The organism is Parabacteroides vesiculifaciens, assembly GCF_049860805.1.
In the GTDB taxonomy this organism is placed as follows: Bacteria; Bacteroidota; Bacteroidia; order Bacteroidales; family Tannerellaceae; genus Parabacteroides.
On the sequence record NZ_CP187555.1, the window covers coordinates 1,153,429 to 1,268,771 of the forward strand.

At 48.5% G+C, this 115,343-nt stretch carries 100 protein-coding genes and 1 pseudogene (2 of these 101 only partly in view); 70 read left to right on the forward strand and 31 right to left on the reverse strand.

The annotated features are described in order from the left end of the window. Together ACPYIV_RS04520 and ACPYIV_RS04525 are read right to left on the reverse strand one after the other, a co-directional pair. A protein-coding gene (locus ACPYIV_RS04520) for an efflux RND transporter permease subunit (RefSeq protein ID WP_303024387.1) crosses the window boundary here: on the reverse strand, positions 1–3,498 show its 5' portion. 249 nt of this gene lie to the left of the window's left edge; only the first 3,498 of its 3,747 coding nucleotides appear in the window; its start codon is at positions 3,496–3,498; its stop codon lies off the left edge, out of view. A 184-nt stretch (positions 3,499–3,682) separates the two neighbouring features. Then, positions 3,683–4,069, reverse strand: a complete 387-nt coding sequence (locus ACPYIV_RS04525) for an HYC_CC_PP family protein (RefSeq protein ID WP_425885767.1) — start codon at positions 4,067–4,069, stop codon at positions 3,683–3,685. 335 nt (positions 4,070–4,404) lie between these two features. On the opposite strand from ACPYIV_RS04525, the gene ACPYIV_RS04530 reads away from it, so the two are divergent. Next, positions 4,405–5,004 (forward strand): recombinase family protein, encoded by a 600-nt coding sequence (locus ACPYIV_RS04530; RefSeq protein WP_293731660.1) that lies wholly within the window; start codon positions 4,405–4,407, stop codon positions 5,002–5,004. On the opposite strand, the gene corA is transcribed toward ACPYIV_RS04530, so the two are convergent. Genes corA through ACPYIV_RS04545 form a run of 3 tightly spaced genes read right to left on the reverse strand, consistent with a single transcriptional unit; the run spans position 5,001 to position 10,007 of the window. Next, entirely contained in the window at positions 5,001–6,083 is a 1,083-nt protein-coding gene (corA, locus tag ACPYIV_RS04535) for a magnesium/cobalt transporter CorA (protein ID WP_425885770.1), read from the reverse strand. The two genes, ACPYIV_RS04530 and corA, sit on opposite strands and share 4 nt — an antisense overlap. A gap of 12 nt (positions 6,084–6,095) precedes the next feature. Beyond that, a complete protein-coding gene (locus ACPYIV_RS04540) occupies positions 6,096–8,573 on the reverse strand; it encodes an endonuclease MutS2 (RefSeq protein WP_425885772.1) in 2,478 nt (825 codons plus the stop codon). Between the two features lie 15 nt (positions 8,574–8,588). Next, positions 8,589–10,007 carry a PDZ domain-containing protein gene (locus ACPYIV_RS04545; RefSeq protein WP_425885774.1) on the reverse strand — a complete coding sequence of 473 codons (1,419 nt, stop codon included), beginning with the start codon at positions 10,005–10,007 and terminating at the stop codon, positions 8,589–8,591. A gap of 230 nt (positions 10,008–10,237) precedes the next feature. Here ACPYIV_RS04545 and ACPYIV_RS04550 point away from each other — a divergent pair, with 230 nt between their 5' ends. Together ACPYIV_RS04550 and dnaJ are read left to right on the forward strand one after the other, a co-directional pair. Continuing rightward, on the forward strand, positions 10,238–10,840 hold the full coding sequence (locus ACPYIV_RS04550) for a nucleotide exchange factor GrpE (RefSeq protein ID WP_293731664.1): 603 nt from the start codon (positions 10,238–10,240) through the stop codon (positions 10,838–10,840). Between the two features lie 42 nt (positions 10,841–10,882). Continuing rightward, entirely contained in the window at positions 10,883–12,040 is a 1,158-nt protein-coding gene (dnaJ, locus tag ACPYIV_RS04555; RefSeq protein WP_293731665.1) for a molecular chaperone DnaJ, read from the forward strand. 233 nt (positions 12,041–12,273) lie between these two features. Here the strand turns inward: dnaJ and ACPYIV_RS04560 are convergent, their stop codons facing one another. The 10 genes from ACPYIV_RS04560 to ACPYIV_RS04605 all read right to left on the reverse strand — a co-directional run bounded on the left by ACPYIV_RS04560 (position 12,274) and on the right by ACPYIV_RS04605 (position 20,720). Beyond that, positions 12,274–12,813, reverse strand: coding sequence for a flavodoxin family protein (locus ACPYIV_RS04560; protein ID WP_425885777.1), 540 nt, complete (start codon positions 12,811–12,813; stop codon positions 12,274–12,276). A 146-nt stretch (positions 12,814–12,959) separates the two neighbouring features. Continuing rightward, complete coding sequence (locus ACPYIV_RS04565; RefSeq protein ID WP_425885779.1) at positions 12,960–13,304, reverse strand: TIGR04076 family protein; 345 nt, start codon at positions 13,302–13,304, stop codon at positions 12,960–12,962. 41 nt (positions 13,305–13,345) lie between these two features. Continuing rightward, positions 13,346–14,074: a porin family protein gene (locus ACPYIV_RS04570; RefSeq protein WP_293739356.1), complete on the reverse strand. Its 729-nt coding sequence runs from the start codon at positions 14,072–14,074 to the stop codon at positions 13,346–13,348. A 2-nt stretch (positions 14,075–14,076) separates the two neighbouring features. Continuing rightward, a complete protein-coding gene (locus tag ACPYIV_RS04575; RefSeq protein WP_293731669.1) occupies positions 14,077–14,643 on the reverse strand; it encodes a flavin reductase family protein in 567 nt (188 codons plus the stop codon). A gap of 6 nt (positions 14,644–14,649) precedes the next feature. Beyond that, positions 14,650–15,114, reverse strand: a complete 465-nt coding sequence (pyrI, locus tag ACPYIV_RS04580) for an aspartate carbamoyltransferase regulatory subunit (RefSeq protein ID WP_425885782.1) — start codon at positions 15,112–15,114, stop codon at positions 14,650–14,652. A gap of 40 nt (positions 15,115–15,154) precedes the next feature. After that, the gene (pyrB, locus tag ACPYIV_RS04585; RefSeq protein WP_293731671.1) at positions 15,155–16,075 is read right to left on the reverse strand and encodes an aspartate carbamoyltransferase; all 921 of its coding nucleotides are present in this window, start codon (positions 16,073–16,075) and stop codon (positions 15,155–15,157) included. A gap of 153 nt (positions 16,076–16,228) precedes the next feature. After that, positions 16,229–17,923: an alkaline phosphatase gene (locus ACPYIV_RS04590; protein ID WP_425885784.1), complete on the reverse strand. Its 1,695-nt coding sequence runs from the start codon at positions 17,921–17,923 to the stop codon at positions 16,229–16,231. A gap of 12 nt (positions 17,924–17,935) precedes the next feature. Next, positions 17,936–19,108 (reverse strand): M24 family metallopeptidase, encoded by a 1,173-nt coding sequence (locus ACPYIV_RS04595; RefSeq protein ID WP_301704029.1) that lies wholly within the window; start codon positions 19,106–19,108, stop codon positions 17,936–17,938. Between the two features lie 86 nt (positions 19,109–19,194). After that, positions 19,195–20,019, reverse strand: coding sequence for a M48 family metallopeptidase (locus tag ACPYIV_RS04600; RefSeq protein ID WP_370648517.1), 825 nt, complete (start codon positions 20,017–20,019; stop codon positions 19,195–19,197). A gap of 143 nt (positions 20,020–20,162) precedes the next feature. Further along, on the reverse strand, positions 20,163–20,720 hold the full coding sequence (locus tag ACPYIV_RS04605; protein WP_293731675.1) for a LemA family protein: 558 nt from the start codon (positions 20,718–20,720) through the stop codon (positions 20,163–20,165). Between the two features lie 355 nt (positions 20,721–21,075). On the opposite strand from ACPYIV_RS04605, the gene ACPYIV_RS04610 reads away from it, so the two are divergent. From ACPYIV_RS04610 to ACPYIV_RS04620, 3 genes are all read left to right on the forward strand, one after another. Then, on the forward strand, positions 21,076–22,245 hold the full coding sequence (locus ACPYIV_RS04610; RefSeq protein ID WP_004336895.1) for a site-specific integrase: 1,170 nt from the start codon (positions 21,076–21,078) through the stop codon (positions 22,243–22,245). A gap of 550 nt (positions 22,246–22,795) precedes the next feature. After that, positions 22,796–24,604: a reverse transcriptase domain-containing protein gene (locus ACPYIV_RS04615; RefSeq protein WP_425885788.1), complete on the forward strand. Its 1,809-nt coding sequence runs from the start codon at positions 22,796–22,798 to the stop codon at positions 24,602–24,604. Between the two features lie 214 nt (positions 24,605–24,818). Beyond that, on the forward strand, positions 24,819–25,181 hold the full coding sequence (locus ACPYIV_RS04620) for a hypothetical protein (RefSeq protein WP_004291423.1): 363 nt from the start codon (positions 24,819–24,821) through the stop codon (positions 25,179–25,181). Between the two features lie 77 nt (positions 25,182–25,258). Here the strand turns inward: ACPYIV_RS04620 and ACPYIV_RS04625 are convergent, their stop codons facing one another. Then, the gene (locus ACPYIV_RS04625) at positions 25,259–25,564 is read right to left on the reverse strand and encodes a helix-turn-helix domain-containing protein (protein WP_004291424.1); all 306 of its coding nucleotides are present in this window, start codon (positions 25,562–25,564) and stop codon (positions 25,259–25,261) included. Between the two features lie 31 nt (positions 25,565–25,595). Further along, positions 25,596–25,895: a helix-turn-helix domain-containing protein gene (locus ACPYIV_RS04630; protein WP_004291426.1), complete on the reverse strand. Its 300-nt coding sequence runs from the start codon at positions 25,893–25,895 to the stop codon at positions 25,596–25,598. A gap of 138 nt (positions 25,896–26,033) precedes the next feature. On the opposite strand from ACPYIV_RS04630, the gene ACPYIV_RS04635 reads away from it, so the two are divergent. The 13 genes from ACPYIV_RS04635 (at position 26,034) to ACPYIV_RS04695 (ending at position 49,440) form a co-directional block, all read left to right on the forward strand. Continuing rightward, complete coding sequence (locus tag ACPYIV_RS04635; protein ID WP_004291432.1) at positions 26,034–26,459, forward strand: helix-turn-helix domain-containing protein; 426 nt, start codon at positions 26,034–26,036, stop codon at positions 26,457–26,459. A gap of 3 nt (positions 26,460–26,462) precedes the next feature. Continuing rightward, positions 26,463–26,813: a helix-turn-helix domain-containing protein gene (locus ACPYIV_RS04640; protein ID WP_004291454.1), complete on the forward strand. Its 351-nt coding sequence runs from the start codon at positions 26,463–26,465 to the stop codon at positions 26,811–26,813. A gap of 20 nt (positions 26,814–26,833) precedes the next feature. Further along, positions 26,834–28,405, forward strand: coding sequence for a DUF3945 domain-containing protein (locus ACPYIV_RS04645; RefSeq protein ID WP_004291455.1), 1,572 nt, complete (start codon positions 26,834–26,836; stop codon positions 28,403–28,405). A 60-nt stretch (positions 28,406–28,465) separates the two neighbouring features. Continuing rightward, positions 28,466–30,553: a type IA DNA topoisomerase gene (topB, locus tag ACPYIV_RS04650; RefSeq protein WP_004291456.1), complete on the forward strand. Its 2,088-nt coding sequence runs from the start codon at positions 28,466–28,468 to the stop codon at positions 30,551–30,553. A gap of 162 nt (positions 30,554–30,715) precedes the next feature. Beyond that, entirely contained in the window at positions 30,716–31,168 is a 453-nt protein-coding gene (locus ACPYIV_RS04655) for a DUF1896 domain-containing protein (RefSeq protein WP_004304266.1), read from the forward strand. Continuing rightward, complete coding sequence (locus tag ACPYIV_RS04660; RefSeq protein WP_008017100.1) at positions 31,158–36,974, forward strand: N-6 DNA methylase; 5,817 nt, start codon at positions 31,158–31,160, stop codon at positions 36,972–36,974. Before ACPYIV_RS04655 ends, ACPYIV_RS04660 begins: the two co-directional genes overlap by 11 nt. Positions 36,975–37,631: 657 nt before the next feature. Further along, the gene (gene tet(Q) / locus ACPYIV_RS04665; RefSeq protein ID WP_004291466.1) at positions 37,632–39,557 is read left to right on the forward strand and encodes a tetracycline resistance ribosomal protection protein Tet(Q); all 1,926 of its coding nucleotides are present in this window, start codon (positions 37,632–37,634) and stop codon (positions 39,555–39,557) included. After that, on the forward strand, positions 39,557–41,875 hold the full coding sequence (locus ACPYIV_RS04670) for a hybrid sensor histidine kinase/response regulator (protein WP_004291467.1): 2,319 nt from the start codon (positions 39,557–39,559) through the stop codon (positions 41,873–41,875). The genes tet(Q) and ACPYIV_RS04670 overlap by 1 nt, the downstream gene beginning before the upstream one ends. Next, complete coding sequence (locus ACPYIV_RS04675) at positions 41,868–43,190, forward strand: sigma-54-dependent transcriptional regulator (protein WP_004291471.1); 1,323 nt, start codon at positions 41,868–41,870, stop codon at positions 43,188–43,190. Before ACPYIV_RS04670 ends, ACPYIV_RS04675 begins: the two co-directional genes overlap by 8 nt. Positions 43,191–43,469: 279 nt before the next feature. Beyond that, entirely contained in the window at positions 43,470–43,892 is a 423-nt protein-coding gene (locus ACPYIV_RS04680; RefSeq protein ID WP_004291474.1) for a dihydrofolate reductase family protein, read from the forward strand. A gap of 238 nt (positions 43,893–44,130) precedes the next feature. Then, positions 44,131–44,736, forward strand: a complete 606-nt coding sequence (locus tag ACPYIV_RS04685) for an RteC domain-containing protein (RefSeq protein WP_004304269.1) — start codon at positions 44,131–44,133, stop codon at positions 44,734–44,736. 302 nt (positions 44,737–45,038) lie between these two features. After that, positions 45,039–46,169 carry an ATP-binding protein gene (locus ACPYIV_RS04690; RefSeq protein WP_004291480.1) on the forward strand — a complete coding sequence of 377 codons (1,131 nt, stop codon included), beginning with the start codon at positions 45,039–45,041 and terminating at the stop codon, positions 46,167–46,169. Positions 46,170–46,185: 16 nt separating this feature from the next. Next, positions 46,186–49,440: a P-loop NTPase fold protein gene (locus ACPYIV_RS04695; RefSeq protein ID WP_004291481.1), complete on the forward strand. Its 3,255-nt coding sequence runs from the start codon at positions 46,186–46,188 to the stop codon at positions 49,438–49,440. 131 nt (positions 49,441–49,571) lie between these two features. On the opposite strand, the gene mobC is transcribed toward ACPYIV_RS04695, so the two are convergent. From mobC to mobA, 3 genes are read right to left on the reverse strand one after another with little or no spacing between them, the layout of a single operon-like run. Continuing rightward, positions 49,572–51,590 (reverse strand): conjugal transfer protein MobC, encoded by a 2,019-nt coding sequence (mobC, locus tag ACPYIV_RS04700; RefSeq protein ID WP_004291482.1) that lies wholly within the window; start codon positions 51,588–51,590, stop codon positions 49,572–49,574. 30 nt (positions 51,591–51,620) lie between these two features. Next, on the reverse strand, positions 51,621–52,868 hold the full coding sequence (gene mobB / locus ACPYIV_RS04705) for a conjugal transfer protein MobB (protein WP_004291483.1): 1,248 nt from the start codon (positions 52,866–52,868) through the stop codon (positions 51,621–51,623). Next, entirely contained in the window at positions 52,847–53,275 is a 429-nt protein-coding gene (gene mobA / locus ACPYIV_RS04710; RefSeq protein WP_004291488.1) for a conjugal transfer protein MobA, read from the reverse strand. Before mobA ends, mobB begins: the two co-directional genes overlap by 22 nt. A gap of 421 nt (positions 53,276–53,696) precedes the next feature. Here mobA and ACPYIV_RS04715 point away from each other — a divergent pair, with 421 nt between their 5' ends. From ACPYIV_RS04715 to ACPYIV_RS04815, 21 genes and pseudogenes are all read left to right on the forward strand, one after another. After that, positions 53,697–54,746, forward strand: coding sequence for a ParA family protein (locus ACPYIV_RS04715; protein ID WP_004291492.1), 1,050 nt, complete (start codon positions 53,697–53,699; stop codon positions 54,744–54,746). Between the two features lie 2 nt (positions 54,747–54,748). Further along, the gene (locus ACPYIV_RS04720; protein WP_004291503.1) at positions 54,749–55,189 is read left to right on the forward strand and encodes a DUF3408 domain-containing protein; all 441 of its coding nucleotides are present in this window, start codon (positions 54,749–54,751) and stop codon (positions 55,187–55,189) included. A gap of 2 nt (positions 55,190–55,191) precedes the next feature. Continuing rightward, positions 55,192–55,545: a DUF3408 domain-containing protein gene (locus ACPYIV_RS04725; RefSeq protein ID WP_004291505.1), complete on the forward strand. Its 354-nt coding sequence runs from the start codon at positions 55,192–55,194 to the stop codon at positions 55,543–55,545. Positions 55,546–55,561: 16 nt separating this feature from the next. Beyond that, positions 55,562–56,290: a hypothetical protein gene (locus tag ACPYIV_RS04730; protein WP_004304280.1), complete on the forward strand. Its 729-nt coding sequence runs from the start codon at positions 55,562–55,564 to the stop codon at positions 56,288–56,290. 201 nt (positions 56,291–56,491) lie between these two features. Then, complete coding sequence (locus ACPYIV_RS04735; RefSeq protein ID WP_002560983.1) at positions 56,492–56,809, forward strand: DUF4134 domain-containing protein; 318 nt, start codon at positions 56,492–56,494, stop codon at positions 56,807–56,809. 10 nt (positions 56,810–56,819) lie between these two features. After that, positions 56,820–57,152, forward strand: a complete 333-nt coding sequence (locus ACPYIV_RS04740; protein WP_004291514.1) for a DUF4133 domain-containing protein — start codon at positions 56,820–56,822, stop codon at positions 57,150–57,152. Next, entirely contained in the window at positions 57,149–59,653 is a 2,505-nt protein-coding gene (locus tag ACPYIV_RS04745; RefSeq protein ID WP_004291515.1) for a TraG family conjugative transposon ATPase, read from the forward strand. The genes ACPYIV_RS04740 and ACPYIV_RS04745 overlap by 4 nt, the downstream gene beginning before the upstream one ends. A 40-nt stretch (positions 59,654–59,693) precedes the next feature. After that, positions 59,694–60,074, forward strand: a complete 381-nt coding sequence (locus tag ACPYIV_RS04750) for a DUF3876 domain-containing protein (protein WP_004291516.1) — start codon at positions 59,694–59,696, stop codon at positions 60,072–60,074. A gap of 41 nt (positions 60,075–60,115) precedes the next feature. After that, a pseudogene (locus tag ACPYIV_RS04755) lies at positions 60,116–60,304 on the forward strand (DUF4141 domain-containing protein); the annotation flags it as partial. A gap of 629 nt (positions 60,305–60,933) precedes the next feature. Continuing rightward, positions 60,934–62,616 (forward strand): group II intron reverse transcriptase/maturase, encoded by a 1,683-nt coding sequence (gene ltrA / locus ACPYIV_RS04760; RefSeq protein ID WP_425885414.1) that lies wholly within the window; start codon positions 60,934–60,936, stop codon positions 62,614–62,616. Further along, positions 62,600–63,142, forward strand: a complete 543-nt coding sequence (locus tag ACPYIV_RS04765; protein ID WP_016270930.1) for a hypothetical protein — start codon at positions 62,600–62,602, stop codon at positions 63,140–63,142. Before ltrA ends, ACPYIV_RS04765 begins: the two co-directional genes overlap by 17 nt. A gap of 3 nt (positions 63,143–63,145) precedes the next feature. Beyond that, positions 63,146–64,150 carry a conjugative transposon protein TraJ gene (traJ, locus tag ACPYIV_RS04770; RefSeq protein WP_004291518.1) on the forward strand — a complete coding sequence of 335 codons (1,005 nt, stop codon included), beginning with the start codon at positions 63,146–63,148 and terminating at the stop codon, positions 64,148–64,150. A gap of 31 nt (positions 64,151–64,181) precedes the next feature. Then, on the forward strand, positions 64,182–64,805 hold the full coding sequence (gene traK, locus ACPYIV_RS04775) for a conjugative transposon protein TraK (RefSeq protein WP_004291519.1): 624 nt from the start codon (positions 64,182–64,184) through the stop codon (positions 64,803–64,805). Between the two features lie 27 nt (positions 64,806–64,832). Next, a complete protein-coding gene (locus ACPYIV_RS04780; protein WP_018697145.1) occupies positions 64,833–65,120 on the forward strand; it encodes a TraL conjugative transposon family protein in 288 nt (95 codons plus the stop codon). Beyond that, positions 65,101–66,453, forward strand: coding sequence for a conjugative transposon protein TraM (gene traM / locus ACPYIV_RS04785; protein ID WP_004291521.1), 1,353 nt, complete (start codon positions 65,101–65,103; stop codon positions 66,451–66,453). The genes ACPYIV_RS04780 and traM overlap by 20 nt, the downstream gene beginning before the upstream one ends. Before the next feature lie 34 nt (positions 66,454–66,487). Then, on the forward strand, positions 66,488–67,474 hold the full coding sequence (traN, locus tag ACPYIV_RS04790) for a conjugative transposon protein TraN (RefSeq protein WP_004291522.1): 987 nt from the start codon (positions 66,488–66,490) through the stop codon (positions 67,472–67,474). 2 nt (positions 67,475–67,476) lie between these two features. Then, positions 67,477–68,052, forward strand: a complete 576-nt coding sequence (locus tag ACPYIV_RS04795; RefSeq protein ID WP_004291523.1) for a conjugal transfer protein TraO — start codon at positions 67,477–67,479, stop codon at positions 68,050–68,052. A 7-nt stretch (positions 68,053–68,059) separates the two neighbouring features. Continuing rightward, positions 68,060–68,962 carry a toprim domain-containing protein gene (locus tag ACPYIV_RS04800; RefSeq protein WP_004291524.1) on the forward strand — a complete coding sequence of 301 codons (903 nt, stop codon included), beginning with the start codon at positions 68,060–68,062 and terminating at the stop codon, positions 68,960–68,962. Further along, complete coding sequence (locus tag ACPYIV_RS04805; RefSeq protein ID WP_004291525.1) at positions 68,959–69,462, forward strand: DUF3872 domain-containing protein; 504 nt, start codon at positions 68,959–68,961, stop codon at positions 69,460–69,462. Before ACPYIV_RS04800 ends, ACPYIV_RS04805 begins: the two co-directional genes overlap by 4 nt. Beyond that, the gene (locus tag ACPYIV_RS04810) at positions 69,459–69,986 is read left to right on the forward strand and encodes a glycoside hydrolase family protein (RefSeq protein ID WP_004291526.1); all 528 of its coding nucleotides are present in this window, start codon (positions 69,459–69,461) and stop codon (positions 69,984–69,986) included. The genes ACPYIV_RS04805 and ACPYIV_RS04810 overlap by 4 nt, the downstream gene beginning before the upstream one ends. A gap of 64 nt (positions 69,987–70,050) precedes the next feature. Next, the gene (locus ACPYIV_RS04815) at positions 70,051–70,440 is read left to right on the forward strand and encodes a hypothetical protein (RefSeq protein WP_004291527.1); all 390 of its coding nucleotides are present in this window, start codon (positions 70,051–70,053) and stop codon (positions 70,438–70,440) included. Between the two features lie 33 nt (positions 70,441–70,473). On the opposite strand, the gene ACPYIV_RS04820 is transcribed toward ACPYIV_RS04815, so the two are convergent. The 8 genes from ACPYIV_RS04820 to ACPYIV_RS04855 are packed head-to-tail and all read right to left on the reverse strand — an operon-like array spanning position 70,474 to position 73,819. Continuing rightward, positions 70,474–70,782 (reverse strand): hypothetical protein, encoded by a 309-nt coding sequence (locus tag ACPYIV_RS04820; RefSeq protein ID WP_004304290.1) that lies wholly within the window; start codon positions 70,780–70,782, stop codon positions 70,474–70,476. Between the two features lie 53 nt (positions 70,783–70,835). Continuing rightward, on the reverse strand, positions 70,836–71,081 hold the full coding sequence (locus ACPYIV_RS04825) for a DUF6956 domain-containing protein (protein ID WP_004291529.1): 246 nt from the start codon (positions 71,079–71,081) through the stop codon (positions 70,836–70,838). Beyond that, positions 71,078–71,311 (reverse strand): DUF3873 domain-containing protein, encoded by a 234-nt coding sequence (locus tag ACPYIV_RS04830; protein WP_004304291.1) that lies wholly within the window; start codon positions 71,309–71,311, stop codon positions 71,078–71,080. Before ACPYIV_RS04830 ends, ACPYIV_RS04825 begins: the two co-directional genes overlap by 4 nt. A 19-nt stretch (positions 71,312–71,330) precedes the next feature. Further along, entirely contained in the window at positions 71,331–71,588 is a 258-nt protein-coding gene (locus ACPYIV_RS04835; RefSeq protein WP_004291531.1) for a hypothetical protein, read from the reverse strand. 24 nt (positions 71,589–71,612) lie between these two features. After that, positions 71,613–72,944, reverse strand: a complete 1,332-nt coding sequence (locus tag ACPYIV_RS04840) for a PcfJ domain-containing protein (RefSeq protein ID WP_004316913.1) — start codon at positions 72,942–72,944, stop codon at positions 71,613–71,615. Next, a complete protein-coding gene (locus tag ACPYIV_RS04845; protein ID WP_004291533.1) occupies positions 72,941–73,357 on the reverse strand; it encodes a PcfK-like family protein in 417 nt (138 codons plus the stop codon). Before ACPYIV_RS04845 ends, ACPYIV_RS04840 begins: the two co-directional genes overlap by 4 nt. A 13-nt stretch (positions 73,358–73,370) precedes the next feature. After that, complete coding sequence (locus tag ACPYIV_RS04850) at positions 73,371–73,592, reverse strand: hypothetical protein (RefSeq protein WP_004291534.1); 222 nt, start codon at positions 73,590–73,592, stop codon at positions 73,371–73,373. A gap of 11 nt (positions 73,593–73,603) precedes the next feature. Further along, positions 73,604–73,819, reverse strand: coding sequence for a hypothetical protein (locus ACPYIV_RS04855; RefSeq protein ID WP_005790756.1), 216 nt, complete (start codon positions 73,817–73,819; stop codon positions 73,604–73,606). 1,243 nt (positions 73,820–75,062) lie between these two features. Here ACPYIV_RS04855 and ACPYIV_RS04860 point away from each other — a divergent pair. From ACPYIV_RS04860 to ACPYIV_RS04870, 3 genes are all read left to right on the forward strand, one after another. After that, the gene (locus ACPYIV_RS04860) at positions 75,063–76,421 is read left to right on the forward strand and encodes a transposase (protein ID WP_425883030.1); all 1,359 of its coding nucleotides are present in this window, start codon (positions 75,063–75,065) and stop codon (positions 76,419–76,421) included. A 649-nt stretch (positions 76,422–77,070) separates the two neighbouring features. Continuing rightward, complete coding sequence (locus tag ACPYIV_RS04865; RefSeq protein WP_425885890.1) at positions 77,071–77,433, forward strand: hypothetical protein; 363 nt, start codon at positions 77,071–77,073, stop codon at positions 77,431–77,433. Between the two features lie 95 nt (positions 77,434–77,528). Further along, positions 77,529–77,984: a DUF6078 family protein gene (locus ACPYIV_RS04870; RefSeq protein WP_425885892.1), complete on the forward strand. Its 456-nt coding sequence runs from the start codon at positions 77,529–77,531 to the stop codon at positions 77,982–77,984. A gap of 320 nt (positions 77,985–78,304) precedes the next feature. Here ACPYIV_RS04870 and ACPYIV_RS04875 read toward each other — a convergent pair whose 3' ends face one another. Both ACPYIV_RS04875 and ACPYIV_RS04880 read right to left on the reverse strand, forming a co-directional pair. After that, positions 78,305–79,306, reverse strand: a complete 1,002-nt coding sequence (locus ACPYIV_RS04875; protein WP_425886495.1) for an IS3 family transposase — start codon at positions 79,304–79,306, stop codon at positions 78,305–78,307. Next, positions 79,291–79,668, reverse strand: coding sequence for a transposase (locus ACPYIV_RS04880; protein WP_425885894.1), 378 nt, complete (start codon positions 79,666–79,668; stop codon positions 79,291–79,293). Before ACPYIV_RS04880 ends, ACPYIV_RS04875 begins: the two co-directional genes overlap by 16 nt. Before the next feature lie 372 nt (positions 79,669–80,040). On the opposite strand from ACPYIV_RS04880, the gene ACPYIV_RS04885 reads away from it, so the two are divergent. The 27 genes from ACPYIV_RS04885 to nrfA all read left to right on the forward strand — a co-directional run bounded on the left by ACPYIV_RS04885 (position 80,041) and on the right by nrfA (position 114,604). Further along, positions 80,041–83,040 carry a C10 family peptidase gene (locus tag ACPYIV_RS04885; protein WP_425885896.1) on the forward strand — a complete coding sequence of 1,000 codons (3,000 nt, stop codon included), beginning with the start codon at positions 80,041–80,043 and terminating at the stop codon, positions 83,038–83,040. Between the two features lie 64 nt (positions 83,041–83,104). Further along, positions 83,105–83,584, forward strand: coding sequence for a hypothetical protein (locus ACPYIV_RS04890; protein ID WP_425885899.1), 480 nt, complete (start codon positions 83,105–83,107; stop codon positions 83,582–83,584). 20 nt (positions 83,585–83,604) lie between these two features. Beyond that, the gene (locus tag ACPYIV_RS04895; RefSeq protein WP_425885901.1) at positions 83,605–84,690 is read left to right on the forward strand and encodes a hypothetical protein; all 1,086 of its coding nucleotides are present in this window, start codon (positions 83,605–83,607) and stop codon (positions 84,688–84,690) included. 332 nt (positions 84,691–85,022) lie between these two features. Then, positions 85,023–86,138: an acyltransferase family protein gene (locus ACPYIV_RS04900; protein WP_293739178.1), complete on the forward strand. Its 1,116-nt coding sequence runs from the start codon at positions 85,023–85,025 to the stop codon at positions 86,136–86,138. A 128-nt stretch (positions 86,139–86,266) separates the two neighbouring features. Continuing rightward, complete coding sequence (locus tag ACPYIV_RS04905; RefSeq protein WP_425885903.1) at positions 86,267–87,397, forward strand: acyltransferase family protein; 1,131 nt, start codon at positions 86,267–86,269, stop codon at positions 87,395–87,397. A gap of 97 nt (positions 87,398–87,494) precedes the next feature. Continuing rightward, a complete protein-coding gene (locus tag ACPYIV_RS04910) occupies positions 87,495–88,700 on the forward strand; it encodes an L-serine ammonia-lyase (RefSeq protein ID WP_293731678.1) in 1,206 nt (401 codons plus the stop codon). Positions 88,701–88,788: 88 nt separating this feature from the next. Further along, positions 88,789–89,787 carry a glycoside hydrolase family 43 protein gene (locus ACPYIV_RS04915; RefSeq protein WP_425885906.1) on the forward strand — a complete coding sequence of 333 codons (999 nt, stop codon included), beginning with the start codon at positions 88,789–88,791 and terminating at the stop codon, positions 89,785–89,787. A gap of 122 nt (positions 89,788–89,909) precedes the next feature. Continuing rightward, entirely contained in the window at positions 89,910–90,554 is a 645-nt protein-coding gene (locus ACPYIV_RS04920) for a TetR/AcrR family transcriptional regulator (RefSeq protein WP_425885908.1), read from the forward strand. A gap of 17 nt (positions 90,555–90,571) precedes the next feature. Then, positions 90,572–91,891, forward strand: coding sequence for a TolC family protein (locus ACPYIV_RS04925; protein ID WP_425885910.1), 1,320 nt, complete (start codon positions 90,572–90,574; stop codon positions 91,889–91,891). Positions 91,892–92,370: 479 nt separating this feature from the next. Further along, the gene (locus ACPYIV_RS04930; RefSeq protein WP_425885912.1) at positions 92,371–93,264 is read left to right on the forward strand and encodes an HlyD family secretion protein; all 894 of its coding nucleotides are present in this window, start codon (positions 92,371–92,373) and stop codon (positions 93,262–93,264) included. A 119-nt stretch (positions 93,265–93,383) separates the two neighbouring features. Continuing rightward, a complete protein-coding gene (locus ACPYIV_RS04935; RefSeq protein ID WP_425885914.1) occupies positions 93,384–94,310 on the forward strand; it encodes an ABC transporter ATP-binding protein in 927 nt (308 codons plus the stop codon). Positions 94,311–94,517: 207 nt separating this feature from the next. After that, the gene (locus tag ACPYIV_RS04940; RefSeq protein WP_425885916.1) at positions 94,518–95,261 is read left to right on the forward strand and encodes an ABC transporter ATP-binding protein; all 744 of its coding nucleotides are present in this window, start codon (positions 94,518–94,520) and stop codon (positions 95,259–95,261) included. Positions 95,262–95,287: 26 nt separating this feature from the next. After that, positions 95,288–95,641, forward strand: a complete 354-nt coding sequence (locus ACPYIV_RS04945; RefSeq protein ID WP_425885918.1) for a four helix bundle protein — start codon at positions 95,288–95,290, stop codon at positions 95,639–95,641. After that, positions 95,638–96,744, forward strand: a complete 1,107-nt coding sequence (locus ACPYIV_RS04950) for an ABC transporter permease (RefSeq protein ID WP_425885920.1) — start codon at positions 95,638–95,640, stop codon at positions 96,742–96,744. Before ACPYIV_RS04945 ends, ACPYIV_RS04950 begins: the two co-directional genes overlap by 4 nt. Before the next feature lie 5 nt (positions 96,745–96,749). Further along, positions 96,750–97,841, forward strand: coding sequence for an ABC transporter permease (locus tag ACPYIV_RS04955; protein WP_425886496.1), 1,092 nt, complete (start codon positions 96,750–96,752; stop codon positions 97,839–97,841). A gap of 101 nt (positions 97,842–97,942) precedes the next feature. Further along, the gene (locus ACPYIV_RS04960) at positions 97,943–98,752 is read left to right on the forward strand and encodes an IclR family transcriptional regulator (RefSeq protein WP_293731685.1); all 810 of its coding nucleotides are present in this window, start codon (positions 97,943–97,945) and stop codon (positions 98,750–98,752) included. Positions 98,753–98,760: 8 nt separating this feature from the next. Further along, positions 98,761–100,536: a YVTN family beta-propeller repeat-containing protein gene (locus ACPYIV_RS04965; RefSeq protein WP_425885922.1), complete on the forward strand. Its 1,776-nt coding sequence runs from the start codon at positions 98,761–98,763 to the stop codon at positions 100,534–100,536. Then, complete coding sequence (locus tag ACPYIV_RS04970; RefSeq protein ID WP_300760914.1) at positions 100,533–101,627, forward strand: endoribonuclease L-PSP; 1,095 nt, start codon at positions 100,533–100,535, stop codon at positions 101,625–101,627. The genes ACPYIV_RS04965 and ACPYIV_RS04970 overlap by 4 nt, the downstream gene beginning before the upstream one ends. 107 nt (positions 101,628–101,734) lie before the next feature. Continuing rightward, a complete protein-coding gene (locus ACPYIV_RS04975) occupies positions 101,735–102,496 on the forward strand; it encodes a hypothetical protein (RefSeq protein WP_293739168.1) in 762 nt (253 codons plus the stop codon). Between the two features lie 28 nt (positions 102,497–102,524). Beyond that, complete coding sequence (locus ACPYIV_RS04980) at positions 102,525–106,520, forward strand: SUMF1/EgtB/PvdO family nonheme iron enzyme (RefSeq protein WP_293739167.1); 3,996 nt, start codon at positions 102,525–102,527, stop codon at positions 106,518–106,520. Between the two features lie 130 nt (positions 106,521–106,650). Continuing rightward, positions 106,651–109,086 carry a cytochrome c biogenesis protein CcsA gene (gene ccsA, locus ACPYIV_RS04985; protein ID WP_425885926.1) on the forward strand — a complete coding sequence of 812 codons (2,436 nt, stop codon included), beginning with the start codon at positions 106,651–106,653 and terminating at the stop codon, positions 109,084–109,086. A gap of 73 nt (positions 109,087–109,159) precedes the next feature. Then, complete coding sequence (locus ACPYIV_RS04990) at positions 109,160–109,474, forward strand: hypothetical protein (RefSeq protein ID WP_008148365.1); 315 nt, start codon at positions 109,160–109,162, stop codon at positions 109,472–109,474. A 35-nt stretch (positions 109,475–109,509) separates the two neighbouring features. Then, positions 109,510–110,526 carry a dihydroxyacetone kinase subunit DhaK gene (locus tag ACPYIV_RS04995; protein WP_293731691.1) on the forward strand — a complete coding sequence of 339 codons (1,017 nt, stop codon included), beginning with the start codon at positions 109,510–109,512 and terminating at the stop codon, positions 110,524–110,526. Positions 110,527–110,533: 7 nt separating this feature from the next. Further along, positions 110,534–111,148 (forward strand): DAK2 domain-containing protein, encoded by a 615-nt coding sequence (locus ACPYIV_RS05000; protein ID WP_425885929.1) that lies wholly within the window; start codon positions 110,534–110,536, stop codon positions 111,146–111,148. 110 nt (positions 111,149–111,258) lie between these two features. Next, positions 111,259–112,131 carry a 3-hydroxy-5-phosphonooxypentane-2,4-dione thiolase gene (lsrF, locus tag ACPYIV_RS05005; protein ID WP_293731693.1) on the forward strand — a complete coding sequence of 291 codons (873 nt, stop codon included), beginning with the start codon at positions 111,259–111,261 and terminating at the stop codon, positions 112,129–112,131. Positions 112,132–112,135: 4 nt separating this feature from the next. Continuing rightward, positions 112,136–113,023 carry a hypothetical protein gene (locus ACPYIV_RS05010; RefSeq protein ID WP_293731694.1) on the forward strand — a complete coding sequence of 296 codons (888 nt, stop codon included), beginning with the start codon at positions 112,136–112,138 and terminating at the stop codon, positions 113,021–113,023. Between the two features lie 114 nt (positions 113,024–113,137). After that, a complete protein-coding gene (gene nrfA, locus ACPYIV_RS05015) occupies positions 113,138–114,604 on the forward strand; it encodes an ammonia-forming cytochrome c nitrite reductase (protein ID WP_300760906.1) in 1,467 nt (488 codons plus the stop codon). A 14-nt stretch (positions 114,605–114,618) separates the two neighbouring features. Here the strand turns inward: nrfA and ACPYIV_RS05020 are convergent, their stop codons facing one another. Further along, positions 114,619–115,343: the end of an ATP-binding protein gene (locus ACPYIV_RS05020; RefSeq protein WP_425885932.1), read on the reverse strand. Its footprint extends 1,522 nt past the window's final position; 725 of the gene's 2,247 nt are visible here — the last part of the coding sequence; the start codon falls outside the window, past its right edge; it ends in the stop codon at positions 114,619–114,621.

Sequence of the window (115,343 nt, forward strand, 5' to 3'; positions counted from 1 at the left end):
GCCTGCTGTCACTACGGCTTCGCGTATGTCGTGTTTGGTCTGCGGGTTCTTTTCCTGGAAGACATGATGGATGTAGGTCCCCATCAGAACGCCGTCGTCTGTCGCCACTCCGAAGAGGGCGATGAAGCCGACCCATACGGCCACACTCAGGTTGATGGTGTGCATCTGGAACAAATCCCGCATATTGACTCCAGCTAAGGAAAAGTTCATGAACCAGTCCTGACCGTACAGCCAGAGCAGGATGAAACCGCCGGCGAAAGCCACGAACACGCCGGAGAAATGAATCAACGATGCGGTAATGGTCTTGAACTGGAAGTACAGGACCAGGAGGACGATCAGGAGGGCAAGGGGAACGACAATTATCAGCCGGGCGGTAGCGCGTTCCTGTTGTTCGTAGTTTCCGGCAAACTTGTAGGAAACGCCTTTTGCCAGCTTCAACTCTCCGTTCCGTATCTTTTCTTCGATCACTTTTGTCGCTTCTTTTACAACGTCCACTTCAGCCTTCCCTTGTTTTTTGTCGAAGATCACGTAGCCGACCAGAAAGGTGTTTTCGCTCTGGATCATCTGGGCTCCTCGCGCATATTCGATATCGGCGAGTTCTTTCAGCGGGATCTGTGCGCCGGTAGCCGTAGAGACCAAAAGCATAGACAGCGCTTCCGGATTGTCACGCAGTTCGCGTGCATAGCGGAGGCGTACGGGGAAACGTTCGCGACCTTCGACCGTCTTCGTCAGGATCATGCCGCCGACGGCAGCACTTAGGATTTCCTGCAAATCCTCGACATTCACTCCGTAGCGGGCCATGTTATCCCGGTTCAGTTTGATCTCCAGGTAGGGAGCGCCTACAGCACGGTCATAGAAGACGGACGAGGGAATGACGGATGGAACGTCCTTGAGCGCCTGCTCGATCGCCTTTCCGCTTTGCTCGATCGTTTCGAGATCCGGCCCGTATATTTTCAATCCCATCGGAGCGCGCATACCGGTCGAGAGCATGACCAGGCGTGCTTCTATCGGTTGCAGCTTCGGGGCGGATGTGAGTCCGGGCAGGTGGGTGACGTTGACGATTTGTTGCCAGATATCGTCCGTGTTCTTGATCTCGGGACGCCATTGCCGGAAATAGTCTCCCTTCCGGTCCGGTATCAGGCTATCCGCTGGTATCAGCCGGAAACCGGCTGCGGGATTGTATGTGCCTCCGTTTCTCAGGAGGTATTCACCTTTCCGGTTCACCTTGAAACGTTCCCGCTTGCCATCTTCGTTCAGGATATATTCGGGACGGTAGTTGATAGTGTTCTCGAACATTTGGGCGGGTGCCGGGTCGAGGGCCGAGTTTACCCGGCCCCATTTGCCGATTGCTGTTTCCACTTCAGGAATGGCTGCCAGGCGTTTGTCCAAAGCTTCGATGTAATTTAGGTTCTGTTCGATTCCCGTATGGGGCATACTGGTCGGCATCAGTAGGAATGAACCTTCGTTGAGGCTGGGCATAAACTCTTGCCCGATCCGCTTCCAGATCAGGATGCCGCAAAGGATAGTCGCGGCAGGCAGTAACATAAACTTCCACCTGTTTTCCAGGCACCAGCGGAGGATGCGTTCGTAGTAGATCACCAGCAGCCAGAGGAGCGAAAGGATAACGGCGATACATCCCGCGACAAAAAGGAGGTTGATGAAAATCCCTTTTTGCGGTCCCATCGGCAGCCATTCTTCCGACAGAAAGTAAGTGGCGACGGCAAGTGCGATGCCGATGTTGATATAGTTGCCGGTCTCCGGCTTTTTCCAACGGTGGGCAAACAGATTGTTCAGTCCGACAGCGGTAAGTCCGAGTGCCGGAATGCTACCGTACAGAACAGATAGAAGGAGGCCTGCGGCTACCAATATGTAGTTGAGTGTTTTCCGTATCGGCTTTGAATCGATCCGGACCGAGAACAGTATATAGGATAAGGTCGGCAGCAGGATCAATCCCAATACGAAGGCGGAGGCCAAAGCATAGGTTTTCGTATAGGCGAGGGGAGAGAACATCTTCCCTTCCTGCGCCTCCATCGCAAAGACGGGGAGGAAACTGACAATTGTCGTGATCATTGCCGTCGCGATAGCCCCCGACACTTCACTGACCGCCTTATAAATAAGGTTCACCATTGCTTTCCCCTTGCGGATGCCTTTGTTTTCCGGCATCTCCATATAGCGGATGATGCTTTCGACAAACACCACTCCGACGTCCACCATCACCCCGATTGCAATGGCGATACCCGAAAGCGCTACGATGTTGGCGGCTATTCCCGTGTACCGCATGATAATAAAGGTAGCCAAGACGGCTATAGGCAGCATACTGGCTATCACAACAGAGGCCCGGAGGTTGAGAACTAAGACGATGATGACGATGATACAGATCAGGATTTCGTGCGACAACGATGTCTCGAGCGTACCGATCGTCTCTTTGATCAGGCCTGTCCGGTCGTAAAACGGCACTACGGTCACTTTGGAGACGGTTCCGTCCTGCAGGGTTTTCTGGGGCAGTCCCGGTGCCATCTCCTTGATTTTCCCTTTTACATTATTAATGACTTCCAAAGGATTGGAACCGTACCGGGCGATGACGACACCTCCGACAGTTTCCACGCCCTCTTTATCCAGGCCGCCGCGCCGTGTACCCGGACCGATATTCACAAACGCGATATCCGAGATTCGTACCGGCACACCGTCGCGAACGGTCACGACGGCTTTTTCCAGATCGGATACATCTTTGATATAGCCCAGGCCGCGGATCAGGTATTCGACCTTGTTGATCTCCATTGTTTCGGCGCCAATATCGAGGTTGCTTTTCTTGATGGCGCTCATAATGTCCATGACTGAAACATTGAAGGCACGCATAGCTTCCGGGTTCAACTCGACCTGGTACTCTTTCACGAAACCTCCGGCGGATGCCACTTCCGACACGCCTTCGGCAGCCGAAAGGCTGTATTTGACATAGTAATCTTGTATGGTCCGCAGTTCTTCCGCGTCCCATCCGCCTGTCGGCTTTCCGGTTGCCGGATCGCGCCCTTCCAGTGTGTACCAGTAGATTTGTCCTAATGCGGTGGCGTCCGGTCCCAATGCAGGCTGTACACCTTCGGGCAAGGTGCCGGGAGGAAGTGAATTGAGTTTTTCGAGAATCCGCGAACGGCTCCAGTAGAATTCAATGTTATCATCAAAAATGATATAGATAAAGGACATGCCGAACATGGAGGAGCTACGGATCGACTTGACTCCGGGAATCCCTAACAGGGACGTCGTCAGCGGATAAGTGATCTGGTCTTGTATGTCTTTGGGCGAACGTCCCATCCATTCGGTGGCAACGATCTGTTGGTTGTCGCCGATATCGGGAATAGCATCTACCGGGATCGGATTACGGGGGATGATCCCGCCATGCCAGTTAAACGGGGAAGTCGAGATACCCCATACGACTACCAGCACTAAGATCAGTATTGTTATAACCCTGTTCTCAAGGAAATAACGGATTATTTTATTTAGCATAAGAAGTATTTATTTATTGATAATAGATCGTCCGGCTATTGAATACAATACGCCGCGTTCCTTCTGTACACACAGAGGGAACATATTTTTTTCTTTTTTTGTTGTCTGGAATGAAGACAAAAGAATGACCAGCCCTTTCATATGGAAATAAAGGGTAAAAGGACCTGAAAAGATCTACTATTAGCTAAATAAGAAAGGTACAATGGTGAATGAGCCGGTCTGTTCCGCTCCATTCAGGTGGGGTGTCGGTATATACGGGGATGTTGTCTCCCTGTTCTGTCTCAGATAAGTTATATAGATCCCGTAAATCGAACAAAAGGGCGATTGCCACCGGTACATATTTAATGATCTGCAATTGGTCGACATTCTGGTCGTCCGATATCTTTATAAACTGTGTTTCGGTTGAGCAACAGGATTTGTGGGCATGCTTGGCTCCGCAAGTATTGCAGGTTTCGTTTTGCCACATATCCACTTCGACCAGCTTGCCCATGCAGCGGTGAAGTGTCAGTGTTATACCGGAAGACAATCCGATATACAACAATGCAAATATGACAATTAAAAACCTTTTCATTTATATTTGCAAATATAGGAAGTGTTCGGCAGATTGAAAAGCGAAAAAAACGATAAACATGTTCAAAATACTTATACCGGAGGATAGCTGCCGGCTACGGGCGAAAAGTTGAGGAGGTCACAAATTCCCGGTTATTGGGTGAATTGTTAGCTATTTAATTCTTAGCCTGATAGCTGTTTGCGTACGATTTAATTTATTATGTTAAAGAGCGGAATACTAACATTTTCTTTAAATAAAATGGAAAGTTTAGCTATTGTGCTATAATTACTTTTCGTATCTTCACCGAAAAATAAATATTGGTTCTACGTTTTTTTAATTATTAAGTTGCTGGAAATATGGTAATAGCTTATTTAAGAGTAGGAACTTCAAACAAAGAGCTTCTGGAAGAACAGAAAGATGAGATTAAACGCTTTGCTTCGGATCATAATATAAAGGTCGATAAGTGGATCACAGATGTCACTGTCGGCAAAGGGAAAGAAGAGGAACGTAATCTTGATATGGTGTTGGATCGTATGCAAAAAGGCGATAGCCTGATCTTGTCGGATATATCCCGTTTGGGACGTACTTTGTCGGAAGTCATGGACATTATGGGCCGCTGCATGGAAAAAGGCGTCCAGATCTATAGTATAAAGGACAGGTACATTCTGGACAAGGCATTGGACCTTCCGGTTATGGGAAACGTGTTCAAGTTGGTAACGGAGATCGAACACAGTTTGATGTCTACCCGTACCAAAGAGGCCCTGAGTCATAAAAAGAGTACGGGAGGCCCGTTAGGTCGTCCGAAAGGATCGGCTGCTAAACAGTCTTTCTTAGATGCGCATAAGGAAGAGGTGATCAGTATGCTTGAACGTGGAGATACCGTTTTTGAGATTTGTAAACGTTTTAATGTTTCCCGGAATACCTATTATATGTTCAAGCGGAATTACGGGCTCTAAAACCAGTCTTTTTTTCGCATGTATAGCCAGGTTGAGATTGCTGTGAGCAGCATGAGTGACCAGGCTATGCCATACCCGTATCGCCAGTCCAATTCAGGCATCATCTTGAAATTCATTCCCCATATACCAGCGAGGAATGTCAGTGGAATGAAGATCGTGGATACGATTGTCAGGCGTTTCATGATCGCATTCATGCGTAGGTCGTTATTGGATATATAGAGGTCGACCAGAGAGGATATGATTTCCCGGCAGCTCTCTATGGTCTGGATGACGAACTGTAACTGGTCGGATAAGTCGTTATAGATGGGGAGGATGTCGGTGCTTATAATCCCGTTCTCGGTGCGCAGCAGTTTGGCAAATTGCTCTTTCAGCGGTTGGCTGTTCTTGCGGATAACCATATATTCTTTCCTGCGTTGCTGGATAAGCAGCCCCATATTGCCCTGGTCATTTTTGATATCGAGCAGGGTTTCTTCTATATCTTCAAGCATTTCCTCCACTTTGGAGGCCGATTCCACTAAATTGGCAATAATCGTATTCAAGAGGAATGCCAGTAGCATCCCGCTACTTTTCCGGCGGATATTCAGCATATTGGATTCGAGGGCTTTGTAGGCATTTTCGAATACTGGATTATTACTTTCCGTAAAGCTGATGACCACGTCTCCTGTGATCAGGATGCTGATGTGTTCGGAGTTGATCTCCATATTAGCGTCATAGTAGGAAGAATTGAGTACGATAAGCATATGCTTGTCGTATTCTTCTATCTTGACTACGTGCTGGGGAGTTAGAATGTCTTTGGCATCCAGGTTGTGCATCCCGAATTCGTTGACTATACGTGTGATCGCCTCCGAGTCTGTCAGACCGCTAACCCGGAACCAGTTGATGCTGTTCTCGTCGACCAATTTATTGAATGCTGTTTCATTGGTCTTGATCTCTCGTGTATGCAGGCTATCGGCATTGTATTGGGTGAGGCTGATCCGCGTAACAGTTTCGTGCTCTCCGGCATAGAAATATCGGTCGGCAAGATGCCGGTTCGAAATATGCTTGTGTTTGCGTGAATGTACATATTCTCTTCGCCTCATACCTGTTTGTTTTTATTCGAGTTCCACTACTGTAATGCCGGCACCTCCGAACTGGACATGTTCGTCGTGATACTGGCGGACGCCCGGAACGGTGTGCAGGTAATCGCGTATCAACTGTCGAAGTATGCCTGTCCCGGTCCCGTGCAGGATGCGGATGCGGCCGGCGCCTACCTGTATGGCGTCGTCCACGAAATAGGTGACGGTCTGTAAGGCTTCGTCCCCTCTCATACCTCTAACATCTATCTCCTGCTTGAAGTTCAATTTCTTTTCATGCATATCGTCTGTTGTCTGGACGCTGACAAAAGTGCTTTTCTGGATCTCTTTCTTGATCTGGCCTTTGCTGACCTTCTCCAATTGTTCCAGTTTAACCGTACTCTTGATCATGCCGAATGCCACGACTGCCTGTTTCCCCTGAACTTCCATAACGGTTCCGGCAGAGACTTGCCCTTTGAGGCGGACATTGTCACCTGCTTTTATGACATCGCGGTTGAAGACCTGTTTGGAGGCCGGTGCGTTTTGCTTCTGCTTTTTACGTTCTTTGCGTTCCTGCAGTTTTGCCATTTTACGGGCGATCTTATCGTCCTCCTCTTCGGCTGCTATCACGGATGCTTTGAATTCTTCCAGGGCTTTACGGGCCAACTTGGTCTGTTCTTTCTCCGCCTGAGCCTCCTTGATCTCACGGATTGTGTTTTCGATCTTTGCATTGGCTTCCGAAAGAATACGCTGTGCTTCTTCCTTAGCGTTACGCATGATCTCTTTCCGTTGCTTGTTCACAGTTTCCAGGTCCTGCTCGTAGCGGGCGGTAATATCTTCCAGCTTTTTTTCCTGTTGGCGGATATTCTGCCGCTTGCTTTCCCAATAGCGTTTGTCACGAACGATATCCTGGAGGTATTTATCCATATCGATATAGTCGGAACCCACTTTGACAGATGCATCGGCAATGACATCTTCCGGCAGACCGATCTTGCGAGCAATCTCGACGGCAAAGGAACTTCCCGGATTGCCGATCGACAGCTTGAAGAGCGGTTGCATCAGGTGACGGTCATAGAGCATGGCACCATTGACGATCCCTTCCGTATCTTCGGCGAAATGCTTCAGGTTCTGGTAGTGGGTCGTGATAACGCCGTAACTGTGGTTTCGGTTGAAACGGTCCAACAGGGCTTCGGCAATCGCACCGCCGATCTGGGGCTCCGTACCGCTACCAAACTCATCGATCAGGATTAAAGTCTTGTTGTTGCAGTTCTTGACGAAGAACTTCATGTTCGTCAGGTGTGAACTGTAGGTACTCAGGTCGTTTTCGATGCTTTGTTCGTCTCCGATGTCGATAAACAGGTTTTCGAACAATCCTGTTTTCGAGCTTTCATATACCGGGATCAATAGTCCGCATTGCAACATATATTGCAGCAAACCGACCGTTTTCAGGCAAACGGATTTCCCACCCGCATTCGGCCCGGAGATAATCAGCAGGCGCTTTTTCTCTTCCAGGAGAATATCCAGCGGGACGATCTGCTTGTTTTGTTTTTGCAACGAGAGGAAGAGCAGGGGATGTGCGGCGCGTATCCAGTCGATCTGCTGTTTGTCTTCGACAACCGGCTTGATGCCGTTCACCTGTTCGGCAAACAGCGCTTTGGCACGGATGAAATCGATCTCGGCCAGGAACTCGTAGGATTGCAGGATGTCGGGCACTAACGGGCGGACAAAATTTGTAAATTCCGTCAGGATTTTCATAATTTCCCTGCGTTCGTCACCTTCCAACTCCCTGATACGGTTGTTAGCCTCCACGACAACTTCCGGCTCGATGAAAACGGTTTTGCCACTGGCCGATTCATCGTGTACAATCCCTTTGATCTTCCGTTTGAAAGCCGGAGCGACCGGGATCATCAGGCGTCCATCGCGCATGGTGGGAGTAATATCTTTATCCACTACGCCTTCCGATTGGGCGGCGCGTAATATCGACTGCAAGCTGCGGGAGATGCCGCTCATCGTTGCTGTGATCTCTTTCCGTATCTGTGCCAGTACAGGGGAGGCATTGTCTTTTACCCGTCCGAATTTATCGAGGATCGCATCGATCTTGCCGATCAGTTGCGGGAATACCTGGATATCGCCGGCAAGGGCTGTCAATGCCGGGTATTTGATTTCTTCTCCCTCTTCCAGGGAAGGGCGGAAAAAACGGATAATATCGTTGATCGTCTGGAGCGAACGTTTCAAGTCGAATAGCTCTTTTTCATCCAGCCAGGTTCCTTCGGGGCGTATCCGCTTCAACGAATAACGCACATCGAAAAAGTAACTGGCGGGAAACTCGTCTTCCCCATGCAGGATGCGGACAAACTCGTCGGTCTGTTCCAGACGTTGGGTTACGGTTTGATAATCAGCAGAGAATTTCATCTCGGCTACCCGCTCTTCCCCGAGCGGGCTTAAACATTTTTCTGAAATTAAATGGCGGACTTTATCGAAGCCCGTTTTCTGTTCGAAATTTTGTGGGTATATCACGTTCTTGTAAATGCTTTATTTTACCTCGACTGTCACAGACCGGCGAATGGTCGGACGGACGATGATTTCCATTTTGTTTTTACCTCTTTTGATATCGAACGTACAGGCATTATTGCCGGACGGGTTGATATACGGGGCGTAATAATATAAATATGAATAGGCTGCTTTGTTGCCGGACTTCTGGATTGCATCGGCTACCTGCGGGTATTTGAATGTATCCCAGAACATACAACGTTTGAAACCGTTGGCATCCGTAAACTGGGTTTTCGGATCGCGGTATTTCATCGTGTTGGTAATAAATCCTTTATAAGCAGCGGAGAACTCTTCTGTCGTGTTGTCCATTTTCTTGTCGTTGATTTTCTCTACAATATCCCGGGGGCGTAAACCGGCTGCATAGGCAGGGGAGTTTTTATCAACTTCGGCAACCTGCTCCATACGGTCGATATCGTAGCTCAATCCCGTATAGTTGTAGGTTTTCTGATTGACTTTAAACGGCACGTTACGCTGGTACTTGACATACGGATATTGCATGCACATCAACGGGGCATGGATACGGGCATATTCATCCAGACGATATGAGTCTTCCAACAGTTCGTTTGCTTCGCATTCCCACAGGATGCGGCCCGGTACGTCACGCTGATCGATCAGGCGGAAACCGAACTGGAGCAGATATTCCGCTTCGGCCTCTGCAGACATCGAATTCAGGAACGGAAATGCTTCCATTTTGCTGTGATTGAAGTTGTAACGATAGATCGGCTCTTTTTCAACCAAAATTTTGTTCGCTCCTTTATAATTCGGATTCTTATCGAAGAAATAGAAGGTCTGTACGATGATATCGGGACGATCCGTGTCGACAGTCATTCCTTTTTTGGTCAACTCCTTTTCGATGCTTTCGTTGATAGCCGTTTCCAGTTTGCTGTTATTCTCGTCTATAGCAGAGAAAGCGAAAGTTTTGAACTTGCCGAAGTCTACGGGATCGGCAGTCACGGTAGTCTTGAACGGACAGACAAACTCCCGCTCGCTGGTCGTTTCGAGGCTATACATCGAAAAAGCCGTAGCCAACTGTTCTTCGGTAATCGCATTCCCTTTTTTACACTCTTTTTTGACAAGCACCTGTTTAGCCGGGTTCGCCAGATTGCCGATTGTCAGCAACACTTCGTTTTTACCGGCGGGATTCAGCATTTCACCGATCTCTTCAGGCGAAATATCTGTTGTTTGTATGCCATCGATCGCTATGATGATATCGCTGGTTTTCACACCCGCAAGCTCTGCTGGCGAATAAGGAATGACACTGGTGATAACTGGTTTGCCTTTTCCCCAATGGTCGCTTTGACTAATATCGTATGTGATTCCTAATCGGCAGATATTCCGGTTTTGAGCAAAACCGGTAAGAAATGCAAATAGCAGTAAGACTGACAAAATCGCTCTCTTCATAATTAATTTCTTATTGTTTTATTAATCTTATATTTGTACTATGATAATAAATCATCTATTACTACACAAAGGTAAAGATATTTTCGTTCTGTAAGAACAGTTGGCAGTATATTTGATGTTATATTGGTGATTGATATCGACAAGAATAGTGCCGACAGACAGTTCGCAGGATTGATATTGATATGATATCTTATTGACAATTAGATAGTAATAAAAATATATAATTGATTATGAACAAGATGAATTTTAATAGTAAGAAGGAAACAACTGACAAAAAAGAACGCCAGGGTGCTGATGAAGCGACAAAATTGCAGAATGAACAGGTAAATGCGGCAGAAGAAAATGCTGCATCTGACAATGTGACGGACGAAGGTTCGGAGCAGAAAGAACTGGAAGATCTTAAAAAGAAGTACAACGAGCTGAACGATTCCCATCTGCGCCTGATGGCCGAGTTCGACAACTACCGCAAACGTACATTACGTGAAAAGTCCGAACTGATCAAGAACGGTGGCGAAAGTGCTTTGACTCACTTGCTTCCTGTCGTTGACGACTTCGAACGCGCTTTGCAGAATATCCGTTCGGCTGAAGATATAAAGGCTGTTACGGAGGGTGTGGAACTTATCTATTCGAAATTCATGTCTTACCTGTCCCATCAGAATGTAAAACCGATCGAAACTGTCGGCGAACCGTTTGATGCTGAAACATCTGAAGCCGTCGCTATGATTCCTGCACCCGAACCCGATATGAAAGGCAAGGTACTGGACTGTGTACAGACCGGTTATACTTTGAACGATAAGGTGATTCGCCACGCTAAGGTAGTGGTAGGCGAATAATACGACAGGATAATGAGCAAATAACAACAGACAGATACGAAGATGGCTAAAAGAGATTATTACGAAGTGCTGGGCGTCGAGAAGACTGCCTCAGTAGAAGAAATAAAGAAAGCTTACCGTAAAAAGGCGATTCAGTTCCACCCTGACAAGAATCCGGGTGACAAGCAGGCTGAAGAAAACTTTAAGGAGGCTGCTGAAGCGTACGACGTGCTGAGCGATCCTCAGAAACGCCAGCGTTATGATCAGTTCGGTCATGCCGGAGTGGGAGGTGCTTCACAGGGCGGTGGCTTTGGTGGAGGAATGTCTATGGACGATATCTTCTCTCAGTTTGGAGACATCTTTGGCGGGCATTTCGGTGGCTTTGGCGGGTTCAGTGGTTTTGGCGGCGGTTCGCGTGGCGGTCGCCGGGTAAATCGTGGTTCGGATTTGCGTGTGAAAGTAAAGTTGAACCTGAAAGAGATCGCTACCGGGGTCGAGAAGAAGATCAAGGTTAAGAAATATGTGACTTGTTCCAAGTGTAACGGCAGCGGGGCGGAGGACGATCACAGTTCGAAGACTTGTGAGACCTGCCACGGCAGCGGTGTAGTCACCCGTATAGCCAACACGATCCTGGGACAGATGCAGACACAGACAACCTGTCCGACCTGTGGGGGCGAAGGAAAGATTATCACCAAGAAATGTAGCGAGTGTAACGGTGAAGGAATCGTGCGTGACGACGAGGTGATCACAATCAATATTCCGGCCGGTGTGGCGGAAGGCATGCAGCTTTCCATGAGTGGAAAGGGGAATGCGGCCCGGCATGGCGGTATTAACGGCGATCTGCTGATTCTGGTCGAGGAAGAGCCGCATCCGGAACTGATACGTGACGAGAACGACATTCTGTATAACCTGTTGCTGAGCGTGCCTCAGGCAGCCTTGGGCGGCACGGTTGAAGTTCCGACCATCGACGGTAAGGCAAAAGTCAAGATCGAGCCGGGGACCCAGCCGGGTAAAGTACTTCGTTTGCGAAATAAGGGACTTCCGTCTATCAATAGCTATGGAACGGGAGACTTGCTTGTAAACGTAAGCGTATACATTCCCGAAACATTGTCCGCTTCAGAGAAGGATATCCTGAACGGTCTGGAAAACTCTCCTAATTTCCAACCGAAGAAATCTGTTAAGGAGAAGATTTTCGATAAGTTCAGACATATGTTCGATTAGAATTTTGCCGGAACTTGCACATAAAAGAGCAGTGTGTCGAATAAAAAGAACCTACTTTAATCCGTCGGTTGAAACCGACGGCAAGTGAGATTTGGTTAAAACCTGCGGTAAGTGGGATTCGACACACGGCTTCTTTTTATATTGCCGGCTATTTGGATTTGTTTCCGGCGGTAAGAAGAAAAAGCTTTGTTTTAAAACACCGGTGTTTTGAAAAGAATTCTTGTTGCAATCGTTTAAACCTGCTTTCCCATTTGATAGGCTTCTTCTATGGCCGGATTTCCTTCGATATCCCCTTTGTGCCAAACGCCTAATCCGAACACAGTCCCTTTTATGACAGGATCTTCCAGGCAATCCAGGAATCCTTGGAAAGTATCTATCGTACGGAGCATTTTTTTACGGTCGCCTTCGGCAGCCGTTACGATAAAATAAAATTCCTTGCCATTCATCTCCGTATATCTTCCGCAACAACGGTCTATCATTGTTTTCATTTGAGCGCTCATTGTGTAGAAATAAACAGGAGTTGCCATAACGATTACATCAGCATTTACCATTTTTTCGATGATCTCTGCCGCATCGTCTTTTTGCGGGCATGGTTTCAGGTATAAGCTGCATGTGCTGCATCCCGTACAGTAATGAATCGTTTTGTCTTTTAGAAAAATTTTTTCCACTTCATGATTGCTTTCTATCGCACCACGCATAAATTCGTCACAAAGTGTGTCCGAGTTGCCGCCACGCCGGGGACTGGATGATAAAATCAGTACTTTTTTTGCCATAATTTTATATTAGTTTAAATCGCTATTAAAAATGTTCCGGAGGAACGGATACAAAGTTACTGTGTCCTCTTGATCCGGATTGTATATAAATTACGGGAATGATTACCTTTATTACAGGATAAGTGGAATAAGGAAAGGGCAATTAATTATCGAACGGGCGTATAGTCTATCTCTGACTCTTCGTCCGTCGCTTCGAGTTTGAATATGACCGGACGTAACCCGTCATTGCAGCTACAGATGGCTACTCCCGGTTTTCTGATCCAGTCTCCATGATAGAACAGCTCTTTTCCGGCTCCATGCGACAACGCAAAAGCATATTGGTAGATCGCTTTCCAAGCCTCGTCGCAAAAACCTTCAGGTTTGGCATAATCGGCATAGAAAACCTGTCCCTCTTTCAGCATAGGGCAGGCAGCCAGCCCTTCAGCACCGTATTCACGGGCCAACTGTTCGTCTAAAGTAGTCTTTAATACTGTAATCTTGACTTTTTTCATCTGATATGTTTTATTAAATGGTTTGACAATGAAGATCTGGTTTAAAACAGGAAACCAAGTGAAAAAGTCATTATGTTTGTCCGCTTTTCAATACTGAGAGCCCCTTTCTGGTTGGCTTCATCCTTGCCTATCTCACGGAAGTCGGAAGCGACTTCATTCAAGCCGAATTCATAGCTGAAGTCAAGAAACAGACGCCAGATGCTGACTCCCAGCCCGGCAGCGATACTGATCCCGAACGGCGTGTTATCGTCTTCAAACTCACGGGGGCTGTCTGTCATATCCGTGTTATAGCGTGTTTTGTAGTTATATTTGATATTGGGACCGAACATCATGCTTAACGCATAGGGTCCCTCTTTTACCAGATAATAACCGACCATCACTGGCATTTCCAGAGTGGCGGACTTATAGGTAATCCGGTTCCTGCTGACAGGAGACTGGGCGATAGTTCCATCAGGCAGGTTGCTTTCTTCCAGAGGTATATTGAAACGTATATCGCCTTCCGTATATTGCCATGCCAGACTGGGTTGGATATAGAAACGGTCGATGTTGACCCGTGCGAACGCAGCGGCCTGATAACCTACCTTATATTGCAGGCGTATGTCTTCCATCTCCTGATTGTCTATCGTCAGAGATTTGACAATCGGGAATGCCGCATTAACTCCGACTTTTCCTCCCCAGTTGAATGTCTTGTCTTCGATCTTGATAAACTTCTGGGCGTCGGCAGGGAAACAAAATGGAAGTATCAGTAATATAAGGTAAATTTTCTTCATGACTATTTTTTCTTTCTGACCGACCAGCCGAACTTGCCGGCAAAGTCGCCCAATCCATAATACTTGCCATGCGAATAAGCTATCAGGTCGGCACGCTGCATATCGAAGGCTCCCGTTTCCGGGTCCAGGTATTTGTCATCTGCTTGCACGTTCACCACATCGGCAATAAACATATCATGGCTACCCAGCGCCATCACTTCTTTCACCCGGCATTCGATACAGAGCGGGCACTCTTCTATGATCGGGGCGTTAACGACCGAGGCTTTCCCCGGCGTCAGCTTCATCTCCTCGAACTTGGCATGGTCTTTCCCTGAATTGACACCGCACCAGTCGGTTGCATACGCCAGTCGGCGGGTGGTCAGGTTAATCACAAATTCCATGTTCTTTTTCAGGATCGGATAGGAGTGGCGTTCCGGCCGGACGGATATATAACACATCGGCGGGTTGGTACAGATCGTACCCACCCACGCGACAGTTATAATATTGTATTCTGAAGGCTCAGAGCCGCAACTAACCATTACCGCTGGCAACGGATAGATCATCGTGCCGGGCTTCCAGTCATGCTTCATATCGGATTATTTAACGATAATATCTTCTTTATTGATCTTGCGTTCACAATAATGACACCTGATCGTACCTCTCTCTTTGTCGATTACATCGAAACGGGTCGGCATCGGTTCATTATTGGTGATGCATTTCGGATTGTTACATTTTACGAGGCTTACCAGTTCGTCCGGTAAGGTGACGGTCTTTTTTTCTACCACTTCGTAATCGCGGATAATGTTCAGGATCACGTTCGGGGCAATCAGGGCGATCCGGTTGATCTCCTCGTCACCGAAGAACTTGTCGGCGATCTTGATCACGCCTTTGCAACCCATTTTATTGCTGTGGAAGTTGTTACCGATCGTAATCGTATTGTCCATGTTCTCCAGTCCCAGTAATTTAGCTACTTTAAACAATTGGCTGGGGGGGATATGGTCGATGGCTGTACCGTTTTCTAAAGCGGCAACCTGCAATTCTTTTTTCTTTTCTGCTGACATAACTTTTGATAATTGAAAATTGGTAATTGAAAATTGGTTCTTAATCTTCAACGGAAATACCCAAGACTTCACAAATGATGGCCTGGCGTGCGAACAGTCCGTTGCGCGCCTGTTGGATATAGTAAGCTTTCGGATTATCGTCCACATCGTATGCGATTTCGTTCACGCGAGGTAGCGGATGCAGGATGCGCAGGTTCTCGCGGCTGTTTTTCAGCATATCATTCTTGAGGATATACACATTCTTCACACGTTCGTACTCTTCCAGGTCGGTGAAACGTTCGCGTTGTACGCGTGTCATGTAGAGAATATCCGTCTGGTTGATGATGTCTTCCGTAAATTCCGTATATTCGTTGTATTTGATGCCATGCTTGTCGCAGAAGTTCTTTTGTTCGTCCGGCATGCGGAGTTCGTTCGGAGCGATGAAGTTGAATGTCGGGTTGAAATGGGACATACCCACGATCAGTGAGTGCACGGTACGTCCGTATTTCAGGTCGCCCACCATCGTAATGGTCAGGTCGGTCAGCTTGCCTTGCGTCTTTTGAATGGAATATAAGTCCAGCATAGTTTGTGAAGGATGCTGGTTAGCCCCGTCTCCGGCATTGATGATCGGAATGTTTGTTACTTCCGAGGCGTAACGGGCAGCTCCTTCCAGGTGATGGCGCATAATGATAAGATCGACATAGTTGCTTACCATCAGGATGGTATCTTTCAGTGTTTCGCCTTTGGAGGAACTGGTCGTGGAAGCATCGGAGAAACCGACTATACGTCCGCCCAACCGGTTCACGGCTGTCTCGAAACTCAAGCGGGTGCGAGTGGAGGGCTCGAAGAACAAGGTGGCTGCAACTTTGCCTTCCAGCACCTTACGGTTCGGATTTGCTTCAAACTTCCTGGCGTTATCCAGAATACGAAGAATGTCCTCTTTGGAGCATTGGTCGATAGAAACTAAACTTTTACTTTTCATTGTTGTGTATATTCTGTCTTATGCCTACAAAAGTATAGAAAAGGAATGAGGTATGAAGAATGAAAAATGAAGAATTTTCAGAGAAAAGCAGAAAAGGCCGGAGGTTTCTTATTTGCAACCTCCGGCCTTTTTTATTTTAGTTCGGGATATCTTTTATTGAAGATATTCTACCAATTTTGTCGGCAGGTAGAATGTGTTGTTTTTGTCAACATATACGATTACCGAATTGAGGCGGATTTCTTCCTGGCCTTTCTTACCGATCGTCACGATGTTGCTGAACGGCGTGATATTGATTTGTTTCTTTTTGTTCTTGACAACCAATGAAGGGGAACCTTTTTCGTCTTTCGCCGGAACGATTTCGCATTTGAAGTTTTTGAACACTTCGGTGTGAGGGGCGAAGTTATCGGCTGTCAGCCCTTCCAGCGTGTCGTGCGTCATGCCGAACAGGGCGCAGAGATATTGGTTCAGTTCGATATTCGTGTGCATACCGACCGGCAGGCTTGCACGGTCAGGATGGTAAGCGGCGAGGAATACCTCTTCGCCCGTATGGCCGCCGGTTGTGAAACCGAAGCAAGTGTGTGAAGTCAGTAACTGTGACATGAAAGAAGTCAGGGAACCACTGTATAAGGAACCTTTGCCTTCGGTCGAACGTTCGTTTTCCGGGATCGGGCTGTTCTTGTAGTCTTTGCAATGGTTCAGGGCATCCAGTTCTTCAGGTGTCAGCTCGAAGCCTGCATACGTGCGGAATACGTTCTGTACTTCGGAAGCCGGAACGCTGTTCACCTTCTTGGCAAAACCTTCGGCGGTCAACTTATACAAGGAAAGCTGGTGGAAGAGTTGGTCTTTGCTCAGTTTGTCGTACCCTTTGCAGTCGCGACGGCCGATGCTGATACCGCTGTTGCCGTGGTCGGGAACCATGATAACGGCAGTCTCGCCATTCTGGCGGGCAAATTCGAGAGCTGCACCGCAGGCACGGTCGTAAGCCAGGAAGTCTGTAGCCATACCGACCGGGTCGTTTGCGTGAGCCGCCCAGTCGACCTTGCTGCCTTCCACCATCAGGAAGAAGCCGTTCGGGTTCTGGGACAGCTTCTCGATAGCTTTGCGTGTCATCTCTTCCAGAGAAGGTTGTTCAGCCGGGTCGCGGTCGATGTCGTAAGCCATTTCCCTGTCGCCGAACAAAGCCCACATATTGTTGCCTTTGTAATTGCGCATACCGGCGATGTCGTTTTTGAAGACACCGTATCCGTTACCTTTCAGGTAGGCTTCGCTCTCTTCGGGAAGCAGGCTGACGCCGCCTCCGATCACTACGTTCAAGTCGTTGTGGGCCATCTGCGGGGCGATCCATTCATATTTGCCACGGTTGTAACTGTGGGCGGAGCAGTCGGCCGGCGTTGCGTGCGGGAATTCGCAGGTGAATACCAATCCTGTTGATTTGCCTTGTGTCATTTTAGCAGCTTCCAGGACAGTTGTCAGCGGTTGGAAAGCGCGTGCAGGATCGGTCGGGTAGATGTCGTTATCGCCGTCGTTCTCCGGATAGGTGGATACGTAGCCTGTACGGCTGGGCTGTCCCGTCATGTAACAGGAAGTCGTAGGAGCCGAGTCGCCGATCGGTGCATTCGAGGAATGTGTGCGGACCGTTCCGCAGAGATACGGGTCGAGGTTCAATTTCGGCTTGTCGGGATTGGTGTACCATTGCAGCCAACGCGCCATGGAAACTGTTCCCAATGATGTCCCGTCCGGAATCAGAAGAATGACATTCTTCACCGGTTTTACGTTTTCAACGTCCTGAGCTTTTACCGGCACGAAGATGACAGCCAGTAACAGGAGAAGTGTAATTGTTTTTTTCATGTTTTTACTATTTTATAGTTGTATGATTTCTTCTGCAAATTGCGTGATCTTCTCCAGGCCGGTTTCCGTAACCAGGAAACTGTTTTCGATACCGACGGCACCGACACCCGGAATCACGTATTTCGGTTCGAGTGCAAATACCATGTTCGGTTCGAGCACCTCTTTCGAGCGGGGCGTAAGTACCGGAAGTTCGTTTATCTGGATGCCGATTCCGTGCCCTACGAATTTAGCTTGTTGCTTGGTTCCCATGAAATAGGCACCGAGTCCCTGGTTCTCAGTGATCCTGGCGGCGATGTTATACAGTTCGGCGCATGGGGTTCCCGGCCGGGCGATATTCTCGATCTCGCTTTCGATAAGGAGGGCGGTCTGATGTGCCCGGTAAGCAAGCTCGGTCAGGCGGCCAACGGAGAACACACGTGTCATATCCGTCATATAAGCCGTATAGTTTCCCGCCATATCGACCATAATGGCCGTCCCTTCTTTCAGTACCGTCCCGTTCGCACCCAGCGGACAGGAAGTGTCGATACCGCCGCCACCTAAGGCGAAGTCGAAAGGAGAGGGAGTTTCGGCGTTTTCTCCTGCCAGAATGCTTCCCATAAAAATATCCATATTGGCACCGAATGCGCGGAAAATCCCGATGGAACCATTCTTACGCATCCGTTTTTCTATCTCGTACTGGAATTCGAGGTCTGTCATTCCGGGACGGAAACATTCGGGAATCTCGGCGTATGTCCTGGCATGGTGTTCAGCCGAGAGACGGAACATTCCGATCTCGTACGGCGTCTTTATCTGGCGCAGTTCACGCATCATTGCGGTAGCGTTTCCGGTCTCTTTGGGATTGAAGATGTTTTGCAGACGTATATAGTCGTTGTACGTCAACTCGTCGGCTTCGAGCAGGAGCTTTTCCGGCATTTCCAGTCCGTGTGAAGCGAACAGTTCAGCCATTTGTTCCGGTTTGCGGATGTATTCGACATGATCGCCGGTCAGTCCGTTCGGCCGTTTCACAAAGAACCAGGGAGCACCTTCCGCCGGAAGATAGAAGTAGCCGCTAAAGATACGTCCGGTTGTATAATACAGATTCACGTCTACGGTGAGCAGGCACCCGTCGGCGTTTATCTTTTGCATTGCCTGTTGCATACGGTCCCATTTCAACTTGAGATCGCCAATCAATTCTTTTTGTATCATTTCCAACACTTATTTTTATCCGGCACCAAAGATATTAAATTAATGCCGGGATTGGAATGATTTCGGATATTAATTCTTGATTAAATTTAGAATTGTTCGAGCACTTGTATCCGCTTTTCGATGGGTGGATGAGTGGCGAAAAGTCCGTTTAAACCGCTCAGTGAACTTTTGGCCTGTTTGCCCGGATGTTCGATAAATAGCTGGGCGACGTCTTCGCGTGTAACGGCTTCAATGTCGGGATCGGCCGATATTTTCCGCAGTGCACTGGCAAGGGCGAGCGGGTTTTTCGTCATTTCGGCGGCGCCTGCATCAGCCATATATTCCCGTTTCCGGGAGATGGCAAAACGCATCAGGATAGAGAAGAAATAGCCGATGGCAGCTACCACCATCACTAATACGATGATGATTGCAGTATTGTTTTTCTCGTCCCTTCTGCTTCCGACCGACGAATAGTAAACGGAACGCATGGCCATCTGTGCGAGCATGGCGAAGATACCGACAAAAACAATCGACACGATCATCAGGCGCACATCCTTGTTGCGGATATGCGACAGCTCGTGTGCAATGACCGCCTCCAGTTCCTGGTCGTCCAGTTTGTCGATGATTCCCCGCGAGAGGCTGACGGTATAGGTCCTTTCGTTGATGCCGCTTGCAAAAGCATTCAGCGAATCGTCGTTGATGATATTGATCTTGGGCATTTTCATCCCTTGGCTCATACACAGGTTCTCCACTAAGTTATATACCCTTTTGTTTTCCATTCTCGACAAAGGCTCGGAACCGGTTGCCGAATTGATAATGCTTGTATTGGCAAAATAGGCGATGATAAACCAAATCAATACGCCTCCCAACACGTATGGTGCCAAATGGAGAAACATCCGGGTGGAAGCGTTGAGCGGTTCGGCTTGCATCATGTCATTGCCGTTTGCTAATAAGGAAAATAGGTAGCAAAACAAAAAGAGCAATCCCATTACCAGGCAGGGAAACAAGAAAAGCAGGAGCAGGGATCGGAAATTGTTCCTGCTCTGTTGGGTCTGTATACCTACGTATTGCATTCTTAGAACTTGATTTTAGGTGCTTCTTCGAGTGTCGCGCGCTGTTCGCCCAGGTCAAACATCATTTCCTTCTTGAAGCCGAACGTACCGGCGATCAGGTTGGACGGGAATGTTTCGACGGCATTGTTCAGTTCTTTCGTTGCCGAATTGAAATAGCGGCGTACGGCAGCCAGTTTGTTTTCCAGATCCGAAATTTCTTCCTGCAACTGCAAGAAGTTCTGGTTGGCTTTCAGATCGGGATAAGCTTCGAGCGTGATCTTCAATCCGGAAAGGGCGGAAGTCAGGGCATTTTCAGCCACGATCTTGTCGTCGATCGTTTTGGCACTGATCGCTCCGTTACGGGCGTTGATGACGCGTTCCAGTGTCTCTTTCTCATGTGAGGCATAGCCTTTGACCGTCTCAACCAACTGGGGAATAAGGTCATGGCGTTGCTTGAGCTGCACATCGATGTCGGCAAACGCGTTCTCGCGGTTGTTACGCAATTTCACTAACGAATTATACAAAGAAACGATCCAGATTGCCAGGATCACGATCACTGCTATTAAAATGATTGCTGTCATTGTCTTTACTTTTTTAGGTTAATAATGCAAAGTTACTACAAAAAAGTGAAATGCGGAAAGATATAGTGATAGAATTGAGTTACAAGGGTTTTGGTTGAAGTGGCGATAATCCGTGAAGCCATTACAATCCCTGCCGAAGCCAAATCCTGACGCCGCTACGTTACTTGTTCGTAACCATGCCCGAAAATGCGACAAACGGGTACGAATAGCGAAACAAGGCTCTAAGGAATAGTGAGTTATCCATAACTCATGCGAAAAATCAGGTTACGGAAAAAGATTGCGCCGTTCCTCCCCGTTTTGCGTACCAACACCGGACTCTTCACCAACTAATTTTGAAACCCAAAAATTAAGGACAATGAAGAGTACATTTTCAGTAATCTACTACCTCAAGCGTCAGGTAGTGAAAAAGGACGGGACAGTTCCCGTCATGGGACGCATCACGGTGGACGGCAGCCAGACGCAGTTCAGCTGCAAACTGACTGTCGATCCGAAACTGTGGGACACCAAAGGTGGACGTGTCACGGGCAGAAGCACGGCGGCACTCGAAACGAACCGTATGCTTGACAAGATGCGGGTACGCATCAACAGGCATTATCAGGAAATCATGGAGCGTGACAACTTCGTCACGGCGGAGAAGGTGAAGAACGCCTTTCTCGGACTGGAACACCGCTACCACACGCTGATGCAGGTGTTCCGCCAGCACAACGAGGACTACGAGAAGCAGGTGGAGGCAGGCATGAAAGCCAAAGGCACGCTGCTGAAGTACCGCACCGTTTACAAGCACATGCAAGAGTTCCTCGACATCCGCTACCATGTGAAGGACATCGCCCTAAAAGAGCTTACCCCGGCTTTCATCTCCGACTTCGAGATGTTCCTGCGCACGGACAAGCACTGCTGCACCAATACCGTGTGGCTGTACGTCTGCCCGTTACGGACGATGGTATTCATCGCCATCAACAACGAGTGGCTGACGCGCGACCCGTTCCGCGAGTATGAAATCAAGAAGGAGGAAACAACACGCAGTTTCCTGACCAAAGATGAGATCCGCCTGCTGATGGAGGGGAAACTGAAAAACGCCAAACAGGAATTGTACCGCGACCTCTACCTGTTCTGCGCCTTCACGGGGCTGTCGTTCGCGGATATGCGCAACCTTACGGAAGAGAATATCCGCACCTACTTCGACGAACACGAGTGGATAAACATCAACCGCCAGAAAACGGGCGTGGTGTCCAACATCCGCCTGCTCGACATCGCCAACCGCATAATCGGCAAATACCGGGGACTGTGCGGGGACGGCAGGATATTTCCCGTTCCGCATTATAACACGTGCCTTGCCGGTATCCGTGCCGTCGCCAAGCGTTGCGGCATCACCAAGCATATCACGTGGCATCAGAGCCGCCACACGGCAGCCACGACGATATTCCTCTCCAACGGTGTTCCCATCGAAACGGTCAGCTCCATGCTCGGACACAAGAGCATAAAGACGACGCAGATTTACGCAAGTGCGCCCAGAATGGTCGCTTAATAAATACTTCTTTAGCAAGAAGTTAGGATTGGGTTCGATATAATCCTATCGTCAATCAGTTTATCCAAAGGGGAAACCTGGTGGGGAGTGTAGCATACTGATTAAAGCCCTAAGTCTACTAATAGTCAAGTAGCGACTGAGGGGCAAGACGAAAAGACATACATAAGGATGAAGCCTTGATTGGTTGAACGATAGTTCTGTGGTACCAAATCTTGCAACAACGGAAGACTATTATACATACGTTGTTTCATAGTACTCTGCCTATTTTGTGCGTTAGTGCAGAGCATAAAGAACCGACTATGACACAGCCGCAATAAGCGGACAAGAACGAAAGTCGCATCCGACAGTATGACGTGCTAATAGTTATTAAGAGAACTAACTGGGGATTACCTAAGTCGGAACGCTGGAATAAACAGCTATAAAGAAAGCTTTTGAATATCCGATATGGTAACGGAACTTCCGTAGTAGTCCGAGCAAGGGAAAGCCTTGTACATGGCGAAGGGAAGTAGTCTGTAATTTTAATACAAACAACGGAAAACGTGAGAGACGTATGAGAAATCCAGAGCAAGTATTAAACATTTTAGCTGGACACAGCAACGAGCCTGAGTATAAATACGAAAGGCTCTACCGTATTCTATTCAATGAACAGATGTTCTTTGTCGCCTACCAACGTATGTATGCAAAGCCGGGAAACATGACACCCGGCACAGATGGCAAAACAGAGGATGAAATGAGCATCGATAGGATAAACAAACTCATAAAGAGTATAAAGGATGAGACTTATAGCCCCAATCCTGCAAAGAGAATTTACATTCCGAAAAAGAATGGGAAAATGCGTCCGTTAGGAATACTGTCTTTTGAAGACAAATTGGTTCAAGAGGTAGTAAGAATGGTGCTTGAAGCCATATATGAGGGACACTTTGAGTGGACATCGCACGGTTTCAGACCAAACCGAAGCTGTCACACAGCACTGAAAAGTCTACAAAACAATTTCAACGGTGCAAAATGGTTCATTGAGGGAGATATAAAAGGCTTCTTTGACAACATAGACCATGATGTGCTGATAGAAATAATGAAAGGTAGAATAGCAGATGACAGATTTCTTCGTCTGATACGGAAATTCCTCAATGCAGGGTACATGGAAGAGTGGCAATTCAACAAGACTTATTCAGGGACACCGCAAGGTGGTATTATAAGTCCTATTTTGGCAAATATATACCTTGACAAGTTCGATAAATACATGGAAGAATATGCCAACAAATTCAATAAAGGGACAATCAGAAGTCGTAACAAGGACATTTGCAAACTCAACAACAGAGTACACTACCTAAAGCGTAGGATAAACGAAGTGAAGGATGCAAACGAAAGAACAAAAATGGTAGAAGAACTGCACGAAAAGCAGAAGCGGATACTAACAATGCCAAGTGGCAACGATATGGATAGAAATTTTCGCAGACTGAGATATGTGCGCTACGCCGATGATTTTCTAATCGGGGTTATCGGAACGAAAAATGAATGTGAGACAATCAAAGCTGACATCACTAGGTTTATGCAGGAAAAGTTAAGGCTGGAGATGTCACAGGAAAAAACTTTGATTACAAATGCACAAGACAGCGCAAAATTTTTGGTTTACGAAATATATGTCCGTAAAGACTATGCCACAAAGAGAAACAGTAACGGAACAGTGCGCAGATACTTCAACGGGAATGTGATATTGCACGTTTCAAGAGAAGTAATCAAGAATAAACTGCTCAGCCTCGAAGCCATGAAAGTTGTCACCAAACACGGCAAGGAAACATGGGTGTCAAAAGGCAGGACTTATATGATTGACAATGAAGCGCACGAGATTGTATCTCAGTTTAATACCGAAATACGAGGGTTCTATAACTATTACTCAATAGCAAACAATGCATCGGCTTTGGGACGCTCTTTCGGCTGTATTATGAAGTTCTCCATGTACAAAACTCTTGCTCAAAAGCTGAATATGTCAGTGAGAAAAGTCATTGAAACATACCGCAAGGACAATCTCTTTGTCGTGCCTTTTGTAAACAAGGGAGGAGAAACCAAGTACAGGGTATTCTACAATGAGGGTTACGCCCGTAAAACGGATTGTGAAACAGCCCCAAGTGACAATCTGCCGTATATGTTCAAAACGCCATCGTTGAGTTTGATAGAAAGGCTTACAACAAAAACGTGCGAACTATGTGGCAAGCACGGAGAAGTGGTAATGCATCATGTCCGCACTCTCAAAGAGTTAAAAGGTAAAAATGACTGGGAACGCAAAATGCTCCATATGCACAGAAAGACTTTGGTCGTATGCGCGGAGTGTAACGCAAAAATCCAGAGCTGTGATAAGTAAAAATGATGTTACAGATGGAGAGCCGTATACATGGAGACGTGTAAGTACGGTTCGGGGGCAGGTAAACGAAAACCTACCGCTGTAAAGCGGAAAGGCGTTGTTTGCCGAGCCTACAGATAACCAAAGAGAAGCTCAATCAGGACATGGAGAACCTTGCCGCAAGATTGAACGGCGTCGAGGAATTTGCAGGTTGCACCATCTAAAAAGAAAAGCCATGAAACGTGACACAATCATCATCGAGGACAAGGCAGTCAGCGTAACCGGTAACGACGTGTGGATGACCGCCACCGAAATAGCCGGATTGTTCCATACGACCGTCCCGGCAGTGAACGCCGCCATCAGAGCCGTCCGCAAGTCGGACGTGCTGAACGACTACGAGGTGTGCCGCTACATGCAGCTTGAAAACGGGCTGCACGCGGACGTGTACGCCCTTGAAATCATCATCCCGGTCGCTTTCAGGGTGAATACCTACAACACCCACCTGTTCCGCACATGGCTGGTGGGAAAGGCACTCTCACAAGAGAAACGGCAGACATACGTGATGTTCATACAGAACGGAAAAGCCGGGTATTGCTGATTGCACATACCCCATAAGACAAGTAAACGGGTAGCACCACAAAAGGTGTCACCCGTTTACTTTTTCATGAAACCGCCTCACTCCAGCGGCTTGCGGTAGTTCGCTTCCAGTACCCCGCGCAGCCCCGTTTCCGGGTAAAGCACCTTCCCTCCCAAAAGTATGAAGGGCAACACGCGGTTGTTGCGGTATTCCTGCAAGGTGCGCCGGCTCACACGGAGCAGTTCCGACACCTCGCCGTCCGTCAGGTAACGTTCCCCGTCCAGCGGAGGACGGTAGCTTTCCAGAAATGCGGACAGCCATTTCGAGCCTTTGCGCATATCCTGCACCACAGAGGCTATCGGCTCGTCTTCCATCGTAAAAACATCGTTGTTCTCGTTCATCATAACTTCGGATTCAGTGGGTGAATAAATCAAATCATCTGCCGTGCGGATAGAGCGTGCCGACAAGCGGTATCAGCCGCTTCACCTCCTCTGGCTTGTAATAGAACCTGCGGTTTATCTGCGAGTAGCCGATAAGCCGCCTGTCACGCAGCGTCTGCAACGTGCGCGGGCTTATTCTCAACTGCCCGCAGACCTCCTCGCCCGTGAGCCATCTTTCCATGCGCCCCGTGTCGCTTTTGCGCCTCAGGGCGGCGACCTTCTCCGAGAGTGCGCCGAATGCCGCCACCATCATCTCGAAAGTCTTTTTCTCGATAGATACTATTTCCATATTCATGTCATTTAGAGTTTGCCGCAAAGGTAACGAAACGGCATACAAGACGTATCGTTTTCCGCTGAAAGGCTGCCTGTTGCGCCGTTTGACCGGGTTACGGAGCCATCTTCCGCAAAAATCTTACGTGAGTCACGTAGTGAGTTGTTAAAGCCCCTTTTGTTTATTGCCGAATTTTGTCGCAGAAACAAAAAGAAAGGACTGAACATGAAAGTGATAACAATGGAAAGTTCCGCCTACAAGGAGATGATGGCGCAGATTGCGAACATCGCAGGGTACATCCGCGAGGCAAGGGACGAGAAGAAACGGAAGCGGGAAACCGAAGACAAGCTGCTTGACACGGCACAGGCGGCGAAGATGCTCAACGTGAGCAAGCGCACCATGCAGCGTATGCGCACCGACCACCGTATCGAGTATGTGGTGGTACGCGGAAGCTGCCGCTACCGCCTTTCCGAGATACTGCGGCTATTGGAGGACAACACAGTAAGGAACGAGGAAGGGACAATAGACACCCTGTTCCACAACCACACGCTGCGCACGGGCGGCAAACCAAAAGGAAGGAGGACATAGGTCATGGAACTGCTCACACGAAACAACTTCGAGGGCTGGATGCAGAAGCTGATGGAACGGCTCGACCGTCAGGACGAACTGCTGCTGGCGATGAAGGCTGAGGGGAAACAGCCCACTATCACGGAAAGCATCCGCCTTTTCGACAATCAGGATTTGTGCATGTTGCTCCAGATAAGCAAACGCACCCTCCAACGCTACCGCAGCGTAGGCGCATTGCCCTACAAGACGCTGGGCAAGAAGACCTATTACAGCGAGGAGGACGTGCTGACATTCCTTTCCAACCATATCAAGGACTTCAAAAAGGAAGATATAGCCTTCTACAAGGCTCGTATCCATAATTTCTTTCATAAATAACCCATTAAAACATTTTTCAGATGGCAAAGAAAAAAGACGAAAAGGACGTGCTGGTAGTCCGTGACGAGAAGACAGGCGAGATCAGCGTGGTAGCCGGGCTGAACGCGGACGGCACACCCAAGCGCACCCCCGCAAAAGCGGAGAACGCGCAGAGTTTCCTGCAATTCGACCGACATGGCGACGTGCTGGACAACTTCTTCAAGAACTTCTTCCGGCAGTGCAAGGAACCCAGCCGCTTCGGTTTCTACCGCATTGCGGCAGACCAAGCTGAAAATCTCTTAGAGGTGATGAAGCAACTGCTGAAAGACCCCGAAGCGAACAAGGAGCTGCTCGCCCCTCACAAGGTGGACACCTCCGACTATGAGAAGAAGGTGCAGGAAGAGATGGCAGCACAACAGACAGAGAAACAAGAACCTCAAAAACAGGAGAACATGGAACAACGGAAAGAACAGCAACAGGACAAATCCGAACAGATGCAGGGCAAACGTGGCTACCAGCCCATCGACGAGAGTAAAATCAACTGGCAGGAGCTGGAGGACAGATGGGGCGTAAAGCGGGACAACCTTGAAAAGTCCGGCGACCTTACGAAGATGCTCAACTATGGCAAGTCCGACTTGGTAAAGGTCAAACCGACCTTCGGCGGCGAATCATTCGAGCTGGACGCCCGCCTCTCCTTCAAGAAGGACGGTGAGGGAAACATCAGCCTCGTGCCGCACTTCATCCGCAAGGAGCAGAAGCTGGATGAGTACAAGGAACACAAATTCTCCGACAATGACCGGAAGAACCTCCGCGAAACGGGCAATCTCGGTAGGGTCGTGGACATTGTGGACAGGGAAACGGGCGAGATCATCCCCTCCTACATCAGCATCGACCGCAAGACGAATGAAATCACGGACATTCCGGCAAGCAGGGTGCGCATCCCGGAGCGCATCGGCAAGACGGAAATCACCACGCAGGAGCGGGACATGCTCCGCGCCGGACTGCCCGTGCGCGACAAGCTCATCGAGCGCAACGACGGCAGAAAGTTCGTCACCACCCTGCAAGTGAACGTGGAGCAGCGCGGCGTGGAGTTCGTGCCGGGAACCGGCAAGTCGCCCCGTACCGCACAGACACAGGAAACCAAAGGCGACACATCGAAAAGTCAGGCGCAGGGCGGGGAAAATGCCGCACAGACCAAGAAGGAGCAACGCCGCAACACGTGGACGAACGAGGACGGCAGCATCCGCCCCATCAGCAAATGGAGCGGCGTGAGCTTCACCGACCAGCAGAAAGCCGACTATGTGGCGGGTAAAGCCGTGAAGCTGGAGAACGTGACCGACAAGCAGGGCTTCCATGCCACGATGTATATCAAGTTCAACCCGGAGAAGGGACGCCCGTACCGCTACGACACGAACCCTGACAATGCACAGCAGGTTGCTCCGTCCAACGAGAGCCGCACGCAGGTGGCGGTGAACAACGATGGCAAGACCAACGAGGCTACAAAGAATCTGAGAGAGCCGTTGCAGAAAGGTCAGACCAACCCGAAGGACGCCCGCCAGCAACAGCAGCAGGAGAAGCCGCAGAAGAAAACGGGCAAGGGCATGAAAATGTAATCCCGTGTCCGCCACTGAATCCAAAATAAAATCCAAAGTATCAACAAAAAAGAAGAAGACATGAAGACAATCATTGCAGAAAAGCCCTCCGTGGCACGTGAAATCGCCCGCATCGTGGGCGCGACAAAGAGAGAGGAAGGATATTTCGAGGGAGGCGGTTATGCCGTGACATGGGCATTCGGACACCTCGTTCAGCTTGCCATGCCCGACGGCTACGGCGTGCGCGGATTTGTCCGTGACAACCTCCCGATTATTCCCGACACATTCACGCTCGTCCCCCGTCAGGTCAGGACGGAGAAAGGTTACAAGCCCGACAGCGGCGTGGTGTCGCAGATAAAAGTCATCAAAAGACTGTTCGACACAAGCGAACATATCATCGTGGCGACCGATGCCGGACGCGAGGGAGAGCTTATCTTCCGCTACCTCTACCACTATACGGGTTGCACCACTCCTTTCGTGCGCCTGTGGATCAGCTCTCTCACCGACAAAGCTATCCGCGAGGGACTGCGGAAACTCGAAGACGGCAGCAAATACGACAACCTCTACCTCGCCGCCAAAGCGCGGAGCGAATCCGACTGGCTCGTGGGCATCAACGGCACACAGGCGTTATCCATCGCCGCCGGACACGGCACGTATTCCGTGGGGCGGGTGCAGACACCAACGTTGGCTATGGTATGTGAACGCTACTGGGAGAACCGCCGCTTTACGTCCGAAGCATTCTGGCAGCTCCATATCGCAACGGACGGTTGCGACGGCGAAGTCGTGAAATTCTCATCCTCCGAGAAATGGAAAGAGAAAGAACCGGCGATGGAACTATATAATAAGGTAAAGGCGGCAGGTTGCGCCACTGTCACGAAAGCCGAGCGCAAGGAGAAGACGGAGGAAACTCCCTTGCTCTACGACCTGACCACGCTCCAGAAAGAAGCCAACGCCAAGCACGGCTTCACGGCGGAACAGACGCTTGAAATCGCGCAGAAACTCTACGAAAAGAAGTTGATAACCTATCCGAGAACGGGAAGCCGCTACATCCCCGAAGACGTGTTTGCCGAAATTCCCAAACTGCTCGCTTTCATCGGCACACAGCCCGAATGGAAAGACAAGGTGCGGGCAAAAGCCGCCCCGACACGCCGCAGCGTGGACGACGGCAAGGTGACAGACCACCATGCCCTGCTCGTCACGGGTGAGAAACCGCTCTTCCTCTCCAAAGAGGACAATACCATCTATCAGATGATTGCCGGGCGCATGGTCGAGGCATTCTCTGAGAAATGCGTCAAGGATGTGACCACTGTCACGGCGGAATGTGCCGGAGTGGAGTTTACCGTAAAAGGCAGCGTCGTGAAGCAAACCGGATGGCGTGCCGTCTATGGCGAGGAAAAAGAGGAAATTACCATCCCCGGCTGGCAGGAAGGCGACACGCTGACACCGAAAGGCTCGTCCATTACCGAAGGAAAGACCAAACCCAAGCCGCTGCATACCGAAGCCACCCTGCTCTCGGCAATGGAAACGGCGGGCAAGGAAATTGAGGACGACGCACTGCGGCAGGCGATGAAGGACTGTGGCATCGGTACTCCCGCCACACGCGCCTCCATCATCGAAACGCTTTTCAAGCGCGGTTACATGGAACGCTGCAAGAAGTCGCTTGTTCCCACCGAAAAAGGACTTGCCCTCAATTCCGTCGTCAAGACGATGCGCATCGCCGATGTTGCCATGACGGGCGAATGGGAAAAGGAGCTGGCGCGTATCGAGCGCGGGGAACTGTCCGACGACACCTTCCGCAAGGAGATAGAGGCGTACACACGTGAGATAACCTCCGAACTGATCTCGTGCGACAAGCTCTTCGGCAGCCGTGACTCCGGCTGCGCGTGTCCCAAGTGTGGCACGGGCAGGATGCGGTTCTACGGCAAGGTGGTACGCTGCGACAACACGGAGTGCGGACTGCCCGTGTTCCGGCTGAAAGCGGGACGCACCCTGTCCGACGATGAAATCAAAGACCTGCTCACCGAAGGGCATACCAAGCTGCTCAAAGGGTTCAAGAGCAAACAGGGCAAGAGTTTCGATGCTGTTGTCGCCTTTGACGGGGAATATAACACGACTTTTGTGTTCCCGGAGGCTAAAAAGGACAAGAAATTTTCAGGACGGAAGAAATAGTATTAACTTTGCCACTTGTTCAGAGTAATGAATTGTTCTTCGATACCGGATTACACTCATACTTTGGATTTAGTGGTGGCACTCGGAGGGATACCGAGTGCCTTTTTCTTCCTTTTTCCAACCGATTATCCCGTTAATTATCAATCCGCTAAATCCAAAGTAATGAACAACAAGAAGAAAAACGAGGGTCAGACCGACTTTTCCTATTACGGTCTGTACCTGCTGGACTATCTCCGCACGAACAAGTTTGAACAGGCTGACGACACCGCTTTCATACGGGAACGGGCCGACCGTGCCGCCGAAACGTATGAGAGGGCACGGCTTGAAGGCTATCCCGCCGATGGTGCGCAGGAACTGGCGATGGACACGCTGCTGCGCGGGCTGCATTATTCCCGTTACGCCATCCTCCGCGAAGTCGTGGAAAACGAGTTTGCCGATGAAGTGCCGGAAGAGAAGCGTGAAGCCTTTGTCCTGAAACTGCTGCCGCTTGTCGGCAACGTGTTCTCCGTCTATGACCTCTCGGATGACAATTTCGCCCTGTCTTCCGATTACGACCTGCTCTACACGGAGCTGACGGGAGCAACCGTCCTTTACTTAGACGAATATGGCGTTTAACCGCAAACAGAAACTGCGGGACAACATCGAGGCGATACGGACGGCATTCATCCTTGACAGGGAAAATAGGACAGCGACAACCGAAGAGCGTGCCATACTTCAAAGGTACTGCGGTTTCGGCGGTCTGAAATGTATCCTCAACCCTGCAAAGGAACTGACGGATGCCGTCCGGTGGGCGAAATCCGACCTCGAACTGTTCGCCCCGACGGTGGAGCTGCACAGGCTTATCCGTGAGAACAGCAAGGACGAAACAGAGTACAAGCGGTTTGTGGATTCGCTGAAAGCGTCCGTGCTGACCGCTTTCTACACCCCCAAAGAGATAACCGACACCATCGCGGACGTGCTGGCAGATTACAGCGTCCGCCCCGCCCGTATGCTCGAACCGTCGGCAGGTGTCGGCGTGTTCGTGGATTCCATGCTGCGGCACAGCCCCAATGCGGATGTGATGGCTTTCGAGAAGGATCTGCTCACGGGTACAATCTTGAGGCATCTCTATCCCGACCAGAAAATGCGCACCTGCGGTTTTGAGAAAATCGAAAGACCGTTCAACAATTATTTCGACTTGGCGGTGTCCAACATTCCGTTCGGTGACATTGCCGTGTTCGACGCGGAGTTTCAGCGGAGCGACTCTTTCGGCAGACGCTCCGCCCAGAAAACCATCCACAACTATTTCTTTCTCAAAGGACTGGATGCCGTGCGTGACGGCGGTATCGTGGCGTTCATCACCTCGCAAGGGGTATTGAATAGCACCAAGACCTCCGTGCGTAACGAGCTGTTCAGTCAGGCCAATCTGGTATCCGCGATACGCCTGCCCAACAACCTGTTCACGGACAACGCGGGCACGGAGGTGGGCAGTGACCTGATTGTCCTGCAAAAGAACCTCAGCAAGAAGGAAATGTCGCAGGACGAGCGGCTGATGACCGTGATACAGACGGACACGAAAACCGCCCTGACCGACAACGCCTATTTCATCCACCACCCGGAACGCATCGTGCATACGATGGCGAAACTTGACACAGACCCCTACGGGAAGCCCGCTATGGTTTATCTGCACGAGGGCAAGGCAGCAGGCATCGCCGGGGATTTGCGCCGTATGCTCGACGAGGATTTCCATTACAGGCTTGCCATGCGCTTGTATTCGGGTTCAATCCGGCAGGCAGGAACGGAAGAAAAAGTTGCCGTTCAAAATAAAGTAGAGCGTCCTGCCATAAAATTGGAAACAGTATCCTCGGCGCAGACGGTGGAAACTCCGACAGAAAAGCCGCAACCCGCAGATGAAAAGCCGGAGATAGAACCGCGCCCGCAATATTCCGCAGGCGTGCAGCTCACCCTGCTTGACCTCTGGGGGATGACGGAAGAGGTCAGCCAACCGAAAACCTCCAAAAAGAAAAAGACGGTGAAAAAGGCAGTTACGGCAAAGTCCACTCCGCCCAAACCGAAAGTCACGGTTACACCGACAGCTCCAACTGCAAAACCCGCTATGGAGAATAAGGAGGTGAAAGCGGAGAACACCGCCAAGCCTGCCGACCCGGACGACATCTATGCCACACTGGACTGGGATACCAATCCTCCCATCAACGGTTTCTATGAAATGATGATGGGTTTGACGCCGGAGCGTAGGAAAGAACTTCGGGAACTGGCAAGGCAGCATAACGAGAAACAAGTGGCGGAAAAGACGGAAGTGAAAGCCGTGCCGGAAACTTCCCGTGAGCAGCCACGACAGGAGGAAACACAGCCGGAGGCAGTCGCCGCACCTGCCGTTACAGATACCCCATCGGAAGCGGTGGGGACTTTCCTTTTCCCCGACATCGAAGCGGAAAAGCCGAAGGAGGAAGTCGTGGACCTTTCTCCGCGTGCCTACCACCGCACGCCGGAGATGCACCTGCGCGAAGGGTCGCTGGTGGCTGACCGGGGGCGTCATAACATCGGCTACCTGAAAGACATCACGCCATACGGGGCGACATTCCAGCCGCTCGACCTGAAAGGATACCAGAAGGAAAAGGCGTTGTTGTATGTGTCGCTGCGTGACGCCTACGAGCGTCTGTACCGTTATGAATCGCTCCGGCGCGAGGCAAATGTTCCGTGGCGAGAGCATCTGAATACCTGTTACGATGAGTTTGTCATGCGCTACGGCAACCTCAACGCCAAGCAGAACGTGAAGTTAGTGATGATGGATGCGGGCGGGCGCGACATCCTTTCGCTGGAACGGATGGAAAACGGAAAGTTCGTCAAGGCGGACATCTTCGAGCATCCTGTTTCCTTCGCGGTGGAGAGCCATGCCAACGTAGGCTCTCCCGAAGAAGCCCTGTCTGCGTCGCTCAACAAATATGGTACGGTCAATCTCGACTATATGCGGGAGATAACCGACAGCACGGCGGAGGATTTGCTCACTGCCCTGCAAGGGCGCATCTACTACAATCCGCTCGTGACCGGTTACGAAATCAAAGACCGTTTCATCGCCGGAAATGTCATAGAGAAAGCGGAACGCATAGAGGCATGGATGGGTGACAATCCCGAAAATGAGCGTATGCCGGAGGTGAAGCAGGCGTTGGAGGCTCTGAAAGATGCCGAGCCGCAGCGCATCGCCTTCGAGGATCTGGACTTCAATTTCGGGGAACGCTGGATTCCGACGGGTGTCTATGCCGCCTACATGAGCCGGCTGTTCGACACGGAGGTGAAAATCGCCTATTCCGCAAGCATGGACGAGTTTTCGGTGGCGTGCGGCTACCGCACCATGAAAATCACGGACGAGTTTCTGGTGAAGGGGTATTACCGGAACTATGACGGTATGCACCTCCTAAAACACGCCCTGCACAACACCTGCCCTGACATGATGAAGTCCATCGGCAAGGACGAGCATGGCAACGACATCAAGATGCGCGACAGCGAGGGAATACAACTCGCCAACGCCAAGATTGACGAGATACGAAACGGCTTCTCCGAATGGCTCGAAGAGCAGTCGCCGCAGTTCAAGGAGCGGCTTGTGACGATGTATAACCGCAAGTTCAACTGTTTCGTGCGCCCGCGCTACGACGGCTCCCATCAGACCTTTCCCGACCTCAACCTGAAAGGGCTGGCAAGCCGGGGTATCAAGAGCGTCTATCCCTCACAGATGGATTGCGTCTGGATGTTGAAACAGAACGGCGGCGGAATTTGCGACCACGAGGTGGGAACCGGTAAGACGCTGATAATGTGCATCGCCGCGCATGAGATGAAGCGTCTGAATTTGGCACACAAGCCGATGATTATCGGGCTGAAAGCCAACGTTGCGGAGATTGCAGCCACCTATCAGGCGGCATATCCCAACGCACGTATTCTGTACGCTTCGGAGAAGGACTTTTCGACCGCCAATCGTGTGCGCTTCTTCAATAATATAAAGAACAACGACTACGATTGCGTCATCATGTCGCACGACCAGTTCGGCAAGATACCGCAGTCGCCGGAATTGCAGCAGCGCATCCTGCAAGCAGAGCTTGACACGGTGGAGGAAAACCTCGAAGTGCTACGGCAGCAGGGAAAGAACGTGTCGCGGGCGATGCTGAAAGGATTGGAGAAGCGCAAGCACAACCTTGAAGCGAAGCTGGAGAAGGTGGAACACGCCATAAAGTCACGCACGGACGACGTGGTGGATTTCAAGCAGATGGGCATCGACCACATCTTCATAGATGAGAGCCACCAGTTCAAGAATCTGACTTTCAACACGCGCCACGACCGTGTGGCGGGATTGGGAAACAGCGAGGGAAGCCAGAAGGCACTTAACATGCTCTTTGCCATACGCACCATACAGGAGCGCACAGGAAAAGACTTGGGTGCGACCTTCCTCTCCGGCACGACTATCAGCAACTCACTGACTGAATTGTACCTGCTGTTCAAGTACCTGCGCCCGAAGGAGCTGGAACGGCAGGACATAAGGTGTTTCGACGCTTGGGCGGCGATATTTGCCAAGAAGACGACGGATTTTGAATTTAACGTGACGAACAATGTGGTCCAGAAGGAGCGTTTCCGCTACTTCATCAAAGTGCCGGAGCTTGCCGCCTTCTATAATGAAATCACGGACTACCGCACGGCGGAGGATGTGGGCGTTGACCGTCCTGCCAAGAACGAGATACTGCACCATATACCGCCCACGCCGGAACAGGAGGACTTCATACAGAAACTGATGCAGTTCGCCAAGACGGGCGATGCCACCTTGTTGGGCAGGCTGCCGCTTTCGGAAACGGAAGAAAAGGCGAAGATGCTCATCGCCACGGACTATGCCCGGAAAATGGCACTCGACATGCGCATGATAGACCCGAATTACGAAGATCATCCCGACAACAAAGCGAGTCACTGTGCCAAGATGATCGCGGAGTATTATCAAAAATACGACGCCCAGAAAGGCACGCAGTTCGTTTTCTCTGATTTGGGGACATACCAGCCGGGCGACGGGTGGAACGTCTATTCGGAAATCAAGCGCAAACTGACGGAGGACTACGGTATACCGCCAAGCGAGGTGCGCTTCATTCAGGAGTGCAAGACCGACAAGGCGCGGAAGGCGGTGATAGACGCCATGAACGCCGGGACGGTGCGTGTGCTGTTCGGCTCTACCTCTATGCTCGGAACGGGTGTGAACGCCCAGAAACGGTGTGTGGCTATCCATCATCTCGATACGCCGTGGCGACCGTCCGACTTGCAACAGCGTGACGGACGCGGAGTTAGGGCAGGTAATGAGATTGCCAAACATTTCGCCGGGAACAACGTGGATGTAATCATCTACGCGGTGGAGAAGTCACTGGACAGCTACAAGTTCAACCTCCTGCACTGCAAGCAGACTTTCATAAGCCAGCTCAAAAGCGGTGCGATGGGTGCGCGTACCATCGACGAGGGGGCAATGGACGAAAAATCGGGCATGAATTTCTCGGAATACATGGCGTTGCTCTCCGGCAATACCGACCTGTTGGACAAGGCGAAACTGGAAAAGCGGATCGCATCGCTCGAAGGGGAACGCAAGTCGTTCAACAAGGGCAAGCGTGATTCGGAGTTCAAGCTGGAGTCAAAGACCGGCGAGTTGCGCAACAACACGGCTTTCATAGATGCCATGACGGAGGACTGGAACCGCTTCCTGTCGGTGGTGCAGACCGACAAGGAGGGCAACCGCCTTAATATAATAAAGGTGGACGGAGTGGATTCCGCCGATGAGAAGGTCATCGGAAAGCGTTTGCAGGAGATAGCCAAGAATGCCACGACCGGAGGGTTGTACACGCAGGTCGGTGAACTTTACGGTTTTCCGATAAAGGTGGTGAGCGAAAGGATACTCAAAGAGGGATTGGAGTTCACCGACAACCGCTTCGTGGTCGAGGGGAACTACAAGTACACCTACAACAACGGGCATCTGGCGATGGCTGACCCGTTGGCCGCCGCCCGCAACTTCCTCAACGCGATGGAGAGGATACCCTCCATCATCGACCAGTACAAGGCGAAGAACGAGGTGCTGGAGATGGAGATACCGCAGTTACAGGAGATAGCGGGTAAGGTGTGGAAGAAGGAGGACGAGCTGAAGCAGTTGAAGTCCGAACTTGCCGCCCTTGACCGAAAAATTCAGCTGGAGCTTGCGCCACCCACGCCCGAAGTCGCAGAAAAGGAGAATGAAGGGCAACAGCTCAAGCCGGAAGCGGAAGATGTGAGGAACAGGCAGGCGCAATATCCCGAAAATGCACCGCCGCAGATACGCAGTCCGGCGGATAGTATCGTTGCCAACCATGTCATAATCGGGCGTCCGGGACTGTATGCCAAGGAGGAAACCCGGTCCAAAGGATTGAAAATATAACCTAAGGAATTTTATCTGAAGTATTAATAAGGGCTATCCCAAAAGGTCTAAAAGTAAATTTTATCCTTTCTGCAAGTATCTATAGGATGGCAACTGCATTTTTTTCTTTTTGGGCAGCCCTTATTAAAATTTATTCTTATTTTAGGTTATATACATTCATGTCCATTTATGTAAAAAATTCCTGCTGACCTTGTTTATGTCTTGTCAGTCACCATTTGCAAAACCATATTTGACCCTCAAAGAGGCTGAATTTGATAAGTAACTTGCTACATACTCATAATAAGGAGCTAAATAGAACACGAATGGGAAATACACAAATGCTAAACTAAAGAAGATATTGGCCAAAATAAACGCTATACCGAGAGAGAAACTTGATTTTTCAACTTCCTAAAACGGTGTTGTTCAAACATTTCTACTTATTTGTACTTGCCAGTTGAACCTACGCTTCCCTAATAAAATGTCTATGGTAAAAAGTTAAAAAATCCTCCCACTTTTGTTAGATATATTTTTTTGTGTAATTTTGTAATCGTTATGCGGCAGTAATAATATACATATTAATACGAGTTAGTAATCCTGTAGTTCTCATATGCTACGAGGAGGTATTAAAAGGTGCGTTTCGACAATGCATCTACTGTAGTATATTATTGCTTAATCCAAATGAATATTATAAATTTAGGAATTCTTGCTCACATTGATGCAGGAAAAACTTCCGTAACCGAGAATCTGCTGTTTGCCAGTGGAGCAACGGAAAAGTGCGGCCGTGTGGATAATGGTGACACCATAACGGACTCTATGGATATAGAGAAACGTAGAGGAATTACTGTCCGGGCTTCTACGACATCTATTATCTGGAATGGAGTGAAATGCAATATCATTGACACTCCGGGACACATGGATTTTATTGCGGAAGTGGAGCGGACATTCAAAATGCTTGATGGAGCAGTCCTCATCTTATCCGCAAAGGAAGGCATACAAGCGCAGACAAAGTTGCTGTTCAGTACTTTACAAAAGCTGCAAATCCCGACAATTATATTTATCAATAAGATTGACCGTGCCGGTGTGAATTTGGAGCGTTTGTATATGGATATAAAAACAAATCTGTCGCAAGATGTCCTGTTTATGCAAACTGTTGTCGATGGATCGGTTTATCCGGTTTGCTCCCAAACATATATAAAGGAAGAATACAAAGAATTTGTATGCAACCATGACGACGATATATTAGAACGATATTTGGCGGATAGCGAAATTTCACCGGCTGATTATTGGAATACGATAATCGCTCTTGTGGCAAAAGCCAAAGTCTATCCGGTGCTACATGGATCAGCAATGTTCAATATCGGTATCAATGAGTTGTTGGACGCCATTTCTTCTTTTATACTTCCTCCGGCATCAGTCTCAAACAGACTTTCAGCTTATCTCTATAAGATAGAGCATGACCCCAAAGGGCATAAAAGAAGTTTTCTTAAAATAATTGACGGAAGTCTGAGACTTCGAGACGTTGTAAGAATCAACGATTCGGAAAAATTCATCAAGATTAAAAATCTAAAGACTATTTATCAGGGCAGAGAGATAAATGTTGATGAAGTGGGTGCCAATGATATCGCGATTGTAGAAGATATAGAAGATTTTCGAATCGGAGATTATTTAGGTGCTAAACCTTGTTTGATTCAAGGATTATCTCATCAGCATCCCGCTCTCAAATCCTCCGTCCGGCCAAATAAGCCCGAAGAGAGAAGCAAGGTGATATCCGCTCTGAATACATTGTGGATTGAAGACCCGTCTTTGTCCTTTTCCATAAACTCATATAGTGATGAATTGGAAATCTCGTTATATGGTTTGACCCAAAAGGAAATCATACAGACATTGCTGGAAGAACGATTTTCCGTAAAGGTCCATTTTGATGAGATCAAGACTATCTACAAAGAACGACCTATAAAAAAGGTCAATAAGATTATTCAGATCGAAGTACCACCCAACCCTTACTGGGCCACAATAGGGCTGACTCTTGAACCCTTACCGTTAGGGGCAGGGTTGCAAATCGAAAGTGACATCTCCTATGGTTATCTGAACCATTCTTTTCAAAATGCCGTTTTTGAAGGGATTCGTATGTCTTGCCAATCTGGTTTACATGGATGGGAAGTGACAGATCTGAAAGTAACTTTTACTCAAGCCGAGTATTATAGCCCGGTAAGTACACCTGCTGATTTCAGACAGCTGACCCCTTATGTCTTCAGGCTGGCTTTGCAACAGTCAGGTGTGGACATTCTCGAACCGATGCTCTGTTTTGAGTTGCAGATACCCCAAGTAGCGAGTTCCAAAGCTATTACAGATTTGCAAAAACTGATGTCTGAGATTGAAGACATCAGTTGTAATAATGAGTGGTGTCATATTAAAGGGAAAGTTCCATTAAATACAAGTAAAGACTATGCCTCAGAAGTAAGTTCGTACACTAAGGGCTTAGGCATTTTTATGGTTAAGCCATGTGGGTATCAAATAACAAAAGACGGTTATTCTGATAATATCCGCATGAACGAAAAAGATAAACTTTTATTCATGTTCCAAAAATCAATGTCATTAAAATAATGGAGCGGTCAGGAAATTTCTATAAGGCAATACGGTTGGGATATATACTTATCTCCATTCTTATCGGATGTATGGCATATAATAGCCTCTATGAATGGCAGGAGATAGAAGCATTAGAACTTGGCAATAAAAAAATAGACGAGCTCCGAAAAGAAATAAACAATATCAATATTCAAATGATAAAATTTTCTCTATTGGGTGAAACAATACTGGAATGGAACGATAAAGATATCGAGCATTACCATGCACGGCGTATGGCAATGGACAGTATGCTCTGCCGTTTCAAGGCCACCTATCCAGCAGAGCGCATCGATAGTGTGCGCAGTCTTTTAGAGGATAAGGAACGACAGATGTTCCAGATAGTCCGGTTAATGGATGAACAACAATCTATTAACAAGAAGATAGCCAATCAAATTCCGGTTATTGTACAGAAAAGTGTGCAGGAACAGTCCAAAAAGCCAAAACGAAAAGGTTTCTTAGGCATATTCGGCAAAAAAAAGGAAGTAACTCCAGCAGTATCAACCACTATCCTTCATTCGGTCAATAGAAACGTAATCAGCGAACAGAAAGTGCAGGATCGCCAATTGTCGGAACAAGCCGACAGCCTTGCAGCTCGTAATGCAGAACTTAACAGACAACTGCAAGAATTGATTTGCCAAATAGAAGAAAAGGTACAAACCGAACTGCAAAGCCGGGAAAACGAAATAGTTGCCATGCGTGAAAAGTCATTTATGCAAGTAGGCGGTTTAATGGGATTCGTTCTTCTATTGTTGTTAATTTCCTACATCATCATACATCGTGATGCAAAAAGCATTAAACAATACAAGCACAAGACAACTGATTTGATAAGGCAACTGGAACAATCCGTACAACGGAACGAGGCACTGATAACGTCAAGGAAGAAGGCGGTACATACTATCACCCATGAACTGCGCACACCGCTGACAGCAATAACAGGCTATGCCGGACTGATACGGAAAGAACAGTGTGAGGATAAGTCCGGGCAGTATATCCAAAACATACTGCAATCCTCCGACCGTATGCGGGATATGCTTAACACTTTGCTTGACTTCTTCCGCCTGGACAACGGCAAGGAACAGCCCCGTCTGTCACCCTGCCGGATTTCAGCAATCACGCACACACTTGAAACGGAGTTCATGCCTGTTGCCGTGAACAAAGGGCTGTCCTTGTCCGTGAAGACTGGACACGATGCCATTGTATTGACCGACAAAGAGCGAATAATACAAATCGGGAATAACCTGCTGTCAAACGCTGTCAAGTTCACAGAAGAAGGCGGTGTTTCTTTGATTACTGAATATGATAATGGAGTTCTGACACTGGTCGTTGAAGATACAGGTACAGGCATGACAGAAGAGGAACAGAAACAAGCGTTCGGTGCGTTTGAACGTCTATCAAATGCCGCCGCAAAGGAGGGTTTCGGGCTTGGGCTTGCCATAATGCGTAATATTGTGTCGATGCTTGGCGGAACAATCCGTTTAGACAGCAAGAAAGGGAAAGGCAGTCGTTTCACAGTTGAAATTTCTATGCAGGAAGCTGAAGAACAGCTTGGATATACAAGCAATACACCTGTTTATCATAACAATAAATTCCATGATGTTGTCGCCATTGACAATGATGAGGTATTACTTCTGATGCTGAAAGAGATGTATTCCCAAGAAGGAATACACTGCGACACTTGCACCGATGCTGCGGCACTGATGGAAATGATACGCCAGAAAGAATACAGCCTGTTGCTGACAGACTTGAATATGCCCGATATAAACGGTTTCGAATTGCTGGAACTGTTGCGTTCGTCCAACGTGGGCAATTCACCAACAATCCCGGTGGTTGTGGCAACCGCTTCGGGCAGTTGTAACAAAGGGGAACTATTGGCAAAAGGCTTTGCCGGATGCCTGTTCAAACCGTTCTCCATATCGGAACTGATGGAGGTTTCCGACAGGTGTGCCATAAAAGCGACACCGGACGGGAAACCGGACTTTTCCGCCTTATTGTCCTATGGCAATGAAGCCGTCATGCTGGAAAAGTTGATAACTGAAACAGAAAAGGAAATGCAGGCGGTACGGGATGCAGCAAAAGAAAAAGACCTGCAAAAGCTGGATTCCCTGATCCACCACCTGCGCAGTTCGTGGGAGGTGCTCCGTGCCGACCAACCGCTGAATGTACTTTACGGATTGCTTCGTGGCGATGCTCTCCCGGATGGTGAAGCGTTAAGCCATGCCGTGACTGCCGTGCTGGATAAGGGAGTGGAAATAATACGGTTGGCAGAAGAGGAAAGGAGAAAATACGAAGATGAATAAGACAAAAATAATTGTGGTGGAAGACAACATCGTGTATTGCGAATATGTCTGCAATATGCTGTCACGGGAGGGCTACCGCAATATGAAGGCTTACCACCTCTCAACCGCGAAGAAACATCTGCAACAGGCAACAGATAATGATATCGTGGTTGCCGACCTGCGTCTGCCTGACGGCAGTGGCATAGACCTTTTGTGCTGGATGCGAAAGGAGGGAAAGATGCAGCCCTTCATCATTATGACCGACTACGCCGAAGTTAATACCGCCGTGGAAAGCATGAAACTCGGCTCGATAGACTATATTCCCAAACAGCTTGTGGAGGATAAACTTGTCCCCCTGATCCGTTCCATACTGAAAGAACGTCAGGCAGGACAACGCCGTATGCCTATATTCGCCCGTGAAGGTTCCGCCTTTCAGAAAATCATGCACCGCATAAGGCTGGTAGCCGCCACCGATATGAGCGTGATGATATTTGGTGAGAACGGCACGGGCAAGGAGCATATTGCCCACCTGTTGCATGACAAGAGCAAACGTGCAGGCAAGCCATTTGTGGCGGTGGACTGCGGTTCACTCTCCAAAGAGCTTGCACCGTCGGCTTTCTTCGGACACGTCAAAGGTGCATTTACAGGTGCGGACAATGCCAAGAAAGGATATTTCCATGAGGCGGAAGGCGGCACGTTGTTTCTGGACGAGGTAGGAAACCTCGCGTTGGAAACCCAACAGATGTTGCTCCGTGCCATACAGGAGAGGCGGTATCGCCCGGTCGGAGACAAGGCAGACCGGAATTTCAATGTCCGCATCATCGCTGCTACCAATGAAGATTTGGAGGTATCGGTGAATGAAAAGCGTTTTCGGCAGGATCTTCTGTACCGCCTGCACGACTTCGGGATAACCGTTCCTCCGTTGCGTGACTGTCAAGAAGACATTATGCCGCTGGCAGAGTTCTTCCGTGATATGGCAAACAGAGAGCTGGAGTGTAGCGTGAGCGGGTTCAGTTCCGAAGCACGTAAAGCGTTGCTGACACACGCATGGCCGGGCAACGTGCGGGAACTTCGGCAGAAAGTTATGGGTGCTGTATTGCAGGCGCAGGAAGGTGTTGTCATGAAAGAGCATCTGGAACTTGCCGTGACGAAACCGACCTCTACTGTCAGCTTCGCCTTGCGCAATGACGCGGAGGATAAGGAGCGGATATTGCGTGCGTTGAAACAGGCAAACGGCAACCGGAGTGTCGCCGCAGAACTGCTCGGCATAGGCAGGACAACACTATACAGCAAACTTGAAGAGTATGGACTTAAATATAAATTCAAGCAATCATAGCCCGTAATTCACTGAATTTGGCTATCTTTGCATAACATTTGAGAAAAACGGCGATTGGCAGGAGCTTTTCGCCGCCAACATATAGGATAAGACCGCAAGGCGTTTCAAGCGAAAATCTGGTAAATTGGAACTACGGAGACGATTGCGTGATGCTTATGCTATGCTTACGCATAGCGTGCATTCACGTACTCTCCGTAAAGGCTTTACCAGAGCCATCGCTTGAAGGTAGTGTGAATTGCACGCTACTTTTTTACCCTTGCCTAACGAAAGGAAACGATTATGGGTAAAGTTCAGATTCTCGCCGTACTGACGATGGACGGATGTCTTTCTTCAGAGTTATATGATAAAGCACATCAGGATTTGTGCCTTGACCGTTGCGGTCTTGATGAAATCAGGAAGAAAGCCTTTTACCGTGTGACACCGGACTATTCCATTTCAATGCTGCACGAATGGAGAAAAGACTGCACAAACATCCGTTACCTCGCGGAAGCCACACCGGACACGGCAGACTATATAAACGGACTGCTGCGGATGCACGCTGTGGATGAAATCATACTATACACCGTTCCTTTCATATCCGGAAGCGGACGACATTTTTTTAAGTCGGCTCTGCCAGAGCAACACTGGACGCTTTCCTCTTTGAAAAGCTATCCCAACGGTGTATGTCGCATTATCTATATCCTTGATAAAAAAGCAAGATAGCCAAAATGTGCGGCAAGCATACATTTCTATTTTCAGGAATAGAATAAATGTTCCGATTACAAACAATTTAAGTCGGAGATAATTTGTCCTTGTGAAAAAATACTGAATTTTATACCTCTGAAATCCAGCACTTTGTAAAATTGAGTGTTGGATTTTTTATTTTCTGCCGCGTTTTTTGCCAATTATATTCATGTGCGCACGCAGAAAACAAAGTGTAATTTTCAAAATTGACAGAACCATGAATTATTTCTTGCTGGCGGAAACCGACTTTTTCCGCCTGATAAACGAAGCCGGCGACTGCAATATGGAAACGGCATACACGGCTTTCGCCACCCAAGTGATCGAACTGTGCAACGGCGGCATGGACATGAACCTTACCGTCATCGCGCTTGCCTACATCGAAATCGAGTTGCAGCACCATCCCGTACGTAATCTGTCAGAAGAAAAAAGAGAGATTGCCGCCTACGTCAGCAAGGCTCTGTCTTTCGTAAGAAAGATGCAGAAATTCCTTGCCACGCCCCAAGTGCCACCACTAATATCCGCCAACAACGCAACAGAAACCACCGCCAGCCTTCTTCAATGGACGGGCAATGCCATCGACCTCGTGGAACTTATCTACGGCATAGACGTGATGGGCTGCATCAACAACGGCAATATGCCGCTCAAACAGCTCGCCCCACTTCTCTATAAGATATTCGGGGTTGATTCTAAAGACTGCTACCGCTTCTACACTGATATCAAACGCCGGAAGAACGAAAGCCGCACCTATTTCATTGACAGGATGCAGGAAAAACTGAACGAGAGAATGTTGCGTGATGAGGAGTTGGAGCGGATGAGAAAATAAAAAAATATCCATTACATATGAGAAGACAGGAATACTCGTATCCTGTCTTTTTATTTTCATTTAATTATATATTAATTAGCACAATATATGTGAGTTTTTCATTCCTATAAGGACAAATTTCAGAAACGTATGTCTGGTAAATTATTGAGTCATCATAGTATGAACATATATCATTACTAAAAACAATGAAACAACTTCCATAAGATTGTGGTTGTAAAAATCGCCATTTAATAGCCCGTTTTTTTTGTAAAATTCGCCAATTAAAAAAAATATGATTATCTTTGCATTATATTTTATAAGGTATGGAAACAGTAAATAGAATACTTCAAGAGAAGATTACAGCACGAATCGCGCCCAATAAAGCAGTACTGATTTTTGGTGCTCGCCGTGTTGGTAAAACGGTAATGATGCGTAAAATTGTGGACAACTATTCAGGTAGGACGATGATGCTCAACGGCGAAGACTACGACACATTAGCACTATTGGAGAATCGCTCAATAGCCAATTATCGGCATTTATTGGATGGTATTGATTTGCTGGCTATTGATGAGGCACAGAACATACCACAAATCGGTAGTATTCTGAAGTTGATAGTTGATGAAATACCGGGAATAAGTGTCTTGGCAAGTGGTTCTTCGTCATTCGATTTGCTGAATAAGACTGGTGAACCGTTGGTCGGCCGCAGTACGCAATTTCTCCTTACACCATTCTCGCAACGGGAAATCGCACAGACGGAAACGGCACTTGAAACCCGCCAGAACCTCGAAGCGCGCTTGATTTACGGTTCCTATCCCGAAGTAGTAATGATGGAGAACTATGAACGTAAAACAGACTACCTACGTGATATTGTCGGTGCATACCTGCTTAAAGATATCTTAGCAATTGACGGCTTAAAAAATTCGAGCAAGATGCGCGATCTACTGCGATTGATAGCTTTTCAGTTGGGCAGCGAAGTTTCTTACGAAGAGTTAGGTAAACAACTCGGCATGAGCAAGACGACCGTTGAAAAATACCTCGACCTATTGGAAAAGGTCTTCGTTATCTATCGTCTGGGGGCTTATTCGCGTAACCTACGCAAGGAGGTTACAAAAGCTGGCAAGTGGTACTTCTACGACAACGGCATTCGCAATGCCATTATCGGGGCTTTCTCACCGCTGGCCATTCGGCAGGATGTCGGTGCGCTGTGGGAGAACTACATCATCGGAGAGCGGCGCAAAGCGAACTTCAATGAGGGACTGCACAGGGAGTTCTATTTCTGGCGCACCTACGACAAACAGGAAATCGACCTGATTGAGGAGAGTGCCGACAGTCTTACCGCCTTGGAGTTCAAGTGGGGAAATAAAATGCCGGCCGCACCGAAAGCCTTCCAAGAAGCCTATCCCTATGCCGAGTTTCATGTGGTAAATCGGGAGAATTATTTGGAGTTCGTATAATCAATAAATTACGTATATGGAAACAAAACTACAATCCAAACAGCAATATCCGCGGTTTATCCAAAATAAACCGTGTGGTATTGACAAATTCGATGGAGGTTCGCAAGAAAGGTTGGCAAAAACTATTGCTCGCCATTTTTGTCAGAATGATTCATTGGATGAGGAATGTACTTTACCTCGAATTATCGGCATCGAAGGTATTTGGGGATCTGGAAAATCCAACGTGGTTAAAATGTTGGAACGTGAATTATCAGACGACTATTACTTTTTTGAGTATGACGCATGGGGACATCAAGAGGACTTGCAACGCCGCTCTATATTGGAATTGCTTACAAGCAAACTTATTGATGATGGTATCCTATCTGGAAATGCAACAATAAAAGTCAAAGGTGGAGGTACGAAAACCGTATCATGGTCTGAAAAGCTGAAATATTTATTAGCCCGTAAAACGGAGACCGTAACCGAAAAATATCCCCTTATCAGTAATGGTATGGTTGCGGCATTTTTGGTTGCAGTTTTAACTCCGATATTTACATTTATTGCGTATGCAGTAAAACCTACACCCACAACATGGTGGTTTTCTTTATTGTCTATTATCATAGCTGCACTGCCAGTTCTTATTGCATTGTGCGTTTGGAAATGGGCATATAGCAAAGATCATAAATATGGATGGAGTTATATGTTAGCTATTTATCAAGATAAAGTCGAAAAGGACGTTTGCTATGAGACTTTGAGCGAAGACGAACCAACGGTTTACGAGTTCAAAACATGGATGCAAGACATTTCTGATTTTATCAAGGAAAAAGGACAACGTAAATTAGTCCTTGTTTTTGACAACATGGATCGTCTCCCCGCTGAAAAAGTAAAAGAATTATGGTCTTCTATCCATACGTTCTTCGCCGATAGCGGTTTTGAAAATGTTTGGGCTGTTATTCCTTTCGATGAAACACATTTAGCTTGTGCATTCGGAGATGAGACCGACGAACAAACGAAACAACTGACCAAGTATTTTATCAATAAAACTTTCCCTATTGTTTATCGTGTCGCTCCTCCTGTTATTACCGACTATCGAAGTATATTCAACAAACTGTTTGTTGAAGCATTTGGAGAAACAGAAAATGAAGCGAAAGAAACTATAAATCGGATATTCAGATTGGTAAATCCTAATGCCAATGTTAGGGAAATTATATCATATATCAATGAGATGGTCGCTCTTAAACAAGAGTGGTGTAACGAAATTTTGATGATAAACATAGCATTGTTCTGTTTGAAGAAGACGGATATTCTGGCAAATCCAGTAGAACAAATATTGTCCGGCGACTATCTGAATGGCATTCAAACAATAATTAACAATGATCTGCAAACACAACGCGAAATTGCAGCTTTGGTATATGGTGTCGATGTTGAAGATGCTCGACAAATTCCATTGAAAAAATATATTGAAGGCTGCATCAACGGAGAAGAAGACCACGACATAAATCAATATGCAGAGACTAATAAACAATTTGACACTGTATTAGAAGAAGTTATACAATGTATGGACAATGCGCTTATCGATAAGATTATACATTGTTTGCATAAATTAACTCGAAAGAGCGATGTTATTCTGCGTGTATGGCAAAGAATAGCACAATTGAAATTAAAAGAATCCATAGAGAAGCAGGTGTTCCCTGTCGAATACCAAGAACTGCTGTTGCATTTAGACACGGAAAGCCAAAACCATGTGATTGCTCAATTATATAAGAAGATAGTTCGGTTCAATGACTTCAATGGCGGCGACTATTTCAAAACGTTAGATGCAATAGACAGGTTTATTGCGCAAAATAAGTTGGCGTGCGATTTTACGTCATTGATTGAAGCAAAAACAGTCAAGCCAAATACATTTATCGATTATATTCAAGCTGCAAATGCAACAGATGCTGCCTATCGGGATAACGCGACAACTAAAGCATATAAATATTATCAAGTAGCAACAAATTCGGAGGCGCTCGATAATTATTTGGCAAACTTACTACCCGATAATTTCGACCATGCAGATATTGTAAAAACGTTAAAAGATAATTCTACCTATACGTTTCCAACGCTTTTGCAAGCGATCACGAATTGCATTGATGAACAGAATGTAAATAAAGATAATATAGGGGCTATATTTACAACCTATCGTTTATTGGCATCTGACGAAGAAAGACCTTTACCTGTAACGTTAGATTCAACCTACATAAATCAGTTGCATTCTGAATTAGAAACTGATGGCCGAAACATTAAAGAGTCTGGATATTACGATTTAGTCGCCATGCAATTGGCACATGGTCATTCCGTTTCCTTAATAGAGGGTGGAGATATAAAATATGTTGCAGAACTCATGGACTATTATGTGGATCATGGAGACTTATTAGTAAATAGTGTGGGATGGAATATACCGCTATTAAATGAAACACTACAATACATGGTAAATCATAAACTTGGCTATAAATTATTGCTCTCAGACATATTGCCCCAATTTGAAGATATTAAGAACAGAATAGGTGTAACGGATGAGGTATTTATCGAGCATTTAGCAGAGTGGAATACCGATTTGGATAAGTATATCACTAAGAACAATATTAAAGATGTAATTCCTGACGCATCTTTTTACGATTTGACCACTAAAATAAGCAATGTCCTGACCGATCATATCAATAAAATAGCGTTCGAAGCGTTGTCTGAAATAAGTGTTGATACATTATACGCCCAAAGAACAGCACATACATCATATTATTGGTTTGTCGCAATAAAACATTTACTGGCTAAAATCAAATCCTTGCCAGATAACTTGACTGAATTTGGCAAAAAGATTCTGATGGATATTGCTTCTGGAACTCAAAGTTTGAATCCTTTCCCTAATTGTTTCAAGAATATAGTTGAAAGATTGGATAAACGAAAAATTAAATCGACAGTTACCGATATAAGAAATGATTTCTGCATCGGTAAAAAGACTATCAATGCAATAAAGTTTCAATTTTTCGAAACATGGCTTAGATCGCATGGTAATTTGAAAAGTCAAGCTGGAGACGTTATTGATAAAATAGTGAAACCTGTAATTTCCGATGGGGCATGCCGTTCATTGATTCTGCAAAACAAAGATTTTTATATGGATTTAATAAATACAGCAGGGGATGATGCTTATGAATTGAAAAAGAGTCTCCGAAACCTCATACAAAAAGATTCAGATCCGCAATTGGTTAAATTTGTCAATTCGATAGATTCAGTACCTGAGGTTGAAACCGCGTAAGTATTTGTCTAACAAGTCCGAATTTTACGATTTTACCCGTCAGAACTGAAGTGCCCCCCAAAAAAATTGTATCCAACTTTTGGGGGTCACTTCAAACTTCGATAGGGATAATTTTCAATTTTGGGGACTTGTTAGACAGTCTCATTATCTGGTAGCAGTTTACACAGCACCGGATCGTTTTTGATACGCTCCAGTTCCTCCTGCACAATCTGCTTCACCTCTTCCTTGATGCGCCGGTAGTTCGCCTGCACCGTTTCCTTCATGCGGTCGTTGCCGTCCTCGTCCGTGAAGTTTGTAATGACGGGAATTTTCTTGTAGGCACTTTCTTCCCGTTTCACCTTTTCGGCATCCACCACAATCTCGCAATGAAAAATCTTCTGCTCGATACGCTCGTTGAAGTTGTCGGATACAGAACCGACAAACATTCCCTGCGTAAGCCCGGAAATCTTACTCGGTGGAATGAGCGCGTCCATCTGCGTGTTGATGGAGGTGGAAACATCCTGCCGGTTGATGGAGATGGACTGCCGTTTCTGCAACACCTTACCGAACCGCTCGGAGAGCGTCTTGGCTGTTTCCCCCACCACCTGACCGGAGAAAATATTGCCGACAGTGTTCATCACCACTTTCGCCTCTTTGTCCCCGTAGTCACGCACTAACTGGCTGAAATCCTGAAAGCCCAGACACACGGCAACCTTGTTGCTTCGGGCGGTAGCTATAAGATTGTCCAACCCTTTGAAGTATATTGTGGGCAACTCGTCGATGATGACCGATGACTTCAGCATCCCCTTCTTGTTGATGAGCTTCACGATACGGGAATTATACAGACCGAGTGCCGCACCGTAGATATTCTGACGGTCGGGATTGTTACCCACGCAGAGGATTTTCGGCTCTTCGGGATTGTTGATGTCCAGCGTAAACTCGCTGTCTGACATCACCCAGTAGAGCTGCGGTGAAATCATCCTCGAAAGCGGGATTTTTGCCGACGCTATCTGACCCATGAGCTGCTCCGCAGCCCCTCCAAGCCACGCATCCATGAACGGCGAAAGGTAGTTCTCCAGCTCCGGATAAGAGGTCAGTATCGGAAATATATCCTCGTAACGGCGGTTCAGAAACTCGATAGCATGGGGAAACGTGCAAAACTTCCCGTTCTGATAGATTTTGAGATACCAGATAATACTGGCAAACAGAATGATAGGTGACTCCACGAAGAAGTCGCCCTGCTTTTGCACCCACGTTTTATTGAGGTTGAGCATTATTGTGTAGGCACTCTCATAGGCATCCGTAATATCTTCCATAAAATCCGGGTGAATGGGATTGCACCGATGAGAGCGTCGCGGGTCGTCGAAGTTGATCACATAGAACTTCGGCTTTACCTTGTAGCCGTCCGGGTGGTTCAGCAAATGGTTGTAGGCAATAGTAGATAGGTCGGGATACTTGAAATCGTAGATGTATTGACTAAAGCCCTTTTCAATCTGTTGCTTGATAAAATTGTTTACCACGGCATAGGACTTGCCGCTGCCCGGCGTACCCAACACGATGGACGCACGGAAGGGATTAACTACATTGATCCAACCGTTGTTCCAGCGTTTCCTGTAATAGAAACGTGTCGGCAGATTGACCGAATACTCGCTTTCGATAAGCCTCGTTTCCTGCATGAAACTCTCGTTCTCGTTGTTGAAAACATCCTCCATCAAATTGTGTTTCAACAGGCGGCTCATCCACAGACCACCCATCAACAGGCAGACATAGCCCGTTCCAATGGTAAGGACATACAGTCCCGTCACCGCTTCAAGCGGCAGCGGCAGGGGCAGCAACCACCAGTTCAGGAAAAACAGCACGAACCCGACGGCAAATGCTGTCCAGATTCTCCCCCAAGTGATTTTCTCACCCTTGACACCCTTCGTACCCAGACAGGACAAGGCAAGCAAAAGGACGGAAAACAGCTTCGTGTAGAGAATGGAATGGAACAGCCCCGCCGTGCGGTCGAAGTTCAGAAGGATTTTGTCCACCACGCCGATGTTCACGCCCCACAGCCGGATGGCTTCGTAGCAGAACCAGTACACGTTCATGACCACTAAAATGATACTCACGGCACGCAGAAAATCCATGATTTTCGCCAATGCCCTCAAATCGTCTTCTTGTTGTGACATACATTGATTTTTTAATTGTTGATACTCTGATTACATACCCAAGCCCTTGCGTTTTTTCTTCTTTTTGCGCTTCATCGCCCGGATGAAAGCCTCTTCCTCGGCATCTACCGCCGGACCTTCGGGAGTGAGCAAGCCCATACCGCCCGATATATCTTCACTGTCGTAGGCGGTCTGCCCGTGTGCCTTGTCCGCAGCATCCACAGGGATGGATAGCGGTATCGGCGGTTGTCCGGCGTATGGCAGGGTGAAGTGTTCCTGCAAGGCATTCGCCGAAAGCTCCTTACCCATGCGCGAACCGTTCAGCACGCATCCCGTGCGGTGGTCGATGAAGGTAGCCCCATAGATGCGCCCTTCCTCTGTGTAGCGCAGTACGGTGTCGATGCCCTTCTCTTTGAGTTGGGATACAAATTTGTCCTTGTCATAAGTGCCTTGCAGCACGGAAAGGACGGTGCGTTTCGTCATGTCTGCCAGTTTCCTATCCTTGATTTCCGATTTGGAACGGACAAACTTCTTCTGTACGGCTTCATAGCCTGCGGACTTCCCGAAAAGCGAGGATTTGAACGGGTTGCCCACCTTGTTACCCTTGTCGTCCGTGACGGAATAGACCAGCCCGTGATACTCCCGTCCGCGCACGTTGCCCCTCGCTTCCTCCACCGTCATATTATATAAGGAAAGGAGCGCACGGTATTCGCCCATCGTCTGGAAACGGTACTGCCCATTCAGAGCCTTCACGGTGTTGCCTACCTGCTTCTTCACATCACCTGCCGATGCGGCCACCTTGCGCAACGGATTATCCAATCTCTGATTTTTACGTTCTGCCGGATGCAATCCGTACTTCTGTTCCAGTTCCCTGCGGATACGGTCGCTGCGGCGGTAGAGAAAATCCCGGTTGAGCCTTTTCCCGTTCTCGTCCACGTTGACCGTCACGATGTGCAGGTGGTGGCGGTCGATGTCCTCGTGCTTGAATACAAGATAAGGCTGGTTTCCGAAACCGAGTTTTTCCAGATACTCGCGGGCGATATTCTGCAACTCAATATCGGTCAGCACATCCTCCGGGTGCGGGTTGAGAGAGATATGCACCACCGGCTTCTCGATCTTCATCTGCGGTGGCAGGAAGGTGAGAAAACCCTCCATCGCCTTGCCTATGTCCACCGTTCCCGAACCGTCATTGTAGATGCGGTTGGTGGTGAGAAGCCGCCCCTGCGCCTCGTTAATCTTCTCCCCGTTGTAGGCAATCGCGCCGTACAACGAACTTCCTACACTGATTTTTGCGACCATTTTGCCTCCATTTCCCTTGAAAGTTCCACAATCCGGCGGCTCAGTTTCACGAGTTCGACGGTGTGTTGCTCTAATTTGTAGAGCAACGCCATCGCCTTTTTCTCTGAAAAATGCAGCCTCAGTTCCTTCACGACTTGGTTGTAATTCGTACCCACGGCACGGAATTGTGCATGAAAATCCGACAGTTTGGTGTAATAGTCCACCAACGTCTTGTCCACCTTCAGCACCTTGAACGGTTGCCCGAAGAAGTGCGCTTTGAGGAAAACAGACCGTGCATAGACACCCGATTTTCCGAACATGGCGAGGAAACGGTTGTGTTCCTCCTCGTTGAAACGGACGGTGTACCGGTACACCGCCGGATCAAGTTTGGGATTTCTCCCTGATTTGCTTTTCCTTTTCTCTTTCATATTACTTTGGATTTAGCGGATTGACGGCATAAGCCGCCGCTTCGGATTACAGCACCGCAGTTCTGAAAGGCTTCCCGACTTCGGAGGGAAAGCCCGCCCCCTGCAAGGGCAAGTGCTTTTCGTGGCTGCTCAAAATATTTTGAGCGGCTGAAAAGACATCTTGCTATGTTCAGGTGAACATAAAAATCCGTCAGGGGACGGATTGGGAAAATACCTTTCAGGACTCCGGGCCGCGCGTCATCGGCGAACCCTGCTGTCCGGGTGCAAAGTTACGCCCTTAAAGCGGTATCGGACAGATGCTTGACCCGGTCAATGACTGCCAACCGGCGCAACGTGCCGCCACTTGCCGGAGAAGTGATACAGGTTCCAAAATATACTTGTTTATTTGCAGCATGATTCAAGAAACGAACGATTTGAAGATATGATAAACGGAACATTCAAATACCCGGAAATCCGCTTCTTCGGATACTTGCCGAAACGGATACCCGAACCGTCGGAAACCCGGTTCTCCGACAATTCGGTGACGTATGGATTCAATGACTTCATGACGCAATGTCGTCAATCACCATTTGTCCGACGCACCGCTTCACCACAGAACCGGATACGCGACGACCCGCCTGCGTGTGTAGTCACGGAAGCGGATGGTGCGACAGCCAAATCCGTATGGAAACAGAAAAACAAATCATCAACAATTAAAATAAATGGAACTATGAGTAAGGAAATCTTCGTTGCATTCGCAACACAGAAAGGTGGCATCGGCAAATCCACTGTCACGGCACTTGCCGCCAGCTACCTGCACAACGTGAAAGGCTACAATGTCGCCGTCGTGGACTGCGACGACCCGCAGCACAGCATCCACGGGCTGCGCGAACACGAAATGGGGCTTATCGACAGCAGCACCTACTTCAAGGCTCTCGCTTGCGACCATTTCCGCCGGATCAAAAAGAACGCCTACACCATCGTCAAAAGCAATGCGGTGAACGCCCTCGACGATGCCGAGAGGATGATTGCCACTGAGGACGTGAAACCCGACGTGGTGTTCTTCGACATGCCCGGCACACTCCGAAGCAACGGCGTGATAAAGACGCTCTCGCAGATGGACTACATTTTCACTCCGCTGAGTGCCGACCGCTTTGTCGTGGAGAGTACCCTGAAATTCGTCACGATGTTCCGCGACAGGCTGATGACTACCGGACAGGCGAAAACAAAGGGGCTGCATCTGTTCTGGACGATGGTGGACGGCAGGGAGAGGAACGACTTGTACGGCATCTACGAGGAAGTGATAGCCGAAATGGGCTTTCCGGTACTTTCCACCCGCTTGCCCGACAGCAAGAAGTTCCGCCGTGACCTTTCGGAAGAGCGCAAGAGCGTTTTCCGCTCCACCATCTTCCCGATGGACACGGCACTGCTGAAAGGGAGTGGCATCCGGGAGTTTTCCGAAGAGATAAGCGACATCATCAGACCGCAGTGAGCATGGGCAGCAGGAAAGTGAACACGGAAGGCATCGACGAGGAACTGCTGTTAGCCTCCATCGGGCGGCGCACACAGGACGGGACACTGCGCCCCGCACAGGAAGTACCCGCAGCTGCACCGACCGAAGAGGACACCGCCGCACCGGAACCATCTCCTGTGCAACCCGTAACACGGGAAAAAGCGCAGAGGGAAAGTGGACGCCGGAAAAGGCAGGACGAGGACTACAACGAGCTATTCCTGCGCCGCAACGAGATAAAGACCCGCCAATGTGTCTATATCAGCCGTGACGTCCACGGCAAGATCCTCAGAATCGTGAACGATATCGCCGGAGGGGAAATCTCAGTAGGCGGATATGTGGATACCGTGCTGCGCCAGCATCTGGAACAGCACAAGGAGAGAATCAACGAACTGTACAAGAAACAACGTGAAGATCTGATTTGAAAATGGAAAAAGAAATGACACCGAATGAAAAAAGACCACAGCAAGACTGCGGAGGTATGTTTACCCAAGTGCAGGCGAGTGTGGAAATACTGTCGCCTGTCCCGGTAAGCGGCAAATGCAGTGAGAAGGACTATGAACGCCTGTTCATCCGCGACCCGGAAGTAAAGGCACGTGAGGGGAAGATGGCGTATGTGCGCCCGGAGTACCACGAGCGTATCATGCGTATCACCCGTGTAATCGGGCATGACCGGCTTACGCTGTCCGCTTACATCGACCATGTGCTGACGCACCACTTCAACCAGTGCGAAGATGCGATAAAGAGCCTTTATGCCCGAAATTACAATTCAGTATTCTAACCAAAAACGGAAGGATATGAATTACACAATCAGCATGACAGACATTCTGCTGGCGGTATCGGTCGGCTGCAACCTCTGGTTCCTGTTCCTGCTCCTTTACGAGCGCATCATGGACACGCGGATTGTCCGCTTCTTCAAGGGCATTGTCGGATTATGGCGGTCACTGGACGGGAATGAGGCTAAACGCATAGCGGCACACGAGGAAGTCCCTGCGGAAAAGGCGGACATCATCGGCAAGAGCCGTTTCAGGATGGCATCCACCCGGACAACCGCTGCCATACCGACGCAAGAAGCCGCCACTATTGAAAAAGGCATTGAGCTGTCGGAGGAAGAGGCTACTTTTGACGACGGAAAAACGGGAAACGCATCCCGCCCGGCACAAGTCCCGGAGGAAAAACTCGATGAGACCTTCACGAGCATACCGCCGGAGGAACTGGGATACGGGGACGACGAACCGGAAGAGGACGCCTCGGACACGCCACGGGCTTCGGGCAGCAGCTTTGACGAGATTGACGACGCCTGCAAGACCGCCAAAAACCCGGACGCGACACAGGCGGAACGTGAAAAGGCGGCTAAGGTGTTCACCGACATGGAGGGCACGGAGTTGTACGAGAAAATGATGGAAGGCTCTTCGGAGATAGGCATCCGCATCAAGGGGCTTATCGAGATTCGGCTGAAGAAATCTGAAAAGGAGTTCGTCGTGCCGGACAACATCGAGGAGTTCGACATTCGCAACTATGTATGACAACAATAAAAGAAATGAACATGAAAGAATGACATCAACCCACGCGGCGAGGAAACGCAAGGCGCATCCCCATCCGCAACGGACACGCCCACGTCCGTGGAAACAAACGGGCATCCACTAAAACCAAAGTAAAGAAACAAAGTATCAACCGCCCGACAAAGGACCATCCACCCTTTTGACGGCAAAAAACAAGAACAGTTTATGAACAAGAACATCTTGAAAAACAGAAAAGCAATCCTCTCCGCGGCACTTGTCATCGCCGCAACCGCCTCCGCTTTCGCGCAGGGAAACGGCATCGCGGGCATCAACGAAGCCACCTCTATGGTGAGTTCTTATTTCGACCCCGGAACTAAACTGATATACGCCATCGGTGCAGTCGTCGGGCTTATCGGGGGCGTAAAAGTGTACGGCAAGTTTTCATCGGGCGACCCCGACACCAGCAAGACAGCCGCCTCGTGGTTCGGCGCGTGCATCTTCCTGATTGTTGCCGCCACCATCCTGCGCTCATTCTTCCTTTAATAAATAATGTATGGCTGAATACCCAATCAACAAGGGTATCGGCCGTCCGGTAGAGTTCAAGGGCTTGAAGGCACAGTACCTCTTCATCTTCTGCGGAGGTCTGCTGGCTCTCTTCGTCCTGTTCGTCATCCTCTACATGGTCGGTATCGACCAGTGGATATGTATCGGCTTCGGCGCGGCATCGTCCTCCCTCCTTGTATGGCAGACCTTCGCGCTGAACGCCCGGTACGGTGAACACGGGCTGATGAAATTAGGAGCGGCACGGAGCCATCCCCGATACCTTATCAACCGGCGGCGGATAACCCGTCTGTTCAAACGACAACGAAAGGAAGAAAGACAATGAGGAATACATCGAAAATGACAACACTGGAAAACAGGTTCCCACTTTTAGCGGTGGAGCATGGCTGCATCATCTCAAAGGACGCCGACATCACGGTGGCTTTCGAGGTGGAACTACCGGAACTTTACACCGTGACGGGTGCGGAGTACGAGGCGATACACAGTTGCTGGTGCAAGGCTATCAAGGTGCTGCCGGACTACTCCGTCGTCCACAAACAGGACTGGTTCATCAAGGAACGCTACAAACCGGAGCTTCAGAAGGACGACATGAGCTTTTTAAGCCGCTCTTTCGAGCGTCACTTCAACGAGCGTCCGTACCTGAAACACACCTGCTACCTCTACCTGACCAAGACAACAAAGGAGCGTAACCGGATGCAGAGCAATTTCAGCACGCTGTGCCGGGGACATATCATCCCGAAGGAGCTGGACAGGGAAACCACGACCAAGTTCTTGGAAGCCTGCGAACAGTTCGAGCGCATCATGAACGACAGCGGGCTTGTCAGGCTGCGCCGCCTCTCCACCGATGAGATTGTGGGTACTGAGGGAAAGACGGGACTTATTGAACGCTACTTCTCGCTCATGCCGGAAGGTGACACCACCTTGCAGGACATCGAGCTTTCGGCAAGGGAGATGCGCATCGGCGACAACCGCCTGTGTCTGCACACCCTCTCCGACGCGGAAGACCTGCCGGGCAAGGTGGCTACCGACACCCGTTACGAGAAGCTCTCCACCGACCGGAGTGACTGCCGACTGTCATTCGCCTCCCCGGTGGGGCTTCTGCTCTCCTGCAACCATATCTACAACCAGTATGTGCTGATAGACAACAGTGAGGAAACCTTGCAGAAGTTCGAGAAGTCCGCCCGTAACATGCAGTCGCTATCTCGCTATTCAAGGAGCAACAGCATCAACCGCGAGTGGATAGACCAATACCTGAACGAAGCCCATTCCTACGGACTGACCTCGGTACGGGCACACTTCAACGTCATGGCGTGGAGCGACGATGCGGAGGAACTGAAGCATATCAAGAACGACGTGGGCAGCCAGTTGGCAAGCATGGAATGCGTGCCGCGCCACAACACCATCGACTGCCCGACACTCTACTGGGCGGCGATACCCGGCAATGCGGCGGACTTCCCGGCGGAAGAGAGTTTCCACACCTTCATCGAACAGGCGGTGTGCCTGTTCACAGAGGAAACCAACTACCGCAGCTCGCTCTCGCCCTTCGGCATCAAGATGGTGGACAGGCTCACGGGAAAACCGCTGCACCTTGACATCTCCGACCTGCCCATGAAGCGAGGTATCACGACCAACCGCAACAAGTTCGTGCTGGGTCCTTCGGGCAGCGGCAAGTCTTTCTTCATGAACCACCTCGTGCGCCAATATTATGAGCAAGGCGCACATGTGGTATTGGTGGACACGGGAAACTCCTATCAGGGCTTGTGCGGCATGATCCGACGCAAGACAGGCGGAGCGGACGGTGTGTATTTCACCTACACGGAAGATAAGCCCATCAGCTTCAACCCGTTCTACACCGACGATTACATCTTCGACGTGGAGAAGAAGGACAGCATCAAGACCCTGTTGCTGACGCTCTGGAAGTCGGAGGACGACAAGGTGACAAAGACGGAGAGCGGCGAGCTGGGCAGTGCCGTGAGTGCCTATATTGAGCGCATCCAATCCGACCGTAGCATCGTGCCGTCGTTCAACACCTTCTACGAGTATATGCGTGACGACTACCGCAAGGAACTGGCACAGCGTGACATCAAGGTGGAGAAGTCCGACTTCAACATCGACAACATGCTCACCACCATGCGGCAGTATTACCGGGGCGGGCGTTACGATTTCCTGCTCAACTCCACGGAGAACATCGACCTGCTCGGCAAGCGGTTCATCGTCTTCGAGATAGATTCGATTAAAGAAAACCGCGAACTGTTCCCCGTCGTGACCATCATCATCATGGAAGCCTTCATCAACAAGATGCGGCGGCTGAAAGGCGTGCGGAAACAGCTTATCGTGGAAGAGGCTTGGAAGGCCCTCTCATCGGCGAACATGGCTGAATATCTGCGCTATATGTATAAGACGGTCAGAAAATATTACGGCGAGGCAATCGTGGTGACGCAGGAGGTGGACGACATTATCAGTTCTCCGGTGGTCAAAGAGAGCATTATCAACAACTCGGATTGTAAAATCCTGCTTGACCAAAGGAAATATATGAACAAGTTCGACCAGATACAGGCGTTGCTCGGACTGACGGAAAAGGAGAAGTCGCAGATACTCTCCATCAACATGGCGAACAACCCTTCACGGCTCTACAAGGAGGTGTGGATAGGCTTGGGCGGCACGCAGTCGGCGGTCTATGCCACGGAGGTCAGCGCGGAAGAGTATCTGGCGTACACCACCGAGGAAACGGAAAAAGTGGAGGTTTACCGTCTGGCGGAGAAGCTGGGCGACGACATCGAAGCCGCCATCCGGCAGCTTGCCGAAAGGCGGAGAAACAAGGAATAACTAAAAAACAGAATGTATCAACCAAAAAAGAAAAACGCGTATGAATTTACCAAAAGTGAAAATGCTGCAAGTCAGCAAGTGCCTTATCGGATTGGCGGTCATGATGCTGCAATCCTGCGACGTGGCCGACAACCGCCGCGACATGCTGTGCGGGAACTGGGAGAGCGTGGAGGGAAAACCTGACGTGCTTATCTACAAGGAGGGCGAAGCCTACAAAGTGACGGTGTTCCGTCGTAGCGGTCTGCGCCGCAAGCTCAAGCCGGAAACCTATCTCTTGCAGGAGGAGAACGGCAACCTGTTCATGAACACCGGCTTCCGCATCGACGTGTCCTACAACGAGGCCACGGATGTGCTGACTTTCTCGCCAAACGGGGACTATGTGCGGGTGAAGCCGCAGCCGGGACATCCGACCGAAGAATAACAACCACTAAAATCCAAAGTAACATGAGAACAAGAATAACAATGATTATCTGCCTGTGCCTGCTTTTCGCGGGCAGGGCAAGCGCACAGTGGGTCGTAAGCGATCCGGGCAATCTAGCGCAGGGCATCATCAATGCCTCCAAAAACATCATCCATACCTCCAAGACCGCCACGAACATGGTGAGCAACTTTCAGGAGACGGTGAAAATCTATCAGCAGGGCGTGCGACACGTATAGTTGCATAAATGATTGTTTAACAAGCGGCTAACCGTCGGGAACGGTAAGCCAAAGTTTAAACCCACTGTTCCGTCAGTGGTAGCCTACGGGCACGTGCATCACGAGTAATTGTTTTGTACGAAGCTGCTCCGGACAAAGTAACCCACCCTAAAGGGGAAGCCGAAGCCGTAAGGTGGACGCAACGACCGCCAGCATCAGGAGGTTAGGGAGCGAGGCTGAGTGATATGGCTAACGAGAGTGAACTGTTTTTGACGCATCGTAAGGTATGAAACGAGCTAAAGATGCTATAAGGCTTGAACCAAAATGGTAAGCAGCCGGATAACCCCGAACCTTGTGGGGCTACACGGACACTAGAGCTGCCGGTGTATAGACAGAGCCTAAGTCATTCGAAAGTCATTTATGTAAAACGTGGTAAGCCCGTATTTCTCCTATCATTCGATAGGTAAGTGAGCCGCAAGGCAAGCCGAACGGGATGCGGGTATAGGATTGCGGAGAAAGCGAATGCCATTCTGTAATGGGATGGATAGAGGTTTAAACGTCACCTCACGGGAAACCGGGCAGACTTCCGCGTTAGGTAACTCTTTACAAGAAACTTGTTGAACTATAAAAAAGGAGGAAAGCAAATGAACGAGATTAGAACATCGTGTGCGCCTACTGACCAAACAATCAGCAATTGGGAAAGTATCGACTGGAACAAATGCGAGTTAGAGGTTAGAAAGCTGCAAGCACGTATTGTAAAGGCTCAAAAGGAAGGTCGCTACGGCAAGGTGAAAGCCCTGCAATGGCTACTGACCCATTCGTTCGCGGCTAAGGCATTAGCCGTTAAACGGGTGACTTCCAACAAAGGGAAGAACACATCGGGAGTGGACAAGGTTTTATGGTCTACTTCTATCGCTAAGGCGAACGCTATCACAGAGTTGAAAAGGCGGAACTACAATCCCATGCCTTTGAAACGGGTAAATATTCGTAAGAGTAACGGGAAATTGCGCCCGTTAGGGATACCGACGATGAAAGACAGGGCGATGCAGGCATTGTACCTTATGGCATTAGACCCCGTTGCCGAAACCACAGCGGACAACCATTCATACGGTTTCCGTAGGGAAAGATGCACGGGCGACGCCATACATCAGTGCTACATCAACCTGTCCAAAGAGTCATCCCCGCAGTGGATTTTAGAGGGCGACATCAAAGGATGCTTCGACCACATCAACCACGAATGGTTGCTGAACAATATCCCGATGGATAAAGTGATGCTCCGTAAGTGGCTGAAAAGCGGTTTTATTTTCAATAAACAGCTTTTCCCCACCGAGGAAGGTACTCCGCAGGGCGGTATTATCTCGCCGACGCTTGCGAATATGGCACTTGACGGTCTGCAAACAATGCTTGAAGCAAAGTTTCACAGGGTTGATTTGTACAGCCCTAAGAGATCATACTATCCGAAAGTGCATCTTATACGGTATGCCGATGACTTTATAATCACCAGTATAAGTAAGGAGATGCTCGAACAGGAAATCATGCCGATGGTCAAAGAGTTTCTTCAGGCACGGGGGCTTACCCTATCAGAAGAAAAGACGAAGATTACTCACATCGACGAAGGTTTTGATTTTCTTGGATTCAACATTAGGAAGTATAAAGGCAAGTTTCTAATTACGCCGTCAAAGGAGAGCCAAAAGAAATTTCAGCGGAAGATTAACGAGATTTTCAATTCTCACAAAACTATCCCGCAGGAATCGCTTATTAGGCTTCTTAATCCGGTCATTACCGGATGGGCGAATTATTACCAACACGTGGTATCGGGCAAAGTGTTCCAAAAAATGGACTTCCATATCTACCAGAAACTTTTGCAATGGTCGCTCCGACGACATCCAGCGAAAGGGAAATGGTGGGTAGCAGAGAGGTATTTCCATAAGCACAGGGGCAGGTCTTGGGTCTTCGCCGCACCTTTCGACAAGGACGGTAGGCAAGGACTGTACCCGATTAAGTGGCTGACGGATACTAAAATTACCCGCTATGCAAAGCTTAAATGTGATGCAAACCCCTACGACCCGGATTGGACAGAGTATTTTGAAAAACGGGAAACCCGTCTGATGCTCCAGTCTGCAAAAGGTAGGAATACGATAGTTCGTATTTGGAAACGCCAACAGCGAAAATGTCCCTACTGTGGGGAACCCATTACCCGGAATACTCCTTGGCGGGTATCCGAAAAAGTGGTTCACGGTAAAACCGAGCGAATGCTCGTGCATAGCTACTGCGGTAGAAATAATGTTCAACCTTTTAATAATGAAGAATATGAGCCGGTTTCATAACAGAAATTTTGAGTTGCTTGAGCCGTATGATGCGAAAGTATCATGTACGGTTCTTAGGGGGGAAAGGGGTAGCAATACCCCCGACCTACCCGACAAGAAGTATTACGATGCCCTCAAATCGGTGAACAATCTGGTCAAGGACGCCCGCAAGGTGCAGCAGACCATCCTGATGGTGGGCGACATCACAGACATCTATGTGAACAGTTTCCAACGGATGCTCCGTGACGGGAATTTCAGACCCGAAGAGCTTTCCGCAATCGCTTTCGGCTACACGAAACTGCTGGAGGAAAGCAACGAAGTGTTGACGGAACTCAGGAACGTGGTGAACATCACCACGCTCTCCATGACCGACAAGGAGCGCATGGACGTGGTGGAACGCTGCCACTCGAAGATGAAGCGTTACCGCAACCTCGTGAGCTACTACACGAACAAGAACATCTCCGTGAGTTACCTGCGTGCGAAAAAGAAGAACGACCTCGACCGCATCATGGGGCTGTACGGGAACATGAACGAAAGATACTGGTAGCCTATGAAGTTCGACAACCTTCATCAGATTTTACGTTCACTTTATGAGCAGATGATGCCGCTGTGTGGGGACATGGCTGGTGTGGCGAAAGGCATCGCCGGGCTGGGTGCGCTGTTCTACGTCGCCTACCGGGTATGGCAGTCGCTGGCGAGAGCTGAACCGATAGACGTATTCCCGATGCTCCGTCCTTTTGCCATCGGTCTGTGCATCATGTTCTTCCCGACTGTGGTGCTGGGCACGATAAACAGCATCCTCTCACCCGTCGTACAGGGCACGGCAAAGATGCTGGAGGCGGAAACGCTGGACATGAACCGATACCGGGAGCAGAAGGACAAACTGGAATACGAGGCGATGGTACGCAACCCCGAAACCGCCTACCTCGTGTCCAACGAGGAATTTGACAAGCAACTGGAGGAACTCGGCTGGTCGCCCTCCGACATGGTGACGATGGCGGGAATGTATATCGACCGGGGAATGTACAACATGAAGAAGAGCATCCGCGACTTCTTCCGCGAGATACTCGAACTGCTGTTCCAAGCCGCCGCCCTCGTGATAGACACCGTCCGCACCTTCTTTCTCGTGGTGCTGGCGATTCTCGGTCCGATAGCCTTCGCCCTGTCGGTATGGGACGGTTTCCAAAACACGCTCACGCAGTGGATATGCCGCTATATACAGGTCTATCTGTGGCTACCGGTATCGGACATGTTCAGCACCATACTGGCGAAGATACAGGTTCTGATGCTGCAAAACGACATCGAGCGGATGCAGGCAGACCCGAACTTCTCGCTGGATTCGAGCGACGGGGTGTATATCGTATTCCTCTGCATCGGCATCATCGGCTACTTTACCATTCCCACCGTTGCGGGCTGGATTATCCAAGCCGGAGGCATGGGCGGTTACGGTCGCAACGTGAACCAGATGGCGGGACGAGCCGGAAGCATGGCGGGCAGCGTGGCGGGTGCAGCCGCAGGAAACGCAGTCGGACGTGTCGGCAAATTGCTGAAATAATCAATGTGCAATCATAAATTGGAAAATATAAATGGAATTCAAATCACTTAGAAACATCGAATCGTCGTTCAGGCAGATACGCCTGTTCGGTATCGTCTTCCTCTCGCTGTGCGCCGTGGTGACGGTGTGGAGCGTGTGGAACTCCTACCGTTTCGCAGAGAAGCAACGGGAGAAAATCTATGTGCTGGACAACGGCAAGAGCCTGATGCTCGCCTTGTCTCAGGATTTGTCGCAGAACCGCCCGGCGGAGGCACGGGAACATGTGCGCCGTTTCCACGAGATGTTCTTCACGCTATCACCTGAAAAAAGCGCGATTGAACACAACGTGAAACGTGCCTTGCTGCTGGCGGACAAGAGCGTGTACCACTATTATTCGGACTTCGCGGAGAAGGGGTACTACAACCGCATCATCGCCGGGAACATCAACCAAGTGCTGAAGGTGGACAGCGTGGTGTGCGACTTCAACGCCTATCCCTACCGTGCCGTGACCTACGCCACACAGAAAATCATCCGGCAGAGCAACGTCACCGAGCGCAGCCTCGTGACCACCTGCCGCCTGCTGAACGCATCGCGGTCGGATGACAACCCGAACGGTTTTACCATCGAGGGTTTCACCATCATTGAGAACAAGGATTTACAGACTATCAAACGGTAACAGGACATGAAAAGTATCAGAAAATCAATGTGGGGCATGTATTGGAAACTCCACGACAAACGGAAACGCTTGGCGGCAAGTCTCAAAGGGTATCTGGACGGCTTGCCGCCGGAAACACGCCGCCGCATCGTGCTGGGGATGTTCGCCGCCTTCGCGGTGCTTGCCCTTTACACCTTCGGCAGAGCCGTCTATGACATCGGCAGGAACGACGGCTCACATATGGAAACGGGACACGCCGGACGGGTGGAACTGCCGACCCCGGCGGAAACAGGCAATCACTTAACACCTTATTTATATGGAACAGACAAAGAATGAACCGACGAAAGAGAACAAAGCTGCTCCCGAAACGGGGAAACCGAAAAAGGAGCGCGAACCGCTGACAGAGGCGCAACGGCTGAAACGGCAGAAGATGATCGTGCTGCCCGCTATGGTGTTGGTGTTCATCGGGGCGATGTGGCTGATATTCGCCCCGTCCTCCGGCAAGGAGCAACCGCCGGGAACGGACGGATACAACACCGAGATGCCCGACGCTGACAAGGCGAACCGGCAGATTATCGGCGACAAGCTGAAAGCCTACGAGCATGGGGAGATGGAAGAGCGTCAGGAGAGCCGCAACCGTGCCATCGGGCAGCTGGGCGACATGTTCGACCGCGAGATAGCGGGAACGGAGAACGGAGTGGACTTCGACCTCGCCAATCCGGGCGGCAAGGAAGAAAGGGCAAAGCCAGCCACGCCGCAGACCATCCAGTCCTCCGCAGCCGCCTACCGTGACCTGAACGCCACGCTCGGAAACTTCTACGACCAGCCGAAAAACGACAATGCGGAGATGGACGAATTGTTGGAGCGCATCGCATCGCTGGAGTCGGAACTGGAAAGCGAGAGGGGCAAGGCTTCCTCTATGGACGAGCAGGTGGCTCTTATGGAGAAGTCCTACGAGCTGGCGGCAAAGTACATGGGCGGTCAGAACGGAGGACAGCCATCGGCGGAACAGAGGGCAGAGCCAACTACCGTGCAGAAAGGGAAGAAGAACAAGGCAATGCCTATCAGACAGGTGGAGCATCAAGTAGTTTCTTCACTCTCACAGCCTATGAGTAACGCGGAGTTTGTCGCCGCCTTATCGCAGGAACGCAACCGGGGTTTCAACACGGCTGTCGGCACGGCGGAGGTATTGGACAGGAACACCATACCGGCGTGCGTGCATGGGGCGCAGAGCGTGACGGACGGGCAGACGGTAAGGCTGCGCCTGCTGGAGCCTATGGCGGTGGCAGGCAGGACAATACCCCGGGGTGCGGTGGTGGTCGGCACGGGCAAGATACAGGGTGAGCGGCTCGACATCGAGATTACCTCGCTGGAATACGACGGCACGATTATCCCCGTGGAGCTTGCGGTCTATGACACGGACGGACAGCCCGGCATCTTCATCCCGAACTCGATGGAGATGAACGCCGTCCGGGAGGTCGCCGCCAACATGGGCGGCTCGCTGGGAAGCAGCATCAACATCTCCACCAATGCCGGGGCGCAGCTCGCCTCCGACTTGGGCAAGGGGCTGATACAAGGCACGAGCCAGTACATCGCCAAAAAGATGCGAACCGTCAAGGTGCATCTGAAAGCCGGGTACAGGGTCATGCTTTACCAAGAAAAATATTGAAAACAATAAAAATTACCACTAAAATCCAAAAGTAATGAGAAAAGTAATCATCATGTTTGCCCTCGCTATGGGCATCATAACTGCCAACGCGCAGGAGAATGTAACCGTTGAAACGACCAACGGAAGTGAACAACCGACCTTGACGAAGGAGGTCTATCCGCAGAAGGAGGCGGACGGCGACCTATATCACGGGCTGTCACGCAAGCTGACCTTCGACCGCATGATACCGCCGCACGGTCTGGAAGTGACCTACGACAAGACCGTCCACGTCATTTTTCCGGCGGAGGTGCGCTATGTCGATTTAGGCTCGCCCGACCTGATTGCCGGGAAAGCCGACGGAGCGGAGAACATCATCCGTGTGAAGGCTACCGTAAGGAATTTTCCCAACGAAACGAATATGTCCGTCATCACGGAGGACGGCAGTTTCTACACCTTCAACGTGAAGTACGCCGCCGAACCGCTGTTGCTCAACGTGGAGATGTGCGACTTCATCCATGACGGCAGCACGGTGAACCGCCCGAACAACGCGCAGGAAATCTATCTGAAAGAGCTGGGCAGCGAAAGCCCGATGCTGGTGCGCCTTATCATGAAGTCCATCCACAAACAGAACAAGCGCGAGGTGAAGCATATCGGCTGCAAGCGTTTCGGCATCCAATACCTGTTGAAAGGCATCTACACGCACAACGGCTTGCTTTATTTCCACACGGAGATAAAGAACCAGAGCAACGTGCCTTTCGATGTGGACTACATCACTTGGAAAATCGTGGACAAGAAGGTTGCGAAGCGTACTGCCGTGCAGGAGCAGATTATTCTGCCGCTCCGCGCGCAGAACTACGCCACCCTCGTGCCGGGCAAAAAGAGCGAGCGCACGGTCTTCACGATGGCGAAGTTCACCATCCCCGATGACAAGTGCCTCGTGGTGGAATTGAACGAGAAGAACGGCGGCCGTCACCAGTCCTTCGTGATTGAGAACGAGGATTTGGTACGCGCGGGTACCATCAACGAACTTCAAGTACGCTGACCATGAGAAAGTACATCGCAATAATCATCGCGTCGCTTGCCCTTTTTACAGGGCAGGCGCACGCCCAGCGGTGTCTGCCGAAGATGCAGGGCATCGAGGTGAGGGCGGACATGGCGGACGGCTTCAATCTCGGCGGCAAGGACGGCGGGTACAGCTTCGGGGCGGCTCTCTCCACCTACACGAAGAAGGGGAACAAGTGGGTGTTCGGTGGCGAATACCTGTTGAAGAACAATCCCTACAAGGACACCAAGATACCCGTGGCGCAGTTCACGGCGGAGGGCGGCTATTACTTCAAGATACTGTCGGACGCCCGAAAGATTGTTTTCGTCTATGCCGGGGCTTCGGCTCTCGCCGGATATGAGGCGGTAAATTGGGGGAAGAAGGTGCTGCATGACGGCTCCACGCTGCACGACCGGGACGCCTTCATCTACGGCGGTGCGCTGACGCTCGATGTGGAGTGTTACGTGGCAGACCGTATCGCCCTGCTTGCCAACCTGCGGGAGCGTTGCCTTTGGGGTGGCGACACACGGAAGTTCCACACGCAGTTCGGGGTCGGTATCAAGTTCATCATCAACTGACACGGGCATGGAAAGGACGGAAATAGATGCTGTCAGAAGGATGCCGCTTGCGGATTTTCTCGCACGGCTGGGGCATGAGCCTGTCAGAAGGAGCGGTAACGAGCTGTGGTATCTTGCCCCGTACAGGGGCGAGCGCACATCCTCTTTCCGTGTGAACGTGGCGAAACAGCTCTGGTACGACTTCGGTTTGGGCAAGGGCGGCGACATCTTCACGCTTGCCGGGGAGTTTCTGCAAAGCGATGACTTCATGAAGCAAGCGAAGTTCATAGCGGAAGCCGCCAATATGACGGTTGCCGGATGGGAAAAGCCCGTCTATCTCTCGAAGCCGACCGAATCCGTTTTTGAGGATGTGGAGGTCGCTCCGCTGCTCCGCTCACTGCTGACGGAGTATTTAGAGGAACGGGGCATCCCTTACGCCATCGCATCCCGTCACTGCTGCCGCTTGAACTACGGTGTGCGTGGGAAACGGTATTTTGCCGTTGGCTTTCCGAACATGGCAGGTGGCTATGAAGTCAGAAGCCGATATTTCAAGGGTTGCATACCTCCGAAGTCTGTATCACTGGTAAAGGCGAATGACATCCCGGCTGACGAGTGCCTCGTGTTCGAGGGCTTCATGGACTTTCTCTCTGCCGTGACGCTTGGTGTAACCGGTAACGCTGACTGTCTTGTGCTGAACTCAGTCGCCAACGTGGAGAAGGCGGCGGGATTGCTGGACGGATACGGGCGCATCGGCTGCTTCCTCGACCGTGACGAAGCCGGACGGCGGACGCTTGCCGCACTTACCATGCGATACGGGGAACGTGTCACCGACCGTTCCTCCCTCTATGACGGTTGCAAGGACTTGAACGAGTACCTGCAACTGACAACGAAAAAACAGAAAAACAACCATCTAAAAATCGAAGAACAATGAACATACTGAACAACAGAAACAAGAGAACATCAATATTCAAGGCAGTGGCGTTATGCCTGATAGCCGCCATGTCATTCACCCTCGTGTCATGTGACGATGACATGGACATCCAGCAGTCCTATCCCTTCACGGTGGAGGTCATGCCCGTGCCGAACAAGGTAGTAAAGGGGCAGACAGTGGAAATCCGCTGTGAACTGAAAAAGGAGGGCGACTTTTCGGGTACGCTCTATACCATCCGCTATTTCCAGTTCGAGGGGGAAGGCTCGCTCAAAATGGATAACGGCATCACCTTCCTGCCTAACGACCGCTACCTGCTGGAGAACGAAAAATTCCGCCTGTACTACACGGCGGCGGGTGATGAGGCGCATAATTTCATCGTGGTGGTGGAGGATAACTTTAGCAACTCCTACGAACTGGAATTTGACTTCAACAACAGGAATGTAAAGGACGACGATCTTACCATCGTTCCCATCGGCAACTTCAGCCCCTTGTTGAAATGATGCGTGTATTCATGACAATGCTCTGTTCACTTCTGACGGTCTGTTCTGTGTCCGCGCAGATCAGCCGCCAAGAGGGAACGGACGGGCAGGCGGCAATCTACCGACTGCCGCTTATGGAACGTGCTTTTTTATGCTGCCGCTACTTTGAAGGCTGGCACTCAGAAAAACACTACCCATACGTCGGTTGGGGTCACAAACTTTTGCCAAACGAGAAGTATTCGGCACGAACCATGACAAAACGGGATGCGGATGAACTTTTGCGGAAAGACCTGCGCAAATTTGTCGCCATGTTCCGTAAATTCGGGGTTGATTCGATTTTGCTTGGCACGTTAGCTTACAATGTGGGACCGGCGAAGCTGTTAGGCAGCAAAACAATCCCCAAAAGCACCTTAATCAAGAAGCTGGAAGCTGGTGACAGGAACATCTACCGTGAGTATATAGCCTTCTGCAACTACAAAGGAAAACGCCACGCCATGCTGCTCAAACGGAGAAAGGCGGAGTTTGCGCTGTTGTATATCCCATAAAAGGACTGACAAAACTGGCAAAAGACGTGCCATATTTAACTTGGCACGTCTTTTGCTCTATCACTTGATAGATTATCGTAGGATTTTCTCGTTAATTGACATCGTTGAGCCATTTTTGCCTATCGGTTTCCAAATAACACTTCAAGTTGTAAGTGTTGTGAGAGCAATACAAAACATAGTTATTAACCATAAAAAGTATAGCGAAATTATGAAGAAAGTATTTAGGAAAATTCAGAAAGGAACAACAAAAATGATTGAACGTATCAAATCGTTGGGGGAAATGGAGACGAAGCAGAAATGTGTAGTTCAACGGTTCGAGATTATCATTCCCCTCCACCAAAAAATAACGACCCAATATATAGCCTCCGCAAGTTTTACTTGCGGATTTTTTAGTTATCGCAGATTGGACAAAGGTTTCTTTGCTACTTTCTTTGTCCGCCATCATGCTCACTGAAAGAAAGTAGGGCGGCTCTCGCCGCCCCGCCACTCAAAAGCGTGTGTAAAGTCCCGTCACCATCGTGAACATTTCCTCCAGCATATCAAAATAGATACCCTCGTGTACGGCAATGTCCTTTGTCTTGCACTCAAAGGTCTTTTTGCTGAACGTCCTGCGGTAGAAGCGCATATTGTAGAGGTCTGCCCCTTCGTCATAGATGATGTCAAGGCGGTTGGCACTTGTTTTGTTCCTTGCAAGGCTCATCCGTAAGCCGTTGCCCATATCTATGAAATCACGGCTACCTGTCATGGCGGTGAAGCGTTTTCCGCCTATCTGCTGTAATATCGTCTTGGCTATCATATCTTTTGTTTTTAGGGTTTTAAGTATTGGCGGTGCGGACACCGCCATCCCGTTCAAAATTCTCGCATTTCGGAAATGGGGGTCTGCCGTTGTAGCCACTCTTTCACACATTCCATATTGTACTCGCTCGTGATGACTGCCGTATGGCTGTCGGTGGCGGTGAAACGTGTGCTTTCGTAATCATCTATCCACCCCTTGAGGGTGTCCGTTCCCCACGCTCCGGTATCGTCAAAGATACCGTCCAATGCCGTGATAGGTTCGCTGAACTTGACTATCAGCGTTTGATAGGTCGTGTTCATAGTCTGTCCTCCTTTCCCTTCTTTGCGTTCAGCCACTTGTCCCGTGCGGCTCGGCACTCGTCCAACGTGGGTTTGACACAAGAGAACAATTCTCTGTCTATGGGGTGGCGGTAGTCGTACTGCACAAGTGTCCGCCTGCGTCTTCCGATACCCGATTGGAAACGCTCGTATTTCTCCGTACCTGCTTCCGCGCAGGTGCTTACTCCGTTGATGGTCATTCGTGTTGTCATAATGTTGCTTTTTAGATGGTTAAAAATGTACTGACAGAACTCTGTTCTTCATCACCATTTCGGGGTTGCTTGTGTAGCGTTGGTGCAGGTAGAAATGGTGTGAGCCGAAGCCGTAAAGGAAAAACTTGTCAAGTTCGTGCTTCTCGGCAAACTCCTTTACGCTCTTTCTCAATTCCCCCTCACTCGTTGTGAGAGTGAGGAGGTTCACAAATTCAAGGAACATCGTGGGGATTGCATCATCCCACACACAAATCATACTTTCAATTCTTACTTCCATATCAATGTTGTTTTAGGGGTTATGCTATGCCGCTTTCATCCGCTCACGGATAAGGTTGGCGTTCTTGTTCACAAGGTCTATGATGCGCTCGTGATATTCGGTGTCCTGGTTGTGCTTGCCGTGGCACTGCACCACTTCGAGGGTTCGCAAGTCCACCTCTACGGTTTCAATAATCTCATCGCCAATCCTTGCCGATAGTATGAGGGTGTCGGCTTTCATGTAGTATCCACTGCCAAACACGCAGATGCCCTGCGTCTTGCCCTCGTTGTAATACTCGTCTATGCTTTCAAGCACCTTGACGATTATTTCCTCGTCCGTGATTACCAAGCCGAAGAATTTGGATTTGTTGGCGATGAAATCCTCCGCATCTTTCTTTCGTTGGAGTTGTCGCTGTTGCTCACGCTCACGCCTTTCAATCTCCCAACGGCGTTGCTCTGCGGCTCTTTCCTTCTCGTGTATGGCTTCAATTTTTCGGGTTGCGTTGTCGTGTGCCGCCATGAAATCTTCGGGACAGATGTTCTTCGGGTTACGGAGGTCTTGACCGAGTTTTTTGAGCATACGCAGATAGTCGCACCACATTGAGAGGTTGTCTATCTGATACTTGTGACGCTTGGCAATCAGATATGATGCCCAACATTCATCGGCAGTACGGGTATTGAAAAGAAAGTGTTTCATGACCTCAATCTCACCGCCTTTCATAAGGGTTTCAATTCTTGGGTCTGAAAGCAAGGCTTTGAAAAGACGCACGGGGGAGATGCCGTGGAAATCGCCCTTGAAGCCGTTACGTCTGAGTTGGGGCAATATCCTCATCTTTGGATATGCACAGCTTCTTGCCACCACATCATCGTATAGGCTGTTGTGCGGTCTTACCTCCATATCGCTGCCTAATGCCCACACATCGCAATAGCAGAAAAGGAAGCCACGGAGCAACGCCATGTCCGTAACCTTGCCGTCGGGTGAAATCCAACGCTGCACGACCTCGTGGCAGTAGAAACGCATCGGTTCGCCTTTCCTGCTCTCGCATCTGACCTGCGCCACGCGGATTACCTGATACCCTTTGCAGGTGGTTATCACGCTGAAATTCTGCGTTTCCTTGTAGATGCGTCTGCGTGTGTCCTGCACTTTGAGTTCGGCATGGCATTTGGGGCAGGTGCAGCCTTCAAGGGTGTCGCATAGTCCGCTGTCGCTGTGCCACTCGTGACCGCAGTCGGAACAGGTGATGTTCCCTTTCTTGGTGCGGTAGCCGATATGCTCAACGCAGTGGCGGTATGCCCAATCTATTTGTGTCGCTGATATGGGGCGAAGGTTGGCGGAAAGTCTTGCCACCTCTTTCTGTATCTTGGTCTTCGGTTTCATAAGCCTAAATCAAATAATGAGGGTTGGGGTTGGTTTTCTTTTCTCGCTGACGGTCTGTGGCGGTTCTGCAACTTGCGGAGTTCCTCCTCTTGGTATTTGCGGACAGCGTTCTGACGTGCCTCCGCCTTTTCCTCTGCCGTGAGTTTCACAACGTGGTTCACAACCACTTGGCAGTCCATCGGTTTGCCCACCTCTATCTCGTTTTCCTCATAGTAGTGGATGGCTTGCCCGAATATCTCTCCGTCCGTGAAACCGTTGCAACCGCTTTTCTGCACATAGTTCAGAATGTGGGTCACGCACTCGTCCATGTTCTTGGCAGGGTTGCGGTACTTCTTTGCAAATAGCGCATCTTCCTCCGCACGCTGTTCCAAGTACATATATATCGTTCTCTTGAAATGGTCTGTTCCTTTCATATCGCTGTCATTTTTAGATTATCTGTTTCAGTATCTCTCTCCAATAGGTCGGCTCTACCTCGCTGAGAAGGAAGTCCATGAAATCCCTCCGTGCGTCCTTGTTCAGTTCGTGGTACAATCTTCGGAAAGTTTCAAAATTGCCGTTGATGTACGTTTCCACCATATACACGAAGATGTTGTCCACCTCGTAATATCTGCACTGCTGCGCTGCCGTCTTGCTGTTTCTTTTTGCCATGTCGGTAAGGGTTAAAGGGTGAATAACCAAAGGATGAAGCCAAAGAAGGCAATGGTGGAAAGGATAGCCACGATTACACCTATCGCCACTCGGAACACTCCGTTTACAATCTCTCTGATGATGCCCCAAAGGATGCCGAACACCCCGAAGGCGGTGCGCATCATCAAGCCGCATATCGCCAACCCGATGTATTGCGCCACTTGTCTGAAATTTGCCGTTGCTGTCATATCTTCGCTGTTTTTGATTTTTTTGTTTTTTATGCGGATTCAAGAGCTGAGGGAGTTGAGTTTCAAACTATCTTATCTGCCTCTCGTTTATCCGACATTTTTTTTATGCGTCTTTCTGTCGCATCGGTCGTTTTCGTTTCGGGTGCTTGAAAAGGTAGGGATTAGGGAATGCAAGGTTTTTCGGTCAAAATACTACCCGCAGGGCTGGAGATTTTTACCGAAAACAGGAGGCTTGACCTTGCTTTCCCGTCCAATCCCGGAATTACCTTTGCGCCCAGAACGAAAATGACTGACTGATGCGGCTTACTGAAAGGCGCAAAATGGAGGTAAACGAAAACAGAGGCAGATTGTGTAGAAAAAAACTTCAGGGGAAAATCCGTAAAAAAAAGAATCACCAAAAGGAAAAAGACATCACCGGAAGCGTGAAAAGGGCAAACCACAACAAAGGAAGTATGATTGTTTCCGATCCGACGGAACTTGTTCAGCCGGGTGGCAACAATCATTCTTCCCGGTTTGTCCGGCTGTGTGTGGGCGCCTGTTTCATTCATGGGGCAGGCTGACACACTCTGCATTCACTTTCCGCTTCCGGCAAAAGAGACAGCGAAAAAAGAAAAATCATTTGAAAACCCGTAAAAGCACCTCTTGGCATAGGCGCAAAAGAAAGGGGCATTGCTTCATCTGTCTAAACATCGTTTAGGCGTGAGGCAATGCCCTTTTCTCCAGCTATGCGGTAGTCGGCACACGTTTGTTCCAAACTCGTTTTGGGCAATGGTGTGCCGACGGACAATACCGCTTTTACGGAAAATTCTTATGAATGAGGGGATAAAAAAACGGGAGTTTATATCAAAATCTCGAATTAAATAGCTACTTTTGCATACGAAGAGTTCTTTGAAGGTTACGCAACGCGCAGAAGGATAATGCAGTAGATAACTAACTAAATCGTAACCTATTACTATCAAGAGCAATTAACCTACGCTCATTTCCAATAAATTACACTCTTTTCGTAACTTCGCATTGCAAACATACGAATTTATTTTATATATGAACTACATTGATTTCAAAATCAGGCTTTCTATAAAATAATTATACAGATATAATTAGGGATATTCAGTAAATCCTATAAAATTAGCCAACTAATTCATACTAAAAGTATTGCGAATTAGTTGGCTTTTTTGTATCTTTAGGTATTCCCCCGTAAAATACGGTTTGACGGCCAAAACGGGGGAAATATCCACACTAAGATATGGCGAAGATACAAAATATTTCAGAAATTCACCCTACTTTAGGGTTTACAGAATTCGATATTCTGGAAAAATATCGTAAGAGTTTTCATGCGAGTGAACTTGGCAGTCTTCATTCCGTGTTTCCGTTCGAGAGCATAGCCAAAGAGATAGGCCTTTCACAATCCCGCTTGGGTCGCAGGAACAGTTTCAGTCCTTCCTCGAAGATAGCCCTTATGGTACTGAAGGCTTACACCGGATTCTCTGACAGGTTATTGGTAGAACATCTTAACGGAAACATACACTATCAGTTGTTCTGTGGTATCATGATAGACCCGTCCTGCCCTATAACGAACTACAAGATAATCAGTGCTGTCCGTAATGAGATAGCATCCCGTCTTGACATCGACTCCCTTCAGAAAATCCTTGCCTCACACTGGAAGCCTTATCTTGAGAACCTTCACGTATGCATGACCGATGCCACATGCTATGAAAGTCATATGCGTTTCCCTACGGACATGAAGCTCCTTTGGGAAAGCATCGAATGGCTCTACCGGCATATCCGCATACATTGTGGGCAACTCGGCATAAGGCGTCCCCGTAACAAATATGCGGATGTTGCAGTATCCTATCTATCCTATTGCAAGAAAAGAAAGAGGAAGGCTTCAAGGACAAGGATGCTGAGGCGTCGCATGATCAGACTCCTGGAAAAACTCATCATACAACGGGATGACATTCACAGAGAATACGGCTCTTCACTCACATATACACAGGATTATCAGAAGCGGCTTTCCATCATCAGAAAGGTCCTTGTACAGGAAAAGGAACTCTTTGAAGGCAGGAAGGTCAGTGACCGTATTGTCAGTATTGACCGTCATTACGTACGCCCTATCGTAAGGGGCAAGGAGGTAAAATCTGTAGAGTTCGGCGCAAAGGTTAATAACATACAGATAGACGGGATCTCGTTCATCGAGCACGTCTCTTTCAAGGCATTCAATGAGGGCATACGCTTGAAGGATTGTATCCGTATGCATCAGAAGTTGATGAATGTAAGGGTCAGGTGTGTGGCCGCCGATTCCATATACGCCAATAATGCCAACAGGAAGTTCTGTACAAAATATGGGATATCAACCTCCTTTGTACGCAAGGGAAGGGTCGCGAAGGATGAGCGGGTGAGGAAGGTTCTCAGGAGTGAACTCTCAAGGGAAAGAGCCACCAGGCTTGAAGGCAGTTTCGGTACGCAAAAACAGCATTACTCGCTATCGAAAGTCAAAGCACGGAACAGGAAAACAGAAATCCTGTGGATTTTCTTTGGAATACATACGGCAAACGCCATATTGATGATTGATAAAATCAAAAACAGACAGAAGAGAGCTGCATAGCATAAGTATAAAGAATCTATTAGAAGAAGTCCCAGGCTTCTTCCGGAACATCGTGCCCGAAAGGAGAAGATTTTAGGTCAGAGAGAAAGAATAGATAATAAAAATGGCATATGAGATGATATGAACAAAGCATCTTCATATGCCATTTTATGTTTTTAAAGACATTTACTGAATGTCCCTAATTAGACTTAGGTATAGTAAAATCTACCAGATAACCTCTAAAATTGACCGGATATATGGTTATTCTGCCTTTTGGTGGCGATAAGCCTTAATCTTGTGTCCTTTTGAAATATAAAATAGCTTTATTTGTACAATAATAAACTTATAAAGGGTTGCGCCCGACACGTATTAGGAATATAGTCATGTTTTCAAAGAAAATGTTTTTTATTTGCTTGATCCTTAGTTGTCTTTCTTTCTCTATAGTTTCGGCAAAAAGTTTTGGTGTTATTGTGTTCAATAACGGAGATTTATGGATCGGAAATTTCCGGAATGGAATGAAAAAGGGAATTGGCCTTTATCTTATGTATAACGGAGAATGGGAAACACTTAATTTCAAGGATGATAGTTACGATGTTATCAGTTCCTCAACCAATTATAGGATATAGAGAAATCCAGAAGTTTAGCTAATAAACAATCATTTGGATTTATCATGGACAATTTTGCGGCAGCTGCTACGGCTACTGCCGGAGTGGTAAATAGTGCACGTGCTATACGGCAGCGAGATGGTCATCCGTCCGATTTGGAGGCTGACGATAATAGAGGGGCTTCCGGTAACAACAAAAGCGGTTCTAAACAAAATAATAATTATAAAACTTCAAATTGTGGTTCGTCGTGGAGGATCGATAGTAATACCTATTCTAATTATGAGACACAGCTCATAAAAATGCGTACATATCCGGAGAAGTATGATAATTATACAGCAGCTTATGCAAGCTTTCAATCTAAAATGAGACAAATCAGAACAAAATGGGAGGCTCGTGGATGTTCGATTACAAAGTCGCAATATGAATAATAGGCTCTTTTGTTTTTATAGCGTCTTTTGAGCGTAAATGTTTGCTTTCCGTCGGATCTGTGTGTACTTTTGTATAATATCAATAAAACAATGCCATGTTAGACAAATTAGATTATTCTTTAGTTCCGAACGGTTTTGCACTCTGTTTTAACGGGGAATGCCTGCATGCTTCCACTTGCCTGCGTTATCAGGCGTCGCGGTATATTCCGAAAGAATGCTGGTCGGTGAGGGTGGTCAACCCGGAACGCGTTGCTCCAGATGGCGATTGTTCCGGATTCATGGACGACAGTCCGTTGAAAAACGCCTATGGCATGGAACACTTGCTGGATAATATCCCTTATCGCCAGGCAAAAGAAATAAGGCGGGAGATGAGGGAATATTTCGGGACTACTCATTTTTACCGTTTGAAACGCAAAGAGCGTTGTTTTACTCCCGAAGACCAGCAATATGTACACGGTCTGCTCCGCCAATACGGCATCGAAGAGGAACCTGTCTTCGACCGGTATGAAGAAAATTTTGGTTGGGAACGCTATTCTGATACCATTGCATGAAAAATAAGTTTCCACCACATGAAAATAAATTTTCCATAGCGGGAAAATAAATTTTCATGCGGTGGAAAATTTATTTTCACTGTTTGGGATGTCTTTTCCTGATTTAGCTAGACACTTTTTTTGTTTATAAACGTAATCAATAGACAGATCTTAGAAAGTAGTACTGATAGAGTAGTCACATCTTAAATCTTCATACTGATAATATAGACAAATATCCTCTGCCTTTAGCCGTATTAAGTAGTCACATGCTGGATTTGCAGAGCCCGTGCTTGCTTGTTCGGCAAGACAAATTGCCCCTCGCATGGGGCAGTTTGTCTTCGTCAGATGCGCTGGCATGTGCCCTCGCCCGGACTTGTTGTTCGGCTTTGCAAAGATATTGTATCCATCTGTTTTTCTCTACTTTTTATCGAAGCTTTTTTCTTTTGCCAGATCTTTATCTGTACTCCCTCTTCCTTATGCACTACGCCGGGAGTTTTATAACCGACACTCATGTGCGGTCGGCGGTAGTTGTAGAAGTGGATGTAGCGCCCAATCACACTTGTGGCATGTTCGAGGCTATCGAATACCCCTTGTTTATAGAGGCGTTCCACTTTGATTATCCCATTGACACGTTCCGCCACGGCATTATCCGTGGGCTTGTAATCCTCTGTCATGCTGATGGCAATGCCATAGTGTTGAAGCCGCTCCACGTAGGCATCGCAACAATACTGTACTCCACGGTCTGAATGGTGTATCAGACCTTCCAGATTCTCACTTCCTGTCATCTCCACGGCCTGGTCTATGGCCTGCTGCAATGCTTCAAGCGTAGCGGATGCACGTAGAGTGTTTGCTAGGCGCCATCCCACTATTTTATGAGAATAAGCATCCGTAACCAGATGCAGGTAACAGACATCTCCACCGGCAAGCGGTATATATGTAATATCGCTAACCCACAGTTGATTGGGCGAAGTTGGAACAAAGCCTTTTATCAAGTTTTTCCACTTATGGTAGCGGTGGTTGGAATTGGTTGTGCTCCTGCCTTTGCGGGGAGGAAGCATCAGACGGTGCCGGCGAAGCAGCGTATAGAAGCTGTCGCGACCGGGCATGAACTTCTCTCCGAAGAGGGCGATGAGCATGATCCACAGCTTGTAACCACCAATACCGGGATCCTCACTACGTATCTCACGTACGGTATCCAGCATGAGACGCTCATTCTTTACCTGGACCTCAATGTCTGCCTTGGACTGGTAATAGGCTTGACGACAATGGCCAAACAGACGGCAGGCGGGTGCAACTTTTATTTTGCCCTGCCCGACCAGTTCCGTTACTATTTGGCCCCAGATTTTTTTCTGATGGGAATGTTAAAATACTCTTCTGCACGCGTAATCATTAAATCACGGGCTTCGGTTTCCAACTGCGAGAAGGCAAGCGCCTTCTCTAACTCCTTAACGCGCTTCTTGAGTTGCGCATTTTCATCCTGGTAATCTTCTTTGCTTCGATTGCTCATATCCGTAGGGGCTTGACAAGGAGCTAAAGATACCTCTTTTACCTCTGATTCATACTTCGCCAACCATTTATTTAACAAAGTTATACCACTAATACCATGTTGTTTGCAAAAACGAGTTTTGCTCATACCTGATAGATAATGAGATTGAAGAAGATGCAATTTCTCTTCTTCGCTGTAATGCTGATGTTTTTCCCGCATAGTTATTACACATTTTATTGTTTTTGAATGTGTCTACCTATATCAGTATAAGACAGGAAAGGGTGAAACATTTTAACGTTTCTAAAAAAACACACAACTTTCTGGGTAACCTTATATCAAACGGAATGCGGCTCCCCCAGAGGGATGTCGTAACATTTACAATAGTGAGTCCTGTGCTTCTCGATAAAATTGGGACAAGGTATTGATATATAGGAAAAGATAAGACTTCTAGTATAATAAAAATAACCGGATAACTTAAATAAATTACCGGATATGCGCTTTTTCTACCGTTTAACATAGTGGGGGGTATGTCCTGTATTTTTTATGAAGATTAAAATTTATTTATTTGTAGCATAAATAAATTGTATATAAATGAAAAAGTCATTGTTTTTTCTTTTTTTGTTTCTGCTCCCCTTTTCCCTTGCGGCTGAGCGAATAAATATGGATAAGGCATACGTTGTTGCAAAAAATGTATTGTTGCAGACGGAAAATAGTCTTCGCAGTTCTTCTGATCTGGTTTTGGCTTATAAGGCTTGTTCTAATAACGGGACAAATTTGCGAGCTTCGGAACTGCTTGTTGATTTTTATGTCTTTAACGTAAAGGCTGGGAATGGTTTTGTGATTGTAGCCGGTGATGACTGTGTGTCTCCTGTGCTGGGATATTCCGAGGAAGGTACTTTTGATGCCGCCTCTATGCCGGAAAATCTGAAAGTTTGGCTACAAGGTTATCAGGAAGAAATAAACTTTGCCATACAGAATGGAGGGAAGGCTACTGAAGAAATTCGAGCCGAATGGCAAAGGGCCCTTGCGGTTTCTCGTCAGACATTTTCCAGACAAAACCTTTTGCTTGAGACTGCTACTTGGGGGCAGGATGACCCGTACAACCGAATGTGCCCGACCATTGGGGGACAAAAAGCGCCAGCAGGCTGTTGTGCTACGGCAATGGCTATTCTAATGAAATATCATCGTTATCCAGAACAAGCAAATGCCACTAATGCAGTTTCTTCTTATAGAGATATTCTTGTCTCGTATGGGAAATATGATTGGAATAGTATGCCGAATAGTTTAAACTCGGCTTCGGAAGATCAAAAAAACGTTGTAGCGGAACTTATGTGGCAATGCGGTGCAAATGTGAAAATGAATTATCGTCAAACTGAAAGCAGTGCTTATGTTGACGATGTTGTTACAGCTTTGCAAGATGTTTTCGGGTATAGTAAACAAATGAAACATTTATATCAAGATTTTGTTGGTCAAAAGTATTCTTGGGATGAATGGGAGCAAATGCTACATAACGAATTGGATAATGGCCGGCCTGTTTTGTATGGAGCTGAAACAGAGACCCGGCAAGATCCTTTCCATGGAATAGCTCATTCTTTTATTTGTGATGGTTATGATAGCTATGGCCGTTATCATTTCAATTGGGGATGGAATGGCCTACATAACGGTTTTTATGTCTTATCTGTACTGGATCCTAAGAATAACAACGTTTGGGGTGGTTATAATCGGAGCCACGAAATGGTTATGAATATTATGCCGAATAAAGAGGCGGAGAATCATGTGTCGCTGCAATTATATGAATCTGCACAGGGCGATGGGTTTGAGGTAAATAGGCTGGACGGCAAATGGGAGGATATAGTAACTTTCTGCATTGAAAATAAAGGGAATGCTCCGTTTGATGGGTATATAGGTTATGCCAGAACCGATGCACAAGGCAATATTAAAAAGGTTGATCAGATTAGCGAATGTTCGTTAGATGTTGTTTATTCGAACAAATTGACTGTTGGTTTTATTGTTGCCATGGAAGATAACGAAAATGTCATGGCTGCCTATTCGACAGATAAAGAGCACTGGACTGTAATAAAGGGCGCTTCTCCAGATATTGCCGATAGATGCAATATCAAAGGACCTGTATCAGATCAAAAGGTTTATTATGATTGGGAATTCGATTGTAGAGGAAATGGCTTGACCTTGGAAGCTCCTGAAAAGTTGGAATATAACAAAGATGTGACGGTCAAACTAATTGCAAAACATGGATTTACTTTACCCAAGGTAAGTGATATTAATATTCAGGTGGCTCATTATCAGAGCATATCTATTAATTCGACTTGGGAGTTGAAAGATTATGCCACTTATAATGAACAGACTGGTGAACTTTATATATCACGCATTTTTGGACATTTATACATCGCCGCAGAAGGCCTTAGCACAGGAGAAGATGTATGGTGGAAGGAGGATGCCTCGCTTATGTCTCTTAGTTATGTTTTAAATGGCAGCTCTAATGCTGTGAGTTTGAATAGTGAATGGCAGTCTTATACCGTGCTGCTCCCCTCTGGGTTGACAGGCAAACCGCTGATAACGCTTGAAGCTGAAGCGAATCAAAATGGAGCAACTGTTGAAATAACAAATCCTGTCTGGTTGGATAATATGGCGATCGGGTATGTGAAGGTTATATCAGTGAGTGGAGATGTAAATCGAACATATTCCGTATTGTTTAAATTGTCAGGATCGACGGAAGATTCTGTTGAACCGGATGTTCCGGATGATCAGACTCTCACTATTAGTAGTGGCAAGACTTTGACTGGTGTGAAAGTTGAGACTATCAATATCGATTCTCCGACGAGAATAATTGCTCCGACGTTTAATGGAGTAGAAACTCAACGCGTGAATATTACAAAAGGAACGGATGTCCGGATTGTTTTGAATAATCAGAATTCATTAGGGATAATTACTAACGATGGCGATTTGCAACTTTTAAGCCGTTATGGTGATGGCTTTACTTCATTCACTTCATTTGTAAATAACGGCACACTAATCGATATTACCGGATTTATAACAAAGGTGGAAGGAAAAGCAGCATTAGAGGTTTTCCCATTGAAAGCGACGAAAAAAGGAAATCTTGTTGTCCTTGAAGGCCAGGCGTTACCGGGTGAAAATGGTAATGTGGTCGTGGAATGGTCAAAAGCAGGTGAAAACGAAAGTTTCTGGAATCCGATTCAAACAAAAACATATCGAAGTAATCTTCGTTCTTCATCTATCAATGAAACAGTGACTGTTACGGAACCCGGCATTTATCGTATGAGTGTGGTCAATACAGTGGATGGAGTAAGTAGCTTTTTGGTTTCACTGATAAAGGTTTCCGTTTCTGATATAGAGACCGATAACGCTAAAGTAACCAAAGATAAGGTTGCCGTTTATGGGAAGGATGGTATATTGCATATTCATGCTCTTCTCCCTTCTACTGCATATATCTTTTCTATTGACGGGCGGTTGGCAAAAATACAGCCTTTTACAGCTGGAGACATTGTTGTAAATCTTTCACGAGGACAATATGTCGTTCATATAGACAGACAGGTCTTTAAAGTTGTGTTGTAGTTAATTTTTGATATTAGATAAGAACGTTTAAAGGTTGCGCCCGACACGTATTAGGGATATAGTCATGTTTTCAAAAAGAATATCAGTAAAAAAGGATTATACGACATTATTTATTTTCCTGATTTTTAGTCTTCTTCCTTTCTCTGCCGTCTCTGCAAAAAGTACGGTATATGTTTTTGCTGTGGAAGCATGGGTTCCAATTCCAGTTAAGATTAATAGTCAAGAAGCCTTTGAAATGAAAGGAGCACCTAAAGGCAGTGGCCTGACAGCCCGTTTTTCTGCTTGTAAAAAGAAGTGCATTCTTAATTCAGAGGGTAAGGCTATATTTTCTTTTGAATTTTCTCGTACTAATCAGGCTACAGGAACAGTCTATAATTATGCAGATGAGATTCAATTAAATTTATCTGAAGGTTCTATGCATTATATTCAAATAAAGCCTAAAGGTTTTAATGATTATACGTTTAAGGAGCTTAGTGGGAAGGAAGCGAATAAATTATTGAATAATAAGAAATGTCTCTTGTTACCGGAATATGTTCAAAATTGAAATTACTAAACAATGAAAATATGAGAATCATTTTATTCGTTTTTTTTGTCACTTGTTTAATTCAATCATCACTTTCTCAAAATATAATAGAGGATATTTTTAGCAAATCTTTTGAGGTAGTTAGTGACAAGAATAGAAATGAACTTTATAAAGGTCAGATTATAAAGAAAAAACGTAGTGGAATGGGGCTTTTGAAAATGAAAGATGGCACTTTATATATAGGTGATTTTTCAAAAGGAGAAATGACAGGAATTGGAATGTTGTTGGTCCCCGAAGGTGATTTTGTGTCCAATTGTGATAATTGTTCTGTCTATGTCGGAAACTGGCAGGATGGGAAAAAAAGCGGTTCGGGCATTTGTTATGCAAAAAACGGAGATGTCATATATTCCGGGAAATTTAAAGAGGATCGCCCCATAAATGCATACAACTCCCCTAATAACTCTCTACTTCAATATTTCTCGTTATTTGAAGATAGCGTTGGCAATATGTTTTTAGGGGAAGTGAATAATGGAAAATTTAATGGTTTTGGTGTCATTGTTTTTAATAATGGAGATTTGTGGTTAGGTAATTTTCGGGATGGATTAAAGAAGGGAGTAGGCCTTCATCTCATGTATAATGGTGAATGGGAGACTCTTAATTTTATGGATGACAATTATGATGTCATCAGTTCTTCAACCAACTATAAGAATATAGAGGAGTCAAGAAGTTTAGCAAATAAACAATCTTTAGGTTTTGTCTTTGATAATTTTGCTGCTGCCGCTTCATCTGCTGCCGGAGTAGCAAGTAGCATACGTGCCATAAAGCAGGGAGATAATAATTCTTTTAGTTTGCAAAATAATGGAAATGGTTTTAATGAAACAAACCGTACAGGTAAGAACAATAATTCTAAAACAAGTAATAATAAAGTTTCAGATTGTGGTTCTTCATGGAGAATTGATAGTAACACCTATTCCAATTATGAGACACTGCTTATAAAAATGCGTACATATCCTGAGAAATACGACAATTATACTTCTGATTATAGAGATATTCAAGCTAAAATGAGACAAATTAGAACAAAATGGGAGGCTCGTGGTTGTTTGATCACAAAATCGCAATATGAGTAAAATGTTTATTGTTATAGAGTGGGATGGTAAAGAAATATTTATCATCCCACTTTATTTGGATTATACTGTTCGTCTCTTTAATCATGGATTCTTTGTGATAACTTGTGATTTATTGGATATCAAATATACATGTGCAATTTTGATGTCTACCTTGCTGACAATAGTAGGATGTAAGAGAAAGGGCTATGTAATTATACCGTACACAATGGCGATTATACTTTCAAACAGGAAATTTATGTGAATAGTGCTTTTCAAAGATACTTGCTTATGAAGGAAAAAGACCTATATTTGTAGATTCAATCGATAAAGTTAACTCAAAAGACATTGTGTATATGGAAAAACAAAAACAGTCCCGGCGGCTGCTATCGCTGGATGCCCTGAGGGGTTTTGATATGTTCTTTATTATGGGAGGGGCCTCCCTTTTCGTTGCGTTGGCAACGTTGTTTCCGAATCCATTTTTTCAGGTGATAGGTGAGCAGATGCACCATGTGAAATGGGATGGGCTGACACACCATGACACGATCTTCCCGTTGTTTTTGTTTATTGCCGGTATCTCGTTCCCTTTCTCATTGGAAAAACAGCGGGAGCAGGGAAAGACGGATGCCGATATCTATAGAAAGATTATCCGCCGCGGGCTGACGTTGGTGGTGTTGGGCTTTGTCTACAACGGACTGCTGAATTTTGATTTTGAGCATCAGCGCTACGCCAGCGTGCTGGGACGTATCGGTCTGGCATGGATGTTCGGGGCGTTGATCTTTGTCAATACGCGGACGATCACGCGCGTCTGGATCACGGCGGCCATCCTGGTCGGCTACTGGTTGCTATTGGCTTTTGTTCCGGCGCCGGATGGCAACGGGGCGGGAGTCTTCACGATGGAAGGCTCGCTGGTCGGCTATGTGGACCGGTTGCTGTTGCCCGGACGCCTGCACTTGACGGTGCATGATCCCGAAGGGATTCTGTCTACTGTGCCTGCGATTGCGACCGCCCTGTTAGGTATGTTTACGGGTGAGTTCATCAAGATGCAGAGGGAAGGGCTGACGGACAAGAAGAAAGTGGGCGGACTGGTTGTCGCCGGAGCCGTCCTGTTGGCTGTCGGTTTGCTTTGGAGCCTTTTCTTCCCGATCAATAAGAACTTGTGGACAAGTTCATTCGTCTGTGTTGTAGGTGCATACTCCGTGTGGATGTTCGCGTTGTTCTTTTATGTTGTCGATGTGTTGGAGATTCGCAAATGGACGCTGTTCTTTAAGGTGATCGGCGTGAACTCTATCACGATCTATCTGGCTCAGGAATTTGTCAACTTCTCCTTCACTTCCGACGCTTTGTTCGGCGGTCTTGCAGGGCTGATGCCGGAAGCCGTTCAGCCGTTGATCGTTTCGATCGGCTATATTGCTGTTTGTTGGGGATTCCTGTACTTCCTGTATCGTCAACGGATTTTCCTGAAAGTGTGAAAAGATTTATGATTTCAGATTTATGATTTATGACCAGAAAACATAACATTAAACATAAATCTGAAATCTTTTTTATACAAATCATAAATCATAAATCATAAATCATAAATCATAAATCATAAATCATAATGAACTCTACTTATAAACGCCTGGAGTCGCTCGACGTGTTACGCGGCTTCGATCTGTTTTGCCTGGTGGCGCTGGAAGGGATCTTGCATCCTCTCGGACGTGCGATAGACGCGTCGTGGTATAATGACTTTCTGTGGGGATTCTCGCATGTGCAGTGGGAAGGTTTCTCTTCGTGGGACTTGGTGATGCCGCTCTTCATGTTCATGGCGGGCGTGTCGATGCCGTTTGCCCTTTCCCGTTATAAGGCGATGCCTGACAAGTGGGCGGTGTACCGTCGTATCATCAAGCGCGTGGTTCTGCTTTGGATTTTCGGGATGATGTGCCAGGGAAACCTGTTAGGATTGGACCCGGACCGGATTTATCTTTATTCGAACACGTTGCAGGCGATTGCGATGGGCTACCTGATCGCGGCCATGTTGTTCCTGCATGTGCGGCTATCCGTGCAGATCGGGACGGCGGTTGCCCTCTTGCTGGTCTATTGGGGGGCGATGCAGTTTATTACGGTCGACGGCTATGGCGGTGGTAATTATACACCCGACGGAAACCTGGCCGAATGGGTGGACCGTACCGTGTTAGGTCGGTTCCGGGATGCTGCCGTGGTCGAGAACGGGCAGGTCGTATTTGCCGAATCATATCGTTATACCTGGATATTGAGCAGCCTGAACTTCGGGGTGACGGTGCTGACCGGGCTTTTCGCCGGACAGATTCTGAAAAGTGCGATGGATCAGAAACGTAAATGGCAATGGCTGTTAGGGATCGGCGTGGCGATGGTTGCCTTAGGCTGGCTGTGGGGATTGCAGCTTCCGGTGATCAAGAAGATATGGACGAGTTCGATGGTGCTGGTCAGCAGCGGCTACTGCTTCCTGCTGATGGGCGTGTTCTATTATTGGATCGATTATAAGGGACACCGGAAGAACTTGACCTGGCTGAAAGTCTACGGCATGAATTCGATTGTCGCCTATATGCTGGCTAACGTGATTAGTTTCAGATGTATAGGGACATCTCTTTTTCATGGTCTCGAACAATATACGGGAAATTATTATCCGGCTTTGATTGCGGCGTCGAATGCATTGATTATTTATGTAATTTTGTGGCTGCTTTATAAGCGTAATATATTTTTAAAGGTGTGAAAGGATTTATGATTTCAGATTTATGATTTATGCGTTGATAATAAATCATAAATCTGAAATCATAAATTATAAATCATAAATCATAAATCTCAAAAGAATGGAATCAATCAAGCAAATATACCGGATCGGCCACGGACCGTCCAGTAGCCACACGATGGGGCCGATGCGTGCCGCCCGGATGTTTCTGGAACGCAATCACGGTGCCGTGCGGTTTAATGTCACTCTTTATGGAAGTCTGGCGGCCACAGGCAAAGGCCACATGACGGATGCGGCAATTCTCGAAGTGTTAAGCCCGGTAGCCAGGACCAACATCACCTGGGAACCGAAGGTGTTTCTGCCTTTCCACCCGAACGGCATCCTGTTCCAATCGTTTGACGAAAGCGGCGAGGAACTGGATAACTGGACGATTTACAGTATCGGGGGCGGAACGCTGGCAAACGAGACCTACAACGAGTTGACACAGGGGCAGGTCTACGAAATGCATACCATCAAGGATATACAAGCCTGGTGCGAAAAAACCGGCCATTCCTACTGGGAATATGTCGAACAGTGCGAAGGCCCTCAAATCTGGGATTATCTTGCCGATGTATGGGAAGTGATGCAACAGGCGGTTCGCAACGGGCTCGAAGCCGAAGGCATTCTGCCCGGCGGTTTGGGAATCCGGCGTAAAGCATCCGACTACATGATCCGTGCCAAAGGCTATGGCAGCAGCATCAAAAGCCGTGGGATGGTCTATGCGTATGCTTTGGCCGTTTCCGAAGAGAACGCCTGCGGAGGCAAGATCGTGACGGCCCCGACCTGCGGTTCGTGCGGTGTCATGCCGGCTGTGCTCTATCACCTGAAAGAATCCCGTGACTTCCGTGACTCCCGTATCTTGCGTGCGCTGGCGACCGCCGGGTTGTTCGGCAACGTGGTGCGTACGAATGCATCCGTTTCCGGAGCCGAGGTAGGATGCCAGGGAGAGGTCGGCGTGGCTTGTGCGATGGCGGCTGCAGCAGCCAGCCAGTTGTTCGGCGGGACGCCTGCCCAGATCGAGTATGCGGCCGAGATGGGGCTGGAACATCACTTGGGACTGACCTGCGACCCGGTTTGCGGATTGGTCCAAATCCCCTGTATCGAGCGTAACGCCTTTGCGGCAGCCCGTGCGCTGGATGCAAACACCTTCTCCAACTTCTCCGATGGCAAGCATCGGGTGAGTTTCGACCAAGTGGTGGAGGTGATGCGCCAGACCGGAAACGACCTGCCGAGCCTCTATAAGGAAACATCTGAAGGCGGTTTGGCTAAGAATATGGAACGGGAATGAAAAGATTTATGATTTATGTGTTGATACGCTTTATTATCGCATAAATCATAAATCAAGGAATCATAAATCAAGGAATCATAAATCATAAATGAAGAAAAGTTTATATATGCTATTCTGTGCTGCTGCATTAGTTTCATGCGGGCAGCCGAAACAACAACAGGAAGCTGTTGTAGAAGTGGCAACCAGTGGCAACCCTGTGCTCGATGGATGGTATGCCGATCCCGAAGGAATTATTTACGGCGATACTTATTGGATATTCCCGACTTGGAGCGACGCGTATGAGAAGCAGACCTTTTTCGACTGTTTCTCGTCCAAAGACCTGGTGAACTGGACAAAACATGCTTCCGTGCTGGATACTTCCGCCGTGAAATGGGCGAAGAAAGCCATGTGGGCGCCATCCATTATCAATAAGGATGGCAAATACTATTTCTTCTTCGGTGCCAACGATGTGCACGAAGGCGAAGTAGGAGGAATCGGGGTTGCCGTCAGCGACCGTCCGGAAGGACCGTACAAGGACCTGTTGGGCAAGCCGCTTATCAATGAGATTGTGAACGGGGCACAGCCGATCGACCAGTTCGTCTTTCGTGACGATGACGGCCGTTATTATATGTATTACGGCGGCTGGGGACATTGTAACGTTGTCCTCTTGAATGACGACTTCACCGGATTGGTGCCTTTTGAAGACGGGACGGTCTACAAGGAGGTGACGCCGGATAAATATGTGGAAGGCCCGTTTATGTTTAAGAAGAACGGCAAATACTATTTCATGTGGAGTGAAGGGGGCTGGACCGGCCCTGATTATTGTGTCGCTTATGCGATTGCCGATTCGCCTTTCGGACCTTTCGATCGTGTTGCTACGATCCTTGAGCAGGATTCGACGATAGCGAGGGGAGCTGGACATCATTCTGTCTTGCATGTTCCGAACACTGAAGATTATTATATCGTCTATCATCGTCGTCCGTTGAACGACAATACCCGCGACCACCGTGTGACTTGTATCGACCGGATGACTTTCGATGAAAACGGATTTATAAATCCTGTTAAAATGACCTTCGAAGGTGTTCCCGCCCGTACAATAGATAAGTAAGAAGCAATTAATCGATAAAAGATATTAAAACAGGGGTGTAGCTGTTGCACTCCTGTTTTTTTATACTACTTTTGACACAAGTGTCAGACGTAAGTGATAAAATATTTAATAACATTATAGCAATGGGTACAGAAGAACTTCAGGACATGGAAAGCCGGATTATCGAAGCGGCGAAACGGGTGTTTGTCAGGAAAGGGTATGAGGCGACCAAGATGGGAGATATCGCTCTTGAGGTCGGGATCAGCCGTACGGCCTTGCACTATTATTTCCGGACGAAGGAGATGCTTTTCGATGCGATCTTCGGCCAGTTGATGGATGCGTTGTTGCCCAATATCGGGATGATTGTAAGGGAGCCGACCTCTTTTCTGGAAAAGATTCCGAAGATCGTGGAACAGTACACGGCGATGATCCAGGCCAATCCGCTGTTTCCGATCTTTGTGGTGAACGAGTTTAACCGTGATCCGGAACATTTATACAAGACGATCCTGAAAGATCCGGAGAAAGTCAAGCCGTTATTGCTTTTGCAGAAACAGATGCGGGAGGAAATGGAACGGGGATTGCTGAAAAAGGTTCCGCTGGTCTATACCGCTTCCACGCTGTTGAGCCTGATCGTCTTTCCGATGTTGGCAAGGAATCCGCTCACGAGTGCTTTCTTTGAAGGCGATCCCCGGAAATTCGAGGACTTTTTACTGGAACGAAGGACTTTTATCACGGATGTCATGGTCCGGTTGCTGACGCCGGACGAGACGCAAACTCTAAAAAAATGAATAAAAGGAGGATGCATATGAAACAGACATTCCTGTATGGCTGGAAACAGATCGCCCTGTTGCTCGTCTTTTTCCTTATGGCGGAAGGGGCGGGAGCACAGGAGCGCATTACGCTGGGCGAATGCTACGAATGGGCGCATGCCAATTATCCGCAGATACGCCAGTACGGGCTGATCGAACAGACCGAACGGTATAACCTCTCCAATGCCGCCAAAGGCTGGATGCCGCAGCTCTCGGTCAACGTGAAGGCGACGTACCAGAGCGATGTGACGAAACTGCCGTTCGATGCAGATAAACTGTCGGCGATCATCCCCGGAATCGAGATCCCGACACTCAGTAAGGATCAGTATCAGGTCGTTGCCGAAGTGAACCAGACGATCTGGGACGGTGGTGCGATCCGTTCCACCCGTCAGTTGACGGAGGCACAGGCGACGGCCGACCGGGAACAGCTGAACAGCGATCTTTATACCTTGAACGACCGGGTGAACCAGCTTTATTTCGGTTGTCTACTGCAGGACGAATTGATCCGCCAGAACGGTTTGCTCCAGAAAGAGTTGCAGATCAATATCGACCGTATCTCGGCCATGATGGAGAACGGCGTTGCCAACCAGTCCGACCGCGAAAGCATGGAAGTCGAATTGTTGAACGCCCGCCAGAAAGAGATCGAGTTGAAGGCCGCCCGTTCGGCTTACGGCAAGATGCTGGCTGCTTTGATCGGTCGCCCGGATGCCGGAACGTTTGTGTTGGAAGTGCCTTTGCTTCCGGAGGCTCCTTCGTTGTCGCCCGTGATCAACCGGCCGGAGCTTCGTGCGTTGGATGCCAAAAGCGAGTTGCTCGAGTTGCAGAACAAGCAGTTGACGGCCGGCCTGATGCCTCGCATCGGTGCTTTCTTCCAGGGCGGTTACGGCCGGCCGGGGTTGAATATGCTGGAAGACAGTTTCAGTCCGTTCTATGTCGCCGGTGTTCGTCTGAGTTGGAACATGGGTAAATTATATACCTTGAAGAATGATCGCCGGAAGATTGCCACGAATCGGCAGGCGGTGGAGGTCGGGCGGGAGACATTCCTCTTTAACACCCGTCTCCAACTGATGCAGCAGAACACAGAGATCAAGAAAATGACTGATCTGATGAAAGCCGACGATGAGATCATCCGCCTCCGCTCCAGCATCAAGAAGGCGGCCGAAGTCAAATTGGCGAACGGCGTGATCTCCGTCACCGATCTTATCCGCGAGATCAACTCCGAAGATCTGGCCCGCCAGGCGGCAGCCGCGCACCGGATACAACAGTTGCAATCTATCTATAATTATATGTATACGACAAATGAAGGATATAAATGATGATTTACCAGTTACTTTTCTCTTGAAAGAAAAGTAACCAAAAGTTCAAGGCTTAACCTGGCGAGCTACTCCGTTCCCTTCGTTCGCTGTCGCGTCTGAAACTCGCTTCGCTCAAACAGCAGACGCTTCGGGCGCTCACTGCGGTCACTGCGCTTAACGCTCACCAGCTTAGGCCGGAAATAGAGCCTGACGGCTCTTTGAGGATGGCCGATGCCGCCTGTTATATTAGGTGTCGGCATCGGCTATCCCAAGAGAAAGCGCAGCTTTCTAAGAAAGGCCTAAGCGGGTGGGCGTCAAGCGGAGGGTAAAGGCGAAGCGTTCGGAGCCTGCGCTGTCTGAGCGAAGCGAGTTTCGCAGGCGACAGCGTAGCCTTTGCCCGGAGTAGCCCAGCCGGTTAAGCCTTGATCTTTTGGTTACTTTTGGATCAAGCCAAAAGTAACAGATAAATCATTATTTTATGAAATTAAATACCAATCAATATGAAACCGATTCTTTTATTCAGTTTTGCTCTGGCTCTGCTGGCTTGCAGCGGCAATGAGAACGACTTTGATGCTACCGGAACATTTGAATCCACCGAAATAATCGTTTCTTCGGAGGCGAACGGGAAGATTATGGAGCTTGACTTGCAGGAAGGTGACCGGCTCGAAGCCGGAGCCGTGCTGGGTTATGTGGACACGATGCAGCTTTACTTCCGGAAGAAGCAGCTTGAAGCGGGCCTCCGCAGCGTAGACATCCGGAAACCGGATATCCGTAAACAGATCGCTTCCCTCGAACAACAGATCGCCGTCGCCCGAAGCGAACAGCAGCGTATGGAGAACTTAGTAAAGGCGAAAGCCGGCAACCAGAAACAGGTCGATGACATCGTCAACAACATCAAGGTGCTGCAAAAACAGCTGGATGCACAATATTCGACCTTGCATAAAACGACAGGCGGGGCGGATGCCGAAGCGGAAAGCATCGTCTACCAGATCATGCAGCTGGACGACCAGTTGCAGAAAAGCCGCATCGTCAACCCGCAGTCCGGCACTGTCCTTATGAAATATGCCGAACCCGGTGAAGTCACGGCAGCCGGCAAGCCTCTTTATAAGATAGCCGACACCGATCTGCTGTATCTCCGCGCTTATCCTACCGCCGGACAGCTTACGAAGTTGAAGCTCGGCGGTGGGGTGCGTGTCTTTGTCGATTTCGGTGAAAAGGAACAAAGGGAATATCCCGGTACGCTCACCTGGATTTCCGAAAAGTCGGAATTTACTCCGAAAGGCATCCAGACCAAAGACGAACGCGCCAATCTGGTCTATGCCGTCAAAATCGCGGTCAAGAACGATGGCTATTTGAAGATCGGGCAATATGGGAAAGCGTTATTTAATGAATAATGAATAATTAATAATGAATAATGAAGGATGGACAGAGAAACTGGTTTGTGCTTGTATTCTGCTTGTTCATTATTAATTCTTCATTCTTCATTATGCTTGTTCATTATTAATTATTAATTATGGAGAGCGTTGTAGTACAGAAAGTAAATAAGGCTTACGGCGAGGTACAGGCTTTGCAGGACATCTCGTTGCATATCGGCGAAGGAGAGCTTTTCGGGCTGATCGGACCGGACGGGGCGGGCAAGACGTCGCTGTTCAGGATACTGACCACCCTCGTGCTGGCGGACAGCGGTACGGCGTCGGTCTGCGGACTGGATGTCGTGCGCGATTATAAAGAGATCCGGTGGCGGGTAGGGTATATGCCGGGGCGCTTCTCCCTTTATCAGGATCTGACGGTGGAAGAGAACCTGAACTTCTTTGCTACCGTGTTCAATACGACCGTCCGGGAAAACTATGACCTGATCCGCGACATATATGTCCAGATAGAACCTTTCAAAGGGCGGAAAGCCGGGAAGCTCTCCGGTGGAATGAAGCAGAAGCTGGCGTTGAGCTGTGCACTGATCCATCGGCCCGACGTCCTTTTCTTGGATGAACCGACGACAGGTGTCGATCCCGTTTCGCGTGTGGAGTTTTGGGATATGCTGGACCGGTTGAAGAAACAAGGAATCACGATTATGGTTTCGACACCCTATATGGACGAGGCTTCCCGCTGCGACCGTATCGCGCTGATGCGTGGCGGGCGCTGCCTGTCGGTCGATACGCCGGAAGGCATCCGCCGTACGTTCGATAACTATCTGTATGCCGTCCGGTCGGCTTCGATGTATAAGCTGTTGCTCGATCTCAGGACATACCCGGATGCGGATTCCTGTTTTTCTTTCGGCGATGCCCATCATTTCTCCATCTCGAAGGATGTGGTGGACAAGGAGGGGGAAATATCCTTCCGTAACCGCTTGCGCACCTTTTTGGAAGTCCAAGGGCATACGGAAATCGGTATTGAGCGGATAAAACCCGGCATCGAGGACTGTTTTATGGCGTTGTCGAAGTGAAAGATGCCGGAAAATTATTTTTCATGACCATTCAAGGGTGTTTGGCGGTAGAAAATTATTTTCTTTCATTATTCAAGGGTGTTTGGTCGTGGAAAATAATTTTCCAGCGTCTTTCAAGGGTGTTTTGCCTCGGAAAATAATTTTCCAGGGCTTTTCAAAGGTGTTTAACCCCGGAAAATTATTTTCCGGCATTTTTCAACTATAAAGATGAATGTAATAGAAACAGATCAACTAACGAAACGCTTCGGTTCCTTTACCGCCGTCGACCATATCAGTTTCACGGTAGGCGAGGGGGAGATTTTCGGTTTCTTAGGAGCGAACGGGGCGGGGAAGACAACCGCCATGCGTATGTTGTGCGGCCTTTCGACACCTACCTCCGGGACGGGACGGGTCGCCGGTTTCGATATTTATAAGGAAACGGAACTGATCAAACGGCATATCGGCTATATGAGCCAGAAGTTTTCTCTCTACGGGGACCTGAAGGTCTGGGAGAATATCCGTTTGTACGGCGGTATCTACGGCCTGTCGGAAAAGCAGTTGAAGGTGAAGACGGATGAACTGCTCCGGGCTCTTGACCTGGAGAACGAACGGAACACGCTGGTCGACGCCCTGCCGTTGGGCTGGAAGCAGAAGCTGGCTTTCTCGGTCGCCATCATCCATGAGCCCCGGATCGTATTTCTGGATGAACCGACCGGAGGTGTCGATCCCGTCACCCGCCGCCAGTTCTGGGAGTTGATCTACCAGGCTGCCGGGCGTGGCATTACAGTCTTTGTCACCACCCACTATATGGACGAGGCGGAGTATTGCAACCGTGTCTCCATCATGGTGGACGGCAAGATCGAAGCCTTAGACAGTCCTTCCGCCCTCAAATTGTCTTTCAAGGCCGGTGATATGAACGAAGTCTTTCATGCGTTGGCGCGGAGAGCGAAGAGAACGAATAATAATGAATAATTAATAATGAATAATAGAGAATGAAGATGGGTAATGTTGTAAGGGAGAAGTCTTATGGGTTTGCTTTGCGAATGATAAAGGCTTATAAGTATTTGTCTGTATCTCAAAGGGAGTTCGTTTTGTCTAAGCAGATGTTGCGAAGCGGAACGGCTATAGGGGCTCTTATTCGTGAGGCGGAATATGCACAGCCGAAAGCTGATTTTGTTCATAAATTGAGTATTGCTTTGAAAGAAGCGAATGAAACAGCATATTGGATATCCTTATTGGAAGATTCGGAATATATGGAGGAAACAGGTGCCATTTCATTAATGAATGATTGCTATGAACTGATAAAGCTACTAACAAGTATAATTGTTACATCCAAACAATCGGCAAAATGAGTATCTCAAAATTATTCATTATTAATTATTCATTATTCATTAACAAAAGCTCTTTGATTGCTTTTGTTAGAAAGGAATTTATACACATCTTCCGTGACAAGCGGACGATGATGATCCTGCTGCTGATGCCCATCGTCCTGATCATCCTCTTCGGCTATGCTATTACGACGGAGATCAAGCGTGTGCCTATTGCCATCCTGGACCAGAGCCGGGACGAGGTGACGCAGAAGATGATTTCCCATTTTGCCGCCAGCGAGTATTTCGATCTTTATAAGATGATCGATAGCGAAGAAGAAGGACAGGCCCTTTTCCGTCAGGGGAAAATCCGGATGGCTTTAATAGTGGAAAGTGGAAAGTTGAAAGGTGAGAGTGAAATTCAGTTGTTGGTCGATGCGACCGATCCGAACGAGGCGACGCAGCTATCTGCGTATGCTACGCAGATAGTAGTTGAAAGTGGCAAAGGAATTGTGCCAATAATTTCTTTGCTCTACAATCCCCAAATGAAGGGAGCCTATAACTTCGTGCCCGGTGTCATGGGGTTGATCCTGATCCTGATCTGTGCCATGATGACCTCCGTCGGGATTGTGAAGGAGAAAGAGATCGGGACGATGGAAGTGCTTCTCGTCTCTCCGATGAAGCCGGTCTATATCATTCTGGCAAAAGCGACTCCCTATCTATTGCTGAGCTTGGTGAATATCGCCACCATCTTAGCTTTGTCGTATTTCCTGTTGGACGTGCCGATCAATGGCAGCCTGTTGTTGCTGGTCGGTGTTTCCGTCCTATACGCCCTGGTCGCGTTGTGCCTGGGGTTGCTGATCTCGACGATTGCCGACACCCAGCAAGCCGCCATGCTGATCAGTGCCGTGGTCCTGATGCTTCCTATCATATTGCTGAGCGGGATGATGTTCCCGATCGAGAATATGCCGGTGGTCCTGCAAGTCATTTCCAATATCGTACCGGCCAAATGGTATATCATCGCCGTGAAAGATATCATGATAAAAGGCCTGGGCTTCGGTTCCGTCCTTCAAGAGGTCGGCGTGCTGGTCCTGATGGCAGTCGTGTTGATAGGATTAAGTGTGAAACGTTTTAAAATACGATTGTAATGAAGATGTTGAAATATTTATTGGAGAAGGAGTTCAAGCAGATCCGGCGGGACCGTTTTCTGCCCCGTATCATCTTCCTGTTGCCGGTTATACAATTGGTGGTCCTCCCTTTTGCCGCCAATTTCGAGATGCGGAATATCAATCTGAGTATCGTCGACAACGACCATACCGTCCTTTCCCGCCAGTTGACGGACAAAGTCCTTTCCTCCGGCTATTTCCGTCTGGCGGATGTCTCGCCCCGGTACGACGAGGCGTTGGTTTCCATCGAAAGCAATGCTGCCGATATCATCCTCGAAATCCCCTCCCGCTTCGAAGAACGGTTGGGGCGGGAGGGTACGGCCGAGCTTCTGATCGCCGCCAATGCAGTGAACGGGACGAAAGGAGGAATCGGCAGTTCCTATCTCGCGTCCATCATCCAGGATTTCAATCGGGAGAAGAGTCTTTTGCCCGTATCGGCCGGAGAGGGCGGAATCCGTGTCACGAACCTGTTCAACCCGCATCTGAATTATAAGAACTACATGGTTCCCGGTATCATGGCCTTCCTGCTGACGCTTATCGGCGGTTTCCTTTCCGCCCTGAACATCGTGAGCGAAAAGGAGAAAGGGACAATCGAACAGATCAACGTGACGCCTGTCCCGAAAGCCCTGTTCCTGCTCTCCAAGTTGATCCCGTTTTGGATGATCGGTTTTGTCTTGCTCACGATAGGCGCCTGTATCGCCTGGCTGGTCTACGGGTTGCTGCCGGTGGGCAATATGGGGATCATCTACCTGTTTGCCGCGGTCTACCTGATGGCGTTTACCGGCTTCGGCCTGGCGATCTCGTCCGTCTCGTCTACCCAGCAGCAAGCGATGTTCACGGCTTTCTTCTTTATGATTATTTTTGTCCTCCTGAGCGGTATATTCACACCGATCAGCAGTATGCCTGCCTGGGCGCAGGAACTGACACGTCTCAATCCGCTCCGCTATTTGGTCGAAGTGATGCGGATGGTTTATCTGAAAGGCAGTACTTTAGCAGACCTTACCGGACATTTTATAGCTGTTTGCCTGTTCGCTGTATTCTTTAACGTACTCGCTATCGTCAGCTACAAGAAGAGTTGAAATGTGTTCTACGACATACTTAACTAATTTTTACAAACATCCTGCCTTCATTTCTTTGCACTCTTTTATATTTGATTCAAATCTGAAACAATATTTCAAATATGGAAAGCGTTATTCCAAATATGGAAAAAGCAGAAGAGAACTACAAGGTGCCGAACCTCGAAAAGGGGATCGCTGTACTTGAGTACTTGTCGCTTCACACCCAGGGTGAGACGCTTCAGGATATCAAGTCCACCCTTGATATATCGCAGACTACGGCCTATCGTATTTTGAATACGTTGGTCCGTCTGGATTATTTGATCTATAATGAAGACACAAAGCGATACAAGTTATCCCGTAAATTACTAACTTTGGGATTCAGATCACTGAACGAACACAATTTACTGGAAACTGTTTTGCCCCGTTTGCGTGATTTGCGCGATCAGGTGAAAGAGACGGCATGCTTCGGCGTGCTGGGGGACCGGAAAGGTATCTTTATCGAGCAGGCACAGGGACACCATACGTTCCGTTTTATCCTCTCGCCGGGGAAACCTTTCGATTTGCATTGCTCGGCTCCGGGAAAGGCGATCATGGCGTATCTGCCGAATACAGTCCGGGACCGGTATTTGTCTTATATGGAATTTACACGCTACAACGCCCGGACTATTACTACACGTGACGCTTATCTGGAGGAACTTGAAAGAGTCCGGAAATTGGGTTATGCTATGGATAACGAGGAAGAGCTGAACGGTGTGATTTGCATCGGGGCGCCTATTTTTAATTACACGGGCTATCCCTGCGGGGCAATCTGGATCTCAGGCCCGAAGGACCGGTTGTCGAAAGAAGTCTTACGGACTTCGGCAGACTGTATAAAGAAAGTGGCCCAGACAATTTCTCTTGAATTAGGATATAGTAAAGCAAAAAAAATATAATATATACCATGAATACACGAAAATACATATTAAAAAACTCACTGGCGGCTTGCTTTGCCTGCTGTTGCATCTCCTTTGCTTCAGCAGGTAACCCGCCGTTCTTCCCGACTGATGTCGTGACGAATGCCAAAGGTGAGTTGTTGATGACAGATAAAGGGGTAAAGCGGGTTGATGTTTTTTCGCCTGATGGTAAAACATTGCTGCGCTCTTACCCGGTGGATGAAGCGCCTACCGGCATCCTTATGGATGGCGACAAGGCGTATGTGACGACATTCGGAACGACGGGCCATCTACAGATCCTGTCGCTCGAATCGGGAAGGGTAGAGGCTTCTATTCCGACCGGTTCGGGAGCATGCCATCCGATGTTTGCTCCGGATAAGAAGCATATATATGTATGTAACCAGTTCCAGAATACAATTTCGGAAGTCGATCCGGTAGCCCGCAAAGTGATGCGTACGGTGAAGGTGTTGCGTGAACCGAAGTCTGCCGTGTTCAGCAAGGACGGCAAATATCTCTTTGTAACGAACTTTCTTCCGGCTCAGCGGGCTGATCTCGACTATGTCGCCGCCTGCGTTTCCGTCATCGAAATGGATGGCTTCACGAAGGTGAAAGACATTCAGTTGGCTAACGGAAGTAATGCCCTCCGGGGAATCTGTATCACGCCCGATGGCAAATATATATATGTATCTCACAACCTGGGACGTTTCACCGTTCCTACATCTCAATTGCAACAGGGATGGATGAACACGAGTGCATTCAGTGTGATTGATGTCGACAAACAGGAGTTCCTGGGGGCCATCGTCGTGGATGAGCCTGAACGGGGGGCTGCCGGTATCTGGAGTATCGCCTGCAACGACGAGTCTGTCTTCATCTCTCATTCAGGGACACACGAGGTCAGCGTGATCGACCATAAGGCGATGCTGGAGAAGTTCTTGAACTATCCTAACAAAGCAGTGTTGGACTACGACCTGACTTTCTTATACGGCCTTCGCGAACGTATCCCGTTGGAGGGGAACGGTCCTCGCAATATGATCTTAGACGGTGACAGGCTGATTATCCCGACTTATTTTGCTGATGTCCTGAATATTTTGGATATCAATACGAACGAAGTAGCATCGGTCGAGCTAAATCCCGGACGCGAGGAAACAGATGAAAATAAGGGCGAACGTTATTTCAACGATGCCTCGCACTGTTTCCAGAACTGGCAGAGTTGTAACGGTTGCCATCCGGGAGACGGCCGTACGGACGGCATGAATTGGGATTTGATGAACGACGGTGTCGGCAACTCCAAGAACTGCAAGAGTATGCTCTTTAGCCATGTGACTCCTCCCAACATGATTTCCGGTATCCGTGAACATGCGGAACGGGCCGTGCGGGCAGGCTTTAACTTCATTCAGTTTTTTGAAGTGTCGGAAGAAGATGCCGTTTGTGTGGATGCCTATTTGAAATCACTCCGTCCTGTGCCCAGTCCCTACTTGGTAAATGGAGAGTTGTCCGATTTGGCAAAGGAAGGGCAGAAGGTGTTCGAAAAGCTGAAATGCGGGGAATGTCATAGCGGCGTTTATTATACGGATATGAAATACCACCGTATCGGTGAAGATATTGAGTTCGAAAAAGGTTGGGATACTCCGACTTTGCGTGAAGTGTGGCGTACGGCTCCCTATTTGTTCGACGGGCGTGCCGCTACCATGAAGGATGTGTTCAGTGTCCATAAGCACGGCATCGAGAAGAAAGTCTCAGAGAAAGATATCGAAGCATTAACCGAATATGTGAACTCTTTATGAATTACTGCGATAAAATACATTACAATATTTATACCACCGGGCTGGCTACCTTTAATGAAATGGTGGACGCTCTGCTGGCACAGCTGCCGCAAGACGAACAGATCCTCCGTTTGGCATTCTTCGGTATGCCGAACGATAACGAACAATATGTCTCCCGCCGTATCATGCTGCGCGAGAAGATCCGTAAGTTCTACGGAAACCATGAGCCGGTATTGAGCTATGTTTCCCAGCCTCCTCTGAATGCCGGATTGATTTTGGAAGTCCATAGTTACAAAGCGGATGAAAACGATCATATCACTTTCCGCCATCACAGTGGTTTCCCGTATGTCGTACTGGAAAATGCCGATGGCCGTTTCCTCTTTGCCGGAGGATTCCATGGAGATGTGATTAACTTCGGCATCCAGCAACAGTCCGCAGAAGTATTTCACATGATGGGAGAGGTGATGCGTCGGGAAGGTTTCCCTGTAAACAGCATCATCCGCCAATGGAACTATATCGAGCAGATCACCTGCTTCGATGGCCCGGATCAGCATTACCAGATGTTCAACAATGCCCGTGCCGATTTCTATGGAAAGACGGACTGGAACAACGGCTATCCGGCTGCTACCGGTATCGGGGCCAACCTGGGAGGCATACTGGTCGATTTGGATGCGGCTGTATTTGGCCGCCCCGTATGCTATGCCACGCCGATCGACAATAAGTTGCAGGTCGCCGCTCATGCCTATTCGGACCAGGTTCTCGAAGCTGCCCAGCAGAAGAAAGCGACGCCGAAGTTCGAACGGGCCAAAAGCATGACATTCGACGGCCGGCGGATCGTGTACATTTCCGGTACGGCTGCCATCCGTGGAGAAGAAAGCTTAGTAGGTGTTGGCCTCGCACGCCAGCTCCATATCACAATGGAAAACATCGACCAGCTTATCGGTGATGCAAAGTTGAAAATGCTGCGCGTCTATCTGAAAGACAAATCTTTCTATGAGGAGGCGCACGAACTGCTGGAAGGATATAATTTGAATATCCCCATATCTTATATGTGGGCGGACGTTTGCCGGGATGAGTTATTGATCGAAATAGAAGGGATCGCCATCGAATAAACGTTTCATGGGCATGAAACAGTCGTTTCACCTTATGGAAACAAAAGTTTCTTCGGCAGGGAATAGGTAAGGAACAAATATTACTAACTAAATAAACAAGAGAAAAAATGAAAAAGAATTTTATGAAATTAACTGCTATGGGGGCTCTTTTGCTTTCTATGGCTGCATGTACCGGCAAAACATCTACCGGTGAAGCTACCTGCTGCGCTGCTGCCGGTAAAGGACAATGCACCGAACAGTGCGGAAGCGACTGCAAGAATGAATGTAATAACACTGCTAACTGTAAAAATAATAAAGAAATGAAGTATTCAAAGAAGTACACAAATGCCGACTTCTACAAAGACGGCAAGTTCCAACAGGATGTTGCTATGGAAGCAATGAAAGACATGTTCGCTTTCTACGGTGTTCCTTTCACCGAACTGATGGCTAAGGACATGTGGGTAACCGATTTCGGTCTGGGCGATTTTGAAAACGTAGGTATGGGCGGTATTTTCTGGATCAACGATCCTGAATACGGCTACTTCGCTCATGCGATCTATCTGCTTCCGGGACAGATGATCCCCGAACATGCACATGTAAAAACTAAATTCCCGGCTAAACATGAATCCTGGATGGTTGAAAAGGGATGGGTTTACAACTTCTCTGAAATTGGCGACGAAACACCTAACGCTCCTGCTATTCCCGCTACCCACGGTGCGATCAAGAGCAAAAACTTCGTCGTACAGAATGTAGGTGATGTTCTTCGCTTGAAAAAATTGGAAACATTCCACTTTATGATGGCTGGTCCTGAAGGTGCTATTGTTGATGAATGGGCATGCTACCACGATAACGACGGCTTGCGCTTCACCAACACGAAAGCTGCGTTATAATAAGTAATAATACCTTATAATTTATTACATGAACAAATACTATTTATTAGTATCACTCCTTCTGTCCTCTTCTGTTATGGTATCCGCAGGGCCCAAGCAGAAGAAGGCGGAAACGTGGATTGATGCTTCGGTCAAAGCTAAAACGGAATTACAGGCCAAGCTGAAGAAATCCGGAATGCCGATCATCTCTACCTGGATGAAGCATAAGGCGAAAGCCGAACCTTTCGTGGTAGACCTGAAAGGAGTGGATAAGCTGGTGCTTGTAACGGCCGGAGGTCCCGACGGTACGGACTACGACCAGGCTGTATGGGCAAACGCCCGTCTGATTAAAGCCGATGGTACAGCTGTATGGTTGGACGAAGTCCCTTATGAGTATGGCGTTGCCGGTTGGGCGAAGCCTAAGATGAACACAAATGCCTACGACCATGAGATCGTGATCGCCGGAAAGGAATACAAACACGGTGTGTTCTGCCATGCGAACGGTACGTTGGTATATCCGGTGGGTGGCCAGTATGTCCGTTTCGAAGCCGAAGTCGGTATCGACGATACTTCAAGTGGAGGAAGTGTGTTCTTCCAGGCATTGAATACGGTTCCGAACTTTGTGGCAGAAGAACTGAACACCAAATATCCGGAAGAAATCGGTATGCTGGGCGCTGTACTGGACGGCCTGGATACCTGGCTGATCACCCCGGATGCCTCGGTTGAAAAACAGGCTGTGGATAATGCGATTGCCCGGTTGAAAGACGGTGCCTACTATTCGAATGTGGCAAAACAGATCGCAAACGAAAAAGACCTCAACACCCAAATACGCAAGTATCTCGAACTGGTGGAGAAAGTACAGGACCTGTACACGCTCCAGAGTGATCTGGAATGGCTGAATGTCGAAGCTGTCAAATTGGCTTTCGCCGATATGAAAAAGCAGAAAGGCTACGATGCCGCCAAATACGAACCGATGCTGAACGAACTGGTCCAGCTCGAAAAGAAAGGTTTCAAAGGTATCTATAACGGAGACGAGCAAGCGATTGCCGATGCCAAGAAAGCATTGGAGTGCAAACGCGCCATCTTGCTGGCAAACCCGTTGCTGGATGCCGACAAACTTGTGGCTGCCCGTTTCAAAGTCGGTTCAAAGGCTCACCAGATCATGTCGCCTTCCTTAGGTACGCAGGCTAATAACTGGAGTAACCAGGAATCTGCCGGTCGTGAAGGCTTCGATGCCGAGATCGTCGAACTCTCCAACCTGCGTGGCGATATACAGATGCGCCAGGTCTATAAACCGGCGAACGGTTCTTCCATAGCCGACCTGAAACTGCATTGGAACGGTGACCGCGTGATGTTTACACAGACACAGGACGACAAGCGTTGGAACATCTATGAAGTGAATCTGGATGGAACAGGCTTCAAGCCACTTGTGGAAAATGACGAGCCGGATCTGGAATTCTATGATGGTACTTACCTGCCTGACGGTCGTGTGATTGCTATCTCCAATATCGGTTACCAAGGCGTTCCTTGTGTGAACGGTAGCGATGCGGTCGGTAACATGGTGCTGTACAATCCGAAGGATAAGAGTATGCGCCGTTTGACATTCGACCAGGATGCCAACTGGAATCCGGTTATTATGAATAACGGTCGTGTGATGTACACCCGTTGGGAGTACACCGACCTGACCCACTATTATTCCCGTATCGTAATGCACATGAACCCGGACGGAACGGAAAACAAAGCCCTCTACGGTAGCGGCGCGATGTTCCCGAACAGTACGTTCGACGTACAGCCGTTGCCTGGTCACGGTTCTGCATTCGTCGGTATTATTTCCGGTCACCATGGTGTGGCCCGTTCCGGCCGTATGATCATCTTCGATCCGACTAAGGGACGTAAGAGCACAGCCGGTATGGTACAGGAAATCCCTCACCGTAACCGTCCGGTCAAGGAAGAGATCAAAGACCAGCTGGTAAACGGTGTATGGCCGCAGTTCATCAAACCGACCCCGCTGAACGATAAATACTTCCTGGTAGCCGCCAAGTTAGACCCGCACGCCTTGTGGGGACTTTATTTGGTGGACGTTTACGACAACGTAACCTGTCTGATGCAGGCAGAAGGCGAAGGCTATATCAGCCCGATCTTAGTACGCAAAACGAAGACACCTCCGTCTATTCCCGACCGTGTGAAACTGAATGAAAAGGAAGCGACCTTCTTTATCCAGGATATTTACGAAGGAGAGGGCTTGAAGGGTATTCCTCGCGGAACGGTTAAGTCACTCCGTTTGCATGCTTACGAATATGCGTATGTAAAGACTCGTTCCGACCATAACTGGCACGGAATCCAGTCCGGTTGGGATATCAAACGTATGTTGGGTACGGTTCCGGTTGAAGAAGACGGTTCCGTAATCTTCAAGGCTCCGGCGAATACTCCGATCTCCATCCAGCCGTTGGATAAGGATGGGGTTGCCATTCAATGGATGCGTAGCTGGGTAACCGGTCAGCCTGGTGAAGTGGTTTCCTGTATCGGTTGCCACGAAGACCAGAACCAGATCGCGATCCCGAAACGTGTGATCGCTTCACAGAAAGCTCCTTCAGCTTTGACTTTGCCGGAAGGGGGAACCCGTTCCTTTACATTCGACTTGGAAGTACAGCCGATCCTCGATCGCGCTTGTATCGCATGTCATAACGGACAGGGCAAGGCGTTCGACCTGCGTGGTGGAAAGAAAGACAATTTAGGCTATGGTACGTCTTATTTGAATTTGCATCCGTATGTACACCGTCAGGGTGGTGAAGGCGATATGGTTGTTTTGCAGCCGTACGAATATCATCCGAACACGAGCGAACTCGTCCGCTTGCTGAAGAAAGGCCACCACAACGTACAGTTGACTGATAAGGAATGGAAGACTCTTTACAACTGGATCGATTACAATGCTCCCGATAAAGGTTATTTCAATGCTAACGTATTGGATATGCTTCCTTATAAAGGATTCGATCAGATCAAACGTCGTAAGGAATTGACCGATAAGTATGCAAACGGTGCAGGTGTGGACTGGAAGAAGGAAATCGCCGACTATGCCGACTATCTGAAAAAGCAAGGCCCGATCACTCCGGTCATGCCTGAAAAGACTGCTGCCGTGAAGGAAAAGAACGTGAAGGCGAAGGGTTGGCCTTTCGGTTCCGACCGGATCAAGGAAATGCTGGCTAAGGAAAAGGAAACCCGTAAGGTGGTTGAGATCGCCCCGGGCGTGAAGGTTAACTTTGTCCGTATTCCGGCCGGTGAATTTGTGATGGGCAGCTATCGTGGCGAACCGGATGCTTATCCGACAGCTAAAGTGAAGATCGACAAAGGCTTCTGGATGGCCGAGTTGGAAACGACGAACGAACAGTTCAACGTTGTTTTCCCGGAACATGACAGCCGTTTCGTCGACCAGCAATGGAAAGACCACGTGAATCAGGGTTATCCGGCCAACAAACCGGAACAACCGGTTATCCGTGTCAGCTACAACGATGCTATGGAATTCTGTCAGAAACTGAGCGAAAAGACAGGCCTCAAGATCACGCTTCCGACAGAAGCACAGTGGGAATGGGCTTGTCGTGCCGGTAGCGATCAGGACTTTTGGTATGGCGATATGCACACGGACTTCGGTAAGAAGGACAACCTGGCAGACAAGACAACACTGTTGCTTGCCGTTTACGGTGTAGACCCTCAGCCGATGGCGAAGACGAACCCGTGGTACAAGTACTACACCTTCCTTCCTAAAGAAGAGAGCGTGGACGATGGTAACCTGGTTCAGGTTGGCGGCAAGGCTTATGAAGCCAATCCGTTCGGTCTGTACAGTATGCATGGAAATGTAGCCGAATGGACTCGTTCCGACTATGTATCGTATCCGTATAATGAAAAGACGAAAGAGACATCCGAATACAAGGTGGCCCGTGGCGGTTCGTACATCGACCGTCCGAAGTATGCGGCTTCCCACACGCGTAAGGCTTACTATCCGTACCAGCGTGTGTTCAATGTCGGCTTCCGTATGATCATTGAAGATTGATAATAAAGAGGTATAGATAACATCTATCAACCCATAGAGAGCACAGATGTGGCAGATTGCCATCGGTTGTTTCATCAAACAATTAATCTGCGTACATTTGCCGCATCTGTGAACTCTAATTAAAAAGTAAATGAAAACAAATCTCGAACGATTTTTCTCCTCTTTTGTAACGACGATCGTCCTGTTACTGATTTATGCCTTTGGCCTGGCCGTTGCCACTTTCATCGAAAAGTATCACGGTACAGCTGCTGCCAAAGCAATGGTTTATTATTCCCCCTTGTTTTTCCTGCTCCAATTCCTTTTAGTCGTCAATTTTATCGCGGCTACGATCAAACACCAATACCTCAAACGTGGCAAATGGGGGCTGATGCTGACTCATTTCGCCTTTATCGTCATCCTGCTCGGCGCTCTCACTTCTTTCCTTTTCGGTGAAGAGGGAATCCTGCATCTGCGTGAAGGGGAGACAAGCAACCAGATAGCTGTCCGCACTTCCGATAATACGACCTTCCATACCCTGCCTTTTTCCGTTGAACTGAAGAAATTCACCTTAACCCGCTATCCCGGTTCCGCCAGCCCCTCCGCTTATGAGAGCGAAGTGATCGTCCATGTGGACGGCCAGGACCGCGAAGAACGGATCTTTATGAATAATGTATTGGATGTAAAAGGCTATCGTTTCTTCCAGGCCTCTTACGACCAGGATGAACACGGAACCATCCTTTCCGTCAATCGCGATGTGGCAGGACGGAACATCACTTACTCCGGATATCTTTTGCTGGTCATCGGCTTAGTTCTTTGCTTAGTCGGTAAGGACTCCCGGTTCATGCGCCAGAGCCGCCGCCTGAAAGAATTGCGAAAGGCGACGAATGTAACGGCCGTGTCGCTTGCACTCCTTGCCGTATCCATATCCGTAAACGCCGGTGAAAAGGCTTCCCCGATGTTGGATGCCGTACAAAAATATACCGTAAGCCCGGAACATGCCGCCCTCTTCGGCGCCCTTCCGATCCAGTCGGGTAGCGGCCGTATGATGCCGGTCAACACCTTCTCTTCGGAGATCCTCCGTAAGCTCCATAAGTCGGATAAGATCGGTAAACTGAACTCCGACCAGTTCCTCTTGAGCCTTCTGGCCATGCCGGACATGTGGATGCGCGTTCCCTTTATCGCCCTGTCCAATCCCGAACTGGCCGCCTACTATGACCTGACGGACGGCGAATGCGCCTATATCCAGGTATTCGACAGCAACGGCAATTATAAATTGCAGGAGAAGTTGGAAGAGGCCTATAACAAGATGCCAGCCCAGCGGACCCGTTTCGACAAAGACTTGATGAAATTAGATGAGCAGTTGAACATCTTCCACCAGCTGATCAACCACCAGATGCTGAACCTCTTCCCGAAAGAAGACGATCCGAATCATAAATGGTATGCACCCGGTGACGACCTCTCTGCCTTCAGCGGTAAAGACTCCATGTTCGTCTCCCGTATTCTCGACTGGTATTTAGGCGAGGTGCAGGAAGGCCTGAAAAGCGGTGACTGGGCGAAAGCCGACGAAGTGGTCGGTATGATCGGCACGTACCAGCAAGCTAAGAACAAGACACTCGATATCAGCCCGAAGCGTATGCAGGCCGAATTGAAATATAACAAGATGGATGTTTTCCGCTATTGCAAGATCGGTTATCTGGTTTTAGGCGGACTGCTGTTGGTCCTTTCTTTCGCGATGCTGTTCCGCCGGAGCCGCTGGATGAAGGTTGCCGTATGGCTGTTGGGGATCGGTGTGCTAATCGTTTTCCATTATCATATGTTCGGTATGGGGATGCGCTGGTATATCGGCGGTTATGCCCCCTGGAGCAATTCCTACGAGACGATGGTCTACGTGGGGTGGGCGACTGTCTTTGCCGGGCTGTTGTTCGTACGTCGCAGTACGATCACCTTCGCATTGGCTACCCTGTTCGGCGGTATCATCCTTTTCGTGTCCGGCCTGAACTGGATGGACCCGGAGATCAATCCGCTCGTGCCAGTCTTGAAATCGCCGTGGCTGATGTTCCATGTGGCGGTCATTGTAGCCGCTTACGGCTTCTTCGGTATCAGTTGCCTGATCGGGTTGACCAATATGGTGATGATGTCCATTACCGGAAAGAAGAACGGGAATGTGTTGAAAGCCCGTATCACCGAACTGAGTATCGTGAACGAGATGGCGCTTTGGGTAGGGCTTGCCCTGATGACCGTCGGTACTTTCCTCGGTGCTGTCTGGGCGAATGAGTCCTGGGGCCGTTACTGGGGGTGGGACCCGAAGGAGACCTGGGCGTTGATCACGATGGTCGTGTATGCCGTAGTGACCCATCTCCACTTAGTGAAACGCTGGAATAACCCTTGGCTGTTCAACCTGGCATCCGTGATCGCGTTTGCCTCCGTGCTGATGACTTTCTTCGGTGTCAATTATTTTCTGAGCGGAATGCATTCATACGGTCAAAATGATAATGTGCATGGAATTTTCACCTATCTTTATATCGCCCTGGGAGTAGTCATTATCCTGGCTATCCTCTCATACGGAAGATGGAAGACGAAGGTGTGAAACTTATATGTTTTAAATTTGAGAGAACTGATAACGAATAAAAATAGTACGAACACTTAAAATTGAATTAGTCATGAGAACATTTAATCACGTCGGTATCGTAACGACAGAACAAGTAGAAGGGGCTATGTTTAACGAAGGCCTGAGTGTATGGTTGACAGACTATAGCAAAAGTCCGAACCGTATCGAATTCCTGAAATTTGAAGAAGGAAGCTGCCTGCCCGAACTGGTACAGAAACAGGGACACATCGCTTACACCGTTCCTTCGCTGGAAGAAGAACTGAAAGGCAAGAAGGTGATCTTCGGCCCGGCTGTATGCGACGAACATCTGACGATCGCTTTCATCGAAGAAGAAGGTATCGCCATCGAAATCATGGAAATCAAATAACAACATTAATAACTTAAATAAAGGAGGAAAATACCATGTCAGACATGAAGACAAAATTCATAAATGATCCTGAACAGATAACACCCGAATTGTTGGAAGGTTATGTATTGGCATACCCGGACCAGGTTAAATTAGGTGGCGAAAATATCGTTGTACGTGCCAATCCGAAGGGCGAAGACAAAGTGGCTATCGTTACGTTGGGCGGTTCCGGCCACGAACCTGCATTGAGCGGATTCGTCGGCGAAGGTATGTTGGACTGCTCCGTTGTGGGTGATGTGTTTGCCGCTCCCGGTGCACAGCGCCTGTTCCAGGCTTTGCAGCTGATGAAGCGTGAGGCCGGTATCCTGTTGGTTGTCCTGAACCACTCCGGAGACGTGATGAGTGCGAACATGGCTTGCCAGTTGGCGGAACGTGTAGGCATCAAAGTGAAACAAGTGTTGACCCATGATGATATCAGCGCCGGTATCGGTGCCAACGTCGACGACCGTCGCGGTCTGGCCGGTTGCGTGCCTTTGTATAAGATTTTGGGTGCTGCGTCCGAAGAAGGTAAAACGCTGGACGAACTGGTTGAGATTGCAGAACGCTATAACCGGAACGTAGCTACTTTAGCTGTTGCCATGCGCTCTTGTACGCATCCGCAGAACGGCGGTACGATCACCGACCTGCCCCAGGGCATCATGGAGATCGGTATGGGACAGCACGGTGAAGGCGGTGGCGGACAGAAACCGCTTGTATCTGCCGACGATACGGCTGCCGAAATGGTAGACCTGCTTTGCCAGCAGCTCAAACCGAAAGCCGGCGACAAGATGATGCTTATCATCAACGGCGTAGGAGCGACTACCCACATGGAGTTGAACATTATCTTCCGTAAAGCCTACAAGGAACTGGAAGCCCGTGGCCTCCAGGTTGCAGTAAGCCGCATCCAGGAAATTCTGACCGTACAGGAACAGGCCGGTTTCCAGATGATCATGGCCATTCTCGATGAAGATCATATCGACTATCTGAAGAACAAACGTGCTGATGCACCTTACTGGACAACAATCGGTAAATAAACGAGATATGAAACAACTGACTATCGAAAACTTCAAGGCGATGCTCGACAACGCCTTGAAGAACATCAAAGAACGCGAAGACGAATTTTCTAAATTGGATGCCGTTATCGGTGACGGCGACCATGGCCAGGCAATCGTGACGGCTATGTCCGCTATCGTGGCTACGGCTCAGAAAGGAACGGAGTTCAAAGCCATGCTGAACGACATGGGCTTCGACGTTATGTTGCAGGTAAGCGGCTCCACCAGTACGCTCTTGGGTGCCTTTTTCTTAGGTATGAGTGACCATGCTTCGGGGACGAAACTGGATGCCGCCGGAGTAAAGGCCCTGTTTGCCGGAGGCCTCGCCAACGTGCAGAAACAGACGAAAGCCCAGAAAGGCGACAAGACGATGATGGATGCCTTGATCCCGGCTGTAGAAGCGATCCAGACTTGTCCTTCGGACGACATTAAGGAAATCCTCGAAGCCGGAGCGAAAGCCGCCCTTGCCGGTGCTGCTGCTACGGTGGAAATGAAAGCCAATTTCGGCCGTGCCCGTAACTACGGTGAACGCTCCATCGGCTATGCCGACAGCGGTGCTACTTCTTGGAGCTGTATGTTCGAATCATTCGCACAAGCGCTTTAAGGATTTATAATTTATGATTTATGATTTATGCGTCGATAATAAATCATAAATCATAAATCATAAATCCCCAAATCATAAATTATAAATCATAAATCATAAATCAAAAAGCTATGGCAGATATGGATGGGTTCAGAGAAGCGAATAACTTCGGCTTCGGACAGACTTCCCAATTTGACAATTTTCATGTGAAAGGTGCGTCTAACTACTCTTGGGGTATGAAAGACCGTCTTTCTCGTATCTTCAACCCGAAAACAGGCCGTGCCGTCATGCTGGCATTCGACCACGGGTTTATCATGGGTCCGACTTCAGGTTTGGAACGTATCGACCTGAACATCGTTCCCCTCGTACAGTATGCCGACTGTATCATGTGTACACGCGGTATTTTGCAGACTTCCATTCCTGCTAACATCAACAAGCCCGTTTGCCTCCGCTCGGATGCCGGTTCGACGATCCTGACGGAACTGAACCGTAACGTCCTGATCGACGTCGAAGATGCGATCCGTTGCAACGCTTCCGCTTTGGCTGTTATGTTCTCTGCCGGTGACGGCGAACAGGAAGCCATTACGGCTGCCAACCTGGTCGAAGCAGTCGATATGGGTAACCGCTACGGCATCCCTGTTATGGGTGTGACCGCTGTCGGCAAACAGATGGCTCGCGACTCCCGTTACTTCGCACTCGCATCACGTGTATGTGCCGAAAACGGAGCTTCTATCGTGAAGACGTACTACTGCGACGGTTTCGAAAAGGTAGCTGCTGCCTGTCCGGTTCCCGTCGTGATCGCCGGAGGTAAGAAATTGCCTGAAAAGGAAGCGCTCGAACTCTGCTACAACGCCGTTAACGATGGAGCTGCCGGTGTCGATATGGGACGTAACGTCTTCCAGAGCGAAAACCCTGCCGCCATGATCCAGGCCGTACACGCTGTCGTACACGAAGGCTTGACACCGGAACAGGGATTTGAAATGTTCCAAGATTTATCAAAGTGACGGTATGCATAAATTATTTACTTATCTCTGTTCCGCATTGTTGTTAGTGACCGCTACTTCCTGCGAGAAGAAAACAGAAAAATTGCTGTTGGGCGGTTCCGGCTGGAACAAGATCGTGATCATCGATAAGAACACCAAGCAGGTAGAGTGGGAGCATCCCCTTGAAAAAGGCTGGGAATGCAACTCGGCTGTTGCCACTCCCGACGGGAACATTCTTTTTGCCTATGCCAGGGGTGCGAAGCTGATCGACCGCAACCATCAGGAGATTTGGAACATTGCCGCTCCCGACACCTGCGAGATGCAGACTGCCCGTGTGTTGCCCGACGGTAACTACCTCTTAGGCTGGGTAGGCCATCCGGCTGTCATCATGGAAGTGAGCCCGAAGGGAGATATCCTGTCGCGTACCGAATACGAAACAGGCATTGAACATCCGCACGCCCAGTTCCGTCAGCTGAACAAGAATGCACGCGGCAACTATCTGATGCCCCTCTTTGCCACTTCCGACGTGCGCGAGATCTCTCCGCAAGGCGAAGTCGTGAAGATCACCCGTCTCGAAGGAACGCCTTTCACGACATTGGCGTTGGCTAACGGGAACCATTGGGTTGCCTGTGGAGACGGCCACTCTCTGATGGAAGTGAACCTCGATAACGGCGAAGTAGCCCGCCGTTACGGTGAGAGCGATATCAAGGGCGCCCGCTTGTTTTTCGTAGCCGGCTTGCTTCCTGCAAAGGATGGCGGCCTCTATGTCTGCAACTGGCAGGGACACGACAAGAATGCTGTAGAGGCAAACAGTCCCCAGGTATTTGAAATCAACGACAAAGGTGAAATTATCTGGAGTTTGAACGACAATGGGAAGTTCGGTATGATTTCTACGATTAGCACGATAGAATAAGCCGTCTTTATTTTGAAAATGAAAAAGGGTGTATCATTATTTTGATATACCCTTTTATTTTACTTATATTAGCAGCACGTAAGGAAATCTGATTATCAACTAAAGGGTAAAGTATTGAAATCGCCATTTAAAACACTTGTAATTGCGGGTATAGTTGCCATAGCTGCTATTCTTTATACTGTAGCCTCCCACCGGGATGGGATCAGATTCATCGAAGATGCCAATGACGGACTGGACGGTATTGATAAGGTTCTCACTTCCAACGATTCGATGTCTCTGCGTTATTCGAACGAATACCGGAGCTGGAAAAATACGACTGACACGACTTTCCATAGCCTTTATAACGGGAATCAGCAGACAGATGTCCTGGCTGAACGTCCCCGGATGGTTATCCTGTGGGCCGGATATGCTTTTGCGAAAGACTATAAAACGTCCAGGGGGCATATGTATGCTATCGAAGATGTTTACAAAACTTTGCGTACGGGAGCTCCGATGGATAAGACGGACGGACCGCAGCCGGCTGCCTGTTGGGCTTGTAAGAGTCCCGATATTCCCCGCTTGCTGACCCATACCGACGGTAAAACCTTATATAAAAAGAAATGGGCCGGATTGGGGAGCGAAGTCGTCAATCCGATCGGTTGTGCCGACTGCCATGAGCCGGAGAGCATGAGCCTGCGTATCACCCGTTCCTTCCTTACGGATGCCTATGCCCGTTGCGGCCTGCATATCGAAGATGCGACGGAACAGGAGATGTGTTCTCTTGTCTGCGCCCAGTGCCATTGCGAGTACTATTTCCACGGGGAAGAACGCGTGCTGACCTTGCCTTGGGACCGGGGCTATACGCTCGAAGGCATAGAAGCTTATTACGATAGCATACATTTTTCCGATTTTACCCATAAGCTAAGCCGTGCGCCCCTGTTGAAAGCCCAGCATCCCGATTTCGAGTTGGCCAAGATGGGAATCCATGCCCAACGGGGCGTTTCGTGCGGCGAATGCCATATGCCGGCTGTCGGTGAAGGCGGGGATCGCTATAACGATCATCACATCAAAAGTCCTCTGGCTATGATCGACCGTACTTGCCAGGTTTGCCACCGCGAGAGTGAGGAGACGTTGCGCAACGATGTGTACGAGCGCCAGGGCAAAGTGCTGAACATACGGAACCGCCTGGAAGAGGAACTGGCAAAAGCCCATATCGAAGCTAAGTTTGCCTGGGACAAAGGAGCCACCGCAAAACAGATGGAACCGGTCTTGCGGCTGATCCGTCAGGCTCAATGGCGTTGGGATTTCGGCATCACTTCATGGGGAGCTTCCTTTCACGCCCCACAGGAAGTCTTACGTTTGTTAGGCGACGGTTTCGACAAAGCGACCCAGGCCCGTATTCAACTATTGAAACTTCTTTCGCACCTCGGCTACAACGGCGAAGTTCCCATGCCCGACCTCTCGACCAAAGAGAAGGCACAACGGTATATTGGTCTGGATATGGAAAAAGAACGGTTGGACAAAGAGAAATTCCTGAATACGGTTGTCCCTCAATGGCTCGAAGAAGCGAAAGCCCATAAACGGATAATCGAAGATAATTGATTCCCGGATTCTCTTTAGATAGCCAATCCCGGAGTATAAGGCAGCGTAATCGTAAACGTGCTGCCTTTCCCCACTTTCGAGTCCAACGTTAATCTGCCGTCGAAGGTTTTGATGATGCTTTGGCAGATTGCCAGTCCCAGCCCCGTCCCTTGGGCGAATTCATCTAATTTTTGGAAACGCTCGAAGACCATCGCCTTTTTCTCTTCGGGAATGCCTTTCCCCGTATCGCTTACGGAAATGTGGATAAAGTGTTCGTTCCGGCTCAACTCGTACGTGATCAGGATATGTCCCTCAGACGTGAATTTCCTTGCATTGTTAATGAGATTCGTGCATACCTGTGTCAGGCGCAAGCGGTCTATATGGATGATGGCCGGGCTGTCCGGTATCTGCATCCTCAGTTCGACGTTTTCAGGCATCATGAGCCGGTGCGTATGGAAGACATCTTCTATCAGCTTGTTCAGGTCCAGATTTTCGTACGAGAACGACATACAACCCGATTCGATGCGCGACAGGTCCAGTATGTCGTTGATCAGTTTCAACAACAGATCGCTATTCTTCGAGATCAGGTCGAGAAACTCCTTTTTCTCCTCCGGCTCCAAATCCATTCCGGAATTGAGTAATTGCGAGAAGCCCACGATTGCATTGAGGGGGGTACGTATCTCATGGCTCATGTTGGCCAGAAAGACCGATTTCATCCGGTCTGACTCTTCCGCTTTCCGCCGTGCCTGTATGAGGCTGT

What these genes read in the sequence shown, in the direction of transcription:
- ACPYIV_RS04640 (WP_004291454.1), top strand. Translation starts at nt 26,463, where the DNA reads ATGGAACTGCTCACACGAAACAACTTCGAGGGCTGGATGCAGAAGCTG.
- ACPYIV_RS04915 (WP_425885906.1), top strand. Translation starts at nt 88,789, where the DNA reads ATGAAGAAAAGTTTATATATGCTATTCTGTGCTGCTGCATTAGTTTCA.
- ACPYIV_RS04835 (WP_004291531.1), bottom strand. Translation starts at nt 71,588, where the DNA reads ATGGAAGTAAGAATTGAAAGTATGATTTGTGTGTGGGATGATGCAATC.
- dnaJ (WP_293731665.1), top strand. Translation starts at nt 10,883, where the DNA reads ATGGCTAAAAGAGATTATTACGAAGTGCTGGGCGTCGAGAAGACTGCC.
- ACPYIV_RS04910 (WP_293731678.1), top strand. Translation starts at nt 87,495, where the DNA reads ATGGAATCAATCAAGCAAATATACCGGATCGGCCACGGACCGTCCAGT.
- ACPYIV_RS04560 (WP_425885777.1), bottom strand. Translation starts at nt 12,813, where the DNA reads ATGGCAAAAAAAGTACTGATTTTATCATCCAGTCCCCGGCGTGGCGGC.
- ACPYIV_RS04935 (WP_425885914.1), top strand. Translation starts at nt 93,384, where the DNA reads ATGGAGAGCGTTGTAGTACAGAAAGTAAATAAGGCTTACGGCGAGGTA.
- ACPYIV_RS04720 (WP_004291503.1), top strand. Translation starts at nt 54,749, where the DNA reads ATGGGCAGCAGGAAAGTGAACACGGAAGGCATCGACGAGGAACTGCTG.
- ACPYIV_RS04925 (WP_425885910.1), top strand. Translation starts at nt 90,572, where the DNA reads ATGAAACAGACATTCCTGTATGGCTGGAAACAGATCGCCCTGTTGCTC.
- ACPYIV_RS04525 (WP_425885767.1), bottom strand. Translation starts at nt 4,069, where the DNA reads ATGAAAAGGTTTTTAATTGTCATATTTGCATTGTTGTATATCGGATTG.
- ACPYIV_RS04630 (WP_004291426.1), bottom strand. Translation starts at nt 25,895, where the DNA reads ATGAATATGGAAATAGTATCTATCGAGAAAAAGACTTTCGAGATGATG.
- traM (WP_004291521.1), top strand. Translation starts at nt 65,101, where the DNA reads ATGGAACAGACAAAGAATGAACCGACGAAAGAGAACAAAGCTGCTCCC.
- ACPYIV_RS04860 (WP_425883030.1), top strand. Translation starts at nt 75,063, where the DNA reads ATGGCGAAGATACAAAATATTTCAGAAATTCACCCTACTTTAGGGTTT.
- ACPYIV_RS04840 (WP_004316913.1), bottom strand. Translation starts at nt 72,944, where the DNA reads ATGAAACCGAAGACCAAGATACAGAAAGAGGTGGCAAGACTTTCCGCC.
- ACPYIV_RS04930 (WP_425885912.1), top strand. Translation starts at nt 92,371, where the DNA reads ATGAAACCGATTCTTTTATTCAGTTTTGCTCTGGCTCTGCTGGCTTGC.
- ACPYIV_RS05000 (WP_425885929.1), top strand. Translation starts at nt 110,534, where the DNA reads ATGAAACAACTGACTATCGAAAACTTCAAGGCGATGCTCGACAACGCC.
- ACPYIV_RS04995 (WP_293731691.1), top strand. Translation starts at nt 109,510, where the DNA reads ATGTCAGACATGAAGACAAAATTCATAAATGATCCTGAACAGATAACA.
- ACPYIV_RS04600 (WP_370648517.1), bottom strand. Translation starts at nt 20,019, where the DNA reads ATGATGCAAGCCGAACCGCTCAACGCTTCCACCCGGATGTTTCTCCAT.
- ACPYIV_RS04575 (WP_293731669.1), bottom strand. Translation starts at nt 14,643, where the DNA reads ATGAAGCATGACTGGAAGCCCGGCACGATGATCTATCCGTTGCCAGCG.
- ACPYIV_RS04680 (WP_004291474.1), top strand. Translation starts at nt 43,470, where the DNA reads ATGGGTAAAGTTCAGATTCTCGCCGTACTGACGATGGACGGATGTCTT.
- ACPYIV_RS04645 (WP_004291455.1), top strand. Translation starts at nt 26,834, where the DNA reads ATGGCAAAGAAAAAAGACGAAAAGGACGTGCTGGTAGTCCGTGACGAG.
- ltrA (WP_425885414.1), top strand. Translation starts at nt 60,934, where the DNA reads ATGAACGAGATTAGAACATCGTGTGCGCCTACTGACCAAACAATCAGC.
- ACPYIV_RS04735 (WP_002560983.1), top strand. Translation starts at nt 56,492, where the DNA reads ATGAACAAGAACATCTTGAAAAACAGAAAAGCAATCCTCTCCGCGGCA.
- ACPYIV_RS04750 (WP_004291516.1), top strand. Translation starts at nt 59,694, where the DNA reads ATGAATTTACCAAAAGTGAAAATGCTGCAAGTCAGCAAGTGCCTTATC.
- ACPYIV_RS04610 (WP_004336895.1), top strand. Translation starts at nt 21,076, where the DNA reads ATGAAGAGTACATTTTCAGTAATCTACTACCTCAAGCGTCAGGTAGTG.
- mobC (WP_004291482.1), bottom strand. Translation starts at nt 51,590, where the DNA reads ATGTCACAACAAGAAGACGATTTGAGGGCATTGGCGAAAATCATGGAT.
- ACPYIV_RS04620 (WP_004291423.1), top strand. Translation starts at nt 24,819, where the DNA reads ATGAAACGTGACACAATCATCATCGAGGACAAGGCAGTCAGCGTAACC.
- ACPYIV_RS04990 (WP_008148365.1), top strand. Translation starts at nt 109,160, where the DNA reads ATGAGAACATTTAATCACGTCGGTATCGTAACGACAGAACAAGTAGAA.
- ACPYIV_RS04890 (WP_425885899.1), top strand. Translation starts at nt 83,105, where the DNA reads ATGTTTTCAAAAAGAATATCAGTAAAAAAGGATTATACGACATTATTT.
- ACPYIV_RS04725 (WP_004291505.1), top strand. Translation starts at nt 55,192, where the DNA reads ATGGAAAAAGAAATGACACCGAATGAAAAAAGACCACAGCAAGACTGC.
- ACPYIV_RS04975 (WP_293739168.1), top strand. Translation starts at nt 101,735, where the DNA reads ATGAAAAAGAATTTTATGAAATTAACTGCTATGGGGGCTCTTTTGCTT.
- pyrI (WP_425885782.1), bottom strand. Translation starts at nt 15,114, where the DNA reads ATGTCAGCAGAAAAGAAAAAAGAATTGCAGGTTGCCGCTTTAGAAAAC.
- ACPYIV_RS04845 (WP_004291533.1), bottom strand. Translation starts at nt 73,357, where the DNA reads ATGAAAGGAACAGACCATTTCAAGAGAACGATATATATGTACTTGGAA.
- topB (WP_004291456.1), top strand. Translation starts at nt 28,466, where the DNA reads ATGAAGACAATCATTGCAGAAAAGCCCTCCGTGGCACGTGAAATCGCC.
- ACPYIV_RS04830 (WP_004304291.1), bottom strand. Translation starts at nt 71,311, where the DNA reads ATGACAACACGAATGACCATCAACGGAGTAAGCACCTGCGCGGAAGCA.
- ACPYIV_RS04820 (WP_004304290.1), bottom strand. Translation starts at nt 70,782, where the DNA reads ATGATAGCCAAGACGATATTACAGCAGATAGGCGGAAAACGCTTCACC.
- ACPYIV_RS04570 (WP_293739356.1), bottom strand. Translation starts at nt 14,074, where the DNA reads ATGAAGAAAATTTACCTTATATTACTGATACTTCCATTTTGTTTCCCT.
- ACPYIV_RS04545 (WP_425885774.1), bottom strand. Translation starts at nt 10,007, where the DNA reads ATGAAGAGAGCGATTTTGTCAGTCTTACTGCTATTTGCATTTCTTACC.
- ACPYIV_RS04615 (WP_425885788.1), top strand. Translation starts at nt 22,796, where the DNA reads ATGAGAAATCCAGAGCAAGTATTAAACATTTTAGCTGGACACAGCAAC.
- ACPYIV_RS04945 (WP_425885918.1), top strand. Translation starts at nt 95,288, where the DNA reads ATGGGTAATGTTGTAAGGGAGAAGTCTTATGGGTTTGCTTTGCGAATG.
- ACPYIV_RS04825 (WP_004291529.1), bottom strand. Translation starts at nt 71,081, where the DNA reads ATGAACACGACCTATCAAACGCTGATAGTCAAGTTCAGCGAACCTATC.
- mobB (WP_004291483.1), bottom strand. Translation starts at nt 52,868, where the DNA reads ATGGTCGCAAAAATCAGTGTAGGAAGTTCGTTGTACGGCGCGATTGCC.
- ACPYIV_RS05010 (WP_293731694.1), top strand. Translation starts at nt 112,136, where the DNA reads ATGCATAAATTATTTACTTATCTCTGTTCCGCATTGTTGTTAGTGACC.
- ACPYIV_RS04870 (WP_425885892.1), top strand. Translation starts at nt 77,529, where the DNA reads ATGTTAGACAAATTAGATTATTCTTTAGTTCCGAACGGTTTTGCACTC.
- traK (WP_004291519.1), top strand. Translation starts at nt 64,182, where the DNA reads ATGGAATTCAAATCACTTAGAAACATCGAATCGTCGTTCAGGCAGATA.
- ACPYIV_RS04605 (WP_293731675.1), bottom strand. Translation starts at nt 20,720, where the DNA reads ATGACAGCAATCATTTTAATAGCAGTGATCGTGATCCTGGCAATCTGG.
- ACPYIV_RS04675 (WP_004291471.1), top strand. Translation starts at nt 41,868, where the DNA reads ATGAATAAGACAAAAATAATTGTGGTGGAAGACAACATCGTGTATTGC.
- ACPYIV_RS04690 (WP_004291480.1), top strand. Translation starts at nt 45,039, where the DNA reads ATGGAAACAGTAAATAGAATACTTCAAGAGAAGATTACAGCACGAATC.
- ACPYIV_RS04810 (WP_004291526.1), top strand. Translation starts at nt 69,459, where the DNA reads ATGATGCGTGTATTCATGACAATGCTCTGTTCACTTCTGACGGTCTGT.
- ACPYIV_RS04905 (WP_425885903.1), top strand. Translation starts at nt 86,267, where the DNA reads ATGAACTCTACTTATAAACGCCTGGAGTCGCTCGACGTGTTACGCGGC.
- traJ (WP_004291518.1), top strand. Translation starts at nt 63,146, where the DNA reads ATGAAGTTCGACAACCTTCATCAGATTTTACGTTCACTTTATGAGCAG.
- ACPYIV_RS04855 (WP_005790756.1), bottom strand. Translation starts at nt 73,819, where the DNA reads ATGACAGCAACGGCAAATTTCAGACAAGTGGCGCAATACATCGGGTTG.
- ACPYIV_RS04695 (WP_004291481.1), top strand. Translation starts at nt 46,186, where the DNA reads ATGGAAACAAAACTACAATCCAAACAGCAATATCCGCGGTTTATCCAA.
- lsrF (WP_293731693.1), top strand. Translation starts at nt 111,259, where the DNA reads ATGGCAGATATGGATGGGTTCAGAGAAGCGAATAACTTCGGCTTCGGA.
- ACPYIV_RS04980 (WP_293739167.1), top strand. Translation starts at nt 102,525, where the DNA reads ATGAACAAATACTATTTATTAGTATCACTCCTTCTGTCCTCTTCTGTT.
- ccsA (WP_425885926.1), top strand. Translation starts at nt 106,651, where the DNA reads ATGAAAACAAATCTCGAACGATTTTTCTCCTCTTTTGTAACGACGATC.
- ACPYIV_RS04950 (WP_425885920.1), top strand. Translation starts at nt 95,638, where the DNA reads ATGAGTATCTCAAAATTATTCATTATTAATTATTCATTATTCATTAAC.
- corA (WP_425885770.1), bottom strand. Translation starts at nt 6,083, where the DNA reads ATGAGGCGAAGAGAATATGTACATTCACGCAAACACAAGCATATTTCG.
- ACPYIV_RS04590 (WP_425885784.1), bottom strand. Translation starts at nt 17,923, where the DNA reads ATGAAAAAAACAATTACACTTCTCCTGTTACTGGCTGTCATCTTCGTG.
- ACPYIV_RS04955 (WP_425886496.1), top strand. Translation starts at nt 96,750, where the DNA reads ATGTTGAAATATTTATTGGAGAAGGAGTTCAAGCAGATCCGGCGGGAC.
- ACPYIV_RS04960 (WP_293731685.1), top strand. Translation starts at nt 97,943, where the DNA reads ATGGAAAGCGTTATTCCAAATATGGAAAAAGCAGAAGAGAACTACAAG.
- ACPYIV_RS04730 (WP_004304280.1), top strand. Translation starts at nt 55,562, where the DNA reads ATGAATTACACAATCAGCATGACAGACATTCTGCTGGCGGTATCGGTC.
- ACPYIV_RS04655 (WP_004304266.1), top strand. Translation starts at nt 30,716, where the DNA reads ATGAACAACAAGAAGAAAAACGAGGGTCAGACCGACTTTTCCTATTAC.
- ACPYIV_RS04715 (WP_004291492.1), top strand. Translation starts at nt 53,697, where the DNA reads ATGATAAACGGAACATTCAAATACCCGGAAATCCGCTTCTTCGGATAC.
- ACPYIV_RS04885 (WP_425885896.1), top strand. Translation starts at nt 80,041, where the DNA reads ATGAAAAAGTCATTGTTTTTTCTTTTTTTGTTTCTGCTCCCCTTTTCC.
- ACPYIV_RS04595 (WP_301704029.1), bottom strand. Translation starts at nt 19,108, where the DNA reads ATGATACAAAAAGAATTGATTGGCGATCTCAAGTTGAAATGGGACCGT.
- ACPYIV_RS04920 (WP_425885908.1), top strand. Translation starts at nt 89,910, where the DNA reads ATGGGTACAGAAGAACTTCAGGACATGGAAAGCCGGATTATCGAAGCG.
- ACPYIV_RS04940 (WP_425885916.1), top strand. Translation starts at nt 94,518, where the DNA reads ATGAATGTAATAGAAACAGATCAACTAACGAAACGCTTCGGTTCCTTT.
- ACPYIV_RS04660 (WP_008017100.1), top strand. Translation starts at nt 31,158, where the DNA reads ATGGCGTTTAACCGCAAACAGAAACTGCGGGACAACATCGAGGCGATA.
- ACPYIV_RS04850 (WP_004291534.1), bottom strand. Translation starts at nt 73,592, where the DNA reads ATGGCAAAAAGAAACAGCAAGACGGCAGCGCAGCAGTGCAGATATTAC.
- ACPYIV_RS04970 (WP_300760914.1), top strand. Translation starts at nt 100,533, where the DNA reads ATGAATTACTGCGATAAAATACATTACAATATTTATACCACCGGGCTG.
- ACPYIV_RS04740 (WP_004291514.1), top strand. Translation starts at nt 56,820, where the DNA reads ATGGCTGAATACCCAATCAACAAGGGTATCGGCCGTCCGGTAGAGTTC.
- ACPYIV_RS04895 (WP_425885901.1), top strand. Translation starts at nt 83,605, where the DNA reads ATGAGAATCATTTTATTCGTTTTTTTTGTCACTTGTTTAATTCAATCA.
- ACPYIV_RS04670 (WP_004291467.1), top strand. Translation starts at nt 39,557, where the DNA reads ATGGAGCGGTCAGGAAATTTCTATAAGGCAATACGGTTGGGATATATA.
- mobA (WP_004291488.1), bottom strand. Translation starts at nt 53,275, where the DNA reads ATGAAAGAGAAAAGGAAAAGCAAATCAGGGAGAAATCCCAAACTTGAT.
- ACPYIV_RS04795 (WP_004291523.1), top strand. Translation starts at nt 67,477, where the DNA reads ATGAGAAAGTACATCGCAATAATCATCGCGTCGCTTGCCCTTTTTACA.
- ACPYIV_RS04625 (WP_004291424.1), bottom strand. Translation starts at nt 25,564, where the DNA reads ATGATGAACGAGAACAACGATGTTTTTACGATGGAAGACGAGCCGATA.
- ACPYIV_RS04805 (WP_004291525.1), top strand. Translation starts at nt 68,959, where the DNA reads ATGAACATACTGAACAACAGAAACAAGAGAACATCAATATTCAAGGCA.
- ACPYIV_RS04780 (WP_018697145.1), top strand. Translation starts at nt 64,833, where the DNA reads ATGTGGGGCATGTATTGGAAACTCCACGACAAACGGAAACGCTTGGCG.
- ACPYIV_RS04745 (WP_004291515.1), top strand. Translation starts at nt 57,149, where the DNA reads ATGAGGAATACATCGAAAATGACAACACTGGAAAACAGGTTCCCACTT.
- pyrB (WP_293731671.1), bottom strand. Translation starts at nt 16,075, where the DNA reads ATGAAAAGTAAAAGTTTAGTTTCTATCGACCAATGCTCCAAAGAGGAC.
- traN (WP_004291522.1), top strand. Translation starts at nt 66,488, where the DNA reads ATGAGAAAAGTAATCATCATGTTTGCCCTCGCTATGGGCATCATAACT.
- ACPYIV_RS04900 (WP_293739178.1), top strand. Translation starts at nt 85,023, where the DNA reads ATGGAAAAACAAAAACAGTCCCGGCGGCTGCTATCGCTGGATGCCCTG.
- ACPYIV_RS04565 (WP_425885779.1), bottom strand. Translation starts at nt 13,304, where the DNA reads ATGAAAAAAGTCAAGATTACAGTATTAAAGACTACTTTAGACGAACAG.
- ACPYIV_RS04800 (WP_004291524.1), top strand. Translation starts at nt 68,060, where the DNA reads ATGGAAAGGACGGAAATAGATGCTGTCAGAAGGATGCCGCTTGCGGAT.
- ACPYIV_RS04965 (WP_425885922.1), top strand. Translation starts at nt 98,761, where the DNA reads ATGAATACACGAAAATACATATTAAAAAACTCACTGGCGGCTTGCTTT.
- ACPYIV_RS04550 (WP_293731664.1), top strand. Translation starts at nt 10,238, where the DNA reads ATGAACAAGATGAATTTTAATAGTAAGAAGGAAACAACTGACAAAAAA.
- ACPYIV_RS04765 (WP_016270930.1), top strand. Translation starts at nt 62,600, where the DNA reads ATGAGCCGGTTTCATAACAGAAATTTTGAGTTGCTTGAGCCGTATGAT.
- ACPYIV_RS04865 (WP_425885890.1), top strand. Translation starts at nt 77,071, where the DNA reads ATGGACAATTTTGCGGCAGCTGCTACGGCTACTGCCGGAGTGGTAAAT.
- ACPYIV_RS04880 (WP_425885894.1), bottom strand. Translation starts at nt 79,668, where the DNA reads ATGCGGGAAAAACATCAGCATTACAGCGAAGAAGAGAAATTGCATCTT.
- ACPYIV_RS04530 (WP_293731660.1), top strand. Translation starts at nt 4,405, where the DNA reads ATGGTAATAGCTTATTTAAGAGTAGGAACTTCAAACAAAGAGCTTCTG.
- ACPYIV_RS04685 (WP_004304269.1), top strand. Translation starts at nt 44,131, where the DNA reads ATGAATTATTTCTTGCTGGCGGAAACCGACTTTTTCCGCCTGATAAAC.